Annotated in this window: 110 protein-coding genes and 2 tRNA genes (2 of these 112 cut by a window edge); 57 read left to right on the top strand and 55 right to left on the bottom strand. The window is 63.1% G+C overall.

Features of this window, described 5'->3' with window-relative positions; genetic code table 11:
• The 5 genes from kdpC to NKH30_RS06740 form a co-directional block, all read left to right on the top strand.
• On the top strand, positions 1–358 hold the 3' portion of the coding sequence (gene kdpC, locus NKH30_RS06720) for a potassium-transporting ATPase subunit KdpC (protein ID WP_352502664.1). Its footprint begins 212 nt before the window's first position; only the last 358 of its 570 coding nucleotides appear in the window; its start codon lies off the left edge, out of view; it ends in the stop codon at positions 356–358.
• A 53-nt stretch (positions 359–411) separates the two neighbouring features.
• Positions 412–3,153 (top strand): DUF4118 domain-containing protein, encoded by a 2,742-nt coding sequence (locus NKH30_RS06725; RefSeq protein ID WP_352539405.1) that lies wholly within the window; start codon positions 412–414, stop codon positions 3,151–3,153.
• Positions 3,150–3,842, top strand: coding sequence for a response regulator transcription factor (locus tag NKH30_RS06730; RefSeq protein WP_352448298.1), 693 nt, complete (start codon positions 3,150–3,152; stop codon positions 3,840–3,842). The genes NKH30_RS06725 and NKH30_RS06730 overlap by 4 nt, the downstream gene beginning before the upstream one ends.
• Positions 3,843–4,002: 160 nt before the next feature.
• Positions 4,003–4,269: a hypothetical protein gene (locus NKH30_RS06735; protein ID WP_352539406.1), complete on the top strand. Its 267-nt coding sequence runs from the start codon at positions 4,003–4,005 to the stop codon at positions 4,267–4,269.
• A gap of 131 nt (positions 4,270–4,400) precedes the next feature.
• Complete coding sequence (locus NKH30_RS06740) at positions 4,401–4,910, top strand: NUDIX hydrolase (protein WP_352469451.1); 510 nt, start codon at positions 4,401–4,403, stop codon at positions 4,908–4,910.
• Positions 4,911–4,990: 80 nt separating this feature from the next.
• On the opposite strand, the gene NKH30_RS06745 is transcribed toward NKH30_RS06740, so the two are convergent.
• The 6 genes from NKH30_RS06745 to NKH30_RS06770 all read right to left on the bottom strand — a co-directional run bounded on the left by NKH30_RS06745 (position 4,991) and on the right by NKH30_RS06770 (position 11,002).
• Complete coding sequence (locus NKH30_RS06745; protein ID WP_352469450.1) at positions 4,991–5,842, bottom strand: citryl-CoA lyase; 852 nt, start codon at positions 5,840–5,842, stop codon at positions 4,991–4,993.
• A 19-nt stretch (positions 5,843–5,861) separates the two neighbouring features.
• The gene (locus NKH30_RS06750; protein ID WP_352469449.1) at positions 5,862–7,046 is read right to left on the bottom strand and encodes a CaiB/BaiF CoA transferase family protein; all 1,185 of its coding nucleotides are present in this window, start codon (positions 7,044–7,046) and stop codon (positions 5,862–5,864) included.
• Positions 7,047–7,061: 15 nt separating this feature from the next.
• A complete protein-coding gene (locus tag NKH30_RS06755; RefSeq protein WP_352539407.1) occupies positions 7,062–8,585 on the bottom strand; it encodes a tripartite tricarboxylate transporter permease in 1,524 nt (507 codons plus the stop codon).
• A 4-nt stretch (positions 8,586–8,589) separates the two neighbouring features.
• The gene (locus NKH30_RS06760) at positions 8,590–9,123 is read right to left on the bottom strand and encodes a tripartite tricarboxylate transporter TctB family protein (protein ID WP_352502673.1); all 534 of its coding nucleotides are present in this window, start codon (positions 9,121–9,123) and stop codon (positions 8,590–8,592) included.
• Positions 9,124–9,277: 154 nt separating this feature from the next.
• A complete protein-coding gene (locus NKH30_RS06765) occupies positions 9,278–10,255 on the bottom strand; it encodes a Bug family tripartite tricarboxylate transporter substrate binding protein (protein WP_352453995.1) in 978 nt (325 codons plus the stop codon).
• A gap of 207 nt (positions 10,256–10,462) precedes the next feature.
• Positions 10,463–11,002 (bottom strand): GNAT family N-acetyltransferase, encoded by a 540-nt coding sequence (locus tag NKH30_RS06770; protein WP_352469446.1) that lies wholly within the window; start codon positions 11,000–11,002, stop codon positions 10,463–10,465.
• 218 nt (positions 11,003–11,220) lie between these two features.
• Here NKH30_RS06770 and NKH30_RS06775 point away from each other — a divergent pair, with 218 nt between their 5' ends.
• From NKH30_RS06775 to NKH30_RS06790, 4 genes are all read left to right on the top strand, one after another.
• Positions 11,221–11,676, top strand: coding sequence for a DUF2214 family protein (locus NKH30_RS06775; RefSeq protein WP_352469445.1), 456 nt, complete (start codon positions 11,221–11,223; stop codon positions 11,674–11,676).
• Between the two features lie 185 nt (positions 11,677–11,861).
• On the top strand, positions 11,862–12,839 hold the full coding sequence (locus NKH30_RS06780) for a tripartite tricarboxylate transporter substrate-binding protein (protein ID WP_352469444.1): 978 nt from the start codon (positions 11,862–11,864) through the stop codon (positions 12,837–12,839).
• A gap of 79 nt (positions 12,840–12,918) precedes the next feature.
• The gene (locus NKH30_RS06785; protein WP_352469443.1) at positions 12,919–13,386 is read left to right on the top strand and encodes a tripartite tricarboxylate transporter TctB family protein; all 468 of its coding nucleotides are present in this window, start codon (positions 12,919–12,921) and stop codon (positions 13,384–13,386) included.
• Between the two features lie 9 nt (positions 13,387–13,395).
• The gene (locus NKH30_RS06790; RefSeq protein ID WP_352539408.1) at positions 13,396–14,907 is read left to right on the top strand and encodes a tripartite tricarboxylate transporter permease; all 1,512 of its coding nucleotides are present in this window, start codon (positions 13,396–13,398) and stop codon (positions 14,905–14,907) included.
• Positions 14,908–14,941: 34 nt separating this feature from the next.
• Here the strand turns inward: NKH30_RS06790 and nth are convergent, their stop codons facing one another.
• Entirely contained in the window at positions 14,942–15,763 is an 822-nt protein-coding gene (gene nth, locus NKH30_RS06795; RefSeq protein ID WP_352539409.1) for an endonuclease III, read from the bottom strand.
• Positions 15,764–15,785: 22 nt separating this feature from the next.
• Here nth and NKH30_RS06800 point away from each other — a divergent pair, with 22 nt between their 5' ends.
• A complete protein-coding gene (locus tag NKH30_RS06800; protein WP_023675281.1) occupies positions 15,786–16,280 on the top strand; it encodes a DUF2244 domain-containing protein in 495 nt (164 codons plus the stop codon).
• 9 nt (positions 16,281–16,289) lie between these two features.
• Here the strand turns inward: NKH30_RS06800 and NKH30_RS06805 are convergent, their stop codons facing one another.
• Positions 16,290–17,105, bottom strand: a complete 816-nt coding sequence (locus tag NKH30_RS06805; RefSeq protein WP_352469440.1) for a class I SAM-dependent methyltransferase — start codon at positions 17,103–17,105, stop codon at positions 16,290–16,292.
• 115 nt (positions 17,106–17,220) lie between these two features.
• On the opposite strand from NKH30_RS06805, the gene NKH30_RS06810 reads away from it, so the two are divergent.
• From NKH30_RS06810 to NKH30_RS06830, 5 genes are all read left to right on the top strand, one after another.
• The gene (locus NKH30_RS06810) at positions 17,221–18,114 is read left to right on the top strand and encodes a methylated-DNA--[protein]-cysteine S-methyltransferase (RefSeq protein ID WP_352453988.1); all 894 of its coding nucleotides are present in this window, start codon (positions 17,221–17,223) and stop codon (positions 18,112–18,114) included.
• A 116-nt stretch (positions 18,115–18,230) separates the two neighbouring features.
• The gene (locus NKH30_RS06815; RefSeq protein WP_352502653.1) at positions 18,231–19,139 is read left to right on the top strand and encodes a ribokinase; all 909 of its coding nucleotides are present in this window, start codon (positions 18,231–18,233) and stop codon (positions 19,137–19,139) included.
• A 6-nt stretch (positions 19,140–19,145) separates the two neighbouring features.
• Positions 19,146–20,606: an amidase gene (locus NKH30_RS06820; RefSeq protein ID WP_352994660.1), complete on the top strand. Its 1,461-nt coding sequence runs from the start codon at positions 19,146–19,148 to the stop codon at positions 20,604–20,606.
• 102 nt (positions 20,607–20,708) lie between these two features.
• Complete coding sequence (locus NKH30_RS06825) at positions 20,709–21,323, top strand: LysE family translocator (protein WP_292663261.1); 615 nt, start codon at positions 20,709–20,711, stop codon at positions 21,321–21,323.
• A 52-nt stretch (positions 21,324–21,375) separates the two neighbouring features.
• Positions 21,376–21,744 (top strand): hypothetical protein, encoded by a 369-nt coding sequence (locus tag NKH30_RS06830; protein WP_352469435.1) that lies wholly within the window; start codon positions 21,376–21,378, stop codon positions 21,742–21,744.
• Positions 21,745–22,233: 489 nt separating this feature from the next.
• Here NKH30_RS06830 and NKH30_RS06835 read toward each other — a convergent pair whose 3' ends face one another.
• The gene (locus NKH30_RS06835) at positions 22,234–23,175 is read right to left on the bottom strand and encodes a nucleoside hydrolase (RefSeq protein WP_352469434.1); all 942 of its coding nucleotides are present in this window, start codon (positions 23,173–23,175) and stop codon (positions 22,234–22,236) included.
• Positions 23,176–23,319: 144 nt separating this feature from the next.
• Between NKH30_RS06835 and NKH30_RS06840 the strand changes: the two genes are divergently transcribed.
• Together NKH30_RS06840 and NKH30_RS06845 are read left to right on the top strand one after the other, a co-directional pair.
• On the top strand, positions 23,320–23,745 hold the full coding sequence (locus NKH30_RS06840; RefSeq protein ID WP_023675270.1) for an Hsp20 family protein: 426 nt from the start codon (positions 23,320–23,322) through the stop codon (positions 23,743–23,745).
• Between the two features lie 63 nt (positions 23,746–23,808).
• Positions 23,809–24,066 carry a BQ00720 family protein gene (locus tag NKH30_RS06845; RefSeq protein ID WP_023675269.1) on the top strand — a complete coding sequence of 86 codons (258 nt, stop codon included), beginning with the start codon at positions 23,809–23,811 and terminating at the stop codon, positions 24,064–24,066.
• A gap of 92 nt (positions 24,067–24,158) precedes the next feature.
• Here the strand turns inward: NKH30_RS06845 and ptsN are convergent, their stop codons facing one another.
• The 6 genes from ptsN to lptC all read right to left on the bottom strand — a co-directional run bounded on the left by ptsN (position 24,159) and on the right by lptC (position 29,409).
• Positions 24,159–24,623, bottom strand: a complete 465-nt coding sequence (gene ptsN, locus NKH30_RS06850; RefSeq protein ID WP_352994663.1) for a PTS IIA-like nitrogen regulatory protein PtsN — start codon at positions 24,621–24,623, stop codon at positions 24,159–24,161.
• A gap of 59 nt (positions 24,624–24,682) precedes the next feature.
• Positions 24,683–25,267, bottom strand: a complete 585-nt coding sequence (gene hpf / locus NKH30_RS06855; protein ID WP_023675267.1) for a ribosome hibernation-promoting factor, HPF/YfiA family — start codon at positions 25,265–25,267, stop codon at positions 24,683–24,685.
• A 291-nt stretch (positions 25,268–25,558) separates the two neighbouring features.
• The gene (rpoN, locus tag NKH30_RS06860; RefSeq protein ID WP_352469431.1) at positions 25,559–27,085 is read right to left on the bottom strand and encodes an RNA polymerase factor sigma-54; all 1,527 of its coding nucleotides are present in this window, start codon (positions 27,083–27,085) and stop codon (positions 25,559–25,561) included.
• A gap of 197 nt (positions 27,086–27,282) precedes the next feature.
• Complete coding sequence (gene lptB / locus NKH30_RS06865) at positions 27,283–28,101, bottom strand: LPS export ABC transporter ATP-binding protein (RefSeq protein WP_292664962.1); 819 nt, start codon at positions 28,099–28,101, stop codon at positions 27,283–27,285.
• Entirely contained in the window at positions 28,101–28,709 is a 609-nt protein-coding gene (locus tag NKH30_RS06870) for an LptA/OstA family protein (RefSeq protein ID WP_292664963.1), read from the bottom strand. Before NKH30_RS06870 ends, lptB begins: the two co-directional genes overlap by 1 nt.
• Positions 28,696–29,409, bottom strand: coding sequence for an LPS export ABC transporter periplasmic protein LptC (gene lptC / locus NKH30_RS06875; RefSeq protein ID WP_023675263.1), 714 nt, complete (start codon positions 29,407–29,409; stop codon positions 28,696–28,698). The genes NKH30_RS06870 and lptC overlap by 14 nt, the downstream gene beginning before the upstream one ends.
• Positions 29,410–29,715: 306 nt before the next feature.
• Here lptC and sppA point away from each other — a divergent pair, with 306 nt between their 5' ends.
• The 4 genes from sppA (at position 29,716) to lhpI (ending at position 32,420) form a co-directional block, all read left to right on the top strand.
• Entirely contained in the window at positions 29,716–30,672 is a 957-nt protein-coding gene (gene sppA / locus NKH30_RS06880) for a signal peptide peptidase SppA (RefSeq protein WP_352469429.1), read from the top strand.
• A gap of 81 nt (positions 30,673–30,753) precedes the next feature.
• Positions 30,754–31,038: an integration host factor subunit beta gene (locus NKH30_RS06885; RefSeq protein ID WP_023675261.1), complete on the top strand. Its 285-nt coding sequence runs from the start codon at positions 30,754–30,756 to the stop codon at positions 31,036–31,038.
• A gap of 47 nt (positions 31,039–31,085) precedes the next feature.
• A complete protein-coding gene (locus tag NKH30_RS06890; protein WP_352539412.1) occupies positions 31,086–31,418 on the top strand; it encodes a LapA family protein in 333 nt (110 codons plus the stop codon).
• Between the two features lie 33 nt (positions 31,419–31,451).
• Positions 31,452–32,420, top strand: coding sequence for a bifunctional Delta(1)-pyrroline-2-carboxylate/Delta(1)-piperideine-2-carboxylate reductase (gene lhpI / locus NKH30_RS06895; RefSeq protein WP_352539413.1), 969 nt, complete (start codon positions 31,452–31,454; stop codon positions 32,418–32,420).
• An 88-nt stretch (positions 32,421–32,508) separates the two neighbouring features.
• On the opposite strand, the gene NKH30_RS06900 is transcribed toward lhpI, so the two are convergent.
• A complete protein-coding gene (locus NKH30_RS06900; RefSeq protein WP_352469426.1) occupies positions 32,509–32,877 on the bottom strand; it encodes a VOC family protein in 369 nt (122 codons plus the stop codon).
• Positions 32,878–32,963: 86 nt separating this feature from the next.
• Positions 32,964–33,647: a helix-turn-helix transcriptional regulator gene (locus tag NKH30_RS06905; RefSeq protein ID WP_352468341.1), complete on the bottom strand. Its 684-nt coding sequence runs from the start codon at positions 33,645–33,647 to the stop codon at positions 32,964–32,966.
• 107 nt (positions 33,648–33,754) lie between these two features.
• On the opposite strand from NKH30_RS06905, the gene NKH30_RS06910 reads away from it, so the two are divergent.
• From NKH30_RS06910 to olsB, 7 genes are all read left to right on the top strand, one after another.
• Positions 33,755–34,240, top strand: coding sequence for a DUF1772 domain-containing protein (locus NKH30_RS06910; RefSeq protein ID WP_352539414.1), 486 nt, complete (start codon positions 33,755–33,757; stop codon positions 34,238–34,240).
• Between the two features lie 88 nt (positions 34,241–34,328).
• Positions 34,329–35,390: an RsmD family RNA methyltransferase gene (locus NKH30_RS06915; RefSeq protein WP_352539415.1), complete on the top strand. Its 1,062-nt coding sequence runs from the start codon at positions 34,329–34,331 to the stop codon at positions 35,388–35,390.
• On the top strand, positions 35,391–36,254 hold the full coding sequence (locus tag NKH30_RS06920; RefSeq protein WP_352539416.1) for a TrmH family RNA methyltransferase: 864 nt from the start codon (positions 35,391–35,393) through the stop codon (positions 36,252–36,254). It begins immediately after the preceding gene.
• Positions 36,255–36,280: 26 nt separating this feature from the next.
• Positions 36,281–36,757, top strand: coding sequence for a signal peptidase II (gene lspA / locus NKH30_RS06925; RefSeq protein WP_352454178.1), 477 nt, complete (start codon positions 36,281–36,283; stop codon positions 36,755–36,757).
• A 51-nt stretch (positions 36,758–36,808) separates the two neighbouring features.
• Positions 36,809–37,798, top strand: a complete 990-nt coding sequence (gene acuI, locus NKH30_RS06930) for an acrylyl-CoA reductase (NADPH) (RefSeq protein ID WP_352539417.1) — start codon at positions 36,809–36,811, stop codon at positions 37,796–37,798.
• Positions 37,799–37,886: 88 nt separating this feature from the next.
• Positions 37,887–40,175 (top strand): PAS domain-containing hybrid sensor histidine kinase/response regulator, encoded by a 2,289-nt coding sequence (locus NKH30_RS06935; RefSeq protein ID WP_352994666.1) that lies wholly within the window; start codon positions 37,887–37,889, stop codon positions 40,173–40,175.
• 149 nt (positions 40,176–40,324) lie between these two features.
• On the top strand, positions 40,325–41,200 hold the full coding sequence (olsB, locus tag NKH30_RS06940) for a l-ornithine N(alpha)-acyltransferase (RefSeq protein ID WP_023675251.1): 876 nt from the start codon (positions 40,325–40,327) through the stop codon (positions 41,198–41,200).
• 112 nt (positions 41,201–41,312) lie between these two features.
• On the opposite strand, the gene grpE is transcribed toward olsB, so the two are convergent.
• The gene (gene grpE, locus NKH30_RS06945) at positions 41,313–41,948 is read right to left on the bottom strand and encodes a nucleotide exchange factor GrpE (RefSeq protein ID WP_352994669.1); all 636 of its coding nucleotides are present in this window, start codon (positions 41,946–41,948) and stop codon (positions 41,313–41,315) included.
• A gap of 233 nt (positions 41,949–42,181) precedes the next feature.
• Between grpE and NKH30_RS06950 the strand changes: the two genes are divergently transcribed.
• Both NKH30_RS06950 and NKH30_RS06955 read left to right on the top strand, forming a co-directional pair.
• Positions 42,182–42,385, top strand: coding sequence for a hypothetical protein (locus tag NKH30_RS06950; RefSeq protein WP_023675249.1), 204 nt, complete (start codon positions 42,182–42,184; stop codon positions 42,383–42,385).
• Between the two features lie 126 nt (positions 42,386–42,511).
• Positions 42,512–43,534: a fatty acid desaturase gene (locus NKH30_RS06955; RefSeq protein ID WP_352469420.1), complete on the top strand. Its 1,023-nt coding sequence runs from the start codon at positions 42,512–42,514 to the stop codon at positions 43,532–43,534.
• A 143-nt stretch (positions 43,535–43,677) separates the two neighbouring features.
• On the opposite strand, the gene NKH30_RS06960 is transcribed toward NKH30_RS06955, so the two are convergent.
• The 6 genes from NKH30_RS06960 to cysG form a co-directional block, all read right to left on the bottom strand.
• Entirely contained in the window at positions 43,678–44,298 is a 621-nt protein-coding gene (locus tag NKH30_RS06960; protein WP_023675247.1) for a DJ-1/PfpI family protein, read from the bottom strand.
• Between the two features lie 137 nt (positions 44,299–44,435).
• Positions 44,436–44,972 (bottom strand): DUF934 domain-containing protein, encoded by a 537-nt coding sequence (locus NKH30_RS06965; RefSeq protein ID WP_352994672.1) that lies wholly within the window; start codon positions 44,970–44,972, stop codon positions 44,436–44,438.
• Positions 44,973–45,174: 202 nt separating this feature from the next.
• On the bottom strand, positions 45,175–45,939 hold the full coding sequence (locus tag NKH30_RS06970; RefSeq protein WP_352994675.1) for a phosphoadenylyl-sulfate reductase: 765 nt from the start codon (positions 45,937–45,939) through the stop codon (positions 45,175–45,177).
• Positions 45,914–47,584: a nitrite/sulfite reductase gene (locus NKH30_RS06975; protein WP_352767807.1), complete on the bottom strand. Its 1,671-nt coding sequence runs from the start codon at positions 47,582–47,584 to the stop codon at positions 45,914–45,916. Before NKH30_RS06975 ends, NKH30_RS06970 begins: the two co-directional genes overlap by 26 nt.
• A gap of 73 nt (positions 47,585–47,657) precedes the next feature.
• Complete coding sequence (locus NKH30_RS06980; protein ID WP_352469417.1) at positions 47,658–47,963, bottom strand: DUF2849 domain-containing protein; 306 nt, start codon at positions 47,961–47,963, stop codon at positions 47,658–47,660.
• Positions 47,960–49,411, bottom strand: coding sequence for a siroheme synthase CysG (gene cysG / locus NKH30_RS06985; RefSeq protein WP_352539422.1), 1,452 nt, complete (start codon positions 49,409–49,411; stop codon positions 47,960–47,962). Before cysG ends, NKH30_RS06980 begins: the two co-directional genes overlap by 4 nt.
• A 440-nt stretch (positions 49,412–49,851) precedes the next feature.
• Here cysG and NKH30_RS06990 point away from each other — a divergent pair, with 440 nt between their 5' ends.
• Positions 49,852–50,301 (top strand): baeRF12 domain-containing protein, encoded by a 450-nt coding sequence (locus NKH30_RS06990; RefSeq protein WP_352767810.1) that lies wholly within the window; start codon positions 49,852–49,854, stop codon positions 50,299–50,301.
• A gap of 227 nt (positions 50,302–50,528) precedes the next feature.
• A complete protein-coding gene (locus NKH30_RS06995) occupies positions 50,529–52,337 on the top strand; it encodes a cation:proton antiporter domain-containing protein (protein ID WP_352767812.1) in 1,809 nt (602 codons plus the stop codon).
• Here the strand turns inward: NKH30_RS06995 and NKH30_RS07000 are convergent.
• The 6 genes from NKH30_RS07000 to NKH30_RS07025 all read right to left on the bottom strand — a co-directional run bounded on the left by NKH30_RS07000 (position 52,318) and on the right by NKH30_RS07025 (position 59,619).
• A complete protein-coding gene (locus NKH30_RS07000; protein ID WP_352767814.1) occupies positions 52,318–53,136 on the bottom strand; it encodes a hypothetical protein in 819 nt (272 codons plus the stop codon). The genes NKH30_RS06995 and NKH30_RS07000 overlap by 20 nt on opposite strands.
• Positions 53,133–53,885, bottom strand: a complete 753-nt coding sequence (locus NKH30_RS07005) for an SDR family NAD(P)-dependent oxidoreductase (RefSeq protein WP_023718933.1) — start codon at positions 53,883–53,885, stop codon at positions 53,133–53,135. The genes NKH30_RS07000 and NKH30_RS07005 overlap by 4 nt, the downstream gene beginning before the upstream one ends.
• A gap of 438 nt (positions 53,886–54,323) precedes the next feature.
• Positions 54,324–56,576, bottom strand: a complete 2,253-nt coding sequence (locus tag NKH30_RS07010; protein WP_352767817.1) for a transglycosylase domain-containing protein — start codon at positions 56,574–56,576, stop codon at positions 54,324–54,326.
• 479 nt (positions 56,577–57,055) lie between these two features.
• Positions 57,056–57,307 carry a hypothetical protein gene (locus NKH30_RS07015; RefSeq protein ID WP_352767819.1) on the bottom strand — a complete coding sequence of 84 codons (252 nt, stop codon included), beginning with the start codon at positions 57,305–57,307 and terminating at the stop codon, positions 57,056–57,058.
• Between the two features lie 202 nt (positions 57,308–57,509).
• Positions 57,510–58,130: a ribonuclease D gene (locus NKH30_RS07020; protein WP_254816792.1), complete on the bottom strand. Its 621-nt coding sequence runs from the start codon at positions 58,128–58,130 to the stop codon at positions 57,510–57,512.
• Positions 58,131–58,233: 103 nt separating this feature from the next.
• On the bottom strand, positions 58,234–59,619 hold the full coding sequence (locus NKH30_RS07025) for a M20/M25/M40 family metallo-hydrolase (RefSeq protein ID WP_352994681.1): 1,386 nt from the start codon (positions 59,617–59,619) through the stop codon (positions 58,234–58,236).
• Between the two features lie 442 nt (positions 59,620–60,061).
• Between NKH30_RS07025 and polA the strand changes: the two genes are divergently transcribed.
• Positions 60,062–63,010, top strand: coding sequence for a DNA polymerase I (gene polA / locus NKH30_RS07030; protein ID WP_352469411.1), 2,949 nt, complete (start codon positions 60,062–60,064; stop codon positions 63,008–63,010).
• 292 nt (positions 63,011–63,302) lie between these two features.
• The gene (locus NKH30_RS07035; protein WP_352448351.1) at positions 63,303–63,584 is read left to right on the top strand and encodes a type II toxin-antitoxin system RelE/ParE family toxin; all 282 of its coding nucleotides are present in this window, start codon (positions 63,303–63,305) and stop codon (positions 63,582–63,584) included.
• Positions 63,585–63,651: 67 nt separating this feature from the next.
• On the opposite strand, the gene NKH30_RS07040 is transcribed toward NKH30_RS07035, so the two are convergent.
• Entirely contained in the window at positions 63,652–64,056 is a 405-nt protein-coding gene (locus NKH30_RS07040) for a Fur family transcriptional regulator (protein WP_023675234.1), read from the bottom strand.
• Between the two features lie 211 nt (positions 64,057–64,267).
• On the opposite strand from NKH30_RS07040, the gene NKH30_RS07045 reads away from it, so the two are divergent.
• From NKH30_RS07045 to NKH30_RS07055, 3 genes are all read left to right on the top strand, one after another.
• The gene (locus tag NKH30_RS07045; protein WP_352994684.1) at positions 64,268–66,469 is read left to right on the top strand and encodes a caspase family protein; all 2,202 of its coding nucleotides are present in this window, start codon (positions 64,268–64,270) and stop codon (positions 66,467–66,469) included.
• 102 nt (positions 66,470–66,571) lie between these two features.
• On the top strand, positions 66,572–66,952 hold the full coding sequence (locus tag NKH30_RS07050; RefSeq protein WP_352994686.1) for a hypothetical protein: 381 nt from the start codon (positions 66,572–66,574) through the stop codon (positions 66,950–66,952).
• Positions 66,949–67,653: a DUF4760 domain-containing protein gene (locus NKH30_RS07055; protein ID WP_352814526.1), complete on the top strand. Its 705-nt coding sequence runs from the start codon at positions 66,949–66,951 to the stop codon at positions 67,651–67,653. The genes NKH30_RS07050 and NKH30_RS07055 overlap by 4 nt, the downstream gene beginning before the upstream one ends.
• An 84-nt stretch (positions 67,654–67,737) precedes the next feature.
• Here the strand turns inward: NKH30_RS07055 and NKH30_RS07060 are convergent, their stop codons facing one another.
• Complete coding sequence (locus NKH30_RS07060; protein WP_352474872.1) at positions 67,738–68,820, bottom strand: trypsin-like serine peptidase; 1,083 nt, start codon at positions 68,818–68,820, stop codon at positions 67,738–67,740.
• 390 nt (positions 68,821–69,210) lie between these two features.
• Between NKH30_RS07060 and NKH30_RS07065 the strand changes: the two genes are divergently transcribed.
• Complete coding sequence (locus NKH30_RS07065; protein WP_352539430.1) at positions 69,211–70,299, top strand: S1 family serine peptidase; 1,089 nt, start codon at positions 69,211–69,213, stop codon at positions 70,297–70,299.
• A gap of 91 nt (positions 70,300–70,390) precedes the next feature.
• On the opposite strand, the gene NKH30_RS07070 is transcribed toward NKH30_RS07065, so the two are convergent.
• Positions 70,391–70,741: a hypothetical protein gene (locus NKH30_RS07070; protein ID WP_352502632.1), complete on the bottom strand. Its 351-nt coding sequence runs from the start codon at positions 70,739–70,741 to the stop codon at positions 70,391–70,393.
• Between the two features lie 180 nt (positions 70,742–70,921).
• Here NKH30_RS07070 and NKH30_RS07075 point away from each other — a divergent pair, with 180 nt between their 5' ends.
• The gene (locus NKH30_RS07075; RefSeq protein WP_352994689.1) at positions 70,922–71,218 is read left to right on the top strand and encodes a DUF2934 domain-containing protein; all 297 of its coding nucleotides are present in this window, start codon (positions 70,922–70,924) and stop codon (positions 71,216–71,218) included.
• Between the two features lie 82 nt (positions 71,219–71,300).
• Here NKH30_RS07075 and mgrA read toward each other — a convergent pair whose 3' ends face one another.
• The 7 genes from mgrA to NKH30_RS07110 all read right to left on the bottom strand — a co-directional run bounded on the left by mgrA (position 71,301) and on the right by NKH30_RS07110 (position 78,747).
• On the bottom strand, positions 71,301–72,347 hold the full coding sequence (gene mgrA / locus NKH30_RS07080; protein WP_352502630.1) for an L-glyceraldehyde 3-phosphate reductase: 1,047 nt from the start codon (positions 72,345–72,347) through the stop codon (positions 71,301–71,303).
• 129 nt (positions 72,348–72,476) lie between these two features.
• On the bottom strand, positions 72,477–73,625 hold the full coding sequence (locus NKH30_RS07085) for a Gfo/Idh/MocA family protein (protein WP_352613089.1): 1,149 nt from the start codon (positions 73,623–73,625) through the stop codon (positions 72,477–72,479).
• 12 nt (positions 73,626–73,637) lie between these two features.
• On the bottom strand, positions 73,638–74,384 hold the full coding sequence (locus NKH30_RS07090) for a sugar phosphate isomerase/epimerase family protein (RefSeq protein WP_352980602.1): 747 nt from the start codon (positions 74,382–74,384) through the stop codon (positions 73,638–73,640).
• Positions 74,385–74,470: 86 nt separating this feature from the next.
• Positions 74,471–75,583, bottom strand: coding sequence for an ABC transporter ATP-binding protein (locus NKH30_RS07095; RefSeq protein WP_352448362.1), 1,113 nt, complete (start codon positions 75,581–75,583; stop codon positions 74,471–74,473).
• 5 nt (positions 75,584–75,588) lie between these two features.
• Positions 75,589–76,518, bottom strand: coding sequence for a carbohydrate ABC transporter permease (locus tag NKH30_RS07100; protein ID WP_023675222.1), 930 nt, complete (start codon positions 76,516–76,518; stop codon positions 75,589–75,591).
• On the bottom strand, positions 76,511–77,404 hold the full coding sequence (locus tag NKH30_RS07105) for a carbohydrate ABC transporter permease (protein ID WP_023675221.1): 894 nt from the start codon (positions 77,402–77,404) through the stop codon (positions 76,511–76,513). Before NKH30_RS07105 ends, NKH30_RS07100 begins: the two co-directional genes overlap by 8 nt.
• Positions 77,405–77,511: 107 nt before the next feature.
• Positions 77,512–78,747, bottom strand: coding sequence for an ABC transporter substrate-binding protein (locus tag NKH30_RS07110; protein WP_352994692.1), 1,236 nt, complete (start codon positions 78,745–78,747; stop codon positions 77,512–77,514).
• 394 nt (positions 78,748–79,141) lie between these two features.
• On the opposite strand from NKH30_RS07110, the gene NKH30_RS07115 reads away from it, so the two are divergent.
• Positions 79,142–80,191, top strand: coding sequence for a LacI family transcriptional regulator (locus NKH30_RS07115; protein ID WP_352994695.1), 1,050 nt, complete (start codon positions 79,142–79,144; stop codon positions 80,189–80,191).
• A gap of 320 nt (positions 80,192–80,511) precedes the next feature.
• On the top strand, positions 80,512–81,657 hold the full coding sequence (locus tag NKH30_RS07120; protein WP_352994698.1) for a hypothetical protein: 1,146 nt from the start codon (positions 80,512–80,514) through the stop codon (positions 81,655–81,657).
• Between the two features lie 56 nt (positions 81,658–81,713).
• On the opposite strand, the gene NKH30_RS07125 is transcribed toward NKH30_RS07120, so the two are convergent.
• From NKH30_RS07125 to NKH30_RS07175, 11 genes are all read right to left on the bottom strand, one after another.
• Positions 81,714–81,811, bottom strand: a tRNA-Arg gene (locus NKH30_RS07125).
• Positions 81,812–82,116: 305 nt separating this feature from the next.
• Positions 82,117–82,214 (bottom strand) — tRNA-Arg (locus NKH30_RS07130).
• A gap of 34 nt (positions 82,215–82,248) precedes the next feature.
• A complete protein-coding gene (locus NKH30_RS07135; RefSeq protein ID WP_352994701.1) occupies positions 82,249–83,517 on the bottom strand; it encodes a hypothetical protein in 1,269 nt (422 codons plus the stop codon).
• A gap of 427 nt (positions 83,518–83,944) precedes the next feature.
• Positions 83,945–84,457: a hypothetical protein gene (locus NKH30_RS07140; RefSeq protein ID WP_352994704.1), complete on the bottom strand. Its 513-nt coding sequence runs from the start codon at positions 84,455–84,457 to the stop codon at positions 83,945–83,947.
• Between the two features lie 316 nt (positions 84,458–84,773).
• Complete coding sequence (gene gnd / locus NKH30_RS07145) at positions 84,774–86,198, bottom strand: NADP-dependent phosphogluconate dehydrogenase (protein ID WP_352994707.1); 1,425 nt, start codon at positions 86,196–86,198, stop codon at positions 84,774–84,776.
• Positions 86,180–86,341, bottom strand: coding sequence for a hypothetical protein (locus NKH30_RS07150; RefSeq protein WP_352994710.1), 162 nt, complete (start codon positions 86,339–86,341; stop codon positions 86,180–86,182). Before NKH30_RS07150 ends, gnd begins: the two co-directional genes overlap by 19 nt.
• Positions 86,338–87,963 (bottom strand): copper resistance CopC/CopD family protein, encoded by a 1,626-nt coding sequence (locus NKH30_RS07155; RefSeq protein ID WP_352994713.1) that lies wholly within the window; start codon positions 87,961–87,963, stop codon positions 86,338–86,340. The genes NKH30_RS07150 and NKH30_RS07155 overlap by 4 nt, the downstream gene beginning before the upstream one ends.
• A 56-nt stretch (positions 87,964–88,019) precedes the next feature.
• The gene (locus NKH30_RS07160) at positions 88,020–88,538 is read right to left on the bottom strand and encodes a YcnI family copper-binding membrane protein (RefSeq protein ID WP_352994716.1); all 519 of its coding nucleotides are present in this window, start codon (positions 88,536–88,538) and stop codon (positions 88,020–88,022) included.
• 25 nt (positions 88,539–88,563) lie between these two features.
• On the bottom strand, positions 88,564–89,100 hold the full coding sequence (locus NKH30_RS07165; RefSeq protein WP_352994719.1) for a copper chaperone PCu(A)C: 537 nt from the start codon (positions 89,098–89,100) through the stop codon (positions 88,564–88,566).
• A 101-nt stretch (positions 89,101–89,201) separates the two neighbouring features.
• Positions 89,202–89,558 (bottom strand): DUF2946 family protein, encoded by a 357-nt coding sequence (locus NKH30_RS07170; protein ID WP_352502615.1) that lies wholly within the window; start codon positions 89,556–89,558, stop codon positions 89,202–89,204.
• A gap of 119 nt (positions 89,559–89,677) precedes the next feature.
• Positions 89,678–90,580, bottom strand: coding sequence for a GntR family transcriptional regulator (locus tag NKH30_RS07175; protein ID WP_352448373.1), 903 nt, complete (start codon positions 90,578–90,580; stop codon positions 89,678–89,680).
• Between the two features lie 255 nt (positions 90,581–90,835).
• Here NKH30_RS07175 and NKH30_RS07180 point away from each other — a divergent pair, with 255 nt between their 5' ends.
• The 5 genes from NKH30_RS07180 to NKH30_RS07200 all read left to right on the top strand — a co-directional run bounded on the left by NKH30_RS07180 (position 90,836) and on the right by NKH30_RS07200 (position 97,359).
• Entirely contained in the window at positions 90,836–92,341 is a 1,506-nt protein-coding gene (locus tag NKH30_RS07180; protein ID WP_352994721.1) for a UxaA family hydrolase, read from the top strand.
• 315 nt (positions 92,342–92,656) lie between these two features.
• Positions 92,657–93,652, top strand: coding sequence for an ABC transporter substrate-binding protein (locus NKH30_RS07185; protein WP_352994724.1), 996 nt, complete (start codon positions 92,657–92,659; stop codon positions 93,650–93,652).
• Positions 93,653–93,756: 104 nt separating this feature from the next.
• A complete protein-coding gene (locus NKH30_RS07190) occupies positions 93,757–95,310 on the top strand; it encodes a sugar ABC transporter ATP-binding protein (RefSeq protein ID WP_352767861.1) in 1,554 nt (517 codons plus the stop codon).
• Entirely contained in the window at positions 95,307–96,272 is a 966-nt protein-coding gene (locus NKH30_RS07195; RefSeq protein WP_352767863.1) for an ABC transporter permease, read from the top strand. The genes NKH30_RS07190 and NKH30_RS07195 overlap by 4 nt, the downstream gene beginning before the upstream one ends.
• Before the next feature lie 70 nt (positions 96,273–96,342).
• Positions 96,343–97,359 carry a zinc-binding alcohol dehydrogenase family protein gene (locus tag NKH30_RS07200; protein ID WP_352767865.1) on the top strand — a complete coding sequence of 339 codons (1,017 nt, stop codon included), beginning with the start codon at positions 96,343–96,345 and terminating at the stop codon, positions 97,357–97,359.
• Positions 97,360–97,377: 18 nt separating this feature from the next.
• On the opposite strand, the gene phnF is transcribed toward NKH30_RS07200, so the two are convergent.
• Entirely contained in the window at positions 97,378–98,121 is a 744-nt protein-coding gene (gene phnF, locus NKH30_RS07205) for a phosphonate metabolism transcriptional regulator PhnF (RefSeq protein WP_352474094.1), read from the bottom strand.
• 134 nt (positions 98,122–98,255) lie between these two features.
• Here phnF and phnG point away from each other — a divergent pair, with 134 nt between their 5' ends.
• From phnG to phnE (NKH30_RS07260), 11 genes are all read left to right on the top strand, one after another.
• On the top strand, positions 98,256–98,717 hold the full coding sequence (phnG, locus tag NKH30_RS07210) for a phosphonate C-P lyase system protein PhnG (RefSeq protein ID WP_352474093.1): 462 nt from the start codon (positions 98,256–98,258) through the stop codon (positions 98,715–98,717).
• A complete protein-coding gene (gene phnH / locus NKH30_RS07215; RefSeq protein WP_352474092.1) occupies positions 98,717–99,325 on the top strand; it encodes a phosphonate C-P lyase system protein PhnH in 609 nt (202 codons plus the stop codon). The genes phnG and phnH overlap by 1 nt, the downstream gene beginning before the upstream one ends.
• 1 nt (position 99,326) lies before the next feature.
• Positions 99,327–100,439, top strand: a complete 1,113-nt coding sequence (locus NKH30_RS07220; protein ID WP_352474091.1) for a carbon-phosphorus lyase complex subunit — start codon at positions 99,327–99,329, stop codon at positions 100,437–100,439.
• Positions 100,436–101,347: an alpha-D-ribose 1-methylphosphonate 5-phosphate C-P-lyase PhnJ gene (locus tag NKH30_RS07225; RefSeq protein WP_352474090.1), complete on the top strand. Its 912-nt coding sequence runs from the start codon at positions 100,436–100,438 to the stop codon at positions 101,345–101,347. Before NKH30_RS07220 ends, NKH30_RS07225 begins: the two co-directional genes overlap by 4 nt.
• Positions 101,344–102,120 (top strand): phosphonate C-P lyase system protein PhnK, encoded by a 777-nt coding sequence (phnK, locus tag NKH30_RS07230; protein ID WP_352474089.1) that lies wholly within the window; start codon positions 101,344–101,346, stop codon positions 102,118–102,120. The genes NKH30_RS07225 and phnK overlap by 4 nt, the downstream gene beginning before the upstream one ends.
• Before the next feature lie 175 nt (positions 102,121–102,295).
• Entirely contained in the window at positions 102,296–103,003 is a 708-nt protein-coding gene (gene phnL / locus NKH30_RS07235; protein WP_352474088.1) for a phosphonate C-P lyase system protein PhnL, read from the top strand.
• Entirely contained in the window at positions 103,000–103,617 is a 618-nt protein-coding gene (locus NKH30_RS07240) for a DapH/DapD/GlmU-related protein (RefSeq protein WP_352474087.1), read from the top strand. Before phnL ends, NKH30_RS07240 begins: the two co-directional genes overlap by 4 nt.
• A 234-nt stretch (positions 103,618–103,851) precedes the next feature.
• Positions 103,852–104,700: a phosphonate ABC transporter ATP-binding protein gene (gene phnC, locus NKH30_RS07245; RefSeq protein ID WP_352474086.1), complete on the top strand. Its 849-nt coding sequence runs from the start codon at positions 103,852–103,854 to the stop codon at positions 104,698–104,700.
• Between the two features lie 90 nt (positions 104,701–104,790).
• The gene (phnD, locus tag NKH30_RS07250) at positions 104,791–105,699 is read left to right on the top strand and encodes a phosphonate ABC transporter substrate-binding protein (protein ID WP_352474085.1); all 909 of its coding nucleotides are present in this window, start codon (positions 104,791–104,793) and stop codon (positions 105,697–105,699) included.
• A gap of 159 nt (positions 105,700–105,858) precedes the next feature.
• Positions 105,859–106,815, top strand: coding sequence for a phosphonate ABC transporter, permease protein PhnE (gene phnE / locus NKH30_RS07255; protein ID WP_352474083.1), 957 nt, complete (start codon positions 105,859–105,861; stop codon positions 106,813–106,815).
• Positions 106,816–106,882: 67 nt separating this feature from the next.
• On the top strand, positions 106,883–108,250 hold the full coding sequence (phnE, locus tag NKH30_RS07260) for a phosphonate ABC transporter, permease protein PhnE (protein WP_352474081.1): 1,368 nt from the start codon (positions 106,883–106,885) through the stop codon (positions 108,248–108,250).
• A gap of 24 nt (positions 108,251–108,274) precedes the next feature.
• Here the strand turns inward: phnE (NKH30_RS07260) and NKH30_RS07265 are convergent, their stop codons facing one another.
• The 3 genes from NKH30_RS07265 to NKH30_RS07275 all read right to left on the bottom strand — a co-directional run.
• Positions 108,275–109,126 carry a sugar phosphate isomerase/epimerase family protein gene (locus tag NKH30_RS07265; protein ID WP_352474079.1) on the bottom strand — a complete coding sequence of 284 codons (852 nt, stop codon included), beginning with the start codon at positions 109,124–109,126 and terminating at the stop codon, positions 108,275–108,277.
• Positions 109,127–109,353: 227 nt separating this feature from the next.
• Positions 109,354–110,541, bottom strand: coding sequence for a Gfo/Idh/MocA family protein (locus tag NKH30_RS07270; RefSeq protein WP_352474078.1), 1,188 nt, complete (start codon positions 110,539–110,541; stop codon positions 109,354–109,356).
• Between the two features lie 156 nt (positions 110,542–110,697).
• A protein-coding gene (locus NKH30_RS07275) for a sugar phosphate isomerase/epimerase family protein (RefSeq protein WP_352474077.1) crosses the window boundary here: on the bottom strand, positions 110,698–110,944 show its final stretch. It continues 809 nt past the right edge of the window; the window shows 247 of its 1,056 coding nt (coding positions 810–1,056); its start codon lies beyond the right edge, outside the window — the gene reads right to left on this strand; its stop codon occupies positions 110,698–110,700.

Here is a 110,944-nt window from a genome sequence, read left to right on the forward strand (position 1 = left end):
GGCTGCCGGCGACGGCTACAATGCCGCCGCCTCGGGCGGCTCGAATCTCGGCCCGACCAACCCGAAGCTCATCGACAGGATCAAGAGCGACGCCGAAAAGCTGAGAGCCGAAAACCCGAGCCAGCCGGTACCGATGAATCTGGTCACCACGTCCGGCAGCGGCCTCGATCCGCATATCAGCCCCGATGCGGCCTATTTTCAGGTTGCCAGGGTGGCCAAGGCCAGGGGCGTCGATGAATCCAGGATCAAATCGCTTGTCGACAGCCATGTCGAAGATCGCGAATTGGGATTCATCGGCGAGCCGGTAGTCAATGTGCTGGCCCTCAACCTTGCGCTGGACGATGCCATGAAACAGTGAAGGACCAGCGCCGGGATCGACACCGAAGCCGGCGCCGTTCATGATTGACCCGTATGCCAGACGACAGACGCACCGCCGAAACCAGGCCCTCTCCCGACGCGCTGCTCGAGCATGCCGAGCGGGAGGAGCGCGGCCGCCTGAGGATATTTCTCGGCGCCGCCCCCGGTGTCGGCAAGACCTACGAGATGCTGATGTCGGGCCGCGCCAGGCTGGCCGACGGGGTCGACGTGGTGATCGGCATCGTCGAGACGCACGGCCGCAAGGAAACCCAGACGCTGGTCGAAGGCTACGAGGTCATTCCTCGCCTTGAGATCGATTACAAGGGGCGGATCCTTGAGGAGATGAATCTCGACGCCATCCTCGCCCGGCACCCGGCGCTGGTTCTGGTCGACGAACTCGCCCACACCAATGTCGCCGGCAGCCGTCACCCCAAGCGCTATCTCGACGTCCAGGAAATCCTGACGCACGGCATCGATGTCTACACGACGCTGAATATCCAGCACGTCGAGAGCCTGAACGATGTCGTGGCGCAGATCACCCGCGTCAGGGTGCGGGAAACTGTCCCCGACTCCATAATCGACCAGGCCGACGACATCGAGATCATCGACCTCACCCCCGACGATCTGATCAAACGGCTTGAGGAAGGCAAGGTCTACATCCCCAGCACCGCCCAGCGCGCCATCGAGAACTATTTCTCGCCGGGCAATCTGACGGCGCTCCGGGAATTGGCGCTCCGCCGCACTGCCCAGCGGGTCGACGAGCAGTTGCTGACCCACATGCAGGCCCACGCGATACCCGGGCCTTGGGCGGCGGGGGAAAGGGTTCTCGTCTGCGTCGATGCGCGTCCGGGCGGGGCGGCCCGTGTACGTTATGCGCGGAGGTTGGCCGACCGGCTCCGCGCCCCTTGGACGGCGCTTCATGTCGATACCCCTCGTTCAGCTGCCATGCCCGAGGAGGACAAGGATCGGCTGGCGACGCAGCTGCGCCTTGCCGAGCAGCTCGGTGCCGAGGTGACGACCATTCCGGGTCAGAACGTCGCGCAAGACATCGTTCGGCATGCGACGGCGAACAACTTCACCCATATCGTGATCGGCAGGCCGACCCGATCGCGTTGGCGGGAATTGATCGAAGGCTCGCTCACTTACGATCTCATCCGCAATGCCGGCGACATCAGCGTCCATGTCATTTCGGGAAACGAACGCAACGCCGAGGCGACGTCGAGGACCGTCAAGGCGGCGGACGAGCAGTGGCAGTTCGAGATCTGGCCCTATCTCAGGGCCACGGCCTATGTTGTTGGCTCGCTCGCCTTCGCCGTCCTTCTCGACCAGTTTCTCGACGTCCGCAATCTGGCGATCATCTTTCTCATTGGGGTCCTGACGTCGGCGGTGACCGGCGGTCTCTGGCCGGCTTTGTATGCCTGCCTCATCAGCGCCATTGCCTTCAACTATTTCTTCCTGGAACCACGCTACACGCTGACGATCGAGGATCCGGAGAGCATCGTTGCGCTGGCTGTCTTCCTGGTTGTTGCGGTCATTGGCAGCAATCTAACAGCGCGCGTGCAGCGTCAGGCGGTCGCCGCGCGCTCGCGGGCACGCGCCACAGAAGATATTTATCTCTTCTCAAAGAAGCTCGCCGGCGCTGGGACGCTTGATGACGTTCTCTGGGCGACTGCCTTCCAGATCGCCTCGATGCTGAAGCTGCGCGTGGTGCTGCTTCTGCCGGAGAACGGCACGATTGCGGTCAAAGCCGGCTACCCACCCGACGACACGCTGGCCGAGGCCGACATCGCAGCAGCCCGCTGGGCCTGGGAGCATAACCGCGCCGCCGGGCGCGGCGCCGACACGCTGCCCGGAGCAAAGCGCCTCTATCTGCCCTTGCGGACCGGACGCACGGCGGTAGGCGTTGTCGGCCTCGACAACGACAAGCAAGGTCCGCTGCTGACACCCGAGCAGCAGCGTCTGCTCGATGCGCTCGCCGACCAGGCGGCGGTCGCCATCGAGCGCATCCAGCTCGTCGCCGATGTTGACCGGGCCAAGCTTGCGGCCGAGGCAGACCGTCTGCGCTCGGCCTTGCTCACCTCCATTTCCCACGATTTGAAAACGCCGCTTGCCGCCATCATGGGCGCGGCCGGAACACTCAGGGACTTCGAGGCCGCGCTTCCCGAGCAGGACCGGGCGGAACTGCTGTCGACCGTGCTCGATGAAGCGGAGAGGCTTAACCGCTTCATCGCCAATCTGCTCGATATGACCAAGATCGAATCCGGCACGATGGAGCCGAACTATGCGTTTCACTATCTCGGCGACATTGTCGGTTCAGCTCTGTATCGGGCCCGCAAGATCGTCGGCGAGCATAAGACCGAGATCGACATTCCATCGGATCTGCCGATGTTGCGGGTCGACCCCGTTCTGTTCGAACAGGTGCTGTTCAACCTCCTCGACAATGCTGCAAAATACGCGCCGCCAGGTTCGACGATCCGCCTGCAAGCCTGGGCCGACAACGGCTTCGTCATCCTGCAGATCATGGATGAGGGACCAGGCATTCCGCCAGCGGATCTAGAGCGCGTTTTCGACACTTTCTACCGTGTGCGCAAGGGTGACCAGGTGCGTGCCGGCACGGGGCTCGGCCTGTCGATTTGCCGCGGCTTCATCGAAGCGATGGGCGGGACGCTCTTGGCGGCAAACAGGTCCGACCGCTCGGGGGCGGTTTTCACGATCAAGATGCAACTGGTGCCGGCGGAACTGCCCAATCTCGGCGAACCCGAGACGGGCCATCAAAATATGGACGATCTGGCATGACGAGCCTGGACGTCAGGATATTGGTGGTGGACGACGAACCGCCGATCCGGAAACTGCTTCGCGTCGGGCTTGGCAGCCAAGGCTATGCGATCAGCGAGGCGCCGAACGCCAGGGCGGCGATTGAACTCATCGCGACGGAAAAGCCGGACCTTGTGCTGCTCGATCTCGGCCTGCCCGGCATGAGCGGGCATGAGTTGCTCCGCAAATGGCGGGATGATGGCCTGGACATTCCCGTGGTTATTCTTTCCAGCCGCACCGACGAGGCCGGCATCGTCTCGGCCCTCGAACTCGGCGCCGACGATTACGTCACCAAGCCATTCGGTATGAACGAGCTTGTCGCACGCATCCGCGTCGCGCTTCGCCACAAGTTCCAGCAGCAGGGTGAGAGACCGGTGTTCCAGACCGGCGACCTCTCCGTCGATCTGGTGAAGCGCATCGTCAAGGTCGAGGACAAGGAGATAAAGCTCTCGCCGAAGGAATACGACATTCTTCGCACCTTGGTGCAGCACGCCGGCAAGGTTCTCACCCACCAGTTCCTGCTGAAGCAGGTCTGGGGCGATTCCACCGACGTTCAATATCTCAGAGTCTATGTCCGGCAACTCAGGCTAAAGATTGAGAAGACGCCCGACCAGCCCCGCTATATCACGACCGAGACCGGCGTCGGATACCGGCTGCGCGAAGTCGACTGACGCGACGAGCATCCGAAGCCGAAATGCCTCTTCCAATCTGCTTCAAATCAGCGGCGGCCATGGCGTCGCCGGACAAAAGCCCTATATTAAGCGAAGATTGGTTTTGTGCGGGAATGAACGAATGCCACGGCTTCGTCTATTGACGTTTCTAGGGTCGGCAATGCTGACTGCGGCGATGCTGTCGGGCGTAAATCCAGCTGCATCGGCACAGGTCGGCAGTCCCGCCGATCGCAACGTGTTGATCCAGCAAGACCAATTGCAGATGTTGGAGAACAGGCTGCGGCGGCAGCAATACCAGCAGCAGCAACAGCAGTACCGTGCCCTGGATCGCCAAATCCCAATACCGCAACGGCAGGAGGTGCCGCAGATGAGGCCAACTTGCCAGTTGCTGCCGTCAGGGAGCGGCTTTGTCAGCACCTGCCGCTGACGACCGGTCTCTTTCATTTATTTAGCCGACTTATATACTGGGGAAACCGCTCCGCCTGCGCCCCCATTGAAAGCGGGCGAGTTTGCAACGCTGCCCTTGCCGTCTGGGCACCGATTCGACTGGATTATCGAATGGCAGCCAGCAAGAAGAAGGTTGTACGCAAGGCAAGGAAGGGCGACGGGGTTCGCCAGGTCGCGGCGATTCCCTTTCGGCTGAACGAGCATGGCGATGTCGAGGTGATGCTGGTCACATCGCGAACGACGAGGCGCTTCATCGTACCGAAGGGCTGGCCGATGAAGGGCAAGAGCGGCCGCAAGGCAGCCACCATCGAAGCACAGGAAGAAGCCGGTGTTCTCGGCAAGACACTGAAACAGCCTGCCGGCACCTACCACTACTGGAAGCGGCTGGCGAACCGCTTCGTTCGCGTCGATGTCGTCGTCTATTTGCTTGAGGTAACCGAGGAACTTGCCAAGTGGCAAGAAGCCAAGAGACGGCAGCGGGCATGGCTGACGCCGACCGACGCGGCGTTGCTGATCGACGAGCCGGATCTTTCGACGCTGGTGAGGAACATCAGGATTGCCGAACTGGAGCATAATCCCAAAAAGCAGAGTCCGGCGTTCGGAAAAGATCCCGCTCAATAGAAGATGGAGGCATGCCCCGACTGTGTCGGGATGGAATTGGTTTTCCAGCGCCCGCCGCCCCCGTCTCTTGAACCGATGCCTCACTGACTGCCATCGTCTTCCTCGGGCAGAGGCCGCGCCGGCGTGCCGGTATAGGCCCACAGCCATTCGCGCGGCAGTGGCCCTTTGTTGCGTTCGCTCTCCTGCGACTGTTCCCATGCATGTGCGAGGATGCCGACGGAGCGCGACAGCACGAAAAGGCCCCGCGTCAGCGGCGGCGGGAAGCCGAGCTCGCCGTAGATGACGGCCGTGGCGCCGTCGATATTGAGCGGGATTTTTTTGCCCTTGCGCCGCGAAACCTCGGCCTCGACCATCTCGGCGATATCGGCGAAGCGCCCGCTGACGACGCCGCGCGCGGCAAAGTCACGGGTCAGCTCGATGAGGCGGGGCGCCCGCGGGTCGACCGGGTGGAAGCGATGGCCGAGCCCGGGCACATAACCGTCCTCCCCAGCAAGGAAATGATCAACCCGCAGCGACACGGCGCCCGTGAGGGGCACGCCGGCGTCCACTTCAGCGGCGATGTCGCCGTAGAAGGAAAGCGCCTGTTCGCCGGCGCCGCCATGCACATCGCCAAGCACGTTGATGGCAGATGCCATGGCGCTGTTGATGCCGACGCCGCACGTGATCGCCATGCGGGCGATGGCGATCGACGGCGCCTGCGGCCCATGGTCGACGGCAGCACCCAGCGCGATGCCGAGCAGCGCCGCCTGCTCCTCGCTCGGCAGTTCGCCGCGCAGCATGAGCCAGATCATTGCCGGAAAGCTGACGCGACCGATCAGATCCTGGATTTCATAGCCGCGCAGCCGGATGACGCCGGGGCGCATCTCGATGATGCCGGTCTGCCACCATTCCTCGCCGCGCGCGCGGCCAGCCTTGTTTTCCGTGTCGCTCATGGCTTCTTTTCCGTGCCGCTCATGCCTTCGCTCTTTTCTTGGCGCGTGGCGGCAGGTTGGCAAAAACTTCGTCCATATGCTCGCCCAGCCCCGGCGGCGGCCTGCTCGGCAAAGGTGCCTCGCCATCGACCATGAAGCCGCCGCGCACCACGGTCAGCGGCCTAGCCATCCCGGACACGGCCTGGAAGCGTACCGTCATGCCGCGCTCGATCACTTGTCTCTCTTGCAGTACCTGCGGGATTGTCAGCACCCGGCCTGCCGGCACGCCGGCGCGATTGAACGTCTCCTCCCAGGCGGCGGCCGAGCCGCTCGCCAAGGCATCCTCGATCAGCGCTTTCAATGCAATGCGGTTCTGCTTGCGCGTTTCGCGCTCGGCAAAGCGGACATCCGACGCCAACTCCGGCCGACCGATCAACCGGCACAGTGTGACGAACTGCTCTTGCTTGTTGGCGGCGATGTTGAGCAAGCCGTCGCCGGTGCGAAACGCGCCAGACGGTGCGGCCGTCATGTTTTCATTGCCCATCGGCTGCGGCTCGACGTCCGCCGTCAGATAGTTCGACACCGGCCAGCCGAGCGCAGAAAGCGTGCATTCGAGCATCGACACGTCGAGGAACGCGCCCTCGCCAGTCGTCTTCTGCTTGACCAGTGCGGCGGTAATGGCGAACGCCCCTACCAGCCCGCCAAGCGTATCGGCGACGGGATAGCCGACACGCAGCGGCGCCGTTTCCGGTGTACCGGTGATGCTCATGATGCCGGAAAGACCCTGGATGATCTGGTCGTAGGCTGGATTGTCGCGCATCGGCCCGGTCTGGCCGAAGCCCGATATCGCACAGTAGACAAGGCTTGGCCGGACCTCCTTCAGCCTGGCATGGCCAAGCCCCAGCCGGTCCATTACGCCGGGGCGGAAATTCTCGACCAGCGCGTCGGCCGAAGCGACCAGATCGAGGAAGCGTTCGCGGTCGGCCTCCTGCTTGAGATCGAGCGCCACCGAGCGTTTGCCGGCATTCTGCGCCAGGAACGAAGCGCCCATGCCCGCCCGGTTGAGCTCCGGCGAGGCGCCGAGCTGGCGCGCCAGATCACCACCTTGCGGCGTCTCGACCTTGATGACGTCGGCCCCGAGCAACGCCAGCTGGTAGGCGCAATAGGGGCCGGCCAGCACATTGGTCAGGTCAAGGACGCGGATGCCGGAAAGCAGGTCTGTCATGACGTCACGAACAGCTCAGGCATCGCCCGGCACGTGCTCCGGTCCACGCATGCGCCTGTGCTCGATGTAGGCCCAGATATGCGGTCCAACCAGCCCGATGAAGGCCAGCGTCAGCAGCGTCAGCGACAGCGGATGCTTGTAGAACACCGTCCAATCGCCGTTGGAGATGGTCATCGCGCGGCGGAACTGCGTTTCGGCAAGCGGCCCGAGAATCATGCCGATGATGACCGGCGCGGTCGGGAAATCGAAACGCCTCATCAGGAAGCCGGCGGCACCGAGCAGATAGAGGATGACGAGGTCGATCGGCGATTGCGAGATGCCGTAGGTGCCGACCGTGGCGAACACCAGGATGCCGGCATAGAGCTGCGGCGCCGGGATCTTCAGCAATCGCACCCAGAGCCCGATCAGCGGCAGGTTGAGGACGACGAGGATGACATTGGCGATGAACAGGCTGGCGATCAGCCCCCACACCAGGTCGGCCTGCGTCGTCAGCAGCAGCGGCCCCGGATTGATACCGTAGCTCTGGAACGCCGACAGCATGATCGCGGCCGTCGCCGAGGTCGGCAGGCCGAGCGTCAGCATCGGCACCAGCACGCCGGCCGCGGATGCATTGTTGGCCGCTTCCGGCCCGGCAACGCCCTCAATGGCGCCGACCGTGCCGAACTCCTCCTTGTGTCTGGAGAGTTTCTTCTCGATAGCATAGGAGAGGAAGGTCGGGATTTCGGCGCCGCCGGCCGGCATGGCGCCGATCGGGAAGCCGATCAGGGAGCCGCGCAGCCATGGCCTCCACGAGCGCGACCATTCAGCCGCGGTCATGTAGAGCGACCCTTTCAACGGCACGATGTCGTCCTTGCCGGCATAGCGGCGTGAGGCCATGTAAAGCGTCTCGCCAACGGCGAACAGGCCAACGGCGACGACGATGACGTCGACGCCGTCCAACAATTCGCTCATGCCGAAGGTGAAGCGCGGCTGCCCCGTCTGCAGGTCGACGCCTATCATGCCGACAACGAAGCCGACGAACAGGCTGGTCAGGCCGCGCACCGACGACGAGCCGAGCACTGCCGAAACCGTGATGAAGGCCAGCACCATCAGCGAGAAATATTCGGCCGGGCCGAAGGCCAGCGCGAATTTGACGACGATCGGCGCCAGGAAGGCAACGCCGATGGTGCCCAGCGTGCCGGCGACGAAGGAGCCGATCGCCGAGGTTGCCAGGGCCGCACCGCCGCGGCCGGAGCGGGCCATCCGGTTGCCTTCCAGCGCGGTGACGATGGTGGCGCTTTCGCCAGGCGTGTTGAGCAGGATCGATGTCGTCGAGCCGCCATACATGGCGCCGTAGTAGATGCCGGCAAACAGGATGAACGACGCCTCCGGCGCCACCTGGTAGGTGATCGGCAACAGCAGCGCGATGGTCAGAGCCGGCCCGAGGCCGGGCAGCACGCCGATCGCAGTCCCCAGCGTGGTGCCGACCAGGCACCACATGAGATTGATCGGCGAGAAGGCGACCGAAAATCCGTGCGCGAGATGGCCGAGCGTTTCCATGGCGTCAGCCCCTCAGCATGGCGACGACCGAATCGACGATCGCATTCAGCTGGTTTTCGATGAAGCCGGCACCGATATTGACGCCAAGCGCCCTGGCAAAGCCGAAATAGGCGGCCAGCGCCAGGATCAGCCCGAGCAGCACGTCACGCAGCGGACGCCGGCTGCCGAAACCGTGGCAGATGAGAACGAACATGATGACAGATGCAGCGGTAAAGCCGAGCGGCTGGATCAGCACCAGATTGGCGATCAGTCCGAGGGCGACGATGCCCATCGCCTTCCAGTCGGTCGGCGTCTCCTTTTCGTCCTCCGGCTGCCATCCGCCCCGCAAGGCGGCAATGATGAGCAGCAGCGACAGGATCATCATCCCGGTCATGGTGATGTAGGGAAAGACGGTCGGACCGACCTTGGAATAGAGCGGCGAGACCGGGATTGCCAGCGTCTGCCAGGCAACCGCACCCGCACAGGCGAGGAGCCCAACGCCGATCAGCAGTTCGGGCACTGCAAGGCGCGGCGGCGCCTGCTGGTCGCTGGTGCTCATCATCGTCCTCCCAATGCCAGCCCCGAGGGCCGGTTCTCCCTGGACTGGTCTCACTCGGCCGATCTCGGCCTAGTTTCACCTCCGGCGCCGCGTATGTCCATGCGGCTGGCGAAAGTCGGCAAGGGTTGGCGCAGGCCGCCCCTTGCCGAGAGCATCACGCCAGGCCGAGGTCCTTGAGGATCGTCCCGATGCGGGCCGTGTCTTCGGCGACGAATTTCGCATAATCGTCACCGGTGAGCAGGATCTGCGTCCAGTTACGGTTCTTGCATTCGGTGGCCCAGGCGTCGCTCTTGGCCATGGTCTCGATCAGCTTGATCATTGCTGCCTTGTCGGCGTCCGAGACGCCGGGCGGTGCGAAGACGCCGCGCCAGTTGAACAGCTCGACATCGATGCCGGCTTCCTTCATCGTCGGCGCATCAATTCCCTCCTGGCGTTTATCCGCGGAGATGGCCAGCAGCCGCAGCGCACCCGCCTTGACCTGTTCGGCGAACTCGCCATAGCCGGAGATGCCGGCCGCGACCTGGTTGCCGAGCAGCGCCGACAGCGCCTCGCCGCCGCCGGCAAACGGCACATAGGAGAGATTGGTGGCCGGAACACCGACGGTCTTGGCGATGAGGCCGAACAAGATGTGGTCCGAGCCGCCAGCCGAACCGCCGGCGACCGGAACCTGCGTCGGGTCGGCTTTGAGGGCGGCAACAAAGTCGGCCGCAGTCTTGAATGGCGAGGCGGCCGGCACCACAAGCGCCTCGAACTCGCCAGTAAGGCGGGCGATTGGCGTGACCTCGGTAAGGTTGTTAGCCGCCTTGTTGGCGATGATCGCGCCGACCATGACCATGCCAGCCACCATCAGCGCGTTGCCCTTGCCCTTCCACTGGTTGACGAATTGCGGCAGGCCGACAGTACCGCCGGCGCCGCCGACATTGGTGATCTGCGAGCCGGAGATCAGTTTTTCGCTGCGCAGCACCTGGTCCATGGCGCGCGCCGTCTGGTCCCAGCCGCCGCCCGGCGCCGCTGGCACGAAAATCTGCAGCTGCGGCGCGTCCTGCGCGAAGGCGGGGATAAAATGCGATGCCGCGAGTCCGGCAGCACCCGCTGCCGCGGTGCTCATCAAGAATCGGCGTCTGTTCAGCATGGGATTCCTCCAAATCGCGACACCTCCTCCGGTGCCTGCCAGAAACGTGGCCTGCCTTCAGACCCGCTCGATAAAATTCATGCAGAGTTTGCGTCTTCCTGTCAAAGACAGAACACGCCGCATGCGGCACAATCGGCCTGCGCGATTTTCAGGCTGGCGAACCGGACGCCCGAAGACGACGTGGCAGGCAGTGCCAAACAACATCCGTCAGGGTTGCCGCTCCAGCAGGATGGTCGGCTTGCCTTGGTAGACGGTTCGCAGCACTTCGCCATAACCACATTTTGCCGCGACGTTCAGCGATCCGGTGTTTTCCGGATCGATGATGCAGACGGTCTTCGCGGCGCCGAACGTCTCGTCGCCCCAGGCAAGCACCCGTGCGACGACTTCGCTGGCCAACCCGTGGCCATGCGCGCCCAAAACCAGAGCCCAGCCGGCCTCCGGAATGCCCTCGATCGACGGCGTCATGTCGCGTTTCAGATCATGAAAGCCGGCCTCGCCGATGAAGCGGCCAGTCGCTTTTTCCTCGATCGCCCAGAAGCCGTAGCCCAGAAGCGACCACAGGCCGGCGTGGCGCAGGAAGCGCATCCAGCTTTCCTCCCGCGTGCGCGGCTTGCCGCCGATAAAGCGGGTGACGGCGGGATCGGCCCACATCGCGACATAGGCGTCGAAATCGTCAAGCCGGTGCGGCCGCAGGACCGTGCGCGAGGTCTCAATTACTGGGGCGACAATTGTATGCGGACTGGCCATGGTCATGTCTCGGTTGTTGCCCGTGCAGGTCTTCCAAAAGTGGGGACAGCGACACGCCCGAGACGGGAAATCCAAATCCGTTGCGAAAAACAAGAGCCAAGGCTGTGTAGATCATCTTCCAGGCTGATGTGAATCCTGCCAGGCGGTGTTAGTTTTTCTCCAGTACTGGTTCAGGCGCGTTGGGTTTCGGCGCTGCCGTCCGACAGAGGGAAAACAGCATGGACACGACCGACCTTGTGCTTGCCATCTTCCATCATCTGCTGGTGTTTTCGCTGGCAGGCATCATCGGCGCCGAGTTCGTCCTGATCCGCAGCGACTTGTCCGCCGCGACGCTGAAGCGGCTTGTCGGCATCGATCGCCACTACGGCATCATCGCCATGCTGATCATCGTCGCAGGCATCGGCCGCGTCATCTATGGTCTCAAGGGCTGGGAATTCTACGTCTACAACTGGATGTTCTGGGCAAAGATGGCCGCCTTCGCAATTGTCGGCCTGTTGTCGATTATCCCGACCGTCCGATTCCTGTCCTGGAACAGGCAGGCGAGCGCCAGTCCCGGCTTCCAGGTGCCTGCGGCGGAGCTAGCGTCCGTTCGCAGCTATGTCCGCACCGAGGCCTTCATCTTCCTCTTGATCCCGGTGTTCGCGGCGGCGATGGCGCGCGGCTACGGTTATTAAGATAGGTCGGAGGAAGGGCATCGCGCGGCCCAACCTTTCCACTCATTTGCGCGGACAAACGTGCAGTTTGCCGTTCGAGGCTGATTGTCATTTGTCGGGTTGCGCTAGTTATTGCTCCATCTACATTCGGTTTTGAGAGGAACTCCGCGCAGCGGTTGGTAATTCGTATCCTGGGAGGAATCACGATGAGAAAATTCGTCGCCGCGCTGGCTGCCGTTGCGGCCGCCATGCTTTACCCACCGGCCGCTGGCGCGCAGACCTACCCCGAACGCACGATCAGCATTGTCGTGCCGTTTTCGGCCGGCGGCCCGACTGACACCGTCACGCGTCTTGTCGCGGAAGCCATGTCGAAGGACCTCGGCCAGCAGGTCATCGTCGAGAATGTCGGCGGCGCCGGCGGCACACTGGGCGCGGGCCGCGTCGCAAATGCCGAGCCTGACGGCTACACGCTGCTCCTCCATCACATCGGCATGGCGACAAGTGCTACGCTCTACAGAAAGCTCGCCTACGACACGCTGAACGCATTCGAATATGTCGGCCTCGTCACCGAGGTGCCGATGACCATCGTCGGCCGCAAGGACCTCGAGCCGACCGATCTGAAGGGGCTGGTCGACTACGCCAAGGCTAACAAGGACAGCATCACCGTTGCCAATGCCGGGATCGGTGCCGCCTCGCATCTGTGCGGCATGCTGTTTATGAGCGCCATCGGCACGCCGCTGGTCACCGTACCATATAAGGGCACCGGCCCGGCCATGACCGATCTTCTCGGTGGGCAGGTCGACATCATGTGCGACCAGACGACCAATACCACCAAGCAGATCCAGGGCGGCACGATCAAGGCTTATGCCGTAACCTCGCCGCAACGGCTAGACGTGCTGCCGGACGTGCCGACGACGATAGAGGCCGGTCTTCCCCAGGTGCAGGTCGGCATCTGGCACGGCATCTATGCACCCAAGGGCACGCCGGCCGAGATCACCGAACGCCTGTCGAAATCTCTGCAGGTGGCGCTGAAGGACCAGAACGTCGTCGCCCGATTTGCCGAACTCGGCACCAAGCCGTCGCCCGAGGCCGATGCCACGCCGGCCGCGCTCAAGGCCAAGCTGGAAAGTGAGATTGCGCGCTGGAAGCCGATCATCGAAGCGGCCGGCCAGTACGCCGACTAAAGGTTTTTAACGGGGCGCCGCCGGCGCCCCGTTTTTACACCGGCATCGGCACGCCCGTGAGGCGGGCCGGGAGGACGTCATGAAACCTTTCGCAATCGACAGAGCCAACGGCATATGCGCCGCGCTGTTGATCTTTATTGGCGTCTTTTTCGCGCTGCAGTCGCTGGGCCTCGAAATCGGCACCGCCTTTCGCATGGGGCCGGGCTATTTCCCCCTGGTTCTGGCGATCGTGCTCATTCTGCTCGGCGCCGTCATCCTAGTCGAGGCAGTGCGCTTCGAGAGCGAGCCGATCGGTTACATTGCGTGGCGCGGCATGCTGTTCATCCTGCCTGCTCCGATCTTCTTCGGCCTGACGGTGCGCGGCCTCGGCTTCATCCCATCGATCTTCCTGGCGGCGCTGATCGCATCGTTTGCCAGCGGCCGCATGAAGCCGCTGACCGCGCTCGTGCTGTCGGCCGGCCTGACGCTGTTCGCGTTCGCCATCTTCAGCTACGCACTCGGCCTGCCGTTCCGGCGTTTCGGCCCGTGGTTGCCACTGTCGTTGTGAGGAGATGAAATGGAACTCCTCAACAATCTCGCACTCGGCTTTTCGACGGCCACATCTTTGGCAAACCTCGGTTTCTGCCTGATCGGTGTCCTTCTCGGCACGCTGATTGGTGTCCTGCCCGGTATCGGCGCCACCGCAACCATTGCCATGCTGTTGCCGATCACCTTCCAGATCGGCGATCCGGTTTCCTCCCTGATCATGCTCGCCGGCATCTATTACGGCGCGCAGTATGGCGGCTCGACTACCGCTATTCTCATCAACATGCCTGGCGAATCCTCGTCGGCCGTCACCGCCATCGACGGCTACCAGATGGCCAGGAACGGCCGCGCCGGGGCGGCACTGGCGACCGCGGCGATAGGCTCGTTCTTTGCCGGCACGGTGTCGACCTTCCTCGTCGCCATCTTTGCCCCGCCGCTGACGGCGATAGCGTTGAAATTCGGTGCTGCCGAGTATTTTTCGCTGATGATTGTCGGTCTGGTCTCGTCCGTCGCGCTCGCCCACGGCTCGATCGTCAAGGCGCTGGCCATGGTCGTGCTCGGCCTGCTGCTCGGCCTTGTCGGCACCGATATCTACACCGGTACACCCCGTTTCACGCTCGGCATCCGCGAATATGCCGACGGGCTGAATTTCGTCGCAGTGGCGGTCGGTGTCTTCGGCGTCGCCGAGATACTGCGCAACCTCGAAAACGAGCATGAGCGTTCCGTGCTGATCCGAAAGATCTCCGGCCTTATGCCGACCCGCGAAGATTTTCGGCGCATGGCGGCTCCCATCGTGCGCGGAACGATCATCGGTTCGGCGCTCGGCATCCTGCCGGGAGGCGGCGCGATCCTTGCCGCCTTTGCCTCCTACACCGTCGAAAAACGTGTCTCGAAAAATCCCGGGGAATTCGGCAAGGGCGCCATCGAAGGCGTCGCCGGACCGGAATCGGCCAACAATGCCGGCGCCCAAACCTCCTTCATCCCGATGCTGACGCTCGGCATTCCGGCCAACCCGGTAATGGCGCTGATGATCGGCGCGATGATCATCCAGGGCATCGTGCCCGGCCCCAATGTCGCCATCGAACAGCCTGCACTGTTTTGGGGTATCATCACCTCGATGTGGATCGGCAATCTGATGCTGATCATCTTGAACCTGCCGCTGATCGGGCTTTGGGTGAAACTGCTTACGATCCCGTATTACGTGCTCTTCCCGATCATCATGGCGTTCTGCTCGATCGGCGTTTACAGCGTCAACACCAACGTCTACGACCTCTATGCCGTCGCCTTCTTTGGCTTGCTTGGCTACCTCCTGACCAAGCTGCGCTGCGAACCTGCGCCGCTGCTGCTCGGCTTCGTGCTCGGCCCGCTGCTCGAGGAAAACCTACGCCGCGCCATGATCCTCTCGCGCGGCGATCCGAGCACCTTCGTGACGCGGCCGATCAGCGCCAGCCTGCTCCTCATCGCGCTTGCCGTGCTCGTCATCGTGTTTCTCCCCGCGGTCAGGAAGAGGCGCGAGGAGGTGTTCGTCGAGGAGAGTTCCTGAATGTGGACGGCGCCACATAGGAGGAACTTCACAGTCACTTGGCGGGCACTGACTCAGTAGCCGCTTCTACTGGCCCGAGCGGCGCGATCTCGACCAGCGGTGCAGGCACGCTGGTCGTCTTTTCCTTGGCCTTGCAGATATCGGCGATGACGCAGGCCGGGCAATCCGGCTTGCGCGCCTTGCAGACATAGCGGCCGTGCAGGATCAGCCAATGATGCGCGTGCCGCATATATTCATCCGGAATGATCTTCAGGAAACCTTGCTCGACCTGTTCCGGCGTCTTGCCCGGCGCCAGGCCGAGCCTGTTACCGATGCGGAAGATGTGCGTGTCGACCGCCATCGTATGCTGGCCGAATGCCACGTTGAGCACGACGTTGGCGGTCTTGCGGCCGACACCCGGCAGCTCGACCAGTTGATCGCGATCCTCAGGCACCTCGCCGCCATGGTCGCGGATCAGCGCCTCCGACAGCGCGATGACGTTCTTGGCCTTGTTGCGCCACAGCCCGATGGTGCGGATATGGTCGCCGAGCTTGGCCTCGCCCAGCGCCAGCATTTTTTGCGGCGTGTCGGCAATTTTGAACAGCCCCCGCGTCGCCTTGTTGACGCCGGCGTCCGTCGCCTGAGCCGAAAGCACCACCGCCACCAACAGCGTGAAGGCGTTGATATGTTCGAGCTCGCCCCTCGGTTCCGGCCGCTGAACGGAAAAGCGCCGGAAAATCTCATGCACCTCGGCCGCGCTGTAAAGCGCCCGCGATCTCGCCGGCCGCGGACGCGGCTTGACGTTCGAGCCCTCGCGGCGGCCGGGCAACAGGTCTTTTTTTAGCGCAGAAGAGTTTTTGGGCTTGGGGCTTGTCATTGCCTTCCTATAATATTCCCCAATGAGCGACACAAACGCCTCATTTCAGGCCGACGAGCCATTTTTCCAGGCGCTGCTGACACCGCACCGGTCGCTGGGCAAGACCGGCTTTGCCATACTGATGGGCGCCCTGCTGTTCGGCTGGCTGGTGACCGGAGCTTTTTTTCTGTCGCGCGGCGCCTGGCCGGTGTTCGGCTTCTTCGGCCTCGACGTGATCGCCGTCTACATCGCCTTCCGCGCCAATTATCGTGCCGCCCGGGCTCGCGAGGAGGTATCGGTGTCGCGCACCAGCCTCGACATCCGCAAGACTGCCCCGTCAGGCAAATCGGAAGCACACCGCTTCAATCCGTTCTGGGCGCGCTTTTCGATCGCCCGCCACGCCGAGATCGGCATCACCAGAATGGCGGTCGAGGCGCAAGGAAAAACCGTCTCGATCGGCGGCTTTCTCAACCCCGCCGACCGCGAGAGTTTTGCCACCGCATTTTCGCGCGCTCTGGCAGCCGCCAAGGCGCGCTGAGCCAGCGTTTCAGAACCGATAGCGCAACAGCCTGCCGATCTTGCGCAATGCTGGAATGTATTTCCAAAGGCGAACAAACAGTTTCGCGAACCAGCGCATGCGAGCGGCATGTTCCGGCTTATAGGCAGGGATGTCCTCGACGAACCGCAGCTTCGGAACGGCTCGCTCCAACTCATGCGGGTTCTCGATGCTCCAATGGACCTCGGCACCGGTGGCGCGGAAGGAGGAATTGAGGCGAATGATCTTCAGGCCCAGGCGACTATAGGCATCGAAAACCAGTTCGCCGCTCGAAAGATGTCCCACCAAACGAGAAAACAGTTGCTGCCCCTCTTCGGCGCCCAGGTAGGGAGTCAGGCCTTCCGCCACGACTATGGCCGGGCGATCCCGAGGTACTTCGTTCAGCCATCCCGGTTCGGTGACCGACGAAGCGATCAGGTGGTAGTGATCCCGCACGGGATAGAGCTTGCGCCTGAGGTCGATGACTTCGGGATAGTCGACGTCGAACCAGTCCACGCCGGCTGGCGGATCGATACGGAATACGCGCGTATCGAGCCCACACCCGAGATGCAGTACGATGGCGTCAGGATTTCGGGCGAGAAAGTCCTGAACGCAGACGTCCAGCGTCTTTGCCCTGATTGCTAGACCGACGCCGAGATTGTTGTCGACCTTGAGCCGTGAGAAATCATAGTCGATGTTGCGCACCGCCTCGTCGGCAAAGTAGTCCCTGAGCAGCGAATTGGGCAGCCGGCTCTCCAGCGCCTTGCCGTAAAGTGTCAAAAGCAAAGTCTCCTTTGCCCCGGTCAGGTTTACTTTTTCACCAGCCACGACCGTCCTCCCCATTCAAAGCCCAGCTCTATCTGGGTACATGCCGCGGGAAAGCAAGTTTCGGGTGGTGATCGGCGCCGCGAAGGACGATATTCGCACTCAAGGAGATACTGCCATGAACGCCCAAATGCCTCTCAAAACGACAGCAATCCTTCAGAAAGACATCACGCCTGAAGGTGGAGACTACGAAATCGTCCGTCGTGCCATCGAAAAGATCAGCCTCGACTATCGCGACCAGCCTTCGTTGGAAGTGCTGGCCGAGGAGGTCGGCGAGACGCCGACCGGGCTGCAGAAGCTGTTCACCCGCTGGGCCGGCCTGTCGCCCAAGGCTTTTCTGCAGGCCGTCACCCTCGATCATGCGCGCAAGCTGCTCGATGCCGGCATGCCGCTGCTTGAAACCTCGTTCGAACTCGGCATGTCCGGCCCAGGCCGGCTGCACGATCTGTTCGTCACCCACGAAGCGATGTCGCCGGGCGATTACAAGACCCGCGGCGCAGGGCTCACCATCCGCTACGGCTATCATATCTCGCCTTTCGGCATCGCGCTGATCATGGTGACGGACCGCGGCCTTGCCGGCCTCGCCTTCAACGACCCCGGCGGCGAGCGTGCGGCCTTTGCCGACATGTCCAGCCGCTGGCCGAATGCGACCTATGTCGAGGACATGGCGGCGACGGCACCCTATGCCGCGCGCATCTTCGATCCGTCGCTGTGGCGCGCCGACCAGCCGCTGCGCGTTGTCATGATCGGCACAGACTTCCAGGTCCGTGTCTGGGAGGCCTTGCTGCGCATTCCGATGGGCCAGGCCTGCACCTATTCCTCGATCGCCGCGCGCATCGGCGCACCGAGTGCCAGCCGGGCTGTCGGTGCCGCGGTCGGTGCCAATCCGATGTCCTTCGTCGTGCCGTGCCACCGGGCTCTCGGCAAGTCCGGCGCACTCACCGGCTACCATTGGGGTCTGACCCGCAAACGCGCCATCCTCGGCTGGGAGGCGGGACAGGTCTCTTCTTGAATAGCCAACGAATGGAACGATTGGAGCGATGCAAGGACCGCTAGGGTGACAAGCAGCGATCTTACGGAGTAGCTTCCCGCGCAATTAGAGTGGTATGCGCTAGCGGGAGGCACTACTTGATCGTCGTCATCGGCTCCATCAATCTCGATCTCATCGCCAGTGTCGACCGCTTGCCCGGCCCCGGCGAGACCGTGCGCGGCTCCGGTTTCGCTACTGCCCCCGGCGGCAAGGGCGCCAACCAGGCGCTGGCCGCCGCCCGCGCCGGCGCCAAGGTGCGCATGGTCGGCGCGGTCGGCAAGGACAGCTTCGCCAGCGACGCTCTGGCGCTGCTGCGCGACGGCAAGATCGACCTGTCCGGCGTCGGCGAGACCTTTGCCTCGACCGGTACCGCGTTGATCATGGTCGGCGCCGACGGCGAGAACGTGATCGCCGTTGTGCCGGGCGCCAATGATTCGGTCGTGCCGGGTGACCTTTCCAAGGCTTTCGTAAAAAACGGCGACGTCGTGCTGCTGCAACTGGAGATCCCGCTGCAGACCGTCGAGGCAGCACTCGACGCGGCAAGCACGGCCGCCGCGATCACCGTGCTCAACACCGCACCTTTCCATGGCGACGCGGCCGGCTTCCTCGGCAAGGCCGACTATCTCGTCGCCAACGAAACCGAGTTCGACCTCTATGGCGAGGCGCTGTCGTTGAATGGCCGCGACCGCCCGGCACGGATGCGCGACTATGCCGCGAGAACCGGCCGCACCATCGTCGTCACGCTTGGCTCGGACGGCGTTCTGGCGGCAACGCCGGACGATCTCCTGATGGTTCCGGCGCTGAAGATCACCCCGCTCGACACGGTCGGTGCCGGCGACACGTTCTGCGGCTATTTTGCAGCCGGGCTGGCAGCCGGCCTGCCGCTCGACCAGGCGCTAGCCCGCGCTGCCGCAGCCGGTTCGCTGGCCTGCCTGAAAGCCGGTGCACAGCCGGCCATCCCGCTGGCCAGGGACGTCGATGCCGCCCTGCAGAAATCTGCAGGCTAAAGCGGGATGACAGCCATGCGCCCGACGACGAAGCACGCGGTGCCGCCCGCCGGCGACATCTGCCGCCTGTCTGCCGTGGCGCTTGCCGGGAAGATCAGGCGCCGGCAGCTTTCGGTGCGCGAAGTCGTCGCGGCATTCCTCGACAGGATCGAGGCGGTGAACCCGCTGGTCAACGCTATCGTTTCATTGCGTGAGCGTGCCGACATCCTGCGCGAGGCCAACAGCGCTGACGCTCATCTGGCGCGAGGAGGAGATACCGGATCGCTGTTCGGCCTGCCGATCGCGATCAAGGATCTTGCGCTGACAAAAGGCCTGAGAACCGCCTTCGGCTCGCCGATCTTCGTCGATTTTGTGCCTGAGGAAGACGACTTCTTCGTCGAGCGCGTCCGCAAGGCCGGCGCGATCATCATCGGCAAGACCAACGTTCCCGAATTCGGGCTCGGCTCCAACACCTACAACACCGTGTTCGGACAGACGCTCAACGCATTTGACCCGGCGCTGACCGCCGGCGGCTCGAGCGGCGGTGCGGCGGTCGCGCTGGCGCTCGACATGGTTCCCGTTGCCGATGGCAGCGATTTTGGCGGTTCCCTGCGCAATCCCGCTGCCTACAACAATGTCTATGGCTTCCGTCCATCGCAGGGATTGGTGCCGGCCGGCCCTGACCTTGATGTGTTTCTTGCGCAAATGGGCGTCGAAGGGCCGATGGGGCGTAGCGTGCGTGACATGGCGTTGCTGCTCGACGTTCAGGCCGGCTATCATCCTCGCGCGCCGCTGTCGCATGATAAGCCAGGCTCGTTCCTCGAAGGGCTGGAAGCACCGGCGGCCGGCGGGCGCATCGCCTGGCTCGGCGATCTCGAAGGCCATCTGCCGGTTGAAGCAGGCATACTACAGCTTTGCGAGGCAGCACTCGGCCGGTTCGCGGATGTATCCTTCGAGGCCGAGCCGCTGATACCGGAATTCGACTTCGAAGCGCTGTGGCAAGCCTTTGTAACGCTTCGCCAGGCGAGCAGCGGTTGTGCGCTCAAGGCGCATTACGACGATCCCTCGAAACGCAGCCTGCTGAAGCCGGAGGCCGTGTGGGAGGTGGAACATGCACTGCGCCTCACCGCGCCGCAGATCCACGCCGCCACTGTGAGGCGCTCGTCCTGGCATCGAATGCTGCTGTCGCTCTTCGAACGTTTCGACCTGATTGCGCTGCCAGCCGCACAGGTCTTTCCCTTCGATGTCGTCACCCACTGGCCAAGGCAAGTGGCCGGGCGTGCCATGGACAGCTATCATCGCTGGATGCAGGTTTCAGCGTTCGCCACGCTGGGCGGCTGCCCGGCGATCAATGTGCCGGCGGGCTTCGACGCCAGGGGCAGGCCAATGGGCATGCAATTGATCGGGCGGCCGCGCGGTGACCTCTCCGTGCTGAGGGCGGCTGCCGCCTATGAGACAACGCTGCCATGGCAGGCCGGCGCCTGCTGAAATCAACTCCGCATTGTCGGCGCCTCGCCGGCTTGCACGCAACTCATCGCCATGCATTGATCGCGACAGCGCGCCGCACGAGCGGCATCTGTGGAGGGAAAAATGTCGTTGGAACTCTACGCCACCTATGTCGTCGCCTGCATCGTCATCATCCTGGTGCCGGGGCCGACGGTGACGCTGATCATTGCCAACAGCATCCGCCACGGCTCGCGCGCAGGGCTCGCCAATGTCGCCGGCACCCAGGCCGGGCTAGCCATCATGATCGCCATCGTCGGCATCGGATTGACTTCGCTGATCGCGGGCATGGGCCACTGGTTCGAGTGGGTCCGGCTGATCGGCGCCGCCTACCTGATCTGGATGGGCGTGCAGATGTTCCGCTCGAAAGGCAAGCTGAACGCCGACGGAACGGCAAAAAGGCCACGTGGCGGCTTCTTCCTGCAGGGCCTGCTGGTGGCGATCAGCAATCCAAAGACGCTAGTGTTCTTCGGCGCCTTCTTTCCGCAGTTCATCGCTCCCGAAGGCAATTACGCACTACAGATCGGCGTCATGGGTCTCACCGCGATGATCTTCGCCGCAGTCTCGGATTCGACCTACGCGCTGGCCGCCGGCCGCGCCGGACGCCTGCTGTCGGCCGGCCGCGTCAAGCTCTTGTCGAGGATCAGCGGCAGCTTCCTGGTCGGCGGCGGCCTGTGGCTGGCCTTTTCCAAGGCGAAGTAACGGCCGCGAGCCCGGCGACGCCAACAGCAACATCCTGGAATAGGAAAGCCGATTGAAAGTCGGCCTTCAGGCCACCACATGGATCAACAGTTGGGGATTCATGTCTATGCCGTGGAGTTACGCGGATTTGAAAAGGAACGCGTTTGGCGTGATCCTGTTCATCGCTTTGTTCGCGGCGATGGTTCCGTCGGCTCTGAACAAATGGGCGAATGACGCAAGTCCGATCCGATCGGTCGACCCGGTCGATGCGACGATCAAAAGTGGACAGGGTAAAGGGCGCAATATCCAATATCTGCTGGTCCTTGAGAACGGTTCGACGGTCCTCGTTTACGACGACCTCCCGCATCTGATCGGCTCGCGCGTAGGCATCGAGCGCGTCACGCGCGACAATGGCTTCGTCTTTTACCGGTTTGCAAATTGAACGACGATCGATCGATAAGCTGTTTTCAAAGGTGACGCGAGTGACATGGCTTTTTCGGGGAATCGCTCTTGAACAAAGCCCCTATGCTACTCAACTCTAAGGTATGGGGCCGGCAAATCTTTCTCTTAGAACCCGCATTCTTTTGCTTCGGGAAGAGTTTCGCGACAGAGTTGTTGGCACCGCAATCTTGTGTGCGCTCGCTCTCGCGATCGCTGTGCCGATTGTAACCAGGCAGAACAGTCCGATCACTGGCACACAACTCGTAGGAGGCACCGTCGAAGATGTTGCGACGATGCCTCTAAATCCGAGGGGTTCCGTCGGACATGGACTTTATTATAGATATGAAGTCCGCCTCTATGAGGGCAACGCTCGGATATTTGTCGATGGTGAGGTGGAACACCCCACATGATTGGATCGGAAGTCTCGATCGAAGAACAACAACGCCAGGACGGTACCACCACCTACCGCCTGCTCAACTACTGAGCAGCCCTAAAGCCGCCCCAGCCGTTCCAGCAACAGCGCGAAAAACGCATCATGGTCGATGTCGCGCATCACCATGGCGTTCTTCGGCCGCTTGGTCACCCCCCACCAGTCGATCACCGTCATGCCCATGGTGAGCTCCGAGGCGGTTTCCACGCTGACATTGCAGTTGCGCCCCTTGAACAGCTTCGGCTTCAGCAGATACGCGATCACGCAAGGATCGTGCAGCGGGCCGCCGTCGGTACCGTATTTCTCCTCGTCGAAACGTTCGAAGAATTCCAGCATGTCCGCGGTGGCCGTGCCGACCCTGGTGCCGAGCTTGCGGAAGGCCTTCGTACGCTTGGCGGTGGTCAGCGCCTTGTGGGTGACGTCGAGCGGCATCATCACGATCGGAATGCCGGATTTGAACACGACATCGGCAGCATGCGGATCGACATAGATGTTGAACTCGGCGGTCGGCGTGACGTTGCCGCCCTCGAAGAAGCCGCCGCCCATCAGCACGATTTCCTTGATGCGCGGCGCGATTTTCGGCTCGCGGATCAGCGCCAGCGCAACGTTGGTGAGCGGCCCGAGCGCGCACAGCGTGATCGTGCCGCTCTCCTCGTTCATCAGCGTCTCAACGATGAAATCAACCGCATACTCGTCCTGCAGTTTCATCTTTGGTTCGGGCAGTTGCGGCCCGTTGAGGCCGGTCTTGCCATGCACTTCCTCGGCGGTGACGAGTTCGCGCGCCAGCGGCCGGATGGCGCCTGCATAGACCTTGACGTCCGGCCGGCCGGCCAGCTCGCAGATCTTGCGGGCGTTTTTTTCGGTAAGTTTCAGCGGCACGTTGCCGGCCACCGCGGTGATGCCGACGATCTCCAGCTCGGCGCTGCCCAGCGCCAGCAATATGGCGACGGCATCGTCCTGGCCGGGGTCAGTGTCGATGATGATCCTGCGGGATTGGGGCATTTCAATTCCTTGTTTTGGCAAGTCTTTTTGGGCGGGACGTGTGACGGCTTGAAGTCTGCCGGGCGGCGGACCATATCAAGACCATCGGGAAAAATGCCATCCGGGTTTTTCCACTTTATGTCGCTCTTGAGAGGACACTGTAACATGAGCCGAATGACGCCTTTTTCCAGCCCGCTTCTCCTCGGTTTCGATTCCATGGAAAAGACGCTGGAGCGGTTGGCAAAGTCCGGTGACAGCTATCCTCCCTACAACATCGAGCGCCTCAGCGGTGCCGACGGCAAAACCGAAAGGCTGCGTATCACGCTCGCCGTCGCCGGTTTCGCGGAAAGCGATCTCGATGTCACAACGGAGGAGAACCAGTTGGTCGTGCGCGGCCGTCAGAACGACGACACCGAGCGCGAATTCCTCCACCGCGGCATCGCCGCGCGCCAGTTTCAGCGCTGTTTCGTGCTGGCCGACGGCATGCGGGTGATTGCGGCGGAATTGAAGAACGGCCTTCTGTCGATCGATCTCGATCGGCCGGAATCCGAACGGCTGGTACGAAAAATAAACATATCGGTGAAAGACTGATTTTTGCCGATAGCTCTCATGCGGGATGGCCTTGAGCGGCATCTCGCGGCAAGGAGGCTTGAAATGACCAGAACTAACGAAAATATCATCATGACCAGCGGCGAATTCGCCCATCTCGGCGAAGGTTCTGTCGCCTATCTCAGGAAAGTGTCGAGCGACGATCTGCGCGGCCGTTTCCCGGGCCTCGGCGAAATCGCGCCCGGGCTGGAACTGTGGGCCCTGTTTGCCGCCAATGGCCAGCCGATCCTGCTTTCGGACGCTCGCGACCGGGCACTGGCTGGCGCGCTGGAAAACGATCTGACCCCGGTCGCTATCCACTAACGTCGTTATCCACTGACAAATACGGCGCAGCGATCTGGTTGGAAACGGACAGGGCCGCTCACGGCGGCCCTTCAACGGATTTAATCAAAACCTCAGGCGGCGTGCGAGGCCTGTGTGTCCGACAGCAGCGCGTGGATGGCTACGGCGTCGCGCGTGCCCCTGATCTTGGCAACCGTGTCGGCGTCGCGCAGCACCCGCGCAATGCGCGACAGCGCCTTGAGGTGGTCGGCGCCGGCGCCTTCGGGAGCCAAAAGCAGAAACACCAGGTCGACCGGCTGATCATCGAGGGCCTCGAAGTCCACCGGTGTCTCCAGCCGGGCAAAAACGCCGGCGATCCGCTTCACCCCGGCCAGCTTGCCGTGCGGAATGGCGATGCCGTTGCCGACGCCGGTGGAGCCGAGCCGCTCGCGCTGCAGGATGGTGTCGAACACCTCTCGCTCCGGAATGTCGGAAATCGCCGCCGCCCTTTCGGACAGCAATTGCAGCAGCTGCTTTTTGGAGTTCGCCTTCAACGCCGGCATGATTGCCGGAACGCTGACGAGATCGCTCAGATCCATGCTTGAAATCCCTTGTTCGCCTGCCGTCGCCAGTCCCCACGCTCGCGTGCGGCTGGTTTTTACCCCTGCGCGACCTTGGCCGTGGACGGGTCGATCCAGCCAATATTCCCGTCCGGCCGGCGATAGACGATGTTGAGATGGTCGTTTCCGGCATTGCGGAAGACCAGGACCGGGCTGTCCTTGGTGTCGAGTTCGATCACCGCTGACGCCACCGACATGGTCCGCAGCGTCATGGTCGATTCGGCGACGATGGCCGGCGCGAAATTCTCCGGTATGTCCTCCTCGTCGTCGGCAAGCGGCGCCATCACCGTATAGGCGACGTCGGTGAGCTCGCCGTTGCTATTGCCTGAATTGTGCGACTTCAGCCGGCGCTTGTAGCGCCTGAGGCGTGTTTCCAGACGGTCCGCCGCGGTATCGAAGGCAAGCGTTGGATCCTGGGCATCGCCGGTCGCCTGCAGCGAAGCACCGGAGTCCAGCCGGATCATGCAATCGGCCGTGTAGCGCGACCCCGATTTGACGACTACGATTTGCCCTGAAAAGCCCCGATCGAAATATTTCCCGATCACTTCCCCGACACGGTCGTTGATGCGCGTACGGAACGCATCGCCGATATCCATGTGTTTTCCCGATATGCGCAGTGTCATCTGAAAACTGACCTTCCTTGCTCAGGCTTCAAACTGTCCCGAGTTTATACTCGTGGTCCGCGCGCACAAGCTTTTGCGGCGTCACTTGCGCCGATTTTAGATCCGAACTTTCCGGTTGATCACAAGCCGCCTTCTTGGCCGTCCCGTGGCCTACATCGTGACGGACCATCTCTCGTGCGGGCATCGGCGAACTCAAATCCACTCGCCAGCCCGTCCCATGCGGGCGGGCTTCTAGCCACTTCGTCGCCGCTTGTCAATGAAGGGCGAAAGCTGTGGAAATTCCGCCGGAGATCAACGGCCGGCGCTGGCCAAAGCGCGTTTTTCGCGCCGCCGCTGCACCGAAGAGGGTATGTTCATGCCTTCCCGGTATTTGGCCACCGTGCGCCTGGCGATGTCGACGCCGCTTTCCCGCAGCATGTCCACGATGGCATCGTCGGAAAGCACATCGATGGCTTTCTCCTCGTCGATCAGCTGCTTTATGCGGTCGCGCACCGCTTCCGACGAATGCGCATCACCGCCACCTGACGAAGCGATCGAGGCGGTGAAGAAATAGCGCAGCTCGAACACGCCGCGCGGCGTCAGCATGTATTTGTTTGCCGTGACCCGGCTGACCGTTGATTCGTGCATGCCGATGGCGTCCGCCACCGTGCGCAGGTTGAGCGGCTTCAGGTGCCGCACGCCGTGGACGAGAAAAGCGTCCTGCTGGCGCACGATCTCAGAGGCCACCTTGAGAATGGTCTTCGCCCGCTGGTCGAGGCTGCGCGTGAGCCAGTTGGCGTTCTGCAGGCATTCGGCAAGGAAATCCTTTTCCGCCTGGTTTTTCGCATGTGGCGTGACCTGGGCGAAATAGATGTGATCGACCAGCACGCGCGGCAGCGTCTCGGCATTGAGCTCGACCGTCCAGCTGCCGTCATTGGCTGCACGCACCTCGATGTCGGCCACGATCGCATCGCTGGCACCGCGCGAAAACGCCATTCCCGGCCGTGGGTCGAGCGCCCGGATCTCGGCCAGCATGTCGAGCAGATCCTCTTCGTCGACGCCGCAAATCCGCTTCAGCGTCTGGAAATCGCGCCGTGCCAGGAGTTCGAGATTGGCGATCAGCGCCTTCATCGCCGGATCGAGCCGGTCGCGCACGGCCAGCTGCAGCAACAGGCATTCGGCGAGGTCGCGGGCGAATATGCCGGCGGGCTCGAATGTCTGGCAGACCGCCAGGACCGTTGCCATCGCCGTGGCGTCCGCGCCGAGGCGGGCGGCGATCTCGGCCATATCGGCACGCATGTAGCCGGCCTCGTCGAGGCCGTCGGCAAGCTCGCCGGCGATCAGGCGCGCCGCCGGATCGGCAAAGGCGAGCGCCACCTGCTCGCCGACATGGTCGCGCAGCGTGATGGCCGCCGCCGCCATATCCGCGACGTCGAAGCCGTCGGAGGAAGAGGTGGAACCATTGCCGGACGCCGATTTCCATTGTGCCGTCAGGTCGGGCCCGAGCCGCTCGCTCGTACCAGGATCGTCAGGAAACAGGTTTTCCAGCGACGTATCGAGCTTTTCCGAGATCGCCTCGGCGCTCCATGCCGTTTCCGCCTCGAACCAGTCGCCGTCGGCAGCCGGTTCCGATGCGGCGTCGCCCTTCTGCGCCTGGTCGCTGGCGGCGTCCTCCTGCGGTTCGGCGCGTTCCAGCAAGGGATTGCGTTCGATCTCGTCGTCGATGAAGCGTTCCAACTCGAGATGGGTGAACTGCAGCAGGCGGATCGACTGCATCAGCTGCGGCGTCATCACCAGCGACTGCGACTGTCGTAGCTGTAGTTTTGCCGCCAACGCCATGGTTCGGTTTCAAACGCCCCGTCTACGCACCCGCACTGCTGGAAGGAATTTTCCAGGCCAGCATAGAAACTGGCCCGGCTTTTGCTTGTCAAGGCGAGGAGCGGTAAAACTCGCCTGCCGACGCGTTTTCAGGCAGAAAATTGAAGAAAAAGCTGTTGGACTACGCCGGAAATCCCGTTCGAACCGGAATTTCGCATTTAGAGTGTAAATCCCTCGCCGAGATAAAGCCGCCGCACGTCGGCATTTGCGACCACTTCGTCGGCTCGACCATGGGTCAGCACCTGGCCGGCATGGATGATGTAGGCGCGGTCGATCAGGCCAAGTGTCTCGCGGACATTGTGGTCGGTGATCAGAACGCCGATGCCACGTGCCGTCAAGTGGCGCACGAGTTGCTGGATGTCGGCGACGGCGATCGGATCGATGCCGGCGAAAGGTTCGTCGAGCAGCATATAGGCGGGGCGGGTTGCCAAGGCGCGGGCAATTTCGAGGCGTCGCCGCTCACCGCCGGAGAGCGACAGCGACGGAGCCTTGCGCAGATGGCTGATGTGAAATTCCTCGAGCAATTCGTCGAGCAGGCGCTCACGCTCCTTGCGGCTCTTTTCGACGACCTCGAGCACGGCCCGGATGTTTTGCTCGACATTCAGGCCGCGAAAAATCGACGCTTCCTGCGGCAGATAGCCGATGCCGAGACGGGCGCGGCGATACATCGGCATCGACGTGACGTCGAAACCGTCGATTTCGATCGTGCCTTCATCGACCGGCACCAGGCCGGTTACCATGTAGAAACAGGTCGTCTTGCCGGCGCCGTTGGGGCCGAGCAGCCCAACCGCCTCGCCGGCGCGCACGCCCAGCGTCACGCCGCTGACGACTTTGCGGCCCTTGTAGCTTTTGGTCAGCCCCTTGGCGATCAAGGTTCCCTTGAACTTTGCCGCTTCGACGGTGACCCTGGCCGGTGCCGCAAGTTTGCTGGCGGCGCGCCCTGGAAGACGCGCCAGCAGCGACGATATGCCGGTCATCAGGGTTTCGCTGCTCCAGACTTCGCCGGCGGCGTGATCGACATCATGACGCGGCCGCCGCAAGCGTCGACCTGGGCAAGGCCGCTCTTCATCTGCACGGTAAGCTTGCAGCCGACAAGCACGTTATCGCCTTGCGAGAGCACGACCTTGCTGCCCGAAAGCACCAGCACTTCGGTCTTCATGTCGAAGGTGCCGCGGTCGCCGGTGGCAACCTGATTGTCCGATTTGATGTAGACCTTATCGTCGACCTCGAGATGGTCGATGTTGGCGGATCCGGTCATTGCCGCGGCACCCGCGGGCTGGGCGCCTTTAGCGGCGCCTGCATCCCTGACGTAATAGACCGTCATTTTGCCGGCCTTGAGCACGGTTGGACCCTGGACGACGTTGACGTTGCCGGTGAAGACGGCGACGCTTTCCGCCTGGCGCACCTCGAGCTTGTCGCTTTCGATCTGGATAGGCTTGTCGCCCGACAGCCTGAGGCCGGACATTTGGCTGGTGGCACTGGATTGCGCCAGCGACGGCGCCGTCCCGAAGGTCAGCCCCAAGGGCAACCCGAGCGTCAACGCCGAAATCGCGGCGAGGCGCCGTGCCGAACTACTGAACCGCATTGGTCTCTCCGCTCTTTGCCTCTGCCGCCTTCAAACTGGCGGGATCGATGTCGACGCGCACCTTGTTCTCGAAAACCAGGACCTTGCCATTGTCCTGGACCGACATCGAATCCGCCCTGATCCGCGACCCGCCGCGGCTGACATCGACGGGCTCGCTTGTCTTCATAGTGCCTTCGCCCATGTCGAGATAGACTGATTTGAATTTTGCCACCACACCATCCGTGGTCGACACGGTCACATCGCTGGTCAGGCTGAGCGTGTTGCCGTCGCGATCATAGGTGCCGTGCGTGGCATCGATGGCGGCCGTGTTGTCGGCCGCAATCGGCAGCTTGGCCTTGATGCCTTCCAGATCGATGATGCCTTGTTTGCTGACATCCTGTATGGCGCGCAGGGCTGTCATCGAATAGGGCAGGTTCTGTTTGGTGAAGCCGTTGAGCTTGGGGTTGGCCATCACCAGCTTGCCATCGGCAAAGGCGCCGCCGTCGGCCTGCACCTCGATTGCAGCGGGAGCCATGAGATAGGAATAGACGGGAAACGCGACCGCAATCACGGCAGCGACCAGCGGCACGGCCAGCTTGAGGATACGGACCCGGCGCGAATGACGCTGCGCAACGTCAAACGCGTCGACCCGCGCCCGGCCTGCGGCCTTGGGAGCCAACTCCGTCTCGGTGTTGGTCGGTTCGATTGGTCCCGCTAACATGACTGCTTCTTCTAAACCCCTGCCCGCCAGGCCGCCCTATAGGTGGGGTGCCGGCGCCCTCAAGCAAGCACAAGCCGAGGAAAACCGCAAAAATGTGACAGCCGCCCCTGTACAATGAAAATGGCCCCAGCGCAGCCTGTACCTCATACCAGATATGGGCGCACAGTGTTAGGGCCTGTGGAACGAGACAGGTTGAGGCTTGCCGCGAATGCCTAACGGCCTTTGGCGCAAGGCCGTCAGGAAACGGTAGCCGGGCGCGAATGGTTGCTTTAAAAGCATCTGCTCCCACCGACTACGAGGCTGACCATGGTATTGAGAGCCGACGACCTGATCGACCGCCGCCGCTTGCGCCGCAAGCTGACATTCTGGCGTGTTGCGGCGATTATCGTCGCGGCAGCCGGACTGATCGCCTTCTCGGCATGGATCTATGGTGACGACTTCACCGGCGCGGCTGTCGACCACATCGCCAAGGTCAAGATCGAAGGTACCATCACCGAAGACGAAGAACTGATCAAGCGGCTGGAGGCAATCCGTCAGTCGCCGCGCGTCAAGGCTGTGATCCTGTCGATCGATTCACCCGGCGGCACCACCGTCGGTGGCGAATCGATCTATGAGGCAGTGCGCAAGCTTGCCGCAGACAAGCCGGTGGTGGCCGAGGTCGGCACGCTCGCGGCTTCGGCGGGCTATATGATCGCCACCGCGGCCGACCATATTGTCGCACGCAAATCCTCGATCGTCGGCTCGATCGGCGTGCTGATTCAGTACCCGGACGTCAGCGGCCTCATGGACAAGCTCGGCGTCAAGCTGGAGGAGGTGAAATCCTCGCCCTTGAAGGCCTCGCCTTCTCCCTTCAAGCCGACCAATGACGATGAGCGCGCCATGGTCCGCAAGCTCATCCTCGACAGCTACGACTGGTTCGTCGGCATCGTCGCCGAGCGCCGCAACATGACCAAGCCGGAGGTGCTGGCGCTCGCAGACGGGTCGATCTTCACCGGCCGGCAGGCGGTCACCAACAGATTGATCGACGCGGTCGGCGGCGAGGCCGAAGCGATCGACTGGCTTGCAGGCAAGGGCGTCGATGCCAAGCTCAAGGTGGTGGAATGGAAGGACACGGAAAAACGCGGCGGTTTCCTGTTCTCCAAAGCGATGGCGCAGACCGTCGGTGCTGCGCTTGGCCTGGCCGGCCATGACGGCGACGTCCTTCACGAAATTGGAGCGGACCGCTTGTTTCTTGACGGTCTCGTTTCCGTCTGGCACCCTTGAGGAACCGCCTGGGACGAGTGAAAAACCAAATAAAATCATTCTGATAATTTCGGCGGCACTGCTTTTACGGGGAGCCTTTTCATGATCAAATCCGAACTTGTGCAGATCATCGCCACGCGTAATCCGCATCTTTTCCTGCGCGACGTCGAAAACATTGTCAGCGCCATCTTCGATGAAATCACCGACGCGCTTGCCGAGGGCAACCGGGTCGAGTTGCGCGGCTTCGGCGCGTTTTCGGTGAAAAATCGCCCTGCCCGCACCGGCCGCAACCCGCGCACCGGCGAATCCGTAGAGGTCGAGGAGAAATGGGTACCGTTCTTCAAGACCGGCAAGGAATTGCGTGAAAGGCTGAACGGAGGCAAATAGGCGCCGCGCCCGCCGTCCCGCTCCGGCAGCAGTCCCTACGGAAAAACATGTTCAATCGCTTAATCCTCATCGTGGTCTTCGTGCCGCTGGCCGTCATCCTGATCGCGCTGGCCGTTGCCAACCGCGAACCGGTCGCCTTCACGCTCGACCCGTTCAATCCGGGCAACCCGGCGCTGACGCTGACCTTGCCGCTGTTCATATTCCTGTTCCTTGCCCTTGCCATCGGCATGATCGTCGGCAGCCTGGCGACCTGGATCAAGCAGGGGCGCTATCGCAAGCTGGCGCGCCAGCGCGGTGCCGAGGCCGAGAATCTGCGCCAGGCGGTAAGCCGCGCGCCTGCCGCGCCTCGAGGCCCGGCTTTGCCGAAGCCGACAAACTGAAGCGTCGCTGACATATCTTTCGCGGAGCCTTTCATGCTGACCATTTCGGCCGCCGAGGTCGACAGCGCGCTGACCTTTCCCGGACTGATCGAGACGCTGCGCGCCGCGTTTCGCGATGGCGCCGTACAGCCGGTGAGGCACCATCATACGATAGAGCGGCCCGACGGCGCCGCTTCAACGCTGCTTTTGATGCCGGCCTGGACCGACTTCAACACGGCTGGCACCTCCGCCGGCGGTCACATCGGCATCAAGATCGTCACCGTGTCGCCCGACAACAACGCTGTCGGAAAACCCGCGGTGATGGGCCTTTACCTCTTGCTCGACGGCGCCACTGGCGAGCCGCAGGCCATGATCGACGGCCAGCGGCTGACGCAGTGGCGCACGGCCTGCGCCTCGGCGCTGGCCGCCTCCTACCTGGCCCGCGAGGACGCCTCGCGGCTGCTCGTGGTAGGCGCCGGCGCGCTGTCGCCGTTCCTGGCGAAGGCGCATTCGGCTGTGCGGCCGATCACCAGCATCCGCATCTGGAACCGCACGCCGGCCAATGCCGAAAAGGTCGCTGCAAGATTGCGTGCGGAAGGTTTTGCGGCCGAAGCCGCAGGCGATCTCGACGCCGAACTAGGCCAGGCCGACATCATTTCCTCGGCGACGATCACCACCGAGCCGCTGGTCAAGGGCGCCTTGTTGCGACCCGGAACGCATGTCGACCTCGTCGGCGGCTTCACTCCGGCGATGCGCGAAAGCGACGACGACACGGTTGCGCGGGCCCGCGTCTATGTCGACACCCGCGCTGGCGCCGCCAAAGAGGCGGGTGACATCGTCCAGCCGCTGGCCTCCGGCGTGTTGAAGCCGGAAGCCATCGTCGCCGACCTTTATGAACTCACGCGCGGCCAGAAAAAAGGCCGGCAGAACGACGACGAGATCACGCTGTTCAAGTCGGTCGGCGCAGCCCTCGAGGACCTCGCCGCCGGCATTGGCGTGTATCGCGCAAGCGTAGGGCAGTAGGGCAGTAGGGCAGTAGGAAACCGCACTGATCGTGCGGCGCCGCGCCAGCTATATTTCCTGTCACGTACTCCCCTACTGCCCTACTGCCTTACTCCCTTTGCCAGTAGACCCTTAGCCGATGATTGTCGGGATCGAGCGCGACGAAGGTCCGGCCGAAATCCATGTCGGTCGGGCTCTGCAGGATTTTCAGACCCCGTCCGGCCCAATCGGTGTAGGTGGCATCGACCGCCTCCGGCGTGTCCAGCGCAAAGACGATCTCGGCGCCACCGCCTGCTGCCGCGGCGGCCGGTTCCACGGTGTGACGCGACCAGAGGCCGAGCTTGAAGCCGTTGTCGAGCACGAACAGCACGAAGGTCGGCGAGGTCTCGACCGGCTGCCGCCCAAGCAGCGCGCTATAGAAGGCGCCGCTTTGCTCAGGCTTGTCGACATAGAGGATGACGAAATTGGGCGGTGTCATGAACTGCTCTCCCGATGGTTTCGACTGGAGGAGCATACCGTACGCCACTGCCAGATTCTGGCAGCAGTCTCAACTGAGCAGCAGCCTTAGCTTGGCGTGTCGAGCGTCGCCCGCCATTCTTTGAGCAGCACCTGACGGCGGCGCGGATAGCGCATCTCGGTGGCATTGAGGCCGGATATCCGGTCGGCGCGAAAGTGCCTGAAATCCTGGCGCATCTCGCACCAGGCCGCGACGACGCGCACCTTGTCGAAGAAGCCGAGTGCGAACGGCCAGACGGTGCGCTCGGAGGCAGCGCCGCCGGCGTCGCGATAGACAAAGCTCAGCTTGCGCTCCTCGCGGATGGCCTGCCGCACCACACCGAGATCGATGCCTTCGGTGACCTCGGTGCGCGACCCGACCAGCAGCGTCGAGGCATCGAGCTCTTCGCGCAAATCGTCCGGCAGCACCGCGGCGATCTTGGCCAGCGCGTCGGTGGCGGCGTTCGCAAGCCGCCAGTCCGGCTGCTTGGCCACCCAGCGCGAACCGAGCACGATCGCCTCGATCTCCTCATCGGTGAACATCAAGGGCGGCAGCATGAAACCGGGCCTGAGCACGTAACCCAACCCCGCCTCACCCTCGATCGGCGCGCCCTGCCCCTGCAGCGTGGCGATGTCGCGATAGAGCGTGCGGATCGACACACCCATTTCGCCCGCAAGGCTGCGGCCGCTGACTGGCCGGCGATGCCGGCGCAGGATCTGGATCAGGTCGAGCAGGCGTTCAGCACGGGACATGAATCATGACCTGGTTTCAATCACGATAGAGCCCCAGCGCTTTCGGCGGCAAGCGACATGGGTGGCGGACGGGAACGTCTGCGTCCTGACGCCGTTGTCTGGCCACTATGGATATGCGCGGGTTCCTGTTGTTCTGGTCGGTTTTGACCGCCATCGTCGCTGCGCTCAGCCTCGGACCATCCTTCGCCCATGTGCTGGAATCGGTGCCGCGGCTGACCAGTTGGCCGCCTTCGCTCTGGCGTGAAACCACTGTCTTCAACGCTCAGTTCCAATTCTTCGCGATTGTCGGCGCACCGCTGGACGTGGCCGCGATCGCCTGTCCGGGGCTTCTCGCCTGGATGCTGCGCAGTGACCGCCCGGCATTCTGGTGGATTTTGGCCGCCACCGTGCTTTATCTGATGGCCCTCGTGGCGTGGTTTACCCTGGTCAAACCGGCAAACGATGTCCTGGCCACCTGGGTGCCTGGACCGATCCCGGACAATTTCGAAAGTATCCGGAGCAGTTGGGAAACCGGCCATATGGTCGTCACCGGCTTCAAGGCCGTTGGTTTCATAGCGCTCGCAGTCGGCCTGCTGTCGATCAGGCGCGGCTGATCCGGTTGCACACGTCGGCAGCCCTTTTGTTGCGCCGGTCAATGTGCTGTGGCAGAAGCGGCGAGCCGCCGTCCGGAGATGCGCCTTCTTGAAACCTTTTCGCGACAAACGCCGCGACAGCCGCCCGCCCCCGAAGGGCGGGGCGGAGCAGCCGCGGCGGCGCGACGCCGGCCTGACCGCCGGTTCGGAGCCTAAACTGCAGGACCGGTCCGAGCCGAAAGCCGCGCCGCGCCCTCTATCCCGTCGCGATGGCGCGCTGCCTGCCGAACATCTGCCGCTGATCCTCGAGGTCGGCCCCAATCAGGACTACGCGTTGCTCGACAGCGGCGCCGGAGAAAAACTCGAGCAATACGGCCCCTACCGCATCGTTCGGCCGGAGGGCCAGGCGATCTGGCAAAAGGCTTTGCCGGCCAGGGACTGGGAGCGCGCCGACGCCATTTTCACCGGCGATACCGACGAGGAAGGCATCGGCCGCTGGCGCTTCCCCAAGACGCCGCTCGGCGAGACCTGGCCGATGAAGCATGACGGCATAGATTATCTCGGCCGCTTCACTTCGTTTCGCCATGTCGGCGTCTTTCCCGAGCAGGCCTCGCACTGGGACCACATGGCCGGACTGATCGCGGCGGCAAAACGGCCGGTGAAGGTGTTGAACCTGTTCGGTTACACCGGCCTTGCCTCCTTGGTGGCGGCGCGTGCCGGCGCCGAGGTCACCCACGTGGATGCTTCCAAGAAGGCGATCGGCTGGGCGCGCGAAAACCAGGAAATGGCGGGCTTGTCGCAAAAGCCGATCCGCTGGATCGTCGACGATGCCGTGAAATTCGCCGAACGCGAGGAGCGCCGCGGCAGCCGCTACGACATCATCCTGTTCGACCCGCCCGCCTATGGCCGCGGACCGAAAGGCGAGGTCTGGCAGCTGTTCGAGGACCTGCCGGCGCTGACCGATATCTGCCGCACGATCCTGACGCCGAAGCCGCTCGCCGTGGTACTGACCGCCTATTCGATCCGCGCCTCTTTTTTCGCCATCCATGCCCTGATGCGCGACACCTTCGCCGGCATGGGCGGCACGGTCGAGTCGGGTGAATTGATCATCCGCGAGAAATCTGCCGGTCGGGCGCTTTCGACCTCGCTGTTCTCGCGCTGGGTGGCCTGAATGAGTGCGTACGAACGGCACGCGGGCGCGCCAGGGCAGGTGAAGGAAGTCACCAGCCTCGCCAACCCGCTGGTCAAGGACATCAAGGCGCTCGCGCTGAAGAAATTCCGTGACCAGCAGAATTCCTTCATGGCCGAAGGCCTGAAGCTGGTCATCGACGCGCTCGATCTCGGCTGGTCGATCAGGACACTGGTCTTCGCCAAGGCCGGACGTGGCAATATGGCGGTTGAAAAGGTCGCGGCGCGCACGGTCGCCGCCGGCGGCACCGTCCTTGAAGTTTCGGAAAAAGTGCTGGTCGCCATCACCCGCCGCGACAATCCGCAAATGGTCGTCGGCGTGTTCTCGCAGAAATACCTGCCGTTGAAGGACATCCGCGCCCGTGACGGCGACGTCTGGGTGGCGCTCGACCGCGTCCGCGACCCCGGCAATCTCGGCACCGTCATCCGCACGGTCGACGCTGTCGGGGCCAGGGGCGTCATCTTGGTCGGCGAGACCACCGATCCCTTTTCGGTCGAAACGGTGCGCGCCACCATGGGCTCGATTTTCGCCGTGCCGGTCGCCAAGGCGTCGCCCGAAGCTTTTCTCGCCTGGCGAACGAGCTTCCCCGGCCTCGTCGCCGGCACCCACCTGAAGGGTGCGGTCGACTACCGCTCGGTCGATTTTTCAAAGGGCCCGGTGCTTTTGATGATGGGTAACGAGCAGCAAGGCCTGCCTGACGAGCTTGCCGCAAGCTGCGACAAACTGCTGCGGATACCGCAGGCCGGCCGCGCCGATTCGCTCAACCTTGCAGTGGCCACCGGCGTCATGCTGTTCGAGATCCGGCGCGGCGCGCTGAAGCTCGGCCCGGAGGACGCCAGATCGTGACATCTCAAACCGTGAAACTGCAAACCATGAAGTCCTGGAGGCCGTATGCTCTTCTGGTCGTCGCCGCGATAGCGCTCGACCAGTGGGTGAAATACCTAGTCGAAACCGGTCTTGCCTTTCAGGAACGGCTCGACCTGCTTCCGTTCCTGGCGCTGTACCGCACCTACAACACCGGCATCGCGTTCTCGCTGTTTTCGTCCTTCGGCGACACCGGCCTGGTGGTCGTCGCGGTTCTGGTGGTCGCTTTCGTGCTCTATCTTGCGGCCCGCACGCCGCCCGGCCACCTGCTTGCCCGCATCGGCTTCGCACTGATCGTCGGCGGCGCGCTCGGCAACCTGATTGATCGCGCAATCTACGGTCATGTCATCGACTATGTCCTGTTCCATACGCCGGTCTGGTCCTTCGCGATCTTCAACCTCGCCGACGCCTTCATTTCGGTTGGTGCGGTGCTGGTCGTCTTCGACGAACTCATTGGCTGGCGGCGCGGAGCGTCGAGCGATTGACCTCACTCGCCTGGCGCCACACATTCTGATCTGCAAGCCCGAGGAGAAAAAATGCCCGAAACCTTCAAAGCCATCCTCGTTTCGCGTGACGCCGAGAAAAACCAGTCGGTCGCGGTGACCGAGCTTACCGAGGCAGACCTGATGGAGGGCGACGTCACCGTCGCGGTCGAGGCGACGACGGTGAACTACAAGGACGGTCTTGCAATTACCGGCAAGGCGCCGGTGATCCGCCACTGGCCGCTGGTGCCGGGCATCGATTTCGCCGGCACCGTCATCTCGTCTTCCAATCCTGACTGGCGCAAGGGTGACAAGGTCATATTGAACGGCTGGGGCGTCGGCGAGACGCATTTCGGCGCCTTTGCAGGGCGCGCCCGCGTCAAGGGCGACTGGCTGGTGCCGTTGCCGGACGGCATGAGCCCGCATGATGCGATGGCGGTCGGCACCGCCGGCTACACCGCCATGCTTTGCGTCATCGCGCTGGAGCGCCACGGCATCGTGCCCGATCGCGGCCCGGTGGCGGTGACCGGCGCTGCCGGTGGCGTCGGCTCGGTCGCGGTCTCGATCCTGTCCAGCCTCGGCTATCACGTCATCGCCTCGACCGGCCGTGCTGCCGAAAGCCCCTATCTGATCGACCTCGGCGCCGCGGAAGTGATTTCACGCGACGAGCTTGCCCAGCCCGCAAAACCGCTCGCCAAGGAACGCTGGGCCGGCGGCGTCGATGCGGTCGGCAGCCACACGCTGGCCAACGTTCTATCGATGACCTCCTATGGCGGCGCCGTTGCCGCTTGCGGCCTCGCCGGCGGCATGGACCTGCCGGCAAGCGTCGCGCCCTTCATCCTGCGCGGCGTCTCGCTGCTCGGCATCGATTCGGTGATGGCGCCGAAGGCGGTCCGCCTCGAGGCCTGGCGCCGTATCGGCGCCGATCTCGACCACGCAAAGCTTGCCAGCCTTTCGACGAGCATCGGCTTCGACGGCATCATCGGCGCCGCGCATGACATCGTCGAGGGTAAGATCCGCGGCCGCGTGGTGGTGGATATGTGAGCCCCCAAGGGAAAAAAAAGAGCGCGACCGGTAAAATTCGAGCGATCAACCACAACCTTCGATAAGCTCTGTCTGGCAGGATTTCCGTATGATTGCGGAACCCGGCATCAGAGAGGCGGAACCAGCCGAACGGGCCGACGGGACGGCCCCCGCGGCGCCAGGACGGCAGCTTGTCGCCGCGCCACCGCTGGCGCCGGAACTGCCGGCCTCCAACCGCGAAGGCCTGCCCTTCCTGACGCTCGTCGCCATTGTCGTGCTGGCAGGCTTTTCGCATCTGACCGGGGCGCCGATCTTCATCACTATCGGCCTTTTGGCGACAGCCATCGCCGGGCTCGCCATGCATCTGCGCAACAGGCGCACCGAGCGCCGCGCGGTGGCCCTGCTCGATGCCACGACCGCCCGCAGCCGCGCCGAAATAGAGACGCTGGCCGACCGCATGTGGGAGATGCAGGAGAGCGAGGAGCGCTTTCGCGGGCTGATCGATGCACTCGGCGATCTCGTCGTCCATCGTGACCGCGACGGCCACATTGTCTACGCCAACAAGGTTTTCGCCGACCTTGTCGAAACCGACCAGCGCGACCTTGCCGGCAAGACCCTGGCCGAACTAGGCATCGATGTCGGCATCGTCCCCGACGCCGCGTTTTCCGACCATGAATGCCTGAGTTCCACCGACGTCGCCATTCGCACGCCGGACGGCCCACGCTGGTTCTCTTGGATCGAGCTGTCGGTGCGCGACAAGGACAGCGGCGCCGTTTCGCATCGCGCCATCGCCCGCGACATCACCGCTCGCAAGCGCGCCGAATCCTCGCTGATCACCGCCCGCGAGCGGGCCGAATATGCGAGCCAGGCCAAATCGCGCTTCCTCGCCACCGTCAGCCACGAGATCCGCACGCCGATGAACGGCATCATGGGCATGGCCCGGCTTCTCGCCGACACCAGCCTTTCGCCCGAGCAGCGGACCTATGTCGGCGCCATCTCGACCTCGGCCAGCGCGCTGCTGGCGCTGATCGAGGACCTGCTCGACTACTCCAAGATCGAGGCCGGCCGCTTCGATCCCGAACCGCAGCCGATGTCGGTGCGCGAGATCGCCGACAATGTCATCGAGCTTTTGGCGGCGCGGGCTTTTGCCAAGGATATCGGCCTCGGCTGTCATGTCGAACCCGACGTGCCGCAGCTGATCACCGCCGACCCCGGCAGGGTCAGGCAGGTGCTGCTCAATCTCATCGGCAACGCCGTCAAGTTCACCGACAGCGGCGGCGTCCTGGCAAGCATCGCCCGCGTCCGCACCGAAACCACCGACCGCATCCGCTTCACCATCACCGACACCGGCCCCGGTCTGCGCGAGGAGGACATGGAGCGCATATTCGCGGACTTCGAACAGGCTGACGGCACCTCGACCCGTGCGCATGGCGGTGCCGGCCTCGGTCTCGCCATTTCCAAGCGCCTGGTGACCGCCATGGGCGGCACTATCTCTGTGTCGAGCCGGCTTGGCCAGGGGTCCGAATTCGTCTTCGAGATTCCCGCTATTTCCGCCGTCGAGGCGCCGCAGATCCGCCAGGACGCGCTGTCGGGCCGGCATGCCGTGATCGTGTCGAAGAACCTGGTCGAGGCCGAAGCCCTCGCCCGCACCATTCGCGCCAATGGCGGCACGGTCGATCTGGCCACCGCCGCCGCCCAGGCCACCCCTTTCGCCGAGAGCTGCGACGTGCTGCTGATCGATGCTGCCATGGAGCAAAGCGACGGCAGGCTGCTCAGGCGCCTGCGCCAGAGCGGATTTGCCGATTGCGAGGCAGTGACGCTGATCGCACCGACCGACCGTGGCATGCTTGGCGAGTTCCGTGCCAATGGTTACGCCACCTTCCTTGCGAGGCCGGTGCGCGGTGAGACATTGCTGCGCGTGCTTTTGACCAGCCACGCGCCGGTCGTCGCCGAGCCGCAACTGCAAAGGCGCGGCGCGCAGACGGGGCACGCCATTGGCGCCCGCCAGCACGGCCTGTCGGTGCTGATCGCCGAGGACAACGACATCAACGCCATGCTGGCCCGCGCCACGCTGCTGAAGGCCGGGCATCGCGTGAAAGTGGTCGGCAACGGCAAGGCCGCCGTCGAGGCGGTCATCAGCACCGGCCACAAGCACCGTTACGACGTGGTGCTGATGGACTTGCATATGCCTGTCATGGACGGCCTGGACGCCATCGCCGCCATCCGCCGCCATGAGGAGGAGACCGCGGTGCCGCCGGTGCCGATCATGGTGCTGTCGGCCGACAGCCAGGAAAAGACGCGCCACGCCGTGCTCGCTCACGGTGCCAGCGGCTTCGTCACCAAGCCGCTCGACCCCGATGCCCTGGTTCATGCGGTCGAAGGGCAAGCGGCCGCCTGAGGCACAACATAGACGGTTGATAGATTGCCCAGTCGACGAAGTATTGCCCGCAGAGCCGTATCACGGTACTGTCACAATCCTGTTGCACCTACACCGTATCCCCGTGCCAAGAGGGATGGCTCGAAGGAGAATCACTCGTGCATACAGTCATGCCGGAATGTGATGCTCGGCCGAACGCCAGCGGGCCTTTGCTCGTCGGCCGGAACGCCGATGCCGTCATAAAAGGCGCATCGCTCGGCCGCATCGGCAATCTCGAAGTGCGGCTCGCCCGCAACGAGGCCGAGATCGCTGCCGCGCAGGAAGTGCGCTACCGGGTGTTCTACGACGAGCTTGGTGCCAGGAAGGACCTGTTCCAGATGCAGGACCGCCGCGATGCCGATCGCTTCGATCCCCTCTGCGATCATCTGCTGGTCTTCGATACTTCGCTTTCCGGCCCCGAGCATCGCCGCATCGTCGGCACCTACCGCCTGCTGCGGCAGGAGATTGCCGCGGCCGCCGGCGGTTTCTATTCCGAAGGTGAATTCGAGCTGACCAAGCTGATCGCGCGGCATCCCGGCCAGCGCTTCCTCGAGCTCGGCCGCTCCTGTGTTCTGCCCGAATACCGCTCGAAGCGCACCATCGAGGCGCTGTGGCAAGGCATCTGGGCCTATATCAATCATTACGGCATTGGCGTGATGACCGGCTGCGCGTCGTTCCACGGCACCGTGCCGGCGGCACATGCAGAGGCGCTGACCTACCTTGCCCACCACTGCCGGACGAATTCATCCTGGGACGTGCGTGCCGTCGCCGGGCGCTATTGTTCGATGGATCTGATGCCGATCGAGGCCGTCAATACCAAGGCGGCGATCGCCGCGATGCCGCCGCTGGTCAAGGGCTATCTGCGCGTCGGCGCACGCATCGGCGACGGTTGCGTCATTGATCGTGAATTCTCGACGGTCGACGTGTTCGTGGTGATGCCGGTCAAGGAGATCGGCGCCCGCTACGTCAATTATTATGGCGGAGAAGCGCAGCGGTTTGCGGCCTGAATAGGGGAGTAGGCGGAGAGAAGGCAACGGCCCGAGTAGGCAATTGCTCTACTTTACCCGACGTAGCGCTATTCCCTACTCCCGTACTGCCCTATTCCCCTACTCCCCTAACTTACGCATCTTTCTCAGCCTGCTCGTTGACCGGCCCCGGCTCGACTGGCGCTTCGCTTGCGACATGCTTGGGGCCGCCCTTGGCGACGCCGACCATGGCCGGCCGCAGCACACGCTCGCCGATCGAATAGCCGGGCTGCACGACCTGCACGACCGTGTTGGCCGGTACGTCGGGATTGGGCACCTCGAACATCGCCTGGTGGAAATTCGGATCGAATTTCTCGCCCTCGGGCTCAAGCTTCCTCACGCCGTGGCGTTCCAGCGCCGACAGCATGGCGCGCTCGGTGATCTCGACGCCGTCGATCAGCGCCTTGAAGCCGGCATCGCCCGACGCCTTGGCCTCCTCCGGGATGGCATCCAGCGCACGGCGCAGATTGTCTGACACCGAAAGCATGTCGCGGGCAAAATTGGCAACCGCATAGGCGCGCGCATCGTGGACGTCGCGGGCGGTGCGGCGACGCAAATTCTCCATGTCGGCCGCGACGCGCAGCGCGCGATCCTTCAGCTCTTCGTTTTCCTTCAGAAGCCGCACAAGCGCCTCATAGTCGCCGTCGACGCCACCTTCCCTTGGCTCCGCGGCAGCCTCGGTTTTCTCGGCTTCATCGGGCGCGCGTTCGTCTTTTGCCTGGTCGCTCATCGCCGTTTCCCGTCATTTTCGAATGGTGTGGATTTGCGCCCGATATCGAGGTTTAGCGGCCAAAAATCAAGGGGCAAGCGATACTGCAGCCGCTGTCGCTGCTTGGCGGACGGCGCAGACCTTTCGATTTTAATTCAAACTTTACCGTACCCGACGGCTTTGCTTGCCGGGACACTACAATGCGGGAACCATTCCTCCCCTGGAAGAGTTTCGAAGCCGACACAGGATTTTGGATGATGCCCCGCAGGAATGGCGAAAAACGCGACGGGCTCGCCGCCGATATCCGGCGCCAGCTCGGCACCGAGGCGACCAAGCGCTTTCTGCGCACCTTACCGGCCTTCCGCACGGAGTCCGATATTCCCGACCGTCTGAAGGAATTGCTCGACCGCCTGGACGGCGTCGAAGCCAAGGTGGTCGCAGGCGGGCGCCGTCGGTAGACACCGTCGCCAGCAACGCGACCTGCGATTGCGGCCGCAATTCCTCGCCATCGCGCGACATTTACCCGCAGTAACTTTGCGTGATCTCCGCCTTGCGGCAGCGCGCCGCTCCGCCTATGTTTCATGATGAACATGATTTCCCCCGAAGCTGTGGCAAACAGCAAGCGCGCCTGGTTGAAGATCCTGTCGCGCTATAAAAAGCCCGACAGGCGTCGCAGCGCCGTCGAACTCGCCATCACCCTCATCCCCTTCGCCACGCTGTGGGCACTGTCCTCGGCCGCTTATGCCTATGGCCATTGGTGGGGTCTGGTCCTCATCCTTCCGGCAGCCGGCTTTCTGGTGCGTATCTTCATGATCCAGCACGATTGCGGCCACGGCTCCTTCTTTGCCAACCGCTATGCCGACGACTGGATCGGCCGCGTGCTTGGCGTGTTGACGCTGACGCCCTACGATTGCTGGCGCCGCGCCCACGCAACCCATCACGCCAGCGCCGGCAATCTCGACGAGCGCGGCACCGGCGACATCAAGACACTGACGGTCGCTGAATATCGGCAACTGTCATGGCGGGGCCGGCTCGCCTATCGCCTCTATCGCCATCCGCTGGTGATGTTTGGCCTTGGCCCGATATGGATCTTCATTTTCGAGCAGAGACTGCCCTTGGGCATGATGCGGGGCGGTTTCACCCCCTGGGTGTCGTCGATGTCGACCAATCTCGCCATCGCGGTCATCGCCGCGCTGCTCATCTGGTTCGTTGGCCCCGGCGCGTTCCTGGTCGTGCATTTGCCGATCGTCATCCTCGCCGGATCGGCCGGCATCTGGCTGTTTTATGTCCAGCATCAGTTCGAGGAGACGGAGTGGACAAAGGACTCCGAGTGGGAATTCCAGCACGCTGCCCTGCACGGTTCGTCCTATTACGACCTGCCGCCGGTGCTGAACTGGATCACCGGCAATATCGGCGTCCACCACGTGCATCACCTCTCGGCCAAGGTGCCGTGCTACCGGCTTCCGGAAGTGCTGAGGGACTATCCGGAGCTGCGTGAGATCGGCCGCGTCACACTCCTCGACAGCCTGCGCTGCGTCAAGCTGGCGCTGTGGGACGAGAGCCGCAGCAAGCTGGTATCGTTCCGCGAAGCGCGGATGGCCGTGTAGACGCACCGCCGCATCTAAAGCGCGTCGCGCTCGGCCTCATGCGACGCGCTTTAGGTTGTTGTTTACGCATGCCGTTATCGCAAAACCGCTGAACACTTTTGCGCGACATGCGTTAGGGGTGCGGCGGGCTCCACATTCCGAGCTTAAGCCGCCTGGCGCTGGTCGCGCATCAGGATCTCGCCCTGGCGGATCTCGGTGCCCAGCACTTTCAGGCATTCGCGCATGAAGGCGGCAAGGCCCGGCCAGCCCTTGGCCGACACAAGATTGCCGTCGACATGGGCGCCGGTCGGCGCAACATCGATATAGATGCCGCCGGCCAGCGTGACTTCCGGCTCGCAATATTGCAGCGCCGCGACTTCCCTGCCGCGCACCACGCCGTCGACCGCGATCAGGATCTGCACGCCGTGGCAGATGGTGAAGATCGGTTTTCCCGTCTCATGGAAATGCCGCACCAGCGCCTGCACGCGCTTGTCGATGCGGATATATTCCGGCCCGCGCCCGCCCGCCGCGTAGACGGCATCGTAGTCGGCCGGATTGACCTCGGAAAACGTCTTGTTGAGGATGTAGTCGTGGCCGAGCTTTTCCGTATAGGTCTGGTGGCCCTCGAAGTCGTGCAGCGAGGTCTTCAGGATATCGCCGGCCTTCTTGTCGGGGCAAACGACATGGACGGTGTGGCCCACCGCATGCATGGCCTGTTCAAAGACGAAAATCTCGTACTCCTCGCTGAACTCGCCAACGAGCATCAATATCTTCTTGCCAGCCATACCCGGTTCCTCCCTTGTGGCCACATTTATTCGGATCGCGAAATAATGGGCCTATCCTAAGGCGGAGAGGCGCAAAATAAAAGGCTGAATCGGGAATGTGGTCCGACCAGATAGGGCTTCTGGCCCTCTGGAGCGGATCAGCCGGCGCGCACCCGCCGCCAGGAATATTTCGGGCCTTTGGCCTCCGGCTTCACCGCCGGCTGATAGAACAGCGGCAGTCCGCCGGTGCGGCCTTGCTCGAGCCGCTTCAGCAGCACCGGGTGCGATACCTCGAACTCATCGAAGCCGAGGCGCAACATATGCGGCAGCTGATCGATCAGCACCTGCCCGGTGGCGCGCATAGCGCCTGCAAAATGATAACGGCTGCGCAGCAATTCGCCCTTGGAGAACGAGCGGCCGTCATTGAACGCCGGAAACGCCAGCGCCACCAGCGACAGCTGATCGAGCAGGCCTGCGATCTTCTCGAGCTGATCGCCGGGCTGCAGCAGCACACCGATGCGCTCCTTCGCCGACCGCCGCACCTCCGGATCGAGGCCGAGAAACGCCTGCAACGGCAGGATGAAACGGCCATTGCCGACCAGCGCCTCGGCGCTTTCGGCATGAACCCACTCGTCCTCGCGGAACCCATCCGGTGTCCACAGCCGCATGGCGTTTTCGGCTATCAAGTCGCTCATCAAGAAAATTCCCAAGTCCAAAGATTCTAAAGTGCAAAACACCTCAGGGTGCGTTGAGATTCAGGTCAGGCCGAGCCGAAGGCGGGCGCGAAGCGACCAAACTGTGTGGCCTCCGAGAACCGGAGCTGAGCGTACTTTGGGTACGTGAGCGCCGGAAGCGCAGGAAGCCGCCGTTTGCAGGCCGGCTGAATATCAATATACCCTAAAGTGATGCGTCGGTCAGCGACCTTTCCAGCCCCGACAAGTGGATGCCGCATTCGGTCTTGGCGTGCCCGGCCCAGCGGCCGCTGCGCGCATCGTCGCCCGGCTGCACCGGCTGCGTGCATGGGAAACAGCCGATCGACAGATAGCCATAGGCGACCAGCGGGTTTTCACGCAGCGCATACGCGCGCATGTAGCCGGCCTGGTCCGATGTCGTCCAGTGCGCCAGCGGATTGATGCGGATGCGCGAGCCGACCGCCTCGAACACCGGCAGCGCTGCCCGGGTCGCCGCCTGGAAGCGCTTGCGGCCGGTGAACCAGGCGCGGAACGGCTCGACGCCGCGCGCCAGCGGCTCGACCTTGCGCACGTCGCAGCAGGCGTCGGTGTCAGTCTCGTTCAGATTGCCGGTCGGGTCGATCCTTGCCAGCGCCGCATCGTCGGGCCTGATCACCCGGATATCGCTCAGCCCGAAATCGGCGGCCAGCGCGTCACGATAGCCGAGCGTCTCCTCGAAATGCTTGCCGGTGTCGAGAAAGATCACCGGCAGCGTGCGGTCGATCTCGGCGATCATGTGCAGCAGCACCGCCGAATCCGCGCCGAAGGACGAGACGGCGGCAATTTCGCCGTGAAAGAACTCCCGGGTCGACCGCTCGATGATCTCCAGCGGCTTCAGATGGCCGTAGAGCGCGTCGAGACCCGCCGCTTGGGCGGCGATGCCGGCCTCGACGTCGACGATACGGTCAAGCGGCCTTGGCTTCGCCAGCATAGAGCGCCTCCTTGAACGGCGCGGGACCGACTCGGCGGTAGGCGTCGATGAATCTTTCGTTTCTGTCCAGCCGAAGCCCGAGATAGGTCTCGACGATCTGCTCGATGGCATCGGTGATCTCTTCAGAACTGAAGCCGCGGCCGATGATCTCGCCGACCGAGGTGTTCTCGTCGGCCGAGCCGCCGAGCGTCACCTGGTAAAGCTCGGCGCCTTTCTTCTCGACGCCCAGGATGCCTATATGGCCGACATGGTGATGGCCGCAGGCATTGATGCAGCCGGAAATCTTCAGCTTCAATTCGCCGATGTCGCGCTGGCGCTCCAGCGAAGCAAAGCGCCGCGAGATTTCCTGCGCCACGGGAATGGAACGCGCCGTTGCCAGCGCGCAATAGTCAAGGCCGGGGCAGGAGATGATGTCGCTGATCAGGTTGGAATTGGCCGTCGCCAGCCCGATATCGACAAGCGCGTCATAGACCGCCTTGAGGTCGGCCCGCGCCACATGCGGCAGGATCAGGTTCTGCTCGTGACTGACGCGCAGCTCGTCGAATGAATATTTTTCGGCAATGTCGGCGACCGCTTCCATCTGGCTGTCGGAGGCATCGCCCGGCGTCTCGCCGATGCCCTTGAGCGAGATGGTCACCGCCGCGTAGTCGGGATGGCGATGGGTGACCACATTCTGATCCAGCCATTCGGAAAAGCTCTTGGAGTCGAGGCGGGCAAGCTTGACCGCCTCGTCGCCTTCCGGCCGGTCGACAAGCGGAGGCGGCGCGAAATAGGCATCGATGGCGCGGATGTCTTCTTCCGGCAGCCTCAGCTCGGCGTCCTTCAACTCCTGCCATTCGGCCTCGACCTGGCGGGTGATCTCCTCGACGCCGGTCTCATGGACCAGGATCTTGATGCGCGCCTTGAATTTGTTGTCGCGCCGGCCGTAGAGGTTGTAAACGCGCAGGATCGCCGTGCAGTAGGACAACAGATCCGCTTCGGGCAGGAAATCGCGGATCTTCTTGGCGACCATCGGCGTGCGGCCTTGGCCGCCGCCGACATAGACGGCGAAACCGAGCTCGCCGGCGGCGTTCTTCTTCAGGTGCAGGCCGATGTCGTGCGTCTGGATGGCGGCGCGGTCGCGCTCGGCGCCGGTCACCGCGATCTTGAATTTTCGCGGCAGGAACGAGAACTCCGGATGCACCGAGGACCATTGCCGCAGGATTTCGGCATAGGGGCGCGGATCGGCAACCTCGTCAGCGGCGGCGCCGGCGAAGTGGTCGGCGGTGACGTTGCGGATGCAATTGCCGCTGGTCTGGATGGCGTGCATCTCGACGCTTGCCAGATCAGCCAGGATCGCCGGGATGTCCGACAGCGCCGGCCAGTTGAACTGGATGTTCTGGCGCGTCGTGAAATGGCCGTAACCTTTGTCGTATTTGCGGGCGATGTGGCCGAGCATGCGCACCTGCTTGCTGTTCAGCGTGCCGTAGGGCACCGCGATGCGCAGCATATAGGCATGCAGTTGCAGATAGACGCCGTTCATCAGCCGAAGCGGCCGGAACTGGTCCTCGGTGATCTCGCCGGCAAGGCGCCGCGCAACCTGGTCGCTGAACTCGGCGACGCGTGCCTTGACGAAATCGTGGTCGAACTCATCGTAACGGTACATATTCAGGTCTTTCCGGGCGCGTCCGCCCGTTATTTTCTTCGTTCGAGCATGATCGGGATCATGCTTGTGTCATCTATGCCGCGCGTGCGGCTTGCGGACGGGCCTGCTTGCCCAGGTCGTTGCGGGTGGTCGGGCCGGCGGCACGGATCTTTTCACGTAGCCGGACCGCTTCGACCGTGCCGTTGGCCACGGTCACGTCTATCAGGTTGACGTCGACCACTTCGTTGTTGGCGGAGGCCTTGGCGCCGATCGCCTCCAGCCGGTCCTCGGCCGCCTTGTCATGGGCGATGTCGGCATGGTCGATGATCTCGGCCCAGCCGCCATTGGCGTACCAGACGGCTATGCCGTCGGCGAGGCGGTTCGCGGTCAGGACTTTCATTGGCTCACTCCTTGCGCGGCAGCACTCGCCACGCTTTCCTGCCTGTGTGCCGCCAGCGGCTCGGACCGTTCGAAATTGGCGCCGGCGACCGCGTCGCCGATGATGGTCATCACCGGGCCGCTGAGGTCGGCGCGCGCCTCCAGCGACGGCAGGTCGGCGAGCGTGCCGTGGAAACGGCGGCGGTTGGCAAGGCTGGCATTCTCGACCACGGCGACGGCCGTATCCGGCGACAGGCCGGCTTCGATCAGCCGGCCGGCGACCTCTGCAGCGACCGAGCGGCCCATATAGACGGCGACCGTCGCGCCGGAAATGGCGAGCTTTGCCCAGTCGGGCAGCGAATTTCCCTTGAGGTCATGGCCGGTGGTGAACACCATCGACGACGACACGCCGCGCAGCGTCAGCGGCAGTTCGAAATCGGCGGCGGCGGCGAAGGCCGCGGTGACGCCCGGAACCACTTCGTAGGCGACGCCGGCATCGCGAAGTGCCGCCATCTCCTCGCCGGCCCGGCCGAACACCAGCGGGTCGCCGGACTTCAGCCGCACGACACGCTTGCCGGCGTGGCCAAGCTCGACCAGCAGCGCATTGATCTCGGCCTGGCTCTTGGAATGGCAGCCCTTGCGCTTGCCGACCGGCAGGCGCTCGGCATCGCGACGGCCCATTGCGACGATCGCCTCCGGCACCAGCGCGTCATGGACGATCACGTCGGCTTCCATCAGCAGGCGATGGGCGCGCAGCGTCAAAAGGTCCTCGGCGCCTGGACCGGCGCCTACAAGCGCGATATGGCCCGATGCCGGTTCTGTCGAAAGCAGCAGGCCGACGGCCGCATCATGCGCCTGCGAAAGCTCGCCTGCCTCGACAGCGCGGGCCGGCGCGCCGCCAAAGAAATCGCTCCAGAAGCGGCGGCGGGCATTGCCCTTCGGCAGCAGTCTTTCGGCGGTGTCGCGAAAAGATGCGGCGAGCGCCGCGAGCGGCCCGAGCGAGGGCGCCAGCATGCGGTCGATGCGGCTGCGCAGCATCTGCGCCAGCACCGGGCCGGCACCTTCCGTGCCGATGGCAATGGCGACCGGCGCGCGGTTGACCAGTGCCGGCGTGAAGAAATCGCATAGCTCCGGCCGGTCGACGGCATTGACCGGAATGCCCAGCCGGCGCGCATCCCCGGCAACGCGGCGATCGAGCGCCTCGTCGCCGCTGGCGGCAAACACCATCACCGCACCATTGAGATGTGCTGCATCATAGACGTCGGCGATGTGGGCGGCCCCCGTCTCGGCGATAAAGGCCAGCAGCTCCGGGCTTGTTTCATCGCTGACGATGCGCAGCACAGCGCTCGACTGCGCGAGCAGCCGCGCCTTGGCCAGCGCTTCCTCTGCGCCGCCGACGATGGCTATGGCTTCGCCCTCGACCCGCATGAAGACGGGAAAGGCATTGAGCTTGGGTGTGGCTTGCGGCATGACGAGCGGAATCCTGGAACCGTTTGTCAGTTCTACGCGGGGGCGCGAAAAACCAGAAGGCACCCACTCGCGCATCGCTTCGTAGCAGGCAATCTCTTTTCTGCAAGCATGAAGGCCAAGAGAAAAATATTCCACATTCAAATGCGGGGCAGATTGAAGCTGCTGTTGCAGCCCTTGATCCGCTGCCTTTTTAGCGGCCGGAGGAGCTAACCACAAAACAGATTTTTCTAAATTCTATCAATTTAGTAGATTAAGCCGCCGGATGCTGACCGAGCGATCGACGGCAGCCCCGCACTCTCGCCGACCCCTGTCGGAGCACCGGGTCCGAGTGCCGGAACATTCCCGCCTCGGCACGCGTTTGCCCTATGGACCCAGGCCCGGTCACACCCCTGCGGCAAAGGCCCGGCGATGGGTTCGAAAAATCAAAAAAGGAGCGCCCCATGAGCAACGTCAGACTGAAACGCGGACTGTGGATCGTGGTGGCAGATGGCGAAAAGGCGCTGTTCCTCGAGAACCGTGGAGACGTCCAATATCCCGACCTTCAGGTCGTGCACGAGATGGAGCAGGAAAATCCGGCAACCCGAGAGCAAGGCACGGACCGCCCCGGCCGCTACAGCGACGGCCCTTCCGTCCACCGCAGTGCGGTCGAGGACACCGACTGGCACCGTCTCGGCAAGGAGCGTTTTGCCGAAGAGATTGCCGACAGGCTCTACACGCTCGCGCACCGCGGCAGCTTCAAGGAGATCGTGCTGATCGCGCCGCCGCCGGTGCTGGGCGACATGCGCAGGAAGCTGCACAAGGAGGTCACCGACAAGATAACAGCCGAAATTCCAAAGACGCTGACCAACCACAGCATACCCGATATCGAGAGCCTGCTGCAGGCGACCTGATCGGGCATCGGCGGCGCGCAACTTTCGTTTCCGTAGCAATAGCCTGCCTGGAGCAGGCCGCGCCGGGTGGCAACGCTTGCCGGCTCAACGCCTTTTTGCCGCCTTGCCATCGATTTCATGGGGATTGCGGGTTGTCTCGCGACTGTCCCAGCCTCCATACTGCCAAGGCGGCGGCCATTGGACGGCGCATATCCGACATCGCGATTCCTGAAGGCGCTCCATAGACAATGCCGCATGACACGCCCCTTATCGCCACCATCGTCGCCGGTCTGGGGCTGGCTTTCGTCTTCGGCGCACTTGCCAACCGTTTTCGCGTGCCGCCGCTGGTAGGCTATCTCATCGCCGGCGTTCTGGTTGGACCGAACACGCCGGGTTTCGTCGCCGATGCCGGCCTCGCCAATGAACTTGCCGAGATCGGCGTCATCCTGCTGATGTTCGGCGTCGGCCTGCATTTCTCGCTGAAGGACCTGTTGTCGGTCCGCGCCATCGCCGTGCCCGGCGCCATTGTGCAGATCGGCTTCGCGACAGCCCTCGGCGCCGGCCTTGCCTGGATGCTCGGCTGGTCGATCGGTGCGGGACTGGTCTTCGGCCTGGCGCTTTCCGTGGCCTCGACCGTGGTGCTGTTGCGCGCCCTGCAGGAGCGGCGGCTGATCGAGACCGAGCGCGGCCGCATCGCCGTTGGCTGGCTGATCGTCGAGGATCTGGCGATGGTGCTGGCGCTGGTGCTTTTGCCGGCGTTGGCCGGCGTGCTCGGCGGCCAAGAGCAGGTGGAGGTGCACTCCAGCGGTCTGCTGTCGCTGCCGGCGAGCTACGGCGTCTGGGGCGTCGTCGCCGTCACACTGGCCAAGGTCGCGGCCTTTGTCGTGGTCATGCTGGTGGTCGGCCGCCGGCTTATCCCCTGGATCCTGCACTACGTCGCCCATACCGGATCGCGCGAACTGTTCCGGTTGGCGGTGCTTGCGATTGCGCTTGGCGTCGCCTTCGGGGCGGCCAAGCTGTTCGGCGTGTCGCTGGCTCTCGGCGCTTTCTTCGCCGGCATGATCATGAGCGAATCCGAGCTCAGCCACCGGGCGGCCGAGGAATCGCTGCCGCTGCGCGACGCCTTTTCCGTGCTGTTCTTCGTTTCGGTCGGCATGCTGTTCGACCCGTTCAGCGTGATCAGCAATGGCTGGCCGATCCTGGCGACGCTGGCCATCATCGTTGTCGGCAAGTCGCTGGCAGCCTTCGTCATCGTCGTCGTCTTCCGCTATCCGGTGGCAACCGCATTGATGATTTCGGCAAGCCTAGCCCAGATCGGCGAATTCTCGTTCATCCTGGCTGAACTCGGCGTCGGGCTGAAACTGCTGCCCGAACAAGGCCGCGACCTCATCCTCGCCGGCGCCATCCTGTCGATCGTCCTCAATCCGCTGATGTTTCTTGCCGTCGACCGGATGAAACCCTGGCTGGAAGCACGCGCCGGCAGGACGGCGCCGTCCGGCGAAGCAAGGCCGATCGGCCCGGCGACCGAGCCCGGCCAGGTGGCTTCGGTCGCGGCGCCTGCTAACGAGGATGGCCCACCGCCCAGGACGAGGCTGACCGGCCACACCATCCTGATCGGCTACGGCCGCGTCGGCAGCCTCGTCGGCACGGCGCTGAAGCAGGCCGCCCTGCCCTTCCTCGTCATCGAGGATGCCGACAAGACGTTGGCGAAGCTCAAGGCCGAAGGCGTCGAAACCGTACCCGGCAACGCGGCGAGTGGCGACGTGTTCGCCGCATCCAATCCCGAGGGGGCGAAGCGGCTGATCCTGGCCATTCCCAACGCCTTCGAGGCAGGGCAGGTCGTTCTGCGCGCCCGCGCCGCCAATCCGGCAATCGAAATCATCGCCCGCGCCCATTCCGATGCCGAGGTCGAGCACCTCAAAAACCTTGGTGCCGACACCGTCATCATGGGCGAACGCGAGATCGCCCGTGGAATCGTCGAGGTGGTGACGGCGAGCAGGATCGAGCCGGCTTTGGCTGCCGACACCGCTACGACGGCTACTCTTTCACAATCGTGATTCCTGCATCGATCAGAAATTTTCTGATTTTTTGAATGTCTTCGGGCGGAACATCCCACCGCCATGACACAGGCGACAGTTGCCGCAAGACACCATAGGCGTTGTCTTGAATCCAATTCTGCAACCGCTTGCGGTCGATCCGACGTTCCAAATGCCCCTGGGACAGCAAGTTGAATGGGAACACATCACGGAGATTTACGTCGAGGTGCCGTTCATCACTTCGCGCATGAAAGGTCCGGCCGAAAACAAAGGATTGGGCCCGCAGCTGTTCTGGCGGGCCATAGAACGTTTTGTCGACGGTCGCGAAGCGGGAAGACGTTGAGCCATGCGCAAACGCTCTCGGGCCCCAGAAATATAGCATGGACAATCCTATGCCATAGATCGGCTGAAGCTCTTGAACGAGCAGTTTGATGATTCTTTCGAAGGTTTTTTTCGCGTCTGCGTTAGCAGCTCGATCGATGTGAATCTCGAAGAGCCTGAAACGATCGACAGAGCAACCAATGTCTATGGAAAAATCCGATAGCACATCCGGACTTCTCTTCCACAAGTACCCGACCGACTGCCAATCTTTCTTGGTTATGACGTCGCGTTTCGCAAAGTTTCGGTAGAGATAATCCTTGCCCGTCTTTTCGTCGGTGACCGTGGCGATATCAGGCTCAGAGCCGAGGACCTCGACTATGCGATCCAGTATGTCGCGCGCGCCGGAAATATCTAAACTGGCGGCCCATTCGTAGATAATAAGCGATCCAACCACGTTGGTTTCGGTGAAACGCGCATATCGATCGGTCTGCTCGCTCAAACGTGCTGGCCGCCATTGATGTGAATTTCCGAGCCGGTCACGTAGGACGCCTGCTGCGAGCACAGGAAGAAGATGATGTCGGCGACTTCTGCCGTGGTGCCCAATCTTCTCAGCGGGATTGTCTCGACGATTTTTTCGGTGCCCGGCGACAGGATCGCGGTGTCGATCTCGCCCGGTGCGATCGCGTTGACGCGAATGCCGTGCGGGCCGAAATCATGCGCCATCTCGCGTGTCAGCGAGCCGAGTGCTGCCTTCGACGTCGCATAAGCGGTACCGGCGAAGGGGTGCACCCGGGTGCCGGCGATCGAGGTGACGTTGACGATCGAGCCCTTGGCCGATGCCAGCTCCTTGAACAGTCCGCGCGCCAGCATGATCGGCGCGAAGAAATTCACCTGGAAGACGTCGCGCCAGACATGCATCGGCGTGTCGATCGAGTTCATGCGGCTGTTGCCGTCCTTGAGCTTCGGCGAGATGCCGGCATTGTTGACCAGCGCATGCAGCTGCCCGCCATGCGCCTCGAGCCGGTGGCGGATCTCGGAGATGGCGATGCCGACATCCTCCTGGTCGGCGAGATCGACCTTGATGTGGTCTTCCGGGCCGGCCGGCCACGGGCAGTCCTCGGCAAAGGCCTGGCGCGAGCAGGTGATGACGCGCCAGCCTTCGCGTGAAAAGCGCTTGACCGTGGCATGGCCGATGCCACGGCTGGCGCCGGTCAGCACGATGGTCTTTCTGGTGTCGGGTTCAGCCATGTCGCGGTCTCCGGCGCGTGATCTAGCCGAATATGGTTACAATGACGAGAGGCCGCCAGAAGATCACAGGGCCGGTCGCGTGGCTGATGGCAACCGTTCAATAGCAGGTCGGACACTGCGCATGCAGGCCGAGATTGACAACAAAGACCAGAGCCGCCAACGTCCAGATAGCCCCTAAGAACGCCACGCGAGCGCCCGGCCAGACGCGCAACGCCCCAGGCCACCCCATAAGGCAACAAAAGCCCCATGATGACGGAGCCGTATACCGCTCCGATTCTTTCCTGATCGAGGTATGCCGGATTGGGGAAATAGAGATATGGCAGATGCCGAATGACCACGACACAAACAGTCATCCCGAGCAGCAAGAGCCACTGCCACGTGCCTAGACGCTTGTATCCTTTGACATCAGCCGGCTTGGCCGGTTCACCCGGACATTGCCTAACCTCCGCCCAGAATATCGAGGATCGAAGTCTGCCGCTTCTTGACCGGGCCGCCGACATTGCCGGGCGGCACCGGATGCTTGATCGATCCGGTGGCGCTATCGACGCCCGGCATGGCAAGGCCGCCGGCATCGACCGTCTCGGCAGGACGCACGGGACGCGAAGCCGACTGGGTAGCTGCCACAGGCGGCGCCGATTGGCCGACGGAAGCGACCGGCGCCGGCGGCGCCGTATCGGACGGTATGTCGTCCGGGACGATGGTGTCGGGCGGCGTCGACTTCCAGGTTCCAGGCAGCGGCCGCACCGGCACGCCCTCATGCGCGGCGACCATGAACTCGTGCCAGGCCTGCGCCGGCAATGCGCCGCCGGTGACCTTCTTCATCGCGCTGCCGTCATCATTGCCGAACCAGACGCCGGTGGTGAGGTTGGCGGTATAGCCGATGAACCACGCGTCGCGCGAGTTCTGGCTGGTGCCTGTCTTGCCGGCCGCCGGCCAGGCGAACGCCGCCTTCCTGGCCGTGCCGATCTCGACCGTGCCGGTCATCATCGAGTTCATCATGCCGACAACATCGGGATTGACGACCCGCGGCGCACCGCCGCCATTGTTTTCGTAGAGCACCTTGCCGTCGCTCGTCGTGACGCGGCGGATGAAATGGATGTCCGGCTTGTAACCGCCATTGGCGAAGGGAACATAGGCCGAGGTCAGTTCCAGCGGCGTCACTTCCGAGGTGCCGAGCGCGATCGAGGTGTTGGCCGTCAGCTCGGACTGGATGCCCATGCGGTGCGCCGCCTCGACCACCGCATTCGGCCCGACTTCCATGGTCAGCTGCGCGGCCACCGAGTTCAGCGATTTTGCCAGCGCCGTCGCCAGCGTCACCTTGCCGAAATATTTGCCGCCGTAATTGTCGGGCGTCCAGTTGCCGATCTTGATCGGCGCGTCGTTGCGCACGCTGTCGGGCGTGCGGCCGGATTCCAGCGCCGCCATGTAGACGAACGGCTTGAACGCCGAGCCCGGCTGCCGGCGCGCCTCCGAGGCGCGGTCGAACTGGCTGGTCGAATAGTCGTAACCGCCGACCATCGCGCGCACCGCGCCGGAATTGTCGATCGACACCAGCGCGCCCTGGCTGACATTGAGCTTCTTGCCGCTCTGATCGATCAGCCGGCGGATCGATTGCTCGGCGAGTTTCTGCAGCGTCAGGTCGACAGTCGTGTCGACGACGATATCGCGGCGCACGTCGCCGATCAGGTCGGGCAGTTCTTCCATGATCGTATCGGCGACGTAGTTTTCCGAGCCGGTCCAGTAGGACGGCGCGCGTGTCGCCGGCGCGCTCATCGCCGTGGTCTGCTCCTTGGCGCTGATCTTGCCCTCGTCGCGCATCGCGGCGAGCACCAGCTGCGAGCGCTGCTCGGCCGCCTTCGGGTCGCGCGCCGGCGACAGCCGCGACGGCGCCTTGAGCAGGCCGGCGAGAAGGGCGGCCTCCGACAGCGTGACGTCACGCGCGCTCTTGCCGAAATAGCGGCGCGAGGCCGCTTCGACACCATAGGCGCCAGAGCCGAAATAAACCCGGTTGAGGTACATTTCGAGGATCTGGTCCTTCGTATGCTTGTGCTCCAGCCACAGCGCCAAGAGCACTTCCTGCACCTTGCGTTCCAGCGTGCGGTCCGGCGTCAGGAACAGGTTCTTGGCCAGCTGCTGGGTCAGCGTCGAGCCGCCCTGCGAAAAATGCCCGCCCAGCACATTGGTCACCATGGCCCGGGAAAGGCCGATCGGGTCGATGCCGAAATGCGAATAGAAGCGGCGGTCTTCGATGGCGATGACGGCCTCGGGAATATAGGGCGACATTTCGTGCAGGCCGACGGCCTCGCCGCCGCTCATGCCGCGATTGCCAAGCAGCTGGCCGTCGACCGAGACGATCTTGATGTTGGGGGCGCGATCGGGAATGGCCCAGGTGGTGGCCGCCGGCATTTTCGCGCCGTAATAGACGACGATGCCGGCAGTGGCGATGCCGCCCCAGATGGCCAGCACGAAGCACCAGTAGAACAGCCGGGCAAGCACGCCGAACACGCCGCGCCGGCTTTTGCCGCGCCCGCCGCGCGGCGGCTTGGCCTTGGACGATTTGCGCTTTGCAGCGGCTTTTCGGTTGCTCGGCACGACGCGGTCCTCCTCGCTTACCGAAAAACCGGCCGAGGATCTCGCCCCCGGCGATGCCTCGAAGCTGGGCTCGATGCGGCTGTCTTTCCGGTTCGCCATGCGCTGTGCTGTCTTCCCCATGCCTATGGCGTTGGGGTTGAAGACTAGATGCGGCGGTTTAAAGGCGGGTTAAGTCGGGAAAAATCAAAGCAAACTGTATTCAATCGCTTGCGGAGCAGGCGCGGCCCGCGACAGCGCCAGAAATGAAAAACCCGCCTCGGCGGGCGGGTCGTTGGAGCCAATGAGCACCATAGCGAAATTAGTAGCATAGCTGCCGGCACAAAGCAAGAACAAAATACGCTTTGCCTCAGAATAATCACTTCAGGTCGGCGCTGCCCCTCACCCTTACCTCTCCCCGTGAAGGACGGGGAGAGGGGTCGCCAGCGTCGCGGCCAAGCCCCTTCTCCCCGTTCTTTACGGGGAGAAGGTCCCGGCAGGGGGTTGAGGGGCAGCGCCGAGATCGGATGAAAAACCTATGCAACACAAACTTTGAGGAGGAAAAAATTCGCCACGAGCCCGCTGGCCCGAGACCAGCCCCCTCAGTCGTCGGCATCCGCATCGTCGGAGGCCGGCCGCCAGCTGATCGGCTCGATCTTCCTTTGCGTATGGCCGTCCGTATAGGCCCACCAGCCGGCGTCGCTTTCGTCCCAGTCGCCGCCGGCCGCCTTCAGCCGGTCGAGCGAACGGTATTGCGCGATGCTCTCGTTTATCACGCCGTCGCTGTCCTGCCAGTAGACGGTGACCTTAGAACCGTCCTTCGGTGCCGTTTCGATTGGTTTTCGGGCAGCCATTTTCATTTCTCCCGGTGAAGCGAACGGAACGCCGGGACAAGCGTCCGGTTCCTGGCCGAAGGCCTTTAGGAGAATTCGCTCCGGCGAGACATATGGCGTGGTTTTCGAGAACCGGAGCGCAGCGGACATTTGGGTCCGTGAGCACCGGAAGCGGAGAAAACTGCGCCAGATGGCCGCCGGAGTAGAATTATCATGAAGGCCATTAGCTGTGGGCGAAGATATCCTCCTCATCCCAGCCCATCAGGTCGAGTTTCGCACGCGTCGGCAGGAAGCGGAAGCAGGCATCGGCCTCCCTGGTCCGGTTGTCGCGCGCCAGACGCGCGCTCAGCACGTCGCGCAGCCGGTGCAAATAGAGCACGTCGGAGGCGGCATATTCGAGTTGCTCGGGCGACAGCGTCTCGGCGGCCCAGTCCGATGATTGCTGCGCCTTCGACAGGCCGATCCCGAGAAGCTCGAAGCAGATGTCCTTCAGCCCGTGCCGGTCGGTGTAGGTGCGCGTCAGCCGCGACGCGATCTTGGTGCAGAACACCGGCTCCGGCATGACGCCGAAGGCGTTGTAGAGCACGGCGAGATCGAAGCGGCCGTAATGGAACAGCTTGGTGATGCTGCGGTTCTTGAGCAGGCTGACGAGGTTCGGCGCCTTCTTCTGGCCGGGCGCGATCTGGATGACGTCGGCCGAGCCGTCGCCCGGCGAGATCTGCACGACGCAGAGCCGGTCGCGATGCGGGTTCAGCCCCAGCGTCTCGGTGTCGATGGCGACCGCCCCGACATCGTAATGCAGCAGGCCGGGCAGATCGTTTTTGTGGAAACGTATGTCGCTCATCGTCTTCTCCGGTCGCGGCCCCGTGCAGCGATGCGCGACGGACCGTGCCCGTCCTTGCCGCGATCCGGCGAAAAATCAACAAAAACTTGAGTCTGGCGCAATTTCAGCGTGTCAGCGCCTCGAGAATGCGCGCCCAGGAGCGCTGGCCCTTGTGGAAGGAGCTCATCTCGTACTTCTCGTTCGGCGAGTGGATGCGGTCGTCGTCGAGGCCGAAACCGACCAGCAGCGATTCCATGCCGAGATAGGTCTGGAAATCGCCCACCACCGGGATCGAGCCGCCGCTGCCGGTCACCACCGCCGGCTTCGGCCATTCGTCGGACAGCGCCTGCTTGGCCTTGGCGAGGAAGGGCGAGTCGTAGGAAAGCTGGATCGCCGGCGAGCCGCCATGCGGGTGGAATTCGACCGAGCAGTCGGCCGGAACCCGCTGCCTGACGAATGCCTGGAAGGCGGCGCGGATTTTTTCCGGATCCTGTTTGTGGACCAGGCGGAAGGAGATTTTTGCCGAGGCTTGCGCGGCGATCACCGTCTTGAAGCCCTTGCCGGTATAGCCGCCGATGATGCCGTTGAACTCGGCCGTCGGCCGCGCCCAGGTCAGTTCGAGCACCGAGCGGCCCTTTTCGCCGGACGGGATCGACAGGCCGATCGGGCCGAGGAAGGTCTCGGCCGTCTCACCGAGCGACAGCCACGACTGCAATATCTGCGACGGCGTTTCCTCGACGCCGTCATAAAAACCCGGAATGGTGACGTGACCATCCGCATCGTGGATGTCGGCCAGGATTTTTGCCAGGATGCGGATCGGATTGGCGGCCGCACCGCCATAGAGCCCGGAATGCAGGTCGCGGTCGGCGGCAGTCACCGTGATCTCCTCGCCGACCAGCCCGCGCAGCGAGACGCAGATCGACGGCGTATCGCGGTCCCACATGCCGGTGTCGCAGACCAGCGCGAAATCGGCCTTGAGCTCATCCGCATTCGCCTCGAGAAACGGCTTCAGCGACGGCGATCCGGACTCCTCCTCGCCCTCGAACAGGATTGTGATTCGGCACGGCAATCCGCCATGCACCTGCTTCCACGCGCGGCAGGCCTCGACGAAGGTCATCAGCTGGCCCTTGTCGTCGGCCGCGCCGCGGCCGGTGATCACCTTGTGGCCGGGCTCGATCTCCTTGACCGCCGGTGCGAACGGGTCGCTTTCCCACAGCTCGATCGGATCGACCGGCTGCACGTCGTAATGGCCGTAAAACAGCAGATGCGGCGCGCCCGCCGGCCCGTCGTGATGCGCGACCACCATCGGATGCCCCGGCGTGTCGCGCACGCTGGCGTCGAAGCCGATCAGCTTGAGCTCGGCGACCAGCCATTCGGCGGCCTTGCGACAGTCGGCGGCGTAGTCCGGATCGGTGGAGATCGACTTTATGGCGAGCAGGCCGAACAGGCGTTCCAGGCTCTGGTCGAAGTTCTTGTCGAGGCGGTCGAGAACAGGGGAAACTGCGGACATCTGGCGGGCCTTTCGATTCTGGCGGCGAATCTAGAGCCCATGTTGCGAAACGGAAAGCCCGCGACCGTTGGGCCACAGCTTCCTGTCCAAAGGCAAAAAAATGCCGCCGTGGTGGAGGGAACCACGGCGGCCTTTACTCGAAACGATGCGGCAGCCCGGAGAGGGGGGATAGGCTGCCGCAAGTGTCCGGGATAGGCGGGGGACGGGCCTTGCTCCGGACTTCGGCGAAAACTGCCGATGGCGTTTATCTGTGTCTGCGAACGTGGCGATTCAAGGGCACAAAAATTACACTTTTGTAACATAGGCGTGAGCGAACAAAGCTCCGGCCAGGCCGCATGGCAGGCCAAGCTCGCACGCCATTTGTCAGGGTGTTGCCGGAACCCTTGGCGGAAGCCGCCTTTGGCATGGACCGCGGCGCTGCGCCGCGCTATTCCCTCGTGCCATGAAAAAAGGCGATCATCTCTTCCTTGTCGACGGCTCCGGCTACATCTTCCGTGCCTATCACGCGCTGCCGCCGCTGTCCCGCAAGTCCGACGGGCTGCCGACCAGTGCCGTGCTCGGCTTCTGCAACATGGTCTGGAAGCTGACGCAGGACGCCCGCAACACCGATGTCGGCATCGTGCCGACGCATTTCGCCGTGATTTTCGACTATTCGTCGAAGACCTTCCGCAACGACCTCTACCCCGAATACAAGGCCAACCGCTCGGCGCCGCCGGAAGATTTGATCCCGCAATTCGGCCTGATCCGCCAGGCGACCAGGGCCTTCAACCTGCCATGCCTTGAGACGGAAGGCTACGAGGCCGACGATTTGATCGCCACCTATTGCCGGCTTGCCTGCGAAGCCGGCGCCGACACCACCATCATCTCTTCCGACAAGGATCTGATGCAACTGGTCGGCCCAACGGTTGCCATGTACGACCCGATGAAGGACCGCCAGATCGGTGTTCCCGAGGTGATCGAGAAATGGGGCGTGCCGCCACAGAAAATGATCGACCTGCAGGCGCTGACTGGCGATTCGGTCGACAATGTGCCGGGCGTGCCCGGCATCGGGCCGAAGACGGCAGCGCAATTGCTCGAACAGTTCGGCGACCTCGACACGCTGCTCGCCCGCGCCGGCGAGATCAAGCAGGACAAGCGGCGCGAATCGATCATCGCCAATGCCGACAAGGCACGCATTTCGCGTGACCTGGTGAGGCTGAAGAACGACGTGCCGGTGACCGAAGGGCTTGACGAATTCGTATTGCATGCGCCGGACGGCCCCAGGCTGATCGGCTTCCTCAAGACCATGGAATTCTCGACGCTGACCCGCCGCGTGGCCGAAGCGACCGGAACCGACGCCGGCGACGTTCCAGCCACCCCCGTCACCATAGAGCGTGCCGATACCGCGCATGGCCCCGATATGGGTTTTGGCGTGCCCGCGGCCGCCGAGAGCGCACCGCCGTCGGACGAAGCGGCACTCGAAGCTCCGGCCGCAGCCAAGCAAGGCGACACCCCATCCCTGCTTTCGGCGCTTCGCCTGGAGGCTGCCACCGCCCGCAAGATCGACACCGGCGCCTACACCTGCATCCGCGACGCCGCGACGCTGAAGGCCTGGATCGCCGAGGCGATGGAGAGAGGCATCGTCGCCTTCGACGTTAAGACGTCCTCGCCCGATCCGATGCGGGCCGAACTGATCGGCCTTGCCATGGCCGTCGCGCCCGGCCACGCCGCCTATGTGCCGCTTGCCCACAAAAACGGCAATGGCGACCTGCTCGGCGGCGGCGCGGTCGAAAACCAGGTCCCGATCCGCGACGCGCTGGCGTTGCTCAAGCCGCTGCTCGAGGACAAATCCGTCCTCAAGATCGTGCACGACATGAAATACCGCCTTGTCGTCATGAGCCGTCACGGCATCGAGATCGGCCCCTATGACGACACCATGCTGATCTCCTACGTGCTCGAGGCCGGCACCCACGGTGGCCACGGCCTGGAGGCGCTGGCCGATAAATGGCTCGGCCACGCGACCATTCCGCTGAAGGAACTGGCCGGTTCGGGAAGAAGCTTCGTCGGCCTCGATCAGGCCGACCTCGGCAAGGCGACGGCTTACGGGGCCGAGCACGCCGACGTCGCGCTCAGGCTCTGGCAGGTGCTGAAGCCACGGCTTGCCGCCAAGGGCCTGGTCTCGGTCTATGAACGGCTGGAACGGCCGTTGGTGCCGGTCCTGGCACGGATGGAGCAGCGCGGCATCTCCGTCGACCGGCAGATCCTGTCGCGGCTCTCCGGCGAACTGGCACAGGGTGCCGCACGGCTCGAGGACGAAATCTACCAGCTGGTCGGCGAACGCATCAACATCGGCTCGCCAAAACAGCTCGGCGACATCCTGTTCGGCAGGATGGGTCTGCCTGGCGGTTCAAAAACCAAGACCGGCCAGTGGTCGACCTCGGCGCAGCTTCTCGAAGACCTCGCCGCCGAAGGCCACGAATTGCCGCGCAAGATCGTCGACTGGCGCCAGCTGACCAAGCTGAAATCGACCTATACCGATGCGCTGCCCGGCTTCATCCATCCCGACACCAAGCGCGTCCACACCTCCTACGCGCTTGCCGCGACGACGACCGGGCGGCTGTCGTCCTCGGATCCCAATCTGCAGAACATTCCGGTACGCACCGTGGAGGGGCGAAAGATCAGGACGGCCTTCATCGCCGACAAGGGCAACAAGCTGGTTTCGGCCGACTACAGCCAGATCGAATTGCGCGTGCTCGCCCACGTCGCCGAAATCCCGCAGCTCAAGCAGGCCTTCGCCGATGGCGCCGACATCCACGCCATCACCGCGTCTGAAATGTTCAACGTGCCGGTCGAGGGCATGCCTTCGGAAGTGCGCCGCCGTGCCAAGGCGATCAATTTCGGCATCATCTACGGCATTTCGGCCTTTGGCCTCGCCAACCAGCTGTCGATCGCGCGCGAGGAAGCCGGCGACTACATCAAGAAATATTTCGAGCGCTTCCCCGGCATCCGCGACTATATCGATGCGACCAAGGCCTATGCCCGCGAGCACGGCTTCGTCGAGACCATCTTCGGCCGCCGCATCCACTATCCGGAGATACGGTCGTCGAACCCTTCGGTCCGTGCCTTCAACGAGCGCGCCTCGATCAACGCACGCCTGCAGGGCACCGCCGCCGACATCATCCGCCGCGCCATGATCCGCATGGACGAGGCGCTGGAAAAAGCCAGGCTTTCTGCCCGCATGCTGCTGCAGGTGCATGACGAGCTGGTTTTCGAGACGGTCGAAGCCGAGGTCGAGGCGACGATCCCGGTCGTCTGCCACGTCATGGAGAACGCCGCCATGCCGGCGGTATCGATGTCGGTGCCGCTGCACGTCGACGCCCGCGCAGCCAACAACTGGGAAGAGGCGCATTAAGGCGGGCCACAGAGCCATGTTCGGTTCAAGGTTCACGAGCAGCAGCGGTATGCTATAGTGCCCGTATGATCACCAAGGCACTTGAGAATCTGGTAAGGCATGCGGAAGCTTGGCCTCGCGAAGACCAGGAGGAGCTTGCTGATTACGCCCGCGTCATCGAGGCGCGGCGGACTGGCGTGTATGCGATGTCGGAATCAGAGCGCAGCGCGGTCACAGCGGGCCTAGCAGAGGCCGATCACGGCACTTTCGTAGATGAGGATACCGTTCGCGCGGCCGACACCCGCCGCAGGCTATGAAGGTCCGATTTACGCGGCAAGCCTTTGCCGAACGCGAGGCGATTTTCAACTACCTCGAAGAGCGGGCGCCTCAGGGCGCCCTTTCAGTCATTTCTCGGATCCACGCTGGGATTTCGCGACTTGCCGAATTTCCCGAAAGCGGTCACGCGACCGACATCCCTGGCGTTCGCGTCCTCTTCATAGGCCGCTACCCTTATAAGGTCTTCTATCGTGCCCGTGCCGACGCAATTGAGATCCTGCACATCCGGCATACCTCAAGGAGACCCTTTCCCTACTGAGCCGATCCGGGAACACCCGGCGAGGGCTCGGAAAACCTTGCTCCGCCTTCGCCGCGTTGCTCCGGCCTCAAGCCGCCTCGGCCAAACACTTCGCACATGTCCCACGAAACTCGATCACCGCCTTCTTGGCGGCGAAGCCGGTCGAGCGCACCCATTCGTCGAGCCGGTGGCCGACATCATGGTCGGAGAACTCGGTCACCTGGCCGCAGGTGTCGCAGATGGCAAACGCCGTCATCGAATGGCTGTGGTCGTGCGGCTCGGCACAGGCGACGAAGGAATTGAGGCTTTCGAGCCTGTGCACGAAGCCGGATTTCACCAGCGTGTCGAGCGCCCGGTAGACCTGCAGCGGCGCGCGAAAACCGCGCTCGCGCAGTTGGTCGAGCAACGTATAGGCGCTGAGCGGGCCGCTGGCGGCCTCGAGCTTCTCGAGAACGCAAAGCTGGTTCTTCGTCAGTACATCCCTTGCCGCCATGATCCTGTTCCAAGCCGCTCCGTGCCGATCGCTGCCATTTCGCAAGCAGTCGGACCTCTTCCACTGAGATAGCGACGAACTGCCATTTTTGCTACTGTTTCTATTCGCAGCCGGTGGTCGGCTGGCCGGCGGCGCCATATTCAAAATACTGACAAAATCCTCGGCCAGGCTGGCCGTGCTTGGAAATTCGATCGGGCTTGGGGAAGCAATCATGATCAAAGTGACGCGGCGGACGCTGCTTGCCGGCACGTCCGCGCTGGCCGCTGCCGGCCTGGTGCCGTTTCGGGCATTCGCAGCGGCGCGCACCTACCATGCGCTGCTTGTTGCCTGCACCGATTACCCGAACCTGCCGAAGAAAAACTGGCTGATCGGACCGAAAAACGATGCCGGCCTGGTGCGCGATTACCTCCTGGGGAACACGCCCGCGCCGGTAAAATTCCTGGCCGAAAACGTCACGCTGCTCGCCAAGGATGTCGAAGGCGCCAACGGACCGCCGACACATGCGGCGATCAAGGCGGCGTTGGCCGATCTTGCCGCCAAGGTCCAGCGCGACGATTTCGTCTACCTGCATTTGTCCGGTCACGGCGCGCAGCAGCCGGCAGCGAACAAGGGCGACGAGACGGACGGCCTCGACGAGATTTTCTTGCCGTCCGACATCGACAAATGGGTGAACCGCGAAAAGGGCGTGCCCAATGCGCTGGTCGATAACGAGATCGGCACCGCGCTCGACGCTATCCGCGACAAGGGCGCCTTTATCTGGGCCGTGTTCGACTGCTGCCATTCCGGCACTGCGACGCGCGCCGCCGAGGTCGACGACGAGCTGGAACGCAAGGTCGAGTTCGCCGATCTGGTCGGCGGCGACGACGCTGCCAGGGCGGCTGCGGTGAGAGCCTATGACGAGATTGCGTCGGCCGCGCCGCGCGGCTTTGACGAGGACGGGCAGCGCAAGCCGGCCTTCAAGCTGACGCCGACCGGCGCCGAGCCGACCACCAAGGGCAAATTGGTCGCCTTCTACGCGGCGCAGACGGTGGAGACGACGCCCGAGATGCCGCTGCCCAAGGGCACGGCCGATGCACCGCGTTTCGGCCTGTTCACCTTCACCATCCTGTCGAAACTGGCCGAGAACCCCAACATCACCTATCGCCAGCTCGGCCAGGCCGTGCTGCAGCAATATTCGGCGGACGGCCGCACCCGGCCAACGCCGCTGTTCGAGGGAGAACTCGACGCACGCGTCTTCGGCACCGACAAGACAGACGCGGTCATGCAATGGCCGATCGTCATCGAGAACGACAAAGCCACGATTGGCGGCGGGTTGCTGCATCGCCTCACCCTGGGCAGCAGGCTCGCAATATTGCCGTCGGCGCTGTCGCCGCTGTCCGAGGCGCTTGGCTATCTCCAGGTTCAGTCGGCGAAAAACCTGGAAAGCCGGGTCAAGCCGGTCGAGTTCGGCGGCAAGCCGGCGCTCAAGCTGGCCGATATCCCCGCCAATGCCTATGCACGGCTGGCCGAGCTCGCCGTCGACTACAAGCTCGTGGTCGCGCGGCCGGCAGCGGCCAAAGGCCTCGAGAAAGAGGCCGCGCTGGCGAACTCGGTTCTCGACGAACTGGCGGCCAGGAAGAGCTCAGGGTTTCACATCGCGCTGGTCGAGCCGGGCAAGAGCGCAGATCTGCGTCTCGCAGTGCTGCGCGAGAACGCCATTGCCGGCACCGCAGCAGATGCCACCGACACGCCGGCGCTGTGGTTCCTGCCGGCTTCGGGCGACATGACGCTCAAGGACGGCAGCAAGCCGCCGTCGATCGTCATTCATCCGGACGGCCGCGAAAAGTTGATCGAGGCCGCCGCAGGGAATCTGACGAAAATCTTCCGCGCCATCGGCCTGTCGAGGCTGGCCGCCGCCTCCGATTATCGGCCGGAAGAGGTCAGCGTCGAGTTCCGGATCAAGCGTTTTGACAGCGACACGCTGCAGCCGATCGAAGCGTCGACTGTGCCGCGTGTTTCGCCCGACGATCAGGTCCACGTACTGGCCAGGAACGGTTCGACCAACCTGGTCGACATCAACGTGCTCTACGTCGGCTCCGACTATTCCATCCAGCATTTTCTTGCCGAGCGCCTGACCGAAGGCGCCGTGCTCGAGGAAGGCCTGTTCAAATTCACCGACACCAGCTTCGGCATGGAGCGGATGATCGCCGTCTTGACCGAAGCACCGCCGCAGAGTGAGAAGCAGGATCTGAGCTTCCTGGCGCAAGAGGGGGTTGTCTCGGTAACGCGCGGACTGGGACAGCCAAGCTTCGCCGACATGCTGGCCGATATCGGCATGGCGCCGGCGACACGGTCGGCCATGCGGCTGACCGACGACAAGGGGTCGAAGGGCGCCGTGATGATTTTTCCGATGGAGACCGTGCCGCGCGCCTGAGGCGCGGTCAGGTGCCCGGCCGGGCCTCTTGCCTAATCGGCTGATAATGAACATTCTTCGACCACCGCTGTCGGCGGCCGAACGGAACGGGTGAGGGCGTTCGTGAACAGGATCGTATTTTCGTGGCGCGCAACAACCGCCGGCCTTGTCGCCGGGCTGTTGCTGGCCGCCAATGCTTCGGCGGACGAGGCTTGCGGCCTCTGCGCCAAGGAGGTCGTCATCAACTCCGAACTGGCGAGCTGCTTTCTCGACCAGTACGACCGGATCGCCAAAACCGGCAACACCGCCGTTGTCGTCGATCTCAGCAGCTGCGCCTCGCGCGGCGTGGTCGAGCCGTTGCCGTCGCCGGGCAAGGCGCAGGTGGCGCCTGACGTACAGTTCATCGTTTCGCGCACGCAGCTGGATTGCCTGAAGAAGAAGCTGGAGACGCCGGGCATCGTGCTCGACCCGTCCGCCACCATAGAACTGGACAGCTGCGGATGACGAAAGCGGGGGGCAACGCAACGCAGCAGGCAGTGACGGCGCCGGTACCGCAAAAGAAGCCGGTGTCGCTGCCGGAAACCGTCGAAGGCCTGCCGTGGGTGAGCAATCACGAGGTCAAGAAGGAGGCGAACCCATTCACCGATCGCGACTGGCGCATGCTCGTCTATGCCTGGTCCGGATTGCTGGTGCGCCTGGCGATCATCTTCACCTTGATCTTTTCGGTCTACCAGTTCCTGGCGAACCAGGAGCAGAAGCGCGTCGAGCAGACGATGTCGCTGGTCGAGCTCTGGGAAAGCAAGGATTACCAGCAGGCGCAACGGGCCCTCAAGCAACGCCTGGCGGCGCTCAACGCCAAATACGGCAATCTGCTCAGTGCCAATCCGACGCCGACCGAGGAACAGGTGTTCAGACAGCGCATCGGCATCGAAGCGATGAGCGCTACCGGCGGCGACATGCCGCTTGCCGACTTCAGCGACAATTTCGACCGCGTCGTCTATTTCCTCAACCGCCTTTCCTTCTGCGTCGAAGGCAGGCTGTGCTCGCGCGACGTCGCCGACTCCTATTTCCGCGACTATGCCGCTTCCTTCTGGAGCTATTTTGCCGGCTATATCGATAAGGAGCGCAAGGCCGGTTCACCGACTTTCGCCCAGCCGATCGAGAACTATGTGCGCCAGGCGCCACCCTCGGCCCAGTCCAGATAATTCCCGAAAATGCGAAAGCCGGCGACGGAAATGCTCCGCCGCCGGCCGGTTTTCCGCGACGATCGCGGCGGAAACTCTGCAGGCCTATTTGTACAGGCTGTTGATCCACTGGACGTTGATGGCGTTCAGGCGCACGGCGGTATTGGCATCCGGGCTCTCGGCCACGTTCACGCCGGTGATGACGCGCTGCTTGGAGCCATTGTCATAGGCATAGACCGAGCTGCCGCTCGACCCTGGATAGGTGTCGCAGTCGTACTGGAAATACTCGGTGGCGATGTTTTCGGCATGCACTTCGCAGGTCGCCTTCCACATCGTGCCCATCGGCTTGTCGCCGGGATAGCCGATGATGTTGGCGGTGAAATCGCCGAGGTCGTCATAATTGGCATAGCCGAGCCAGCCGAGGTTGGTGCCGACATCCTGCTTCAGGGTGACGATGCCGAGATCCCACGGCACGACCGAGCCGTAAAAGCCCTGGTAATTGTCGATGAAGCCCTGGATGACATAAGCGCTTTCATAGGTGAAGGCGCCGAACGGCGCGTCGTCAGCAGTCTTGCCGTTGAGAGCCGGCACGAACAGGATATCGTCGAGCCAGGCCTTGTCCTCGTGGCTGTAGAGGCAGTGCGCCGCGGTGAGCACCGTGCGCGGGCCGATCAGCGTCGCCGAGCAGCTGCCATAGCTGCCGCTCTTCGATTTGCCTTCGAGATAGCCGATCGCGGTGAATGGGTAGGTTTTAGTATTCTTGATCTGCTCGCGGTCGTCCGTGCCGAACACCTGACGGCCGGCCTCTTCGCCTCCGCTCAGTCCGGAATTGTCGGACTTCTGCCCGTCGGCAGGCGCGTTCATGTCCTTGATGACAAGGTCCTTCAGCGTCTCGTTCGGGTCAATCTTGATGTCCTTGCCATCGGCGGAGCGGCCGACGATGCCATAGGATTTGACGGCCGTTGCTTCGTCGGTGAGCGGCGCGGCGCGGTTGGCCTCGTCGTCGGTCAGTTTCGGCGGGGCGATTGGTTTCGCCCGGCCGGGCTTGTAATCGCCCGATGTTACATCCCGCATGCTTTCGCCGTTGCCGGCATTGGCGGAACCTGGATCGGCAGCCAAGGCAGGAACCGCCCACATTGCGGTGGAAAGCAACGCGGACGCAATAATGCTATGTGTCAGTTTTGTCATGGTGAGACTCTCCCAAAAGTCAGCAAGGACTGGATCAAGATACAGAAATATTGTCGAGATCGTGGTGGCGCAAAAAAATGAAATTGGTTACCGGTGCCTTTACCGGGCCATTATTCAGTGCAGCCAGTTTAGGTCCCCGCCAAAAATGCCTGCAACGGTATACTGCCTAAAATAATCCAACATTGGCAACGACAAATTGCTTCCACATAGCCCGTGGGGGGCTATAGGATTTTGGGCGGGTTGGCTCGACAGCACGACTAGCAGAAATGGTGCTCGGCTTTGTGACGGATCGTGCTTCGCCGTGGAGCATGATCTCACCGGCCGGTTCCATTTCAGTGGACCATGCGTCGGCGACTGACCTGTCGGGAACATCGTCTCAGGGGGTTCGAGGTGAAGATCATCCATAGGTTCAGACCGATTGCCGCCGCCGCGCTGCTCGGCATCGCGGCGGCCTTGCCGGCCGTCAATTCCGTTCATGCCACGGACGCGGCCGCCCGGCCGGAGGCGGCGATCTCGCCGATGAAACGCGTGGCCGAGGCCAGGGCCAAGGCCAGGGCGGAGAACCCCGACGGCGCCGATCGCGTCTACGGCGGCAAAGAGGCCGAGAAGGGCGCTTACCCGTTCCAGGTGGCATTGCTGACCACCGGCAAACTGGACAAAAGCCCGGCCTCGCAGGCGAATGCGCAGTTCTGCGGCGGCAGCCTGATCGCGCCGCAATGGGTGCTGACGGCGGCGCACTGCCTCAATGACGACGGCGAGCCGATTTCGCCTGATGTGGTCACCGTGCTCACCGGCGCCACCGATCTGAGCGAGGGCAAGCGCTACAAGGCGGTGGAGATCATCGTCAACGAGGGCTACAGCGAGCAGACGCTGGACAACGATCTCGGCTTGATCCGGCTGGCCGCGCCGGCCGATGCCCCGACCATCAAAATTGCCCGTGAGCCGACACCAGACGCCGGCAAGACGACGGTCACCGGCTGGGGCAAGATGCAGGACGGAACGTTTCCCACCGCACTGATGGTCGCCGACCTGGACCTCCAGCCGAACGCAACCTGCAACAGCGGCATCAAGGCGATTTATGCGCATGATTTGAAGGCAGCGCTCGGCGAACTCGCCCGCCGCATGCGTTATTCGGAAAGGGGCATCGAGGCGGCCGCCAACGCGATTGCGGCCGATATGGCCGATCCGCTGACCGGCAACATGATCTGCGCTGGCACGGCCAGCGGCGAGCGCGACGCCTGCAATGGCGACAGCGGCGGACCGCTGTTCGTGACCGGCGCCGATGGTCCGGTGCAGGTCGGCGTCGTCAGCTGGGGCGAAGGTCCGGCCGACGGCGGTACCGCCTGCGGCCACAAGAACGCCTACGGCATCTACACGCGGCTGGCCAATTACACCGGCTGGATCGAGGAGAAGATGAAGACGGCGGCGCCCGCAGCGCCCAAAGCCCTCGGCACGGCGCAGAAGCCCGCCACGCCCTGACCGGTGTCATTGCTGAACCAATGAACAGCGGGAGCAATCCCTCTGTTTCTGTCCCAAAACCCGGTTCTGTCCCAAAAACCTGGGGTCGGGACTAGAACCAGCGATCGCGGCGCTGATCTGTGGCGGCCAGGGTGAGGCCGAGTAGCGCCCCTACGGCCGCTCCGAGGATGAATGCCGACGATATTGTGCCGGGATTCTCCTGGACCACCCCCGACACCGTCTGCGCCCTGTTGCGCAGGGCTTGTGCTGTCCGAGAGGCGCGCTCGGCAGCGTTGTCATACCAGCCGCCGGCGTCTTCGATCGCCTCTTCCGCGCGTTCGGCCAAGGTCCGATTGATCTTGCTGATCTCGCGCCTCAGCTGCGCGACCTGCTTCTCCAGGGCTTCCTGAGCTTCGCGTTGAGTCATCTTGGGTGCTGCGGATTCGTTTGGTTCGTCGGCCATGGTAATCTCCTTTGCTCAGGTGAGGATCAACGGCGTGCCCGCTGTGCAGGTTCCTCCGCAAAACGATTCTGTCCGGTGTTTGTTCGTTGGAAGCGCGGCTCTGCCTGCAAAATCGGCTTGAACATAGGATCGTTCCGGCGCTCCCCGCGTTGGTGAAAACGCCACAAGGGAGGAACCGTCATGGACAATGACCGGCATGAAAAGATTCGGCAGCGAGCCTATGAAATCTGGATGCGCGAGGGCCGCCCGGATGGCGCGCATGAGCGTCATTGGCAGCAGGCGAAGCAAGAGCTTGGCCTCGACGACGCGGACGTTCCGGCGGGAACGATCGCCAGCTCCGACGTTCTGACGGTCGAGGCACTGGCGATGCGCACCGGGATAACCGGTGATCAGGCGCAAGAGCTGATCGACAGGCTGGGCAACGACAGGGCGACGCTCGAGCAAGCCGCGCGGAACCTCAAGGCAGCCGAAAGTTAGCCGCTGGCCACCGTGTCGAAGACAGCTACCAGTTCGCGCTGCCGCGTCTTTTCGATGAAACCGGACCGCAGACCGTCGTCGCCTACTTCCTCGGCGGCCCCTTGCGCTCGGCCGATGCCGCCCAGAGATTGATGTCCGACTCGCGGGCAAAGGTGTCGATCTCGGCGAGCTCGGCATCGCTGAAGTCGAGCGCCTTCAGCGCGCCGACGCAATCCTCGACCTGTTCCGGCCGGCTGGCGCCGATCAGCGCCGACGTCACCCTGCCCCGGCGCAGCACCCAGGCCAGCGCCATCTGCGCCAGCGTCTGGCCGCGGCGACGGGCGATGACGTTCAGCGCCTCGATATTGGTGATCGACTTGTCGTTGATGAATGCCGGGCGCAGCGACTTGCCCTGGCTGGCGCGGCTGCCGTCGGGGATGCCGCCGAGATATTTGTCGGTCAGCATGCCTTGCGCCAGCGGCGAGAACACGATCGAGCCGACACCGAGCCCCTCCAGCGTATCGAGCAGGCCATCATCCTCGACCCAGCGGTTGAGCATCGAATAGCTCGGCTGATGGATCACGCAAGGCGTGCCGAGCTGCTTCAATATGTCGGCGGCCTCGCGGGTGCGCTGCGAATTATACGAGGAAATGCCGGCATAGAGCGCCTTGCCCGAGCGCACCGCGTGATCGAGCGCGCCCATCGTTTCCTCCAGCGGGGTGTCGGGGTCGAAGCGGTGCGAATAGAAGATGTCGACATAGTCGAGCCCCATCCGCTTCAGGCTCTGGTCTAGGCTGGCCAGCACATATTTGCGGCCGCCCCACTCGCCATAAGGCCCTGCCCACATTTCGTAGCCGGCCTTGGTCGAAATGATCAGCTCGTCGCGATAACCGGCAAAGTCCGTCCGCAGGATCTCGCCGAACGCCCGCTCCGCCGAGCCGGGCGGCGGGCCGTAATTGTTGGCGAGGTCGAAATGCGTGATGCCGAGATCGAACGCCCTGCGCGTGATCGCCTGCTTGGTTCTATGCGACGTGTCGTCGCCGAAATTGTGCCACAGCCCAAGCGAGATCGCCGGCAGCTTCAGGCCGGACCGCCCGCAGCGATTGTAGACCATCTTGTCATAGCGGTTTTCGGCGGGGACATACGGCATGGGAAATCCTCAAATCGAAACGAGCCCGACGGCTGCCGCCGCGACAGTGGGGCAGTCGAGCTTGCCACCCTTAGCCTCTCCTCGCGCAAACGGGGAGAGGCTTTTTGCGGTGCTTGGGAGGCGCGCCGCCTACTTGGTTTTCTGCTTCGCCAGCAGCTCCTTCGCCGCCTTGACGCCGAGTGCCGCGGGCCGCTCGCAGCTGGTCTGCATGGCGACGAACTTTCCGGTCTCGCCCGAACGCAACAGGCCGGTCATGACGTCGACGGCATGCAGCGCCAGTTCCATCGAGCAGCGGTGCGGCCGGCCTTCCCTGATCGCGATCGCCATGTCGGCCAAACCGGCGGTGCGGTAGTTGGCCATCATGCCTTGCGAATGCATCTCGTTGGGCACGCCGAACGGATGCGGCCATTTCGGCAGCTTCTTCACCGGCTTGGCGGCATCGGTGTAGCGCACCTCGCCGCCGAAGAAGTTCGGATCCGGCACGAACACCGTGCCCGCCTCGCCATAGAGCTCCATCGGCGCGTGGCCGTGGCTCCAGACATCCCAGCTGGTGTTGAGCGTCACCACGGCGCCGTTCTCGAATTCCAGCACGCCGTGGATCGTCGTTGGCGTGGAGACCGGGATCTTTTCGCCGGCGCGCGGCTTCGAGCTGATGATGCGTTCCGTCATCGGGATCGAAGCGAAGGCGGCGACCCGCTTCACCGGCCCGATCAGCTGGATCAGGTTGGTGATGTAATAGGGTCCGATGTCGAGCACCGGCCCGGCGCCCGGCTGGAAGAAGAAGTCCGGATTGGGGTGCCAGTGCTCCATGCCATGGCTCATCACATGACAGGTGCCGCTGGTGATCCTGCCGAGCCTGCCGGTGTCGATCAGGTCGCGGACAAGCTGGTGCGCGCCGCCGAGGAAGGTGTCGGGCGCCGAACCGATGCGCAGCCCCTTGCTTTCCGCCCGTTTTTTCAGGTCGAGCCCTTCCTTGACCGACAGCACGAAGGGCTTCTCCGAATAGACGTGCTTGCCGGCGTCGAGGATCTGCTTCGAAACCTCGTAATGCACCGCCGGAATGGTCAGGTTGACGATGATGTCGATATCGTCGGCCTTGAGCAGCCCCTCGACGGTCTCGGCGCGCAGTTTGAACTCTTTTGCCCGCGCTTTCGCCGCTTCCATGTTGATGTCGGCGCAGGCGCGCATCTCGATGCCGCGAAACAGCGGTGCCAGCGAGAAATACGCCTTCGAGATGTTGCCGCAGCCGATGACGCCGATGCCAAGTTTTGTTGCCATGCTGGTGTGCTCCTAATAGGTCTTAGCGGCTGCGATCGAGCGGCGGGCGAAGCGCTCGATATCATTGGGATTGTCCTGTTCCATGACGTAGTATTTCGCGGCGCTTTTGGCGCGTAGCGCCTTGATCAGGCCGGGCCAGTCGATGGTGCCGTGGCCGACGTCGGACCAGCCGTCCTCGTCGAGGCCCTCGCCCGGCTTGGCCAGGTCCTTGACATGGACGGCGACGATGCGCTTGCCGTGCTTCTCGATCCAGGGCAGCGGATCGACGCCGCCGCGCACCACCCAGGCGACGTCCATCTCCCAGCCGATGTCGGGCGCGGAGGACAGGATATGGTCCTGCGGCACCGAACCGTCGGCAAGCGCCTTGAACTCGAAATCATGGTTGTGCCAGGCAAAGCCATAGCCGGCTTTCCTGGCCGTCTCGCCGACCTTGGCCAGGCGTTCGCCGAAGCCGCGCCAGCCGGCTGTGTCGGCCGGCCTGAACTCGGCGTTCAGGAACGGGCAGATGAGCAGCGTGATGCCGAGCGCGTCGGCCGTCCTGCACACGCCGTCGAAATCCTTCTCGAGCGCGTCGATCGAGAAATGCCCGGTCGGCATGGCGAGCCCGTTCTTGTCGAGCTCGGCACGGAACGCCTTGGGATCGTCATAGACGCCGCCGAACCCTTCGACTTGGCTGTAACCAAGCTCCCCCAGCATCTTGAGCACGCCCTCCCAGGGCTGGAAATTGCGGGCGCTGTAAAGTTGGAATGACCAGTTCATCGTCTCTGTCCGTTTTCTTGTGGATGGTTAGTTTGGGGGGATGAGTCTTGCGGGAGTAGAAGAGTCTTGGGAGGCTAAATCATGCTCTAGAGGCGGTTACCTGTGGCGGCGTCGAAAAGCGAGGCGCGCATCGGGTCAAAACCGATGCCGACCGCCTCGGCGTTGTTTGGCGTGCGCTCGGCCGTCACCCGCACCGTGAAATTCTGGCCGGCGAGCTTCAGCCAGACCAGCGTGTCGGAACCCATGGGCTCGACGACCTCGACATTTGCCGTGGCTGCGAACGGCCATCCCGTGCCGCTGTTGAACGCCACGTGCTCGGGGCGGATGCCGAACACGGCCGGCCCTGGCACCGGGTCCTTCTCGAAAGCATAGGTGGCAAGCGGTATCCGCACATCTTCGGCGACGAAGTGCCAGTCGCCTGCCGCTTGCTCCAGTCTGCCGTCGAGGAAGTTCATTGCCGGCGAACCCAGGAAGCCGGCGACAAACCGGTTGACCGGCCGGTTATAGATGGTCTGCGGCGCATCGAGCTGCTGGATGACGCCGCCCTTCATCACTGCGATACGGTCGGCCAGCGTCATCGCCTCGATCTGGTCGTGGGTGACGTAGATCATGGTGTTCTCGAGCTTGCGATGCAGCAGCTTGATTTCGACGCGCAATTCCGCGCGCAGCTTAGCGTCGAGATTGGAGAGCGGTTCGTCGAACAGAAAGACATCGACGTCACGCACAAGTGCGCGCCCGATCGCCACGCGCTGGCGCTGGCCGCCGGACAGCGCCGCCGGCTTGCGATGCAAAAGCGGTTCGATCTGCAGGATCTCGGCGGCCCGGGCGATGCGCTTGGCGATCTCGTCCTTGGCGAGGCCGGCAACGCGCAGCCCGAACGACAGGTTCTTCTCCACCGTCATCTGCGGATAGAGCGCGTAGGACTGGAACACCATGCCGATGCCGCGATCCTTGGGCTCTTCCCAGGTGACGTTCTTGCCCTTGATGAAGATGCGGCCTTCGGAAACGTCGAGCAGCCCGGCAATGCAGTTGAGCAAGGTCGACTTGCCGCAGCCGGACGGGCCGAGCAGCACGATGAATTCGCCTTCGGCAACATCGAGGTTGAGCGTCTGCAGCACCGATATCGCACCGAAATTCAGCGACAGGTTCTGGATCGAGACGCTGGTGCCGTTTGCCGCAATGCTGCCGTTTGCGTTCATCGCCATCATCCTTTCACCGCGCCGGCGGCGATGCCGCGCACAAACAATTTTCCAGACAGGAAATAGACGATCAGCGGCACCAGGCCGGTCAGGATGGTGGCTGCCATGTTGACGTTATATTCCTTCACGCCTTGCACCGAGTTGACGATGTTGTTGAGCTGCACCGTCATCGGATAGGTGTCGGGGCGGGTGTAGACGACGCCGAACAGGAAGTCGTTCCAGATGCCGGTCACCTGCAGGATGATGGCGACGACGAAGATCGGCAGCGACATCGGCAGCATGATGCGGAAATAAATGCCCCAGAAGCCGGCGCCGTCGACACGCGCTGCCCGGAACAGCTCCTCCGGCATGGAGGTAAAGTAGTTGCGGAACAACAGTGTGAGGATCGGCATGCCGAAGATGGAATGGACGATCACCAGGCCGCTGAGGCTGCCGTAAAGGCCGACTTCGCGCAGGATGATGACGATCGGATAGATCATCACCTGATAGGGGATGAAGGCGCCGACGATCAGGATGATGAAGAAGGTGTCGGCACCTTTGAAGCGCCAGTTGGCAAGCGCATAGCCGTTCACCGAGGCGAGCGCGATCGACAGGATCACCGACGGGATCGTGATGCGCACCGAATTCCAGAAGCCACGCGACAGCCCGTCGCAGTTGAGCCCGGTGCAGGCGCTCGACCAGGCCTTGACCCATGGCTCGAAGGTGATCTCCATCGGCGGCGAGAAGATGTTGCCGAGGCGTATCTCGGGCATGCCTTTGAGCGACGTCACCACCATCACATAGAGCGGCAAAAGATAGTAGAGCGCCACCACGATGAGCGTGCCGTAGAGGAAGATGTTGCGGCGCGAGAACATATGCCGCGGCTTCGGCCCGCTCGGCCCGTACGCTTCGAGCGTGCCGGGGCCGGCCGGCAAGGAAACGGTATGGTCAGACACGCTTCTTGCCTCCAAACTCGAGATAGGCCCACGGCACGATGACGATGATCACCGACAGCAGCATCATGGTCGAGGCGGCGAACCCCTGACCGAGGTTCTGGGCGAAGAACATGTAGTCATAGACATATTTGGCCGGGACTTCGGAGGCGATGCCGGGCCCGCCGCTGGTCTGGGCAACAACCAGGTCATAGATCTTGACGATACCGGCAGCGATGATGACGAGCGTGGTGATGAAGACCGGCCGCATCATCGGTATGATGATGAACAGATAGGTCTTCCAGGTCGGTATCCCGTCGACCCGCGCTGCCTTCCAGATATCCTCGTCGATCCCGCGCAGGCCGGCCAGCATCAGGCACATGATGAGCCCGGTGCCCTGCCAGAGAGCGGCGATCAATATGCCGTAGATGACGATGCTGGAATCATAGAGCGGATTGAAGCTGAAGCTCTCCCAGCCGAGGCTGCGCACCACTGCCTGGACACCGAACTCGGGGTTGAGCAGCCACTGCCAGACGAGGCCGGTGACGATGAAGGAGAGGGCGAAGGGATAGAGGAAAATGGTCCGGAACGTGTCCTCGAACCGGATCTTCTGGTCGAGCAGGGCGGCAAGCAGGAAGCCGATCACCAGCGAGAACAGCAGCGACAGCACGCCGTAGATCAGCAGGTTCTCGATCGAGACCAGCCAGCGCGGCACCGACCACAGCCGGTAGTACTGGTCGAGCCCGACGAAATTTAGCCGTGGCAGGAGCTTCGAACTGGTGAAGGAATAAAGCACCGTCCACGCGCTGCCGCCGACAAAGATCACCAGCGCTGTGAGGATCATTGGGATCGAGGCGATCTTCGCATTGAGGTTGCGAAAGAGTTGGCTAGGGCGTTCGCTCTTGCTCATCTGCACAGCCGCTTTGGATCGGGTAAGGGCCGGAGGGTCAAGAGGCCTTGACCCGAGCTCCCGACCCTGCGTTTGCAGGGGCGGGAGTGAGGCGGTCGGTCGATCGCTCAATCGGCCGAACCGACAATGGCGGCGAAGCGCTTCTGCGCATCTTCCACGGTCATGTCCTGCTTGGCGAAGAACTCGGAGAAAAGATCCTCCTTCTGCTTCTGGGTATCCTGCGAAAGCAGCTGGTCGGTCCAGGGCATGACATTGCCCTTGGCGAGAATTTCGAGCCCCTTCTTCATGCAGTCGTTCGCCGCCTTGAGGTCGACGTCGCCCCGTACCGGCAGCGAACCTTTCTTGAGATTGAAGGCGACCTGCGTCTTGGGATCGAGCAGCGTGTGGGCCAGCACTTCCTGTGCCTTCGATTTTTCGGGATCCTTCAGCAGCGGGAAGTAGAAAGCGTCGCCGCCGGTGGCGATCATCTCGTTGAGACCGAGGCCCGGAAGGCAAGTATAGTCCTTGCCGGCGACCTGACCGGCAACCTGGAACTCGCCCTGCGCCCAGTCACCCATGATCTGGCCGCCCGCCTTGCCGGTGATGACCAGATTGGTGGCCTGGTTCCAGTCCTGCACATTGGTGTTCTTGGCCATCTTGCGGGCATCGTCCGCGGCCTTGAAGACCTTGGCGACCTCGGGCCCGGCGGCGAATTCCGCGTCCTTGTCCTTGTAGACCTTGAGGAAGGCGTCGGTGCCGCCTACCGCCGCAAGCAGCACGTCGAAAGCGCCGGAGGCCTGCCAGGGCTGCCCGCCGACCGCGAGCGGCTGGATGCCTGCCTTTTCAAGCGCGGGCGCCGCAGCGACATATTCATTCCAGTTCTTCGGCACCGGCACGCCGGCTTTTTTGAAGGCCGCATTCGACAGCCACAGCCACTGCCAGGAGTGGATATTGACGGGCACGCAATAGATCTTGCCGTCGAGGGTACAGCCGTCGAGCAGGCTCTTCGGCTGCACGATTTCCGTCCACTTTTCCTTGGTGGCGAGATCGGTGAGGTCGCGCATCAGCCCGGCTTGCACCAATTCTTCCGCCTGCCGGCCGTGATTGAACTGGGTCGCGCCCATCGGGTCGCCGCCGGTGATGCGGCTGATCATGATCGGCCGTGCCGTGCCGCCGGAGCCGGCGATGGCGCCGTCAACCCAGTGATTGCCGGTTGCGTCGAAAGCCTTGGCGAGTTCGGCGACCGCTGCCGCCTCGCCGCCGGAGGTCCACCAATGGGTGACTTCCAGATCCGTCGCGGCCGCCGGGCCGGCAAATTGCAGCGCGACCGTAGCCAGAGCAGCAGTCATGAGTTGGTATCGCATTTCGTTCCTCCCAGAATCTGAAACGTTACAGATTTTCGATACGGCAATTGCTTAAGGCGCGCAACCCCTCAGGCGAAGGTGGCATCAAGTTTTTTCGAAGCGCGAATAAAATCGCGCGGCTCGTCGGCCTACCGCATCGCAACAAGAGGGGTTGCACTGCAAAATGCAATGCTGCGACGCCAGAAAACCGGAAAAGCTCCTTCTGTCGCTCTTTTTTGCGCCGACCGGAGTGCCGCTCGTTTTGCGCCTGTCACCAGTGATATCGCCACGGCAGTGACAATCTGTAACGTTTCAGTATATAGCGGTTTCATTCGGTGAGGGCCCGCGGCGAACCCGCGGCCGGCCGATTGCCGGCCTGTCCGGCAACTGTTATGCGCCTGACGGGGCGGGATGAATGAACAGGCATCAAGAAGAGAAGGCCGACGAAGCGTCGGGCCGGGGCCGACCGACACTGAAGACGCTCGCCTTCATGACCGGGCTGGGCGTCACCACCGTGTCGCGCGCGCTAAAGGATGCGCCCGAGATCGGCGCCGAGACCAGGCGGCGCGTCCAGCTTGTCGCCAAGCAGATCGGTTATCGGCCCAACCGTGCCGGCGTCCGCCTGCGCACCGGCAAGACCAATGTCATCAGCCTGGTGCTCAACACCGAGCACGAGATCATGAGCTTTGTCTCGGATATCATCTACGGCGTTTCCGAAGTCATTGCCGACACGCCCTACCATTTGATCGTGACACCCTACTCGCGCTCGCAAGATCCGCTCGACCCGATCCGCTACCTCGTGGAAACCGGTTCAGCCGACGGCGTCATCATTTCGCGCACGCAGCCGAACGATCCGAGGGCCCGTTATATGCTGGAGCGCGGCATCCCCTTTGCCACGCATGGCCGCACCGATATGGGGCTGATCCATCCCTACCATGATTTCGACAATTACGCTTTCGCAGCCGAGGCGGTGCGCCATCTGGCCGGCCTCGGCCGCCGCCGCCTGGCTCTGTTGGCGCCGCCGGTCGAGCTGACCTATCACGGCCACACGCTCGCCGGCTTTGCCGATGCGCTGAGCGAGGTCGGCGCCAGCGAAATCCCGTTCAACACCGTTTCGATCGATCATTCGATCGAGCAGATCAGAATGCGGACCGCGCAGCTGATGCGCCGCGAAAGCCGCCCGGACGGTTTCATCAGCAGCGCCGCCGCCGCGACGCTCGCCATCGTCGCCGGCATCGAAGACGCCGGCCTCAAGCTTGGCCGCGATGTCGATGTGGTGTCCAAACAATCGTCGGAGCTTCTGCACCTGTTTCGCAGCGAATTGCTGGTCGTCAACGAGAACTTCCGACTGGCCGGCGCCGAACTCGCCCGCTCGGTGCTGGGCTGGATCGGCGGCGCCGCACCCGGCACCCTGCAAAGCCTGAGCGAGCCGGGCGAAGTGCAGGCCTATCGCCGCCCCGACTAGAGCGGGATACGTTCAAAGTGAACTCCCGCTCCATCTATTTGTCATAGCCGCATTTCTGCGGCGCCAAGTGATTCCACTTGGCTGCAAAATGCGCGCTGCTGACTGGCAACCTTGGGGCCGCAAGCTGACTATCCGCTTTGGCCGGACGATTGTGCTGCGACAGACATTGAACGTAATCTTGCGTTGTCGTTCAATTGGGTCGGTACGAGGAGTCCACACAGCAACAACACAGGTTTTCACGAACCCTAACGAACTTCGCGAAGATGCTATCGAGACTGGCCCCATACATTGACTCTCACTTGCCGATCCCGATCGACTTGATGATCGAGGTTTTCAACACGGCTGGGCGTGCGCGAGACGATTCGGATTATCGTCACGCGGCTGGGGAGATCATGTCCGAAGCAGGCGTCTATCTTCACCCGATTGAACTATCCTGGTTTATCTCTGCCCGGGGGACAGATGATGAAGCGCTAGAGGCAATTCGCCACCGAAAGGCTTACATCACGCGAGCGGCTTCTCTGATTCCTGCTCTCTTGTCCTTTTTTGATGTGAAAGACAGCGGAAGTCTGGAGTCTGTTCTTCGCCAGATCGATGACTTTTGCAGGGATTTTGCCGCCATCAAGACGACGCCTCACGAGAAAAGAGTCCGCAAAGAGATCGCCTCCGGTCTTCAGCGAGTTTTACGTGCAGTCACGGATCTTGTCGTGCGGCTCGACGAGTTCGGACACCATATCGACATTGAGTTCAATCACCACAAGACAGCCATTGCTCGGACGCCCGAAGTCGATCGCTTTGGGGACTCGTTTGAGCCATTTCGGGCCGATCTGAAGCGGCTATCTGTGGTCGCAGAGATAGTTCTGTACCGTGAGCGGATCGGGGGCGGTGGTTTCATTGTCACTGACAACAGGCCAAAATTCCGGGCTGTCGAGTGTATCTACCAGATTTCACTTTCGCAGAACGCACCTGCTTTCGTCACCACGCCAGGTTCAGATTTTGCGACAGCATGTAGCCTTCTGTATGAGATCGCCAGTGGTGAATACGACGTCGGACTCGCGGGAGCCATTAACAGGTTTGCGAAGAGCTCGAGCCGGAAAGAGATTTTCGAGGAGGAACAGTCATTCCGGTGGGATAACAGCGACGAAGGAATGCGTGCGTACGAGACGGATAACTTCGCCGCCGTCAAAGAGCAGACCGCAAAGCTCAAGAATGAGTGCACATTTTGGGAGGAGATAGTCGAGTCCCGCGACTGGGATGTCTTCTCCCGACGCGAGCTGCTCAAACGCAGAGCCGATGTCCTGGAAAGGCTACAACGAACGCTTCTTGAAAACGGTCCCCACTTAGTCTGGGGTTCACAGATGATGCGTGCCTATGGCCCCGCTTTCGAGGATCTGGAGGAAATGCACAATCGGCTTGTGAAAGCTGAAATTGCGCTTGGCAGGTCTCGTCGCCTAGGGCGCAACGTTTGATAATTTCGGCGCCGTCCACACTCCGCAGGACCGTTTGCCTGAATATCCGATATCGTACGCGACGGTAGGATTCGAACCTACAGCCTCACCACCCCCGACTGAGCGCTGCCAGTCGAGTAGAAAGCGGAGTGTTCTTCCGTTGAACTACGTCGCGTCACGGTGCTTCCACCGATACGCAATCAGTACCAGATAGCGTTAGTCCTGTGTTGACGTGAATCGAAAGTGGGTTTTGGATTCATGTCGACTACGGCATAGACCGGCGCCATTTCCGGCGGCGAGAGCGGCGACAGCGTCGCAGAATTTCCACACTTCGGGCGGCGTCTGACCTGCAGCCCCATCCTGGGCTAGAAGATCGATCCTTCTGGACAGGCTCAAGGAGGCGCATCCAGCACATCTTGGCAAGACATTCAGCAGCAAGCACAGGTAGCCAAACACTTTACGTCTTCCGCGCGGTGATCGACGCAGCGGCAGGAGTTGAACCTGCATCTTCCCGCCCTGTTACCGCGTTTGCGGTGGCAGTAGAAAGCGGGGACTCTATCCCATTGAGCTACGCTGCGTGATGTGCCCGGCGTGCCGAACATCGGTAGATTTCTACCGCGGTTTTCCGCCGCCGTGTTGATCCGGTTTTCGCCATTTGGCCAAAATGAGATCAACTGAGCGCTGCTTCCTACCGGTCTCAATTTCCAATTGGAGCAGCGCTGCGTCCCTTTCACGTTCTTGGAGGACAAAGCGCGCAAGCTCACCTTCGTCGATCGGATCACTCCAGACCCGGTGTGGGCCATGGCGCTGATTGGCGTCCCGGATGTCTTCCAAAACAGCGATAAGCCTCCGGCTGAGATGATACTTGGCGGTATCATCCCACGCGCGGCTTTCCATCATCGCCTTCCAGAAGCGAGCTTCGCCTGTCAGCTCTTCGATCCTCCTTGTGACGTATAGGAAATTATCTTCCTCATGCGGTTTCAAATAATCGTTGCTGTTTTCCTGCCGCGATTCTTCTGCATCGGAATCGAGTTTTTTGCGAAGAGTGCTTCGGGCAAATTTACCGATGGCGCCGGCTAGGCTGGCGTCTTGCCCGCCGCCTGCAAGCTCAAACAGCAACGCACATAACAACGAAAAATCCGAACCCGGTGTGGTGACGAAGGCTGGCTGCCCATACCAGATCGCCATGTTGTATGCGCATTCAACGATATGGGTCTTGGCCTTGTTGTCGCCGACATAGAATCCATCTTCCCCAACATCATCGCGATAGAGCGCGATGTCGGCAGCCACCCTGAGCCAATCAAGCTGTTGGTTGAACACCTCGACACCCGATCTCCAGCTGGGCGCCCCCTGTTGCTTGTCCCTCAGGATCGCGACGTGCTGCTCGAGCTCGTGATTAATATGCCTTTCCGCTTTCTCCACGGCCGCCCGCAGTTCTTGCGCCAAATCTCTGATTTGAGCGACATCCGTCCGAATTGCCTTCCTGACTTTTTTCTCGTGGGCTGATTTTGCGACGATCGGAAAGTCATGGCAGCAATCGTCGATGCGCAGCATTATGGAGTTGAGGCTGCGCCCTTCGCGGACACCAAGGATTTTGAGGATGCTTGGCAGTAGACACCACATCCTTTCCAGATACTTCTTCCTGCCGGAGATGATCGCGACCGCTTCTATCTGTGACAGCTTTCCAGAAATGAAGTCGGAGAGATAACCCCGCCCAGGGAGGTAATCGCCCGCACCGCTTAGGATCTCGTTTGCCGCACGTCGCCGGGGTTCGCCGCCAGCACGGTCCTGTACGCTATTCAACAGCCGCAGCATTACATCCGCGGGGATGGCTTCCCCAGTGTCGATGAACGGCAGAAGATCGAGAAGCTCGGTGTCCATTACACTAGATCCTAGGGGAGATGACCTCCATCTTCTACTACCCAGTTTCCAGATTCTACGAAATGCAAATATTAGGTGACTGTTTCTCGGCATCCATGGCGGCCCAGTCTTTTCAGCACCTTCGACCATCTTCGCGAACGAACGGTCACAGAAGGCCATTATGGAGGCAGCAAGTTATAGCCGATTATCTTGGGCGGTCGATCGTGAAGGGCATTTTAGTGCCTTCCAGCGTCGCCGCCGATGACGACCGCTTTCAGGTTTGGGCGACGCGGATCGCTATGGCCGAGATGCGGCGCGTTACCGCCCGGCCGCTACTCCCCTCGTTGCGGTCGTTAGCCCCTCGCTCCGGCACGGAAAGCTCCGGTCCGAAGCTACCGCTCGAAACGAGCATTCAATGCCGCATCGGGGCCTCCGATCCGGACTGCATTCAGGATGGCCAAAGCGGCTTCACCCGCTCAATGCGATATCTTTTCTCGAACTCACGGAGCACCATTTCGAGCGTTGCCTCAAAAGCACCCTGATCGAACATCATCGATTTCTTCGCCTCGTGAAAGTAGCGCCAGTCGGTGAAGGCATCTTGGTGCTGATGCAGAATGTGACGAATGCTGTAGTCGATGTAGAAACCATCGGGATGATACGGGACCACTGACCTTTTGAACTCAGCGTCGAGTTTCTCTTGGCTTTCGGGCTTTAGGCGATCAAACAGCTTCATCAGGTTGTGCGATTTGACAACTCTTGGATCGTCGTGGTCGAAGACGAACCACGCTTTGAGTGCCAGCTCCATCGAAAGCGCCAAAAGCATCGGTTCTACACCGACGTGTTCGCGTTCGCTCAGGTCTGCACGCTCTCCGAATTCTCGACTTGGAAAGCTCTGAGTTTTTCGAAAGATCGCCTTTGCGGCTTCCCCGATCCTAATGGCAGTCGATAAGCGCGCACTCATTAGAGATCCATTGATGTAAACTGGCTCTGGAGCTGACCTGAGATATTCCAGGAACGCAATCGCGGAATTACAATCTAACGACAACTTATAGTTGAGTTAACTGCCGGCTACCTTTTTTCTTACCTCTTTGTGGCACGAAAGCTATCTGGTTGCGATCCTTATTATCTGAACCAAGGTCTCTAGACTGCGGGGCATCCGCGCGAGCTTGCCGGGCTATGTCAGCTCGTTTGCATTCAAATGCTGGCGTCCGGCTAATGAGCAGACTGTCCGCCTTCAGGAACTCCCGGAAGGTTGATGAAGCGACCGCAACGCGGCGCTAGCCTGCCGCTCCGCTCCCCCAAGGACCATGGAAAGCGCCCTGCCCATCGATGCGCTCGAAGCCGTGCGCGCCGAAGAAATCGCGCTGCGCCTGGATCAGGTTCGAAGTGCCGCGGCCCTGCCGGTAACTGTCGAAATAGGCAAGTGCAGATGACAGGGCCGGCACCGGCGAGCCGGCTTCGGCCGCCCTTGCGACGACACGGCGAAGCGACGGATGTGCCTCCTGCATCAATGAGACGAAAGCCGGCGCCATCAACAGGTTGGTGGCCGCGCCGCCGGCGCCGAAGGCCTCCGCCATCGTATCCAGCAATTGGGAGCGTATGATGCAGCCGGCCCGCCAGATCTTGGCGATGACCGGCATCGGCAGGTTCCAGTTGAATTCCTTCGACGCGCCGCTCATCACCGCGAAGCCTTGCGCGTAGGCGGCGATCTTGCCGGCAAACAGCGCCAGCTCGAGATCGGCGAGCAGGGCGTCCCTGTCTGCGGAAATCTTGCTCACGCCGCCGCCATAGACCTTTTCGGCGGCCAGCCGCTCGTCCTTGATCGACGACAGCACGCGTGCCGCCACAGCCGCCTCGATCGCGGTGGCCGGGATGCCTAGCTGCTGCGCCTCGATCACCGACCATTTGCCGGTGCCTTTCTGGCCGGCGCGGTCGAGGATGATGTCGACCACCGGTTTGCCGGTCTTGGGATCGTCGGCGGCCAGCACCTTGGCGGTGATCTCGATCAGGTACGAATTGAGCCTGCCCGTGTTCCACTGGGAAAACACCTCGGCGATCTCTTTCGGCCCCATGCCGAGCCCGTCGCGCAAGATGCCGTAGATCTCGGCGATCATCTGCATGTCGGCATATTCGATGCCGTTATGGATGGTCTTGACGAAATGGCCGGCGCCGTCGGTGCCAAGCCACGCCGCGCAAGGCTCGCCCTTGAACTTGGCCGAGATCGCGGTCAGCACCTTTTCGACGCGCTTCCAGGACTCTTCGGTGCCGCCGACCATGATAGAGGGACCGTGGCGTGCGCCCTCCTCGCCGCCGGACACGCCCATGCCGATGAAGGTCAGGCCCGAATCGGTAAGCTCGGAGAAGCGACGCATCGTATCGCGGAAATTGGCATTGCCGGCGTCGATGACGATGTCGTTGGCCGACAGCACGCCGCGCAATGCCGCGATCTGCTCGTCGACCGGCTTGCCGGCCAGCACCATGATGATGATCGGCCGCGGCGGCCGGATCGCGGCGGCCAGTTCTTCGAGGCTGTAGCAGGGCACCACCCTATCCCGAAGCGCGCCGGCATTTTCGACAAAGGCATCGGTGCGCGCCGCGGTGCGATTGAAGACGGCGATGCGGTGCCCCTTCTCGGCGATATTGAGCGCCAGGTTGGAGCCCATCGTGCCAAGGCCGATCAGGCCTATTTCGGCTTTTTCCATCGTTTCTTCCCTGCTTTCGGATCTTGTTGCTTTGAGCCGCGATTGGGTTGGATGCCCATTCTTGATGACGATGATTGACGGGCCTTCAAGGCCGCGTCAACCGTCTCGCCGAATTGTGTTGCGCCGACCAGCGCTGTCTTCATGGCCGGATATCGATCGGCGCTTCGATCTTCACCATCTCGAAATCCGAGACCAGGATATCGAGCCGCGCCGTCCACCGGCCAGCGACCGGAATGACGAGATCGTCGACGCGCCAGGTGCCGTCGCCAAGCCTCGTCGCCGGGCGCTTGATGGGTTCGATGCCGGAATCGGGCTTTGACAGCACCAGCGTTACCTGCTTGGCGTCGAGCGGGCCGAAATCGCCGGTCATGATGAAGATCGAAGCGGCAACAAGCCCGGCATGGCCGGGCGCAATGCTGAGATCGGCCATCGCCTGCAGCGTGTGGATATGCACCGACGCCGGCTGTGCCGCGGCGATCGCCAGCGCGCGCGGCGGCGGCGTGAAGCGCCAGCCGGCGGCAACGCCGAAGATCGCCAGCACGATCAGCACCTCGATGGCGATCGAGCGGACCAGCCGCCGCTGGACTTCCGTTTCGCCCGCCTCAGCCGGGGCCGTAAGCTTGAAGCGATTGACGGCGGCGAGCGTGAACAGAAAGACCAGCAGCACCAGCTTGAGCAGCAGCAGCCGGCCGTAAGCGGTATGGACCAGCGCCGACGGCGTTTGCACCTGGATGACGGCGAGCATGATGCCGGCTGCCGCAAGCACCGCCACGACGAACAGGATCGCTCGTGAAAACCGGCGCAGCAACGGCCCGGCTTTGTCCGGCTGCCGTTTCAAGGCAAGACCGAGCGGCGCCAGCGCCCCGGACCAAATCGCGATACCAGTGGCGTGCAGAAACACCATCGGCCGGGTCAGCCATTGCGGCTCGGCGGCACTGGCATGCCCGCTGGCGGCAAGTGCTGCGCCAACGCCAACCAGTCCGGCCAAGGCCAGCGGCTTTGCGTCGGCGGGCGGCATGACCAGCGATAATAGGCTCAGGCCGAGCGCCATCAGCGCGATCAGCACCGTCCAGCCGAAGCTGGTGCCAAGCCCGGTCTGCCAGATGACCGGCTGCGCCAGGCGGGCAAGCGGGGCGCCGAGTGCATCCAGCCCCTGGAAACCGAGCGACAAAAGTGCGGCGGCCAGCCCGCACAGGATCGCGGCGACGATCATGTTCTGGCCGGATCGGCCGCCTTGCGCCAGCCAGCCTAGCGCAAAGGCACCGCCGACACCGAAAAACAGGCCGATGTATAGAAAAACCTTGCCGATCCAGATCGCCGTTCGAAGCGCCCGGTCGACAGCCTCGGAGGCGGCCGGCGCAGCACTCGGCGCACCGACCGAGAACAGCACCGAGCCGCCGACCGGATGGCCGTCGGCGGAGATTGCCCGCCAGCTCAGCACATGCGTGCCCGACGTCAGCGCCTGCGGATTGTCGATCTCGACGGTCTGGCCACTGAGCCGGAAAGAGCTCAGCGGGATCGACGTCCCGTCGGGCCGCACCAGTGTCAGCACCAGCGGCGAAACCGGCTCGCTGAAGGTCAGCGACATCTGCGACGGGCTCTGCGCCAGCACCGCACCGTCAGCCGGCTCGGCCTTGATCAGCGCCGCGTGGGCGAAGGCTGCGTTTGGCGCGGCAATGGTGGCAAGCAGCACAATCGCAGCCAGCAGGCCGATAGCAAGCCGGCCGGTTGTGCAGGCCGTTCGCAGGATGGATGCCGCGCTCATGTCACCGCCACAAAGACAGCGGCGCGCTCTTTCGGATAGGGCGCGCCGCGTAAGGATCACGTCTTCGGCAGCAGCTTGAGGCCGGGCGCCGGAAATTCCAGCGCGTCCTCAGCCTGCCCGGCCGCCGGAATCTCGATCCAGCGATCGGCAACGCCATCACATTCCTGCACCACCGGGAAATGCAGCGTCTGGCCTGCCGGCAGGTCGGACGCCAGCGTCGCGCGAAAGACGAATTCGTCGTAGAATTCGTCCGGCAGACTGCCGGCGCTCCAGTCGATCTCCTTGACGCCGCTGGTCACTGCCTGGCCGTAGAGCTGGTAGGACTTTTCGTATTTGCCGTTCTTGACCTGCAGTGTCCAACCCGGCTTCGGCATCGGTTTGACCGAGAGCACCCCTTCCGGGATCTGCACGCGCAGCGCGGTCGTCGCCTTGCCCTCGCAGCCATGCGGCACCCGAAGAACCGCCTTGTAGGTCGAACCCACCGCCGCCTCCGGCGTTTCGAGCGTGATGTGGGCAAAGGCCGCGCTGGTCCCGAGGACAAGAAGCACGCAGCCGGGCAAAAGAGATTTCTTCATGACGGTACCTCTCGAAGCGGCCAAGTCAGTCGTCGTCCTGGGGCGCCGCGCTGCCGATGCCTTGCACGGCGAATTCAATCTGCAGGGGCCCGGCTTTCTCGAAGGTCAGCGTGGCGGAGAACGTTTCGCCCTCCTTGGGCTGCCGCTTCAAATCCATGAACATCAAATGATAGCCGTTGGGCGCCAATGCGACCTTGCCGCCAGCCGGGATTTCGAGGCCGCCGGTGACCGGCCGCATCGTCATCACGCCATTGCTGACGCCCATCTCGTGCAGTTCGGCCTTGGCCGAAATGTCGGAGGTGATCGACAGCAGGCGATCCGCCGCACTGCCGGTGTTGGTGATGGTGAAGTAGCCGCCGGCCACCTTGGCGCCGGCTGGCGTGGCGCGCGACCAGGGGTCCCCGATCTCGAGATCGCCAAGCTTGAACTCGTGTGCCAACACCGTCTGGGCGCTGGCGAACAGGAGGGCAAGAACGCAAAGGGCGATGCCGAGACGCTGCTCGAAACGACCCAGTGCGAAGCGCCTGCGGCTGGATGCGGCAGCGCGAAAAGAGTGAGACATGATTGCTCCGTGGACTTTAAGGGGGATCGCGCCGATGGCCGGTCGCGAACGATGTCAATAAACGCGCCGGCAAAGCGTTGCGCGGCGCGAACCAGAACGGATCAGGCCGTCGCCGGTGGTGCACGCGGATTGGATGGAGTGCGGGCGCGGGCGAAATCGCGATGCCGGAAGGCCGGCAGGATAAAGGCGATGGTTTCGACGGAAAGGCTGCGAGCCAGGCTCCCGGCGGCATCGGGTGGCGCGTAGACCGCCGAAACGAGGTTGCAGCCAAGCATGCAGCAAGCCGGCATGTGCTGCTGATGCGGATCGCCGGCGGGGAGTTGCGCCGCACCGTCATGGGTGCAGATCGTGTTGCCGAAAGCATCGAATTGCGAGGCGTTGGGTGCGACGCCGGAAGCAAACGCGCCGAATATCGACTGGAGCATGAAAAGCCACGCCGCGGCGAACGCGACCGGCATGCTCCATCGTCTCCGGCGTATGGTCAAGAACCAGCCTCTTCACGCAGCAACGTCAGCTCTCTAGCACGGAGCCGGCGGCCGGAAAATCGCCAAAACGCTGCTGCGGCAACGCAACACAATCACGCGCGTTGCGGCTGCCTGCCCTCGGGAATGGACGTCAGCAGCGTGTGGCGGGCCGATTTCAGGTGCTTGCGGCAGGCGGCGTCGACCTTGGCGAGATCGCGCGATTTGAGCGCGGCGATATAGGCGAGATGCTCCTGGACCGCGACTTCGTTGCGCTCGCGCTCCTGCGCCTTGTTCCACTGGTAGTGGTAGTGGAAGATCATGGCGATGACGTCGTAGAAATCGACGATGAAGCGGTTGTGCGACGCCCGATGGATCAGCCGGTGAAAGCGCTCGTCAAGCTCGGAGAATTCGTTGAAGCGCACGGCGATCTCGCGCTCCAGCCGGTGATGCTCGTCTTCCAGGCGGTCGAGGTCGGCCCACACCGGGCTGTCCTCGGGCAGAGCGGCAAAGGCTGCGGCCGAGCGCAGTTCGAACATCTCGCGGATTTCGGTCAACTCCAGCGCGAAGGCGCGGGTAAAGCCTTTCAGCACCCAGTGGCTGTTGCGGCGCTTCTCGATCAGCCCGAAGCGCGAGAAGCGGATCAGGAATTCGCGCACGCTGGTGGTGCCGACGCCGATCTCACGCGCCAGTTCGAGCTCGTTGATCTGCATGCCGGCTTCGGCACCGCTGGCAAGCAGCCGCCGCATGAAGGAGCGCTCGATGATCTCGGCCAGCGTGTCGGTTTCTTCCTCGGGGAAGAAATCGTCCGGTCGCGGTTCGCGCAGGACCGTCTTGCTGCGCTTGTTCCAATCGATCAGCCCGGTTTCTTCCATGCGCGCAAGGATAGTGCGGACCGTCGTGCGGCTGACGCCGAGCAGCGTACCCAGCTCCGGCTCCGAAGGCAGGCTCCTGGTTTCGTCGAGCAGCCTCAGACCGCGATTATAGGCGTCCTTGTAAACGTTGTTGCTCTTCGACATCCCCTGCCCCGTGGCGCATCGGCGTTTGCGGCCAGTGTGAAGCGTTTCTCGCGCATGAAACCGGTACCTTTTCGGAAAACATCATGCGCAACGCTAGTTTTGGTTGTAGAGCCTACTTCTCGCATCCAAAAGACGCGTCGCGCTCTGGCGAAAAAACAATTGCGCAAAAATGTTTTTTCACGATAAAAGACATTATATGTTAAGAGCCGCGTGTCAATCCGTTCGCGCACCCAGGAACACACCCAGGAAGCTCCCGTGAACGCCGCAAACAGCATTCTTCTGTCTCCCGCCGACAATGTCGCGGTCGCCAATGGCCGCATCGAGATCGGCACCGTGCTGCCGGGCGGCGCCGTCGCCGCCGCAGTGATCGAGCCGGGCCACAAAGTGGCGATCAAGCGGATTGCGGCCGGCGAGGCCGTGGTCAAATACGCCCAGGCGATCGGCCGCGCCACGCAAAACATCGCGCCCGGCGAGCATGTCCATTCGCACAATCTGGTCTTCGAAAGCGGGCGTTTGCCGGTGGTGCCGCCGAGCGAGGCAGTGCATGCGACCGAGGCCGACCGCGCCCGCACCTTCATGGGCTACCGCCGCGCCGACGGCCGCGCCGGCACGCGCAACTTCGTCGGCATTCTCGCCAGCGTCAATTGCTCGGCCACCGTCTGCCATGCCATCGCCGACGCCGCGAACCGCACCCTTCTGCCGCAATATCCCGGCATTGACGGCTTCGTCCCGATCGTCCACGGCCAGGGCTGCGGCATGAGCGCCACCGGCGACGGCATGATGGTGCTACACCGCACGCTGGCCGGCTACGCCCGTCATCCGAATTTTGGTGGTGTGCTGATGGTCGGGCTCGGCTGCGAGGTCAACCAGCTCACCCTCTACGGCCAGAAGGGCGTTGCCGCGGGAAAACGTCATTTCAACATCCAGGAAGCCGGCGGCTCGCGCAAATCGGTCGAGAAGGCGCTGGTCGTGCTGGCCGAGATCGCCGAGGAGGTCGGCAAGCTTCAGCGTGAGCCGATCCCGGTCAGCGAGATCGTCGTCGGCCTGCAATGCGGCGGCTCCGACGGCATGTCCGGCATCACCGCCAATCCGGCGCTGGGTGCCGCGGTCGACATTTTGGCCGGCGTCGGCGGTGTCGGCATCCTCTCCGAGACGACGGAGATCTACGGCGCCGAGCACCTGCTCGCTTATCGCGCCGCAACCCCCGAGATCGCCGCCAAGCTCGACGGTTATGTGAAATGGTGGGAAGACCACGTCGCCAAGCATGGCGCATCGATCGACAACAATCCCTCACCGGGTAACAAGCGCGGCGGCCTGACCACCATCCTGGAAAAGTCGCTCGGCGCGGTCGCCAAGGGCGGCCAGACGCCGCTCAACGGCGTCTTCGGCTATGCCGAAAAGGTCACCGGGCACGGGCTGGTGTTCATGGACACGCCCGGCTACGACCCGGTCTCGGCCACCGGCCAGGTGGCGGGCGGCGCCAACGTCATCGTCTTCACCACAGGCCGCGGCTCCTGCTTCGGCTGCCGGCCGACGCCGTCGATCAAGGTCGCCAGCAACTCGACCATGTATCACACGATGGAGGAGGACATGGACGTGAATTGCGGCGTCATTGCCTCGGGCGAAAAGACCATCGCCGGCATGGGCCGCGAGATCTTCGAACTGATCGTCGAGACGGCTTCGGGCCGCAAGACCAAGAGCGAAGAGTTCGGCTACGGCGACAACGAGTTCGTGCCGTGGCACCTCGGAGCGACGCTCTAAGCCGGTCGCAAACACCTGACGTGATTGCCAGGTGTCACAGTTCGTACACCCCGAAAAAGAATGAACATTCCATATTGACTGTATGATGGAATTAATATTCCATGTGACATATTGGAGGAGATTGGCAGCGGAGTTCCGAGGGAGCAAGCTTTCCCGCCCAGCCATTCGAGCGGCCATCAAACATCGCTTGCGCCGACCGAGGTGATGCACTATCAAAATGCGGTAAATGTTTTTTATTGATAAAGTTCCGTTTGGGCCGCGCCATCCGAATGGAGCTTCCGTAACATTCACCGGGCGACTTAGGGAGGACTCCTAATGAAATTCGTGACCAGCATTCTCAATCGCCGCGCCTTCGTGGCACTCGCAGCCGCCTCGATGCTTGCCGGCGTGATGCACTCGGCCCCGGCATCCGCGGCCGACGCGACCATTCCGATCATCGTCAAGGACACCACGTCCTTCTACTGGCAGATCGTTCTGGCGGGAGCCCGCAAGGCCGGCAAGGACCTCGGCGTCAACGTGCCGGAGCTTGGCGCCCAGGCCGAGACCGACGTCAACGGCCAGATCTCGATCCTTGAAAATGCCGTCGCCGGCAACCCGGCGGCCGTCGTCATTGCGCCGACCGAAGCCAAGGCGCTCGGCAAGCCGATCGACGAGGCCGCCACCAAGGTCAAGATCATCGGTATCGACTCTGGCGCCGACTCCAAGGCCTTCACCTCGTTCCTGACCACCGACAACATCCAGGGCGGCCGCGTTGCCGCTGACGGCCTTGCCGCAGCCATCGGCGAAGCCAATGGCGGCAAGGTCGAGGGCGACGTCGCCCTGATCACCGCTCTTCCGGGCGCCGGCTCGCTCGAACAGCGCGCCCAGGGTTTTAAGGAACAGCTCGCTGCCAAATATCCGGGCCTCAAGCTGGTCGCCGACAAATACGCCGACGGCCAGGCCACCACCGGCCTCAACATCGCCACCGACCTGATCACCGCCAACCCCAACCTCAAGGGCATCTTCGCCTCCAACCTGATCATGGCGCAGGGCGTCGGCCAGGCGATCGCCGAGAACAGTCTTGCCGGCAAGGTCGGGCTGGTCGGTTTCGACAGCGACGAGAAGCTGATCAAGTTCCTCAACGACGGCGTCATTTCGGCTCTCGTCGTCCAGGATCCGTACCGGATGGGCTATGACGGCATCAAGACGGCGCTCGCCGCCTCGAAGGGCGAGAAGGTCGAGGCCAATGTCGACACGGGCGCCAATTTGGTCACCATGGCCAACATGAAGGATCCGAAGATCGACGCGCTGCTCAACCCGAAGCTCGACTGAGCATAGCCTCAAGTGAACTGTTTCCGGGGCCTTTTCGCCCCGGAAACATCCCACTCGTGCCAATCGCGAGGCCAATCTTTGGGGGCCAATCTGGGAGGACTGTCATGATGTCGACGGCGCAGGAACTCCATCCGGCCCCAACGCTGGAACCGGGCAGGACCATCCTCGAACTCCGCGGGCTGGAAAAGCGCTATCCCGGCACCCATGCGCTGAAGCCGGTCGATCTCGCCTTCAAGGCCGGCGAGATCCACGCCATCGTCGGCGAGAACGGCGCCGGCAAATCCACCCTGATCAAGCTTCTGACCGGCGTCATGCCGCGCACCTCCGGCGACGTCATCTGGGAGGGCAAGCCTGCCGCATTGGCAACGCCGCATGAGGCGATGGCGCTCGGCATCAATGCCGTGCATCAGGAAGTCGTCCTGTGCCGCCATCTCACCGTCGCCGCGAACATGTTCCTCGGCGAGGAGGATTCCCGCTTCGGCATCCTGCAGCAGCGGGCGATGGTCAGGCAGGCGCAGAAGATCATCGACGATCTCGGCTTCGACCTGCCGGCGCATGTCATGCTGGGTGACCTGACCATCGGCCAGCAGCAGTTGATCGCCGCCGCCCGCGCCACAGTGCGCGGCACTAAATTCCTGATCTTCGACGAGCCGACCGCCTATCTTACCCGCAAGGAGGCCGACCAGCTGTTCACGCTGATCCGCCGGCTGAAGGGCGAAGGCGTCACCATCATCTACATCAGCCATCGCATGGAAGAAGTGTTCGAGCTCGCCGACCGCGTCTCGGTGCTGCGCGACGGCACGCTGGTCGGCACCAGGAATATTGCCGAGACCAATGACGCCGAGCTGGTCAAGATGATGATCAACCGCTCGATCGAGCAGGTCTACCACAAGGAGCATTTCACCCCCGGCGCGACCATCGTCGAAACCAGGAACCTGTCCGGCAAGGGTTTCGAAAATGTCTCGATGTCCGTCCGCGCCGGCGAGATCGTCGGCCTTTACGGCCTGATCGGCGCCGGGCGCAGCGAGTTCGTCACCACGCTCTATGGCCGGCACCGCAAATCGGCCGGCCAGATCCTCTGGGAGGGCAAGGAGGTCAAGGTCAATTCCGAACATGACGCGATCAGGCTCGGCATGGCGCTGGCCCCGGAAAGCCGCCGCGACCAGGGCCTCTGCCTCAACCTGCCGGTCGGACTCAACCTCAATCTGCCGATCTACAAGCGCATCTCGAGCAATCTGCTGATCTCCCGCGCGCAGGAAAAGGCGCAAGCCGATCGCCAGATCGCCGACCTGCGCATCAAGACGCCGACGCGCGGCGCGCTGGCCTCCAGCCTGTCCGGCGGTAACCAGCAGAAGATCGTCATCGGCAAATGGCTCGCCCATGGCGCCAAGCTATTCATCTTCGACGAGCCGACTGTCGGCGTCGACGTCGGCACCAAGGCCGAGATCTACCGCCTGTTCGGCGCGCTGTTGTCCAAGGGAGCCGGCATCATCCTGATCTCGTCCTACCTGCCCGAGGTTTATGAACTGGCCGACACGCTGCACGTGTTCCGGCGCGGCAAGCTGGTGGCCACGCACGGCTTTCGTACCGCTGACCACGAGGAGATCCTCACCCAGGCGCTGGCCGAGAAACAAGAAAAACCGGGAGGACGGACATGAGCACCGAGGCGATCGCTGCCGAAAGGCCGAAACGCAACTACAACGCCCTGTTCGGGCTGACACTGCTGGCGCTGCTGGTTCTTTTATGGATCATCCTGTCGGTGGCGACGCCGAGCTTCGCCTCGGCCAACAACATCTCGAACCTGTTGCGGCAAGGGTCGATGATCGCCATCCTGGCGGTCGGCCAGACCTTCGTCATCATCACCGGCGGCATCGACCTTTCCGTCGGCGCCGTGGTCGGCTTCGCCACCGTCATCGTCGCGATGCTGATCAACGCCGGCATACCGGTTTTCCTCGCCATCCTGATCACCTTACTGGTCGGCGTCGCCATCGGCATGTTCCATGGGTTCGGCATCGTCAAGATGGGCCTGCCGCCCTTCATCATCACCCTGGCAACGCTGACCTCGCTGCGCGGCATCGGTCTGTTGATGACCAACGGCAACTCGATCTCGATCAACAACGACGCCTTCCAGACGTTCTCGCGCAGTTCCTTCGCCGGCGTCCCCAATCTGTTCTGGATGGTGATCCTGGTCGGCATCCCAGCCTACATCTTCCTGCACCACAGCCGCTGGGGCCGCTATCTGTTCTCGGTCGGCTCCAACGCCGAGGCGTCGCGCCTGTCAGGCGTCAACGTCCAGCGCACCATCTACATGGCCTACACGCTGTCGGGCCTGTGTGCGGCCTTCGTCGGCGTGCTGCTCGCCTCGCGCATCGGCATCGGCAATCCGACGCAGGCCGAGGGCTGGGAATTGCAGGCGATCGCCTCCTCGGTGATCGGCGGCACCTCGCTGTTCGGCGCTGTCGGCTCCGTGCACGGACCGCTGCTCGGCGCCTTCATCCTTGCCACCATCAACAACGGCGCCAATCTGCTCAACGTCAACGCCTTCTGGCAGCGCATCATCACCGGCGTGCTGATCATCGTCATCGTCTATTTCGACGGGCTGCGCCGCCGCGGCAAATAGACTGCCTCCCAACAACCGCCGGCCTCGCGACAGCAGGGCCGGCGGTGCCATGAACCGACTGGATTGAAGCATGAAAGCCGTCGTCTGCCGCTCGCCCGGCGAACTTGTCCTCGAAGATCGTCCGGAGCCTGGCGCGCCCCCCGCCGGCTGGGCGCAGGTCGCCGTCAGCCATGTCGGCATCTGCGGCACCGACTATCACATCTTCGAAGGCAAGCACCCGTTCCTCGCCTATCCCCGCATCATGGGCCACGAGGTTTCCGGCACCGTGATCGAGGTTGGCGAGGACGTCGATCTCGCCGTCGGCGAAGCGGTGATCGTCAATCCCTATCTCGCCTGCGGCAAATGCAACGCCTGCCGGCAAGGCAAGCCGAATTGCTGCGTCAGGATCGAGGTGCTCGGCGTCCACCGCGACGGCGCGATGTGCGAGCAGATCCTGGTGCCGGCGCAAAATCTTTATCCGGCAAACGGCCTGTCGCTGGCCGATGCCGCCGCCGTCGAATTCCTGGCGATCGGCGCCCATGCCGTGCGGCGCTCGCTGGCTGATCCAGGTGCGCGCACGCTGGTCATCGGCGCAGGCCCGATCGGGCTCGGCACGGCGCTGTTCGCCCGCATCGCCGGGCTCGATGTGACGCTGCTCGACATGAGCGCTGAACGGCTTGGCTTTGCCGAAAGCGAACTCGGCTTCGCGACGCTCGACGGCTCGCGAGGCACCGCTGCCGACCTGGTGCGGGAAGCAACCGGCGGCGACGGCTTCGACGTGGTTTTCGATGCCACCGGCAACACCCGGTCGGTGCAGTCGGCCTTCGCTCATGTCGCGCATGGCGGAGCGCTGGTCCTGGTCAGCGTCGTCAAGGACGACATCGCCTTTTCCGATCCCGAATTCCACAAGCGCGAGATGATGCTGATCGGCAGCCGCAACGCCCTGCGTGCCGATTTCGACCATGTCGCCGCCTCGATCCGCAACGGCGCGCTGCCGCTGGCAAAGCTGGTGACGCACCGCACCACGCTTGGCGAGACGCCGCACGACCTCGCCCGCTGGGCGCATGAGAAGTCCGGCCTGATCAAGGCTGTCATTCAGGTCGGATGATGCCAGGGCTGCCGTATCTCAGAGCGCCGACAATTTGAGCTCGATCCGCTCGGCCGGGAAGCGCGACTCCGAAAACTGTATCGGCTGACCGTCGGGCGTGACGTTGACGGCGACCGTCACCAGCACGATGGCGCCGGGCTGCAGCTCGAGGTCCGCAAGGTCGACGGCATCGGCATGGCGCGCCGACAGCACGGTCGATTGCCTGAGATAGTCGTCGATGCCGAAACGTGCCAGCGATGCGGTGATCGAACCGGTTTCCGCCATGGCGGCATCGATGCCGGCAAAGCGCCTGGCATCGAACCAGCCGGCAGCGCGGGACACCGGCATTCCATCGGCTTCGCCGCGCGTTTCCAGGCGTATCACATCGGCGCCCGTCGCAAGGCCTAAGCCCTCTGCGACACGACGGTTGGCCGGCTCGACCGATGACGCGAGCAAGGTGATATGCCGCTCGGACGCCTGTCCTTGCAATCCCTCGGAAAAGCGGGTGCGAGCGCCGATCGGATAAGACAGCCGCCTGCGCGACAGCACGAAGGTGCCGCGCCCCTGCTCCGCCCTGAGCACGCCCTCCTGCACCAGCGCTGCGATAGCGCTACGCACCGTATGGCGGTTGACGCCATAGCGTCCGGCCAACGCGATCTCCGGCGGCAGCGCGGCATTCTCGGGAAAATCGCCGACGGCGATCGAATGCAGTATCTGGTCGGCGATCTGCCGCCACAGCGCGACACCGCTGCGCCGCTCGATGCGGTTGGCTTGTCCGATCATCTCCCGCCCCAATTCTTTGCGCCGATCTTTTGGCCCGTGTCACGTGCCCGTCATGGACACGCGCTAAATAACAAGTATAATTTGTATAGTTGTCTATATCAATAGATAAATTCACGCAAACGAGGAGTACGGCCATGCGAGGACGGGAAGCGCGAGAGCAGGCCGAGCGCAAGGCCGTGATGGCGACGCTGGCGCAATCGGCCGGCGAAGACATCGTCCGCCTGTGGGACGAAACCGGCCTGCCTTGCGAAGCGGAACTTCTGCGTGGCCCCGAAACCGGCCTGGTTACGGTACGCGGCCGCATCGGCGGCGGTGGTGCCCCTTTCAATGTCGGCGAGGCGACGGTCACCCGTGCCACGGTGCGGCTTGCGTCCGGCCATGTCGGCCACTGCTACGCGCTCGGCCGCGACAAGCAGAAGGCAAGGCTGGCGGCAATCGCCGATGCGCTGTGGCAGGACCCGGCCCTCCGCAATGAGGTCGAGATCGGGATCGTTGCGCCCTTGCAGGCGGCACTGGCCAAGGCGCGTGAACAGCGCCGCGCCGAGACGGCGGCGACCAAGGTCGATTTCTTCACCATGGTACGCGGAGAAGACTGATGGACATCGTAACCCAAGCGATCGAAGGCGGCTTTGCCGATCCGGTATTCAACGCGCAGACCGTATTCCGTGCCGTGATGGACGCGATGGCGCGGCCGGGCAGCGTCCAGCCCTTGCCGGCCCTTGCCCACCCACCGGCGCCGCTGTCGGCCACCGCCGGCGCCGTTGCGCTGGCGCTGTGCGACAACGACACGCCGCTCTGGCTTGACCCGGCTTTGCAGGTGTCGGCGGTGAAATCCTGGCTTGGCTTCCATACCGGCGCGCCGCTGGCCAACACCCCGGCCGACGCGCATTTCGCGCTGATCGCCACGCCGGCCGAGATGATGGCGCTCGACGGGTTTTCGCAAGGCACCCAGGATTATCCCGATCGCTCCACGACGCTGATCCTCGAGGTCGGCGATCTTGTCTCCGGCGCTGCGCTGCTGCTCGAAGGCCCGGGCATCGAGACGACGGCGACGATCGCGCCGGCGCAAATGCCGCGCCATTTCGTCGAGCAATGGAAGCAGGACAACCAGCGCTTTCCCCGCGGTGTCGACATCGTCCTCGCCACCCCTGACAGCGTTGCCTGCCTGCCGCGTACGACGCGCATCAAGATGATGGAGGCGTAGCATGTATGTTGCGGTAAAGGGTGGCGAAGCGGCCATTCGCAACGCCCACAAACTGCTCGCCGACCGCCGGCGCGGCGATCGTTCGGTGCCCGCACTTCGCCTCGACCAGATCGTCGAGCAGCTGGCGCTCGGCGTCGACCGGGTGATGAGCGAAGGTTCGCTCTACGACAGGGAATTGGCGGCACTCGCCATCGTCCAGGCGCGCGGCGACATGATCGAGGCGATCTTCCTGGTTCGCGCCTATCGCACCACGCTGCCGCGTTTCGGCTACACCAGGGCGATCGACACCGGCACGATGCTGGTCGAGCGGCGGGTGTCGGCGACCTACAAGGACCTGCCCGGCGGCCAGCTGCTCGGCCCGACTTTCGACTACACCCACCGCCTGCTCGATCCCGAGCTTGCCGCCGGCGGCGAAGTCGCCGAGCCGGAACAGCGTGCCGGCGAGGCGGAAGCGATGCCGCGCGTCTCGGCCATCCTCGCCCGCGAAGGCCTGATCGAGCCCGACGGCGACATGCCCGGCGATCATGTCCCCGGCGACATCACCCGCGAGCCGCTCGAATTCCCGATGGCGCGTGACATCCGCCTGCAGGCGCTGTCGCGCGGCGACGAGGGGTTTCTGCTGGCGCTCGGCTATTCCACCCAGCGCGGCTACGCGCGCAACCATCCCTTCGTCGGCGAGGTTCGCATCGGCGAGGTCGAACTGGAACTGGACGTGCCGGAACTGCCCTTTGCGGTACCGCTCGGCAGCATCCGCGTCACCGAATGCCAGATGGTCAACCAGTTCAAGGGCTCGGCCAAGGCGCCGCCGCAATTCACCCGCGGCTACGGCCTCGTCTTCGGCCAGAGCGAGCGCAAGGCGATGGCCATGGCGCTATGCGACCGCGCGCTGCGCGCCTCGGAGTTGGGTGAGGATGTCATCGCCGCCGCGCAGGACGAGGAGTTCGTCATCTCGCATTCCGACAATGTCCAGGCGACCGGCTTCGTCGAGCATCTGAAGCTGCCGCATTATGTCGACTTCCAGGCCGAACTCGACCTCGTGCGCCGCATGCGCGCCGAGCATGATGCCCGCGAAAATGCCGGCAAGGCCGAAGAAAAGAGGCAGGCAGCGGAATGAGTGCACAACCAGCGGACATCGCCACCTACAACTTCGCCTATCTTGACGAACAGACCAAGCGGATGATCCGTCGGGCGATCCTCAAGGGCATCGCCATCCCCGGCTATCAGGTGCCGTTCGCCTCGCGCGAAATGCCGATGCCCTATGGCTGGGGCACCGGCGGCGTCCAGGTCACCGCTTCGATCATTGGCCCGGACGATGTGCTCAAGGTCATTGACCAGGGCGCCGACGACACCACCAATGCGGTTTCGATCCGCGCCTTCTTCAAGAAGGTCGCCAATGTCGCCGTCACCACCGAGACGGCCAAGGCGACCATCATCCAGACCCGCCACCGCATCCCTGAATATCCGCTGAGTGCCGGTCAGGTGCTGGTCTACCAGGTGCCGATCCCCGAGCCGCTGCGCTTCCTCGAGCCGCGGGAAACGGAGACGCGCAAAATGCATGCGCTGGAGGAATACGGCCTTATGCATGTGAAGCTCTACGAGGACATCGCCAGGCACGGCCGCATCGCCACCACCTACGCCTACCCGGTCAAGGTTGAGGGCCGCTATGTGATGGATCCCTCGCCGACGCCGAAATTCGACAATCCGAAGATGCACCGTTCGCCGGCTTTGCAATTGTTCGGCGCCGGCCGCGAAAAGCGCATCTACGCGCTGCCGCCCTTCACCGATGTGGTCAGCCTCGATTTCGAGGACCATCCGTTCGAGGTGCAGATCTTCGACCAGCCCTGCGCGCTGTGCGCGGCCGAGAACGTCTATCTCGACGAGGTCATCCTCGACGACCATGGCGGCCACATGTTCGTCTGCTCCGATACCGATCATTGCGAGAAGCGGCGCGCGGAAGGCCACTGCGGCCATCTCGCGCCCGAGACCCATCTTGCCCCAGAAAAAACGGAGCCGGCGCAATGACAGACGAACCGCTGCTGCGCGTTTCGGCGCTGTCCAAATTCTACGGCTCGCGCGTCGGCTGCGAGAACGTCACTTTTGACCTCTGGCCGGGCGAAGTGCTGGCGGTGGTCGGCGAATCCGGTTCCGGCAAGACGACTTTGCTCAACTGCCTGTCAACTCGACTGCTGCCGAGCTCCGGCACCGCCAGCTACCGGATGCGCGACGGCCAGTTTCGCGAACTCTACCGCATGAGCGAGGCCGAGCGCCGCTTCCTGATGCGCACCGATTGGGGTTTTGTCCATCAGAACCCGGCCGACGGGCTGCGCATGACGGTGTCGGCCGGCGCCAATGTCGGCGAGCGGCTGATGGCGGTCGGCGACCGTCACTATGGCAGGATCCGCGAAACGGCGGTCGATTGGTTGTCTCGTGTCGAGATCGACGAAGACCGCATCGACGACGAGCCGCGCGCCTTTTCCGGAGGCATGCGCCAGCGCCTGCAGATCGCCCGCAACCTCGTCACCGGGCCGCGGCTGGTGTTCATGGACGAGCCAACCGGCGGCCTCGACGTCTCGGTGCAGGCGCGCCTGCTCGATCTGTTGCGCGGCCTGGTCACCGATCTGGGCCTGGCGGCCATCGTCGTCACCCACGACCTTGCAGTGGCACGTCTGCTGTCGCAGCGCATGATGGTGATGAAGGACGGCCGCGTCGTCGAAAGCGGCCTCACGGACCGCGTCCTCGACGATCCGCGCGCGCCCTATACCCAGTTGCTTGTCTCCTCGATCCTGCAGGTGTGACGATGGAACGCATTTGCCTGGCACCTACCCCCACCCCGCTGCTTCGCAGCGACCCTCCCCACAAGGGGGAGGGTAAAACGCCGGCGCCCTACCTCCCCCTTGTGGGGAGGTCGGACCGAAGGTCCGGGTGGGGGTACTCCGGCCCGCAGACGAATGACGATTGGAGAACCCTCTGATGGCAACCCCGCTCGTTGTCTCCGATGTCGCGAAGAGCTTCACCATGCATCTGCGCGACGGCATCAAACTGCCGGTGGTCGCTGGTGTCTCGTTCGCGATCAGGGCCGGCGAATGCGCCGTGCTCGGCGGCCCGTCCGGCGCCGGCAAGAGCTCGATCCTGAAGATGCTCTACGGCAATTATGCCGCCGACGAAGGCCAGATCATCGTCCAGCACGAGGGCGGGCTCATCGATCTCGCCTCGGCCAGCCCGCGCACCGTGCTTGCCGTGCGCCGGCTTACCATCGGCTATGTCAGCCAGTTCCTGCGCACCGTGCCGCGTGTCCCTGCGCTCGATGTCGTGGCCGAACCGCTGGTCGAGCGCGGCGAGGAGCGCGAGGTCGCGCACGGCAAGGCACGTGCCTTGCTGGCGCAGCTCAACCTGCCGGAAAAGCTCTGGGCGCTGCCGCCGGCGACGTTCTCCGGCGGTGAACAGCAGCGCGTCAACATCGCGCGCGGCTTCATCACCGAGCACCCGATCCTGCTGCTCGACGAGCCGACCGCTTCGCTCGACGCCAGGAACCGCGATTTGGTGATTTCCCTGATCGCCACCAAGAAGGCGGCGGGCGTCGCTTTGCTCGGCATCTTCCACGATCACGACGTGCGTGAGGCGGTGGCCGACCGTATCATCGACGTGACCGCCTTCGCCGCCGGAAAAATTGCCGCATGACCAGGAAACTGTCGGAGGCGCCGCTGATCCACGAGACGGCGGAAGTCGAGAACTCGACGCTTGGCCGCTGGACCGAGATCGCCGAGCGCTGCCGGGTTTCCGAAAGCACGCTCGGCGACTATTCCTACATGATGCAGGACTGCGGCGTCTGGTGCGCAACGATCGGCAAATTCGCCAACATCGCCGCAAGCGTGCGCATCAACGCTACCAACCATCCGACCTGGCGGCCGACGCTGCACCATTTCACCTATCGCGCCTCGGATTATTGGGACGACGCCGAGCACGAGAGCGAATTCTTCGCCAAGCGCCGCGCCAAACGCGTCACCATCGGCCACGACACCTGGCTCGGCCACGGCTCGACCATCCTGCCCGGCGTCACCGTCGGCGATGGCGCTGCGGTCGGTGCCGGCGCGGTGGTGTCGAAGGACGTCGCGCCCTACACCGTCGTCGCCGGCGTGCCGGCCAAGCCGATCCGCGAACGCTTCGACCGCCGCACCGCGGAGCGCTACCAGGCGCTCGCCTGGTGGGACTGGGACCATGCAAGGCTGCGCGCCGCGCTCGACGATTTTCGGGAATTGTCGGCGGAGGCGTTTCTGGAGAAATATGGCGGCTGAGGGTCGTGAATGGTGAATGGTGAATGTGAATGGGGGCAGCGGACAGGTTTCGAGGCTCAGGGAAGCCGTTCTTATCACCATTCACCATTCGAGCTTCTCGCGCCGAGTTGATCCCGCCCCGCTCCAGGCTGTGGGCAGTAACAAAACTGACATCGTTCCGACACCGCAGGTTCATGCGGCTGCGCTAGCCAGGGTAAACAGACCTTCAATTGCGATTGGACTGGAGCCTGCACCATGTCAGCTACGCTCGAAATCCGCGGCGTCACCCGCCGGTTCGGCAAGAACACCGCCGTCAGCAATGTTCACATCGCGATTCCGCAAGGCCAGATGGTCGGCATCATTGGCCGCTCCGGCGCCGGCAAATCGACGCTGCTGCGCATGATTAACCGCCTCATCGATCCCAGCCAGGGCTCCATCCTGTTCAACGGCGTCGAGGTCTCCGGGTTGCGCGGCTCACCGCTCCGGCGATGGCAGCGCGACTGCGCCATGATCTTCCAGCAGTTCAACCTGGTGCCGCGCCTCGATGTGCTGACCAATGTGCTGCTCGGCCGGCTCAATCACCGTTCGACCGTGTCCAACCTATTTGGCATGTTCTCCCGCGGTGAATGCGCCGAGGCGGTTGCAGCCCTCGAGCGCCTCGACATCGCCCGCACCGCCCTGCAGCCGGCCGGCACGCTTTCCGGCGGCCAGCAGCAGCGCGTTGCGATTGCGCGCGCCATGATGCAGCAGCCGAAGGTGTTGCTGGCGGATGAGCCGATTGCCTCGCTCGATCCGCTCAACGCCAAGGTGGTGATGGATTCGCTGCAGGATATCAATTTGCGCGAGGGCATCACCGTCATCACAAATCTGCATACGCTGGATACGGCCCGCACCTACTGCAACCGCATCATCGGCATGGCCGCCGGCAAGGTCGTCTTCGACGGCCCGCCTGAAGCCCTCAACCGCGAGGCCGTGCGCATGGTCTACGGCGCCGACAGCAATGGCGGCGAAATCTCCGAGGCCATCACCTCCACCAGTGTCGCCATCAAACAGAAAATCGCTGCATCCGCCGGACCGCTCGAGCCCGCATTCCCGGGATATTGAGAACGGCCTGATCGCCCGCCCGCGTCAAAGGCACCTGTCAAAAAATTCGAACGCTACCGGCGCGAGGCCGGGACCAACAGGAGAGAGATAATGTTCAGGAAGATGGTTTTTGGCGCCGTTTCATTGCTCGCCATCGCGGCAAGCGCCGCTCACGCCCAGGATATCAAGGAATTCCGCATCGGCATCCTTGGCGGTGAAAACGAAGCGGACCGGCTGCGCAACTTTCAGTGCCTCGCCGATCACCTGAAGTCCGAATTCGGCTTCGAGAAGGTCTCGCTGTTCCCGGCCGCCGACTATGACGGCGTTATCCAGGGCCTGCTCGGCGGCACGCTCGATTTCGCAGAGCTTGGCGCGTCGGGCTATGCCAGCGTCTACCTCAAGGATCCGAACGCCGTGACCCCGATCCTCACCACCCAGCAGACCGACGGCGCGACCGGCTATTATTCGATCGGCCTTGCGCTGAAGTCGTCCGGCATCACCGACATCAAGTCGGCCAAGGGCAAGAAGCTCGGCTATGCCGACCCGGATTCGACCTCCGGCTACCTGATCCCGCTGACCCAGATCCCGAAGGACACCGGCGCTTCGAACGAAACCTTCTTCGCCTCGACCCAGTTCAATGGCGGCCACGAGAACAACCTTCTCGCGGTTCGCGACGGCAAGGTCGATGTTGCGGTTGACGACTCCTCGGGCATCGGCGACTTCAAGAACGGCTACACCTCCGGCACCTTCCACAAGGAAGTCGCCAAGGGCGCCGTGGACCCCAACGATTTCGTTGAAGTCTGGCGCTCCGGCTTGATCCCGAACGGCCCGCTGGTCGTGCGCACCGCACTCGGCGGCGACATGAGCGCCAAGCTCGCCAACTTCTTCACCGGCCTGCCGGCCAAGGACAAGCCTTGCTTCGAGGCCATCGAAGGCGGCGATTTCACCGGCTATGTTCCGGTGAAGCCGGACTTCTACAGCGTCATCGTCGAAGCCCGCAAAGCCGCGATCGGCGGCTGACGACAATTGCGAAAAGGACGGCGTCCATTAGAGCGACGTGCGTCCACTTGGACGCACAAAGTACGCTCTAACACTTAGATGCCGCATCGTGCTTTCCGAAAGTCGACTTTCGGGCCGATGCGGTCGCCGCCCTTTTTGTGTGTCCGCTCGTGACCCCGTATGACCTTCGCCGCTACAATTCGTTCAGACGCGGTCCGGCAGGCAGCAGACGCCTGGCGACGCCAGACGTCCTTGCGCCGGTTCTACACGGCGCTCGGCATCGGCTCACTGCTTGTCGCCATGTGCACAGCCATGTGGTTCGCCGACGAGGCCAATGCCGGACATTTCTTCGACCGGCTGCCGCACATACTGGATTTCCTTAGTTGGCTTGTTCCCAAGGATTGGAACGACGTCTGGCGGGCGCTGTTCGACATCGCATCGCCGCATGACAAGGGCAGCCAAGAGTTCAACTTCCCGCTTGGCCGCGTCTATCTCTGGGGCGGCTTTTATCTACCCGAATATTTCGAGCTGATGCTCACCACGCTTAACGTGGCGCTGGTTTCCACTTTCATCGGCTTTGTCTTTGCGGTGCCCTTTTCCTTCATCGCCGCGCGCAACTTGACGCCCAGTCCGATGCTCAGGCTCGTTGTCAAGCGCTTCATGGAACTGCTTCGCGCCTTCCCCGAGATCGTCATTGCCGGCCTGTTCGCAGCCATCCTCTCGACCGGCCCGGTCGCAGCCATCATCGCCATCGGCCTGCATTCCATCGGCGCCCTCGGCAAGCTCTTCTACGAGATCAACGAAAACATCGACATGCGCGCCGAAGAAGGCCTGCGCGCGGTCGGCGCCAACTGGTTCGAGCGCGTGCGCTTTGCCGGCCTGCCGCAAGTGCTGCCCAATTTCATGTCCTACACGCTGCTCAGGATCGAGATCAATGTGCGTATCTCGACCATTATCGGCGCGGTCGGCGGTGGCGGCATCGGCGAGGAACTGAAGCTCTCCATCTCGCGCGGCTTCGGCGCCAAGACGCTGGCATTGGTGCTGCTGCTGTTCACGACGATCTTCCTCGTCGACCAGTTTTCCGCCTGGCTACGCCGCAAGCTCGTCGGCGAGCAGGCATTCATGATGGGTGCCTGACCATGATCCCAAAAAGTGGATTCCCGTTTTTGGAAAAGATCATGGCAAATCAACAAGAAGACTGCCCATGGCCGCAATGACCGCCGATGAAATGCGGTCGATCGAGGAGCGCTTCCCCCAAGTGTTCCGGCGGCCCTTGTACAAACGCTTCGGCCCGCTGGTCCTGTTCACCGGCATCCTGCTCTATCTCCTCTACGCCTTGTGGTTCTTCAGCCTGCCGCAAGTGCTGAGGGAATCGCACTGGGAGCGCCTGCCGCTCTTCCTGACGCAATGGATCAGCTACGATCTGCAGCCGGAATTCCGTCTCGACCAGCCTCAGATCACACCCAGATATCCGCGTTTTTCGGCGCTCGGCGAAGACCCGCATCCCGATTGGGTCATCACCAACGCCAACGGCTCCTACACCGTCCTGATCGACGGCCGGGCCAAATCGGTCACCTTCGACAAGGCCGAAGCGACGCTTGTCGCCAATGGCCAGGCGGTGCCGATGTCGTTGGCCAGCGGCAAACCGGTAATATCCGGCCCGGTGCCGGAGTGGATCACCGCGCATGACGATGAGATCGTCGCCAGGATGGGCTTTGCCGGCGAGGTCCGCATAACCGTCGATCGCGTCAAGGTCCGCAAACGCTTCCTCGGCTGGGCGAATTTCGTCTTCGACACACGCTCGCCCTTCTTCGGCAAGTCGCCCGGCGAGGTGGTCTCGTTGCTGATGTCCGGACCCCAGCTCAAGCCGGGCACATCAAACATTGCGCTGGCCGCCGACAATATCTGGAACAACGCCCAATGGCAGCATGGCGACGTCTGGACGAAGCTGTTCCAGACCATCGTCATGGCGTTTCTCGGCACCTTGCTCGGCGGCATCGTTGCCTTCCCGCTCGCCTTCTTCGCCGCCCGCAACATCACCCCGAGCGGCCTGCTTAGCCGGGTGCTAAAGCGGTTCTTCGATTTCATGCGTTCGGTCGACATGCTGATCTGGGCGCTGTTCTTCACCCGCGCCTTCGGTCCGGGCCCGCTGGCCGGCAGCGCCGCGATTTTCTTCACCGAGATCGGCACGCTCGGCAAAGTCTATTCGGAGGGCCTCGAGAACATCGACGACAAGCCACGCGAGGGCATCCAGTCGACCGGCGCCAACGGCTTGCTGGTGCAGCGCTATGGCGTGCTGCCGGAAGTGATCCCGGTCTTCATCAGCCAGACACTCTATCAGTGGGAATCCAACACCAGGGGCGCGACGATCATCGGCGCCGTCGGTGCCGGTGGCATCGGCCTGAAGCTCTGGGAGGCGATGCGCACCAATTCCAACTGGGCCAATGTCTTCTACATGGTGCTCTTGGTCCTGCTCGTCGTTTTCATCTTCGACAACATTTCCAATTTCCTGCGCCGCCGTTTGAGCAGGACGATCCACGACTACAACCGGATCCAGGCCGGCCAGGGCTGACAGAGGCGTTGCGCAGGCGTGCGGTTAGGGCGCCTTCCTCCATCCATTCCTGATATGCCTGTAGCCGTCGCGGTAGACGGCTTCCGGGCCTTCGGAAAAGTCGCGCCACACCTTGGTGGCCGCGGCCAGATCCTTCAGCGAGCGGCCGAACGCCTCGATCGTCAGCCAATCGTCATAACCGCTCTTGCGGATGGCAGAGAACGTCTCTTTCCAAGGGACGTGCCCGCGGCCCGGCACGCCGCGATCGTTCTCCGAAATGTGGATATGGACGATGTTCTTGCGGTTGCGCGTATAGGCCCCGATCGGGTCAGCCTCTTCGATGTTGGCATGGAACGTGTCGTACATCGCCTTGATGTGCGGCCGGTCGATCGTGTCGATATGCGCCGACAAATCGTCCATCGTGTTGAGCAGATAGCATTCGAAGCGGTTGAGCGCCTCCAGTCCGATGGTGACACCCTTGTTGCCGGCATGGTCACCGATGACGCGCTGCGAAGCGACCGAACGTTTTTTCTCGGCCGCCGTCGGCCCGCTGCCGGAGAAGACCCCGAGTGTCGAATGGAGCGGGCCGCTCAACGTGTTCGCGCCAAGCGCCTGAGCGCAGTCGATCGCCGATTTCATGTAGTCGATACCGGCCTTGCGCGTCGAGGCATCCGGCGAGATCAAATTCATCGCCGGATCGCCCATCGCCGAGACGGCGGTGCGTTGCAGCCCGATACGGTCGAGCAGCTCGCCGAGTTTCCTGTAGTTGTCCGGCGTGCCGGAGAAGACCGGTATCTCGACGCCGTCGAAGCCGGTCGCCTTGATGTCCCTCAACAACGGCTCGTGTTTTTTCGAGACACTGGTCGTCCACAACAACATGCACATGCCGATTTTCATCGACGCCCCTCCCCTTTTTACGGCCGGGCTTGCTCCTCCGGCGACTTCGCCACAAGCCCCCTCATCCGGCCGCTTCGTGGCCACCTTCTCCCCGCCGGGGAAAAGAGGTGAACGCCAGCGCCAACGATCTCCTCTCCCCACGAGGAAAGGTCGGATTGCCCCGAATTGCCTTGCAATTCGGCTGGCAATCCGGGTGACGGGGACTTCCCATTAACCGGGCGCAGCGATTAAAGCTTCGTCCACGCTCCGTTCTTCTTCGACGACTTCACGCAGGCCTCGATGAAGGCCATGCCCTCGACGCCGTCCTGCACGGTCGGGAAGACGACATCCTTGGCCGGCTTCCCGCCCTTCCGGCGCGCTGCACGAATAGCCCGCGCGGCTTCCTGATAGATGTTGGCGAAACCTTCGAGATAGCCTTCCGGATGCCCTGGCGGAACGCGGCTGACGCGCCCGGCGACGGGGAGCGCGCCGGCGCCATTACGGGTAATCAACTGCTTCGGCTGGCCGAACGGCGTGTACCAGAGATAGTTCGGGTCGGCCTGCATCCATTCGAGGCCGCCCTTCGAGCCGTAGATGCGCAATTTCAACCCGTTCTCGTGGCCGGGCGCCACCTGGCTTGCCCAGATCATTCCCTTGGCCGGGTGCGACCCGCCGACCGGCTTGAAGCGCAGCAGCACATTGATGTTGTCGTCGAGCAGCCTCCCCGGCACGAAGGCATCGAGATCGGCCGACAACGAATCGAGCTCCAGCCCGGAGACGAAACGGGCAAGGTTGTAGGCATGCGTGCCGATATCGCCCAGCGCACCGCCGGCACCCGCCTGCTTCGGGTCAGAGCGCCACGCTGCCTGCTTCTGGCCGGTGGCGGCCAGGTCTTCGGTCAGCCAGTCCTGCGGATATTCCGACTGCACGATGCGGATATCGCCGAGCAGTCCCTTGGCCACCATCTCGCGTGCCTGCCGCACCATCGGATAGGCGGTGTAGTTATGCGTCAGCACGAACACCTTGCCGGTCTTCTCGACCAGCGCGGCCAACCTCTTCGCCTCGGCCAGCGACGTCGCCAGCGGCTTGTCGCAGATGACATGGATGCCGGCCTCGAGAAAAGCCTTGGCTGCCGGCACGTGCACGTTGTTCGGCGTGACGATGGCCACCGCCTCGATGCCATCCGGCCGCTTGGCCTCCGCCTTGGCCATCTCGGCATAGGAGCCGTAGCTGCGTGCCGGATCGAGCCCAAGCTCGGCCGCCGAGGCCTTGGCGCGCTCCGGATTCGACGAGAGGGCCCCGGCAACCAGCACGAACTCGTTATCAATGCGCGCCGCGATGCGGTGCACCGCGCCGATAAAGGCGCCTTGTCCGCCGCCAACCATGCCGTAGCGGATCGGACCGCCTCCCGTTTCCGTCTTCGATGCGCCAACCATGATTTTCTCCCTCGTCACTGAAATACCCCTCCGCTTGAGGGGAAGGTGGCCCGCACGGCCGGGTGGGGTTGGTTCATGCCGAGCTCTACGCCCGGCGACCCCACCCCGATCCGCTGCGAGGATCGACCCTCCCCTCGAGGGGGAGGGATATCTGTGCTAGATCCCCATCATGCCGCGCAGCACCTTTTTATCGGTCGTGCCGCCGGCGAAGTCGTCGAATGCTTTTTCCGTCACCCTGATGATGTGGTGCTGGATGAAGGGAGCGCCTTCGGCCGCACCATCCTCCGGGTGCTTGAGGCAGCATTCCCATTCCAGCACCGCCCATGAATCGTAATTGTATTGGGTGAGCTTGGAGAAGATGCCGCTGAAATCCACCTGCCCGTCACCGAGCGAGCGGAAACGC

The organism is Mesorhizobium sp. M1273 (assembly GCF_040318195.1).
In the GTDB taxonomy this organism is placed as follows: Bacteria; Pseudomonadota; Alphaproteobacteria; order Rhizobiales; family Rhizobiaceae; genus Mesorhizobium.

Excerpts from the sequence above, each read along its gene's own strand:
- NKH30_RS06975 (WP_352767807.1), bottom strand. The coding sequence starts at position 47,584 with ATGTACCGTTACGATGAGTTCGACCACGATTTCGTCAAGGCACGCGTC.
- gnd (WP_352994707.1), bottom strand. The coding sequence starts at position 86,198 with ATGGAAAAAGCCGAAATAGGCCTGATCGGCCTTGGCACGATGGGCTCC.
- NKH30_RS07175 (WP_352448373.1), bottom strand. The coding sequence starts at position 90,580 with ATGTCGAAGAGCAACAACGTTTACAAGGACGCCTATAATCGCGGTCTG.
- NKH30_RS07165 (WP_352994719.1), bottom strand. The coding sequence starts at position 89,100 with ATGTCTCACTCTTTTCGCGCTGCCGCATCCAGCCGCAGGCGCTTCGCA.
- phnH (WP_352474092.1), top strand. The coding sequence starts at position 98,717 with ATGGACATCGTAACCCAAGCGATCGAAGGCGGCTTTGCCGATCCGGTA.
- lptC (WP_023675263.1), bottom strand. The coding sequence starts at position 29,409 with ATGTTAGCGGGACCAATCGAACCGACCAACACCGAGACGGAGTTGGCT.
- phnG (WP_352474093.1), top strand. The coding sequence starts at position 98,256 with ATGCGAGGACGGGAAGCGCGAGAGCAGGCCGAGCGCAAGGCCGTGATG.
- cysG (WP_352539422.1), bottom strand. The coding sequence starts at position 49,411 with ATGCCGCAAGCCACACCCAAGCTCAATGCCTTTCCCGTCTTCATGCGG.
- nth (WP_352539409.1), bottom strand. The coding sequence starts at position 15,763 with ATGACAAGCCCCAAGCCCAAAAACTCTTCTGCGCTAAAAAAAGACCTG.
- NKH30_RS07220 (WP_352474091.1), top strand. The coding sequence starts at position 99,327 with ATGTATGTTGCGGTAAAGGGTGGCGAAGCGGCCATTCGCAACGCCCAC.
- mgrA (WP_352502630.1), bottom strand. The coding sequence starts at position 72,347 with ATGCCGTATGTCCCCGCCGAAAACCGCTATGACAAGATGGTCTACAAT.
- NKH30_RS06835 (WP_352469434.1), bottom strand. The coding sequence starts at position 23,175 with ATGCCCCAATCCCGCAGGATCATCATCGACACTGACCCCGGCCAGGAC.
- NKH30_RS06980 (WP_352469417.1), bottom strand. The coding sequence starts at position 47,963 with ATGAAAGTCCTGACCGCGAACCGCCTCGCCGACGGCATAGCCGTCTGG.
- NKH30_RS06800 (WP_023675281.1), top strand. The coding sequence starts at position 15,786 with ATGAGCGACACAAACGCCTCATTTCAGGCCGACGAGCCATTTTTCCAG.
- NKH30_RS06960 (WP_023675247.1), bottom strand. The coding sequence starts at position 44,298 with ATGGCTGGCAAGAAGATATTGATGCTCGTTGGCGAGTTCAGCGAGGAG.
- hpf (WP_023675267.1), bottom strand. The coding sequence starts at position 25,267 with ATGACACTGCGCATATCGGGAAAACACATGGATATCGGCGATGCGTTC.
- NKH30_RS07095 (WP_352448362.1), bottom strand. The coding sequence starts at position 75,583 with ATGAACGCAAACGGCAGCATTGCGGCAAACGGCACCAGCGTCTCGATC.
- NKH30_RS06845 (WP_023675269.1), top strand. The coding sequence starts at position 23,809 with ATGACCAGAACTAACGAAAATATCATCATGACCAGCGGCGAATTCGCC.
- NKH30_RS06765 (WP_352453995.1), bottom strand. The coding sequence starts at position 10,255 with ATGCTGAACAGACGCCGATTCTTGATGAGCACCGCGGCAGCGGGTGCT.
- NKH30_RS07010 (WP_352767817.1), bottom strand. The coding sequence starts at position 56,576 with ATGGCGAACCGGAAAGACAGCCGCATCGAGCCCAGCTTCGAGGCATCG.
- NKH30_RS06725 (WP_352539405.1), top strand. The coding sequence starts at position 412 with ATGCCAGACGACAGACGCACCGCCGAAACCAGGCCCTCTCCCGACGCG.
- phnL (WP_352474088.1), top strand. The coding sequence starts at position 102,296 with ATGGCAACCCCGCTCGTTGTCTCCGATGTCGCGAAGAGCTTCACCATG.
- NKH30_RS07190 (WP_352767861.1), top strand. The coding sequence starts at position 93,757 with ATGATGTCGACGGCGCAGGAACTCCATCCGGCCCCAACGCTGGAACCG.
- NKH30_RS06885 (WP_023675261.1), top strand. The coding sequence starts at position 30,754 with ATGATCAAATCCGAACTTGTGCAGATCATCGCCACGCGTAATCCGCAT.
- acuI (WP_352539417.1), top strand. The coding sequence starts at position 36,809 with ATGCCCGAAACCTTCAAAGCCATCCTCGTTTCGCGTGACGCCGAGAAA.
- NKH30_RS06905 (WP_352468341.1), bottom strand. The coding sequence starts at position 33,647 with ATGTCCCGTGCTGAACGCCTGCTCGACCTGATCCAGATCCTGCGCCGG.
- lhpI (WP_352539413.1), top strand. The coding sequence starts at position 31,452 with ATGCTGACCATTTCGGCCGCCGAGGTCGACAGCGCGCTGACCTTTCCC.
- phnE (WP_352474083.1), top strand. The coding sequence starts at position 105,859 with ATGACCTTCGCCGCTACAATTCGTTCAGACGCGGTCCGGCAGGCAGCA.
- phnE (WP_352474081.1), top strand. The coding sequence starts at position 106,883 with ATGGCCGCAATGACCGCCGATGAAATGCGGTCGATCGAGGAGCGCTTC.
- NKH30_RS06755 (WP_352539407.1), bottom strand. The coding sequence starts at position 8,585 with ATGGAAACGCTCGGCCATCTCGCGCACGGATTTTCGGTCGCCTTCTCG.
- NKH30_RS06730 (WP_352448298.1), top strand. The coding sequence starts at position 3,150 with ATGACGAGCCTGGACGTCAGGATATTGGTGGTGGACGACGAACCGCCG.
- NKH30_RS06760 (WP_352502673.1), bottom strand. The coding sequence starts at position 9,123 with ATGAGCACCAGCGACCAGCAGGCGCCGCCGCGCCTTGCAGTGCCCGAA.
- NKH30_RS07240 (WP_352474087.1), top strand. The coding sequence starts at position 103,000 with ATGACCAGGAAACTGTCGGAGGCGCCGCTGATCCACGAGACGGCGGAA.
- NKH30_RS07160 (WP_352994716.1), bottom strand. The coding sequence starts at position 88,538 with ATGAAGAAATCTCTTTTGCCCGGCTGCGTGCTTCTTGTCCTCGGGACC.
- grpE (WP_352994669.1), bottom strand. The coding sequence starts at position 41,948 with ATGAGCGACCAGGCAAAAGACGAACGCGCGCCCGATGAAGCCGAGAAA.
- NKH30_RS06740 (WP_352469451.1), top strand. The coding sequence starts at position 4,401 with ATGGCAGCCAGCAAGAAGAAGGTTGTACGCAAGGCAAGGAAGGGCGAC.
- NKH30_RS06825 (WP_292663261.1), top strand. The coding sequence starts at position 20,709 with ATGTCGTTGGAACTCTACGCCACCTATGTCGTCGCCTGCATCGTCATC.
- NKH30_RS06890 (WP_352539412.1), top strand. The coding sequence starts at position 31,086 with ATGTTCAATCGCTTAATCCTCATCGTGGTCTTCGTGCCGCTGGCCGTC.
- NKH30_RS07155 (WP_352994713.1), bottom strand. The coding sequence starts at position 87,963 with ATGAGCGCGGCATCCATCCTGCGAACGGCCTGCACAACCGGCCGGCTT.
- NKH30_RS07105 (WP_023675221.1), bottom strand. The coding sequence starts at position 77,404 with ATGAGCAAGAGCGAACGCCCTAGCCAACTCTTTCGCAACCTCAATGCG.
- NKH30_RS07185 (WP_352994724.1), top strand. The coding sequence starts at position 92,657 with ATGAAATTCGTGACCAGCATTCTCAATCGCCGCGCCTTCGTGGCACTC.
- NKH30_RS06810 (WP_352453988.1), top strand. The coding sequence starts at position 17,221 with ATGAACGCCCAAATGCCTCTCAAAACGACAGCAATCCTTCAGAAAGAC.
- NKH30_RS07170 (WP_352502615.1), bottom strand. The coding sequence starts at position 89,558 with ATGCCGGTCGCGTTCGCCGCGGCGTGGCTTTTCATGCTCCAGTCGATA.
- NKH30_RS07085 (WP_352613089.1), bottom strand. The coding sequence starts at position 73,625 with ATGGCAACAAAACTTGGCATCGGCGTCATCGGCTGCGGCAACATCTCG.
- NKH30_RS07135 (WP_352994701.1), bottom strand. The coding sequence starts at position 83,517 with ATGGACACCGAGCTTCTCGATCTTCTGCCGTTCATCGACACTGGGGAA.
- NKH30_RS06770 (WP_352469446.1), bottom strand. The coding sequence starts at position 11,002 with ATGGCCAGTCCGCATACAATTGTCGCCCCAGTAATTGAGACCTCGCGC.
- NKH30_RS07110 (WP_352994692.1), bottom strand. The coding sequence starts at position 78,747 with ATGCGATACCAACTCATGACTGCTGCTCTGGCTACGGTCGCGCTGCAA.
- NKH30_RS07090 (WP_352980602.1), bottom strand. The coding sequence starts at position 74,384 with ATGAACTGGTCATTCCAACTTTACAGCGCCCGCAATTTCCAGCCCTGG.
- NKH30_RS06750 (WP_352469449.1), bottom strand. The coding sequence starts at position 7,046 with ATGACAGACCTGCTTTCCGGCATCCGCGTCCTTGACCTGACCAATGTG.
- olsB (WP_023675251.1), top strand. The coding sequence starts at position 40,325 with ATGCCGGAATGTGATGCTCGGCCGAACGCCAGCGGGCCTTTGCTCGTC.
- NKH30_RS07025 (WP_352994681.1), bottom strand. The coding sequence starts at position 59,619 with ATGTCCGCAGTTTCCCCTGTTCTCGACCGCCTCGACAAGAACTTCGAC.
- NKH30_RS07075 (WP_352994689.1), top strand. The coding sequence starts at position 70,922 with ATGGACAATGACCGGCATGAAAAGATTCGGCAGCGAGCCTATGAAATC.
- NKH30_RS07015 (WP_352767819.1), bottom strand. The coding sequence starts at position 57,307 with ATGGCTGCCCGAAAACCAATCGAAACGGCACCGAAGGACGGTTCTAAG.
- NKH30_RS07265 (WP_352474079.1), bottom strand. The coding sequence starts at position 109,126 with ATGAAAATCGGCATGTGCATGTTGTTGTGGACGACCAGTGTCTCGAAA.
- NKH30_RS07035 (WP_352448351.1), top strand. The coding sequence starts at position 63,303 with ATGAAGGTCCGATTTACGCGGCAAGCCTTTGCCGAACGCGAGGCGATT.
- NKH30_RS06735 (WP_352539406.1), top strand. The coding sequence starts at position 4,003 with ATGCTGACTGCGGCGATGCTGTCGGGCGTAAATCCAGCTGCATCGGCA.
- NKH30_RS07150 (WP_352994710.1), bottom strand. The coding sequence starts at position 86,341 with ATGAAGACAGCGCTGGTCGGCGCAACACAATTCGGCGAGACGGTTGAC.
- polA (WP_352469411.1), top strand. The coding sequence starts at position 60,062 with ATGAAAAAAGGCGATCATCTCTTCCTTGTCGACGGCTCCGGCTACATC.
- NKH30_RS06780 (WP_352469444.1), top strand. The coding sequence starts at position 11,862 with ATGAGAAAATTCGTCGCCGCGCTGGCTGCCGTTGCGGCCGCCATGCTT.
- NKH30_RS06995 (WP_352767812.1), top strand. The coding sequence starts at position 50,529 with ATGCCGCATGACACGCCCCTTATCGCCACCATCGTCGCCGGTCTGGGG.
- lptB (WP_292664962.1), bottom strand. The coding sequence starts at position 28,101 with ATGACCGGCATATCGTCGCTGCTGGCGCGTCTTCCAGGGCGCGCCGCC.
- phnC (WP_352474086.1), top strand. The coding sequence starts at position 103,852 with ATGTCAGCTACGCTCGAAATCCGCGGCGTCACCCGCCGGTTCGGCAAG.
- NKH30_RS07070 (WP_352502632.1), bottom strand. The coding sequence starts at position 70,741 with ATGGCCGACGAACCAAACGAATCCGCAGCACCCAAGATGACTCAACGC.
- NKH30_RS06900 (WP_352469426.1), bottom strand. The coding sequence starts at position 32,877 with ATGACACCGCCCAATTTCGTCATCCTCTATGTCGACAAGCCTGAGCAA.
- NKH30_RS06955 (WP_352469420.1), top strand. The coding sequence starts at position 42,512 with ATGAACATGATTTCCCCCGAAGCTGTGGCAAACAGCAAGCGCGCCTGG.
- NKH30_RS06775 (WP_352469445.1), top strand. The coding sequence starts at position 11,221 with ATGGACACGACCGACCTTGTGCTTGCCATCTTCCATCATCTGCTGGTG.
- NKH30_RS06840 (WP_023675270.1), top strand. The coding sequence starts at position 23,320 with ATGAGCCGAATGACGCCTTTTTCCAGCCCGCTTCTCCTCGGTTTCGAT.
- phnD (WP_352474085.1), top strand. The coding sequence starts at position 104,791 with ATGTTCAGGAAGATGGTTTTTGGCGCCGTTTCATTGCTCGCCATCGCG.
- NKH30_RS06950 (WP_023675249.1), top strand. The coding sequence starts at position 42,182 with ATGATGCCCCGCAGGAATGGCGAAAAACGCGACGGGCTCGCCGCCGAT.
- NKH30_RS06935 (WP_352994666.1), top strand. The coding sequence starts at position 37,887 with ATGATTGCGGAACCCGGCATCAGAGAGGCGGAACCAGCCGAACGGGCC.
- NKH30_RS07055 (WP_352814526.1), top strand. The coding sequence starts at position 66,949 with ATGACGAAAGCGGGGGGCAACGCAACGCAGCAGGCAGTGACGGCGCCG.
- ptsN (WP_352994663.1), bottom strand. The coding sequence starts at position 24,623 with ATGGATCTGAGCGATCTCGTCAGCGTTCCGGCAATCATGCCGGCGTTG.
- NKH30_RS06965 (WP_352994672.1), bottom strand. The coding sequence starts at position 44,972 with ATGAGCGACTTGATAGCCGAAAACGCCATGCGGCTGTGGACACCGGAT.
- phnK (WP_352474089.1), top strand. The coding sequence starts at position 101,344 with ATGACAGACGAACCGCTGCTGCGCGTTTCGGCGCTGTCCAAATTCTAC.
- NKH30_RS07020 (WP_254816792.1), bottom strand. The coding sequence starts at position 58,130 with ATGAGCGACATACGTTTCCACAAAAACGATCTGCCCGGCCTGCTGCAT.
- NKH30_RS06970 (WP_352994675.1), bottom strand. The coding sequence starts at position 45,939 with ATGCTGGCGAAGCCAAGGCCGCTTGACCGTATCGTCGACGTCGAGGCC.
- NKH30_RS06790 (WP_352539408.1), top strand. The coding sequence starts at position 13,396 with ATGGAACTCCTCAACAATCTCGCACTCGGCTTTTCGACGGCCACATCT.
- NKH30_RS07115 (WP_352994695.1), top strand. The coding sequence starts at position 79,142 with ATGAACAGGCATCAAGAAGAGAAGGCCGACGAAGCGTCGGGCCGGGGC.
- NKH30_RS07225 (WP_352474090.1), top strand. The coding sequence starts at position 100,436 with ATGAGTGCACAACCAGCGGACATCGCCACCTACAACTTCGCCTATCTT.
- NKH30_RS07005 (WP_023718933.1), bottom strand. The coding sequence starts at position 53,885 with ATGGCTGAACCCGACACCAGAAAGACCATCGTGCTGACCGGCGCCAGC.
- NKH30_RS07200 (WP_352767865.1), top strand. The coding sequence starts at position 96,343 with ATGAAAGCCGTCGTCTGCCGCTCGCCCGGCGAACTTGTCCTCGAAGAT.
- NKH30_RS06910 (WP_352539414.1), top strand. The coding sequence starts at position 33,755 with ATGGATATGCGCGGGTTCCTGTTGTTCTGGTCGGTTTTGACCGCCATC.
- NKH30_RS06745 (WP_352469450.1), bottom strand. The coding sequence starts at position 5,842 with ATGAGCGACACGGAAAACAAGGCTGGCCGCGCGCGCGGCGAGGAATGG.
- NKH30_RS06785 (WP_352469443.1), top strand. The coding sequence starts at position 12,919 with ATGAAACCTTTCGCAATCGACAGAGCCAACGGCATATGCGCCGCGCTG.
- NKH30_RS07060 (WP_352474872.1), bottom strand. The coding sequence starts at position 68,820 with ATGACAAAACTGACACATAGCATTATTGCGTCCGCGTTGCTTTCCACC.
- phnF (WP_352474094.1), bottom strand. The coding sequence starts at position 98,121 with ATGATCGGACAAGCCAACCGCATCGAGCGGCGCAGCGGTGTCGCGCTG.
- lspA (WP_352454178.1), top strand. The coding sequence starts at position 36,281 with ATGAAGTCCTGGAGGCCGTATGCTCTTCTGGTCGTCGCCGCGATAGCG.
- sppA (WP_352469429.1), top strand. The coding sequence starts at position 29,716 with ATGGTATTGAGAGCCGACGACCTGATCGACCGCCGCCGCTTGCGCCGC.
- NKH30_RS06990 (WP_352767810.1), top strand. The coding sequence starts at position 49,852 with ATGAGCAACGTCAGACTGAAACGCGGACTGTGGATCGTGGTGGCAGAT.
- NKH30_RS06820 (WP_352994660.1), top strand. The coding sequence starts at position 19,146 with ATGACAGCCATGCGCCCGACGACGAAGCACGCGGTGCCGCCCGCCGGC.
- NKH30_RS07040 (WP_023675234.1), bottom strand. The coding sequence starts at position 64,056 with ATGGCGGCAAGGGATGTACTGACGAAGAACCAGCTTTGCGTTCTCGAG.
- NKH30_RS07140 (WP_352994704.1), bottom strand. The coding sequence starts at position 84,457 with ATGAGTGCGCGCTTATCGACTGCCATTAGGATCGGGGAAGCCGCAAAG.
- NKH30_RS07195 (WP_352767863.1), top strand. The coding sequence starts at position 95,307 with ATGAGCACCGAGGCGATCGCTGCCGAAAGGCCGAAACGCAACTACAAC.
- NKH30_RS07045 (WP_352994684.1), top strand. The coding sequence starts at position 64,268 with ATGATCAAAGTGACGCGGCGGACGCTGCTTGCCGGCACGTCCGCGCTG.
- NKH30_RS06920 (WP_352539416.1), top strand. The coding sequence starts at position 35,391 with ATGAGTGCGTACGAACGGCACGCGGGCGCGCCAGGGCAGGTGAAGGAA.
- NKH30_RS06870 (WP_292664963.1), bottom strand. The coding sequence starts at position 28,709 with ATGCGGTTCAGTAGTTCGGCACGGCGCCTCGCCGCGATTTCGGCGTTG.
- NKH30_RS07120 (WP_352994698.1), top strand. The coding sequence starts at position 80,512 with ATGATCGAGGTTTTCAACACGGCTGGGCGTGCGCGAGACGATTCGGAT.
- rpoN (WP_352469431.1), bottom strand. The coding sequence starts at position 27,085 with ATGGCGTTGGCGGCAAAACTACAGCTACGACAGTCGCAGTCGCTGGTG.
- NKH30_RS07270 (WP_352474078.1), bottom strand. The coding sequence starts at position 110,541 with ATGGTTGGCGCATCGAAGACGGAAACGGGAGGCGGTCCGATCCGCTAC.